The 111,975-nt window shown below is 70.4% G+C and carries 114 protein-coding genes (2 of these 114 running past the window's edge); 51 read left to right on the top strand and 63 right to left on the bottom strand.

Features of this window, described 5'->3' with window-relative positions; translation table 11 throughout:
- The 3 genes from AB0J91_RS07685 to AB0J91_RS07675 form a co-directional block, all read left to right on the top strand.
- Window positions 1-59 carry the final stretch of an aromatic-ring-hydroxylating dioxygenase subunit beta gene (locus AB0J91_RS07685; RefSeq protein ID WP_363865177.1) on the top strand. It extends 451 nt beyond the left edge of the window, so 59 of the gene's 510 nt are visible here — the last part of the coding sequence; its start codon lies beyond the left edge, outside the window; the stop codon is at window positions 57-59.
- On the top strand, window positions 56-790 hold the full coding sequence (locus AB0J91_RS07680) for an SDR family oxidoreductase (RefSeq protein WP_363865176.1): 735 nt from the start codon (window positions 56-58) through the stop codon (window positions 788-790). The genes AB0J91_RS07685 and AB0J91_RS07680 overlap by 4 nt, the downstream gene beginning before the upstream one ends.
- Before the next feature lie 96 nt (window positions 791-886).
- On the top strand, window positions 887-1,351 hold the full coding sequence (locus AB0J91_RS07675) for an SRPBCC family protein (RefSeq protein WP_363865175.1): 465 nt from the start codon (window positions 887-889) through the stop codon (window positions 1,349-1,351).
- 198 nt (window positions 1,352-1,549) lie between these two features.
- On the opposite strand, the gene AB0J91_RS07670 is transcribed toward AB0J91_RS07675, so the two are convergent.
- A complete protein-coding gene (locus tag AB0J91_RS07670; RefSeq protein ID WP_363865174.1) occupies window positions 1,550-2,254 on the bottom strand; it encodes a spermidine synthase in 705 nt (234 codons plus the stop codon).
- A 302-nt stretch (window positions 2,255-2,556) separates the two neighbouring features.
- Here AB0J91_RS07670 and AB0J91_RS07665 point away from each other — a divergent pair, with 302 nt between their 5' ends.
- The 3 genes from AB0J91_RS07665 (at window position 2,557) to AB0J91_RS07655 (ending at window position 5,179) form a co-directional block, all read left to right on the top strand.
- Window positions 2,557-3,927 carry an amino acid permease gene (locus AB0J91_RS07665; RefSeq protein ID WP_363865274.1) on the top strand — a complete coding sequence of 457 codons (1,371 nt, stop codon included), beginning with the start codon at window positions 2,557-2,559 and terminating at the stop codon, window positions 3,925-3,927.
- Window positions 3,927-4,727 (top strand): carbon-nitrogen hydrolase family protein, encoded by an 801-nt coding sequence (locus AB0J91_RS07660; protein ID WP_363865173.1) that lies wholly within the window; start codon window positions 3,927-3,929, stop codon window positions 4,725-4,727. The genes AB0J91_RS07665 and AB0J91_RS07660 overlap by 1 nt, the downstream gene beginning before the upstream one ends.
- A gap of 122 nt (window positions 4,728-4,849) precedes the next feature.
- Complete coding sequence (locus AB0J91_RS07655) at window positions 4,850-5,179, top strand: hypothetical protein (RefSeq protein ID WP_363786971.1); 330 nt, start codon at window positions 4,850-4,852, stop codon at window positions 5,177-5,179.
- A gap of 37 nt (window positions 5,180-5,216) precedes the next feature.
- Here AB0J91_RS07655 and AB0J91_RS07650 read toward each other — a convergent pair whose 3' ends face one another.
- Window positions 5,217-5,570, bottom strand: coding sequence for a hypothetical protein (locus AB0J91_RS07650; RefSeq protein WP_363865172.1), 354 nt, complete (start codon window positions 5,568-5,570; stop codon window positions 5,217-5,219).
- 73 nt (window positions 5,571-5,643) lie between these two features.
- Between AB0J91_RS07650 and AB0J91_RS07645 the strand changes: the two genes are divergently transcribed.
- The 5 genes from AB0J91_RS07645 to AB0J91_RS07625 all read left to right on the top strand — a co-directional run bounded on the left by AB0J91_RS07645 (window position 5,644) and on the right by AB0J91_RS07625 (window position 11,432).
- Entirely contained in the window at window positions 5,644-6,570 is a 927-nt protein-coding gene (locus AB0J91_RS07645; protein WP_363865171.1) for a LysR family transcriptional regulator, read from the top strand.
- Between the two features lie 28 nt (window positions 6,571-6,598).
- On the top strand, window positions 6,599-7,675 hold the full coding sequence (locus AB0J91_RS07640) for a DUF4185 domain-containing protein (protein WP_363865170.1): 1,077 nt from the start codon (window positions 6,599-6,601) through the stop codon (window positions 7,673-7,675).
- Between the two features lie 58 nt (window positions 7,676-7,733).
- Complete coding sequence (locus AB0J91_RS07635; protein WP_363865169.1) at window positions 7,734-8,210, top strand: hotdog fold domain-containing protein; 477 nt, start codon at window positions 7,734-7,736, stop codon at window positions 8,208-8,210.
- Window positions 8,211-8,316: 106 nt separating this feature from the next.
- Complete coding sequence (locus AB0J91_RS07630; protein WP_363865168.1) at window positions 8,317-8,676, top strand: hypothetical protein; 360 nt, start codon at window positions 8,317-8,319, stop codon at window positions 8,674-8,676.
- Window positions 8,673-11,432 (top strand): hypothetical protein, encoded by a 2,760-nt coding sequence (locus tag AB0J91_RS07625; RefSeq protein ID WP_363865167.1) that lies wholly within the window; start codon window positions 8,673-8,675, stop codon window positions 11,430-11,432. Before AB0J91_RS07630 ends, AB0J91_RS07625 begins: the two co-directional genes overlap by 4 nt.
- A 34-nt stretch (window positions 11,433-11,466) precedes the next feature.
- Here the strand turns inward: AB0J91_RS07625 and katG are convergent, their stop codons facing one another.
- Window positions 11,467-13,677, bottom strand: coding sequence for a catalase/peroxidase HPI (katG, locus tag AB0J91_RS07620; protein WP_363865166.1), 2,211 nt, complete (start codon window positions 13,675-13,677; stop codon window positions 11,467-11,469).
- Between the two features lie 17 nt (window positions 13,678-13,694).
- Window positions 13,695-14,135, bottom strand: a complete 441-nt coding sequence (locus AB0J91_RS07615) for a Fur family transcriptional regulator (protein ID WP_363786954.1) — start codon at window positions 14,133-14,135, stop codon at window positions 13,695-13,697.
- Between the two features lie 145 nt (window positions 14,136-14,280).
- Here AB0J91_RS07615 and AB0J91_RS07610 point away from each other — a divergent pair, with 145 nt between their 5' ends.
- A complete protein-coding gene (locus AB0J91_RS07610) occupies window positions 14,281-14,922 on the top strand; it encodes a DUF6461 domain-containing protein (RefSeq protein ID WP_363865165.1) in 642 nt (213 codons plus the stop codon).
- A 144-nt stretch (window positions 14,923-15,066) separates the two neighbouring features.
- Here AB0J91_RS07610 and AB0J91_RS07605 read toward each other — a convergent pair whose 3' ends face one another.
- The 18 genes from AB0J91_RS07605 to AB0J91_RS07520 all read right to left on the bottom strand — a co-directional run bounded on the left by AB0J91_RS07605 (window position 15,067) and on the right by AB0J91_RS07520 (window position 35,222).
- Window positions 15,067-15,267, bottom strand: coding sequence for a hypothetical protein (locus tag AB0J91_RS07605; protein ID WP_363865164.1), 201 nt, complete (start codon window positions 15,265-15,267; stop codon window positions 15,067-15,069).
- Between the two features lie 113 nt (window positions 15,268-15,380).
- Window positions 15,381-16,832, bottom strand: a complete 1,452-nt coding sequence (locus tag AB0J91_RS07600; protein ID WP_363865163.1) for a cytochrome P450 — start codon at window positions 16,830-16,832, stop codon at window positions 15,381-15,383.
- 297 nt (window positions 16,833-17,129) lie between these two features.
- The gene (locus AB0J91_RS07595; protein WP_363865162.1) at window positions 17,130-17,660 is read right to left on the bottom strand and encodes a hypothetical protein; all 531 of its coding nucleotides are present in this window, start codon (window positions 17,658-17,660) and stop codon (window positions 17,130-17,132) included.
- Window positions 17,657-18,157: a hypothetical protein gene (locus AB0J91_RS07590; protein WP_363865160.1), complete on the bottom strand. Its 501-nt coding sequence runs from the start codon at window positions 18,155-18,157 to the stop codon at window positions 17,657-17,659. The genes AB0J91_RS07595 and AB0J91_RS07590 overlap by 4 nt, the downstream gene beginning before the upstream one ends.
- Entirely contained in the window at window positions 18,133-19,428 is a 1,296-nt protein-coding gene (locus AB0J91_RS07585; protein ID WP_363865158.1) for an MlaD family protein, read from the bottom strand. Before AB0J91_RS07585 ends, AB0J91_RS07590 begins: the two co-directional genes overlap by 25 nt.
- Window positions 19,428-20,585 (bottom strand): MCE family protein, encoded by a 1,158-nt coding sequence (locus tag AB0J91_RS07580; protein ID WP_363865156.1) that lies wholly within the window; start codon window positions 20,583-20,585, stop codon window positions 19,428-19,430. The genes AB0J91_RS07585 and AB0J91_RS07580 overlap by 1 nt, the downstream gene beginning before the upstream one ends.
- A complete protein-coding gene (locus AB0J91_RS07575) occupies window positions 20,585-21,700 on the bottom strand; it encodes an MCE family protein (protein ID WP_363865154.1) in 1,116 nt (371 codons plus the stop codon). The genes AB0J91_RS07580 and AB0J91_RS07575 overlap by 1 nt, the downstream gene beginning before the upstream one ends.
- Window positions 21,697-22,677, bottom strand: a complete 981-nt coding sequence (locus AB0J91_RS07570; RefSeq protein WP_363865152.1) for an MCE family protein — start codon at window positions 22,675-22,677, stop codon at window positions 21,697-21,699. Before AB0J91_RS07570 ends, AB0J91_RS07575 begins: the two co-directional genes overlap by 4 nt.
- 1 nt (window position 22,678) lies before the next feature.
- Window positions 22,679-23,701, bottom strand: a complete 1,023-nt coding sequence (locus AB0J91_RS07565; RefSeq protein WP_363865150.1) for an MCE family protein — start codon at window positions 23,699-23,701, stop codon at window positions 22,679-22,681.
- The gene (locus AB0J91_RS07560; protein WP_363865148.1) at window positions 23,698-24,873 is read right to left on the bottom strand and encodes an MCE family protein; all 1,176 of its coding nucleotides are present in this window, start codon (window positions 24,871-24,873) and stop codon (window positions 23,698-23,700) included. Before AB0J91_RS07560 ends, AB0J91_RS07565 begins: the two co-directional genes overlap by 4 nt.
- Window positions 24,874-24,878: 5 nt before the next feature.
- On the bottom strand, window positions 24,879-25,718 hold the full coding sequence (locus AB0J91_RS07555) for an ABC transporter permease (RefSeq protein ID WP_363865146.1): 840 nt from the start codon (window positions 25,716-25,718) through the stop codon (window positions 24,879-24,881).
- A 2-nt stretch (window positions 25,719-25,720) separates the two neighbouring features.
- Entirely contained in the window at window positions 25,721-26,485 is a 765-nt protein-coding gene (locus AB0J91_RS07550; protein ID WP_363865144.1) for an ABC transporter permease, read from the bottom strand.
- 240 nt (window positions 26,486-26,725) lie between these two features.
- Entirely contained in the window at window positions 26,726-29,380 is a 2,655-nt protein-coding gene (locus tag AB0J91_RS07545; protein ID WP_363865142.1) for a LuxR C-terminal-related transcriptional regulator, read from the bottom strand.
- A gap of 188 nt (window positions 29,381-29,568) precedes the next feature.
- Complete coding sequence (locus AB0J91_RS07540; RefSeq protein ID WP_363786917.1) at window positions 29,569-29,904, bottom strand: plasmid stabilization protein; 336 nt, start codon at window positions 29,902-29,904, stop codon at window positions 29,569-29,571.
- Window positions 29,905-30,196: 292 nt separating this feature from the next.
- Window positions 30,197-30,427 (bottom strand): formate dehydrogenase subunit delta, encoded by a 231-nt coding sequence (locus AB0J91_RS07535; RefSeq protein ID WP_363865140.1) that lies wholly within the window; start codon window positions 30,425-30,427, stop codon window positions 30,197-30,199.
- On the bottom strand, window positions 30,424-33,234 hold the full coding sequence (gene fdhF, locus AB0J91_RS07530) for a formate dehydrogenase subunit alpha (RefSeq protein WP_363865138.1): 2,811 nt from the start codon (window positions 33,232-33,234) through the stop codon (window positions 30,424-30,426). Before fdhF ends, AB0J91_RS07535 begins: the two co-directional genes overlap by 4 nt.
- A 3-nt stretch (window positions 33,235-33,237) precedes the next feature.
- On the bottom strand, window positions 33,238-34,767 hold the full coding sequence (locus AB0J91_RS07525; protein WP_363865136.1) for an NADH-ubiquinone oxidoreductase-F iron-sulfur binding region domain-containing protein: 1,530 nt from the start codon (window positions 34,765-34,767) through the stop codon (window positions 33,238-33,240).
- Window positions 34,764-35,222 (bottom strand): NAD(P)H-dependent oxidoreductase subunit E, encoded by a 459-nt coding sequence (locus tag AB0J91_RS07520; protein WP_363786909.1) that lies wholly within the window; start codon window positions 35,220-35,222, stop codon window positions 34,764-34,766. The genes AB0J91_RS07525 and AB0J91_RS07520 overlap by 4 nt, the downstream gene beginning before the upstream one ends.
- Window positions 35,223-35,910: 688 nt before the next feature.
- On the opposite strand from AB0J91_RS07520, the gene AB0J91_RS07515 reads away from it, so the two are divergent.
- Window positions 35,911-36,243, top strand: coding sequence for a bifunctional 3-phenylpropionate/cinnamic acid dioxygenase ferredoxin subunit (locus tag AB0J91_RS07515; protein WP_363865134.1), 333 nt, complete (start codon window positions 35,911-35,913; stop codon window positions 36,241-36,243).
- A gap of 76 nt (window positions 36,244-36,319) precedes the next feature.
- Here AB0J91_RS07515 and AB0J91_RS07510 read toward each other — a convergent pair whose 3' ends face one another.
- The 7 genes from AB0J91_RS07510 to AB0J91_RS07480 form a co-directional block, all read right to left on the bottom strand.
- On the bottom strand, window positions 36,320-37,411 hold the full coding sequence (locus AB0J91_RS07510) for an S-(hydroxymethyl)mycothiol dehydrogenase (protein WP_363865133.1): 1,092 nt from the start codon (window positions 37,409-37,411) through the stop codon (window positions 36,320-36,322).
- 203 nt (window positions 37,412-37,614) lie between these two features.
- The gene (pqqE, locus tag AB0J91_RS07505) at window positions 37,615-38,709 is read right to left on the bottom strand and encodes a pyrroloquinoline quinone biosynthesis protein PqqE (RefSeq protein WP_363865131.1); all 1,095 of its coding nucleotides are present in this window, start codon (window positions 38,707-38,709) and stop codon (window positions 37,615-37,617) included.
- Window positions 38,706-38,972 (bottom strand): pyrroloquinoline quinone biosynthesis peptide chaperone PqqD, encoded by a 267-nt coding sequence (gene pqqD, locus AB0J91_RS07500; protein ID WP_363786901.1) that lies wholly within the window; start codon window positions 38,970-38,972, stop codon window positions 38,706-38,708. The genes pqqE and pqqD overlap by 4 nt, the downstream gene beginning before the upstream one ends.
- Window positions 38,972-39,664, bottom strand: coding sequence for a pyrroloquinoline-quinone synthase PqqC (gene pqqC, locus AB0J91_RS07495; RefSeq protein WP_363865129.1), 693 nt, complete (start codon window positions 39,662-39,664; stop codon window positions 38,972-38,974). The genes pqqD and pqqC overlap by 1 nt, the downstream gene beginning before the upstream one ends.
- On the bottom strand, window positions 39,661-40,554 hold the full coding sequence (pqqB, locus tag AB0J91_RS07490; RefSeq protein WP_363865127.1) for a pyrroloquinoline quinone biosynthesis protein PqqB: 894 nt from the start codon (window positions 40,552-40,554) through the stop codon (window positions 39,661-39,663). The genes pqqC and pqqB overlap by 4 nt, the downstream gene beginning before the upstream one ends.
- A gap of 5 nt (window positions 40,555-40,559) precedes the next feature.
- Window positions 40,560-40,634 carry a pyrroloquinoline quinone precursor peptide PqqA gene (pqqA, locus tag AB0J91_RS07485; RefSeq protein WP_132679065.1) on the bottom strand — a complete coding sequence of 25 codons (75 nt, stop codon included), beginning with the start codon at window positions 40,632-40,634 and terminating at the stop codon, window positions 40,560-40,562.
- Between the two features lie 177 nt (window positions 40,635-40,811).
- Complete coding sequence (locus AB0J91_RS07480) at window positions 40,812-42,233, bottom strand: LytTR family transcriptional regulator DNA-binding domain-containing protein (RefSeq protein ID WP_363865126.1); 1,422 nt, start codon at window positions 42,231-42,233, stop codon at window positions 40,812-40,814.
- Between the two features lie 373 nt (window positions 42,234-42,606).
- On the opposite strand from AB0J91_RS07480, the gene AB0J91_RS07475 reads away from it, so the two are divergent.
- From AB0J91_RS07475 to AB0J91_RS07460, 4 genes are all read left to right on the top strand, one after another.
- Window positions 42,607-43,551 carry a phosphoribulokinase gene (locus tag AB0J91_RS07475; RefSeq protein WP_363865124.1) on the top strand — a complete coding sequence of 315 codons (945 nt, stop codon included), beginning with the start codon at window positions 42,607-42,609 and terminating at the stop codon, window positions 43,549-43,551.
- Between the two features lie 76 nt (window positions 43,552-43,627).
- Complete coding sequence (locus AB0J91_RS07470; RefSeq protein WP_363865122.1) at window positions 43,628-44,539, top strand: LysR family transcriptional regulator; 912 nt, start codon at window positions 43,628-43,630, stop codon at window positions 44,537-44,539.
- 51 nt (window positions 44,540-44,590) lie between these two features.
- Complete coding sequence (locus AB0J91_RS07465) at window positions 44,591-45,256, top strand: response regulator transcription factor (RefSeq protein ID WP_363865120.1); 666 nt, start codon at window positions 44,591-44,593, stop codon at window positions 45,254-45,256.
- Window positions 45,253-46,449: a GAF domain-containing sensor histidine kinase gene (locus tag AB0J91_RS07460; protein WP_363865118.1), complete on the top strand. Its 1,197-nt coding sequence runs from the start codon at window positions 45,253-45,255 to the stop codon at window positions 46,447-46,449. The genes AB0J91_RS07465 and AB0J91_RS07460 overlap by 4 nt, the downstream gene beginning before the upstream one ends.
- Window positions 46,450-46,557: 108 nt before the next feature.
- Here the strand turns inward: AB0J91_RS07460 and AB0J91_RS07455 are convergent, their stop codons facing one another.
- Genes AB0J91_RS07455 through AB0J91_RS07445 form a run of 3 tightly spaced genes read right to left on the bottom strand, consistent with a single transcriptional unit; the run spans window position 46,558 to window position 49,354 of the window.
- Window positions 46,558-47,484, bottom strand: coding sequence for an AAA family ATPase (locus AB0J91_RS07455; RefSeq protein WP_363865116.1), 927 nt, complete (start codon window positions 47,482-47,484; stop codon window positions 46,558-46,560).
- The gene (locus tag AB0J91_RS07450; protein ID WP_363865114.1) at window positions 47,481-47,903 is read right to left on the bottom strand and encodes a ribulose bisphosphate carboxylase small subunit; all 423 of its coding nucleotides are present in this window, start codon (window positions 47,901-47,903) and stop codon (window positions 47,481-47,483) included. The genes AB0J91_RS07455 and AB0J91_RS07450 overlap by 4 nt, the downstream gene beginning before the upstream one ends.
- Window positions 47,904-47,914: 11 nt before the next feature.
- A complete protein-coding gene (locus AB0J91_RS07445; protein WP_363865112.1) occupies window positions 47,915-49,354 on the bottom strand; it encodes a form I ribulose bisphosphate carboxylase large subunit in 1,440 nt (479 codons plus the stop codon).
- A 98-nt stretch (window positions 49,355-49,452) separates the two neighbouring features.
- Here AB0J91_RS07445 and AB0J91_RS07440 point away from each other — a divergent pair, with 98 nt between their 5' ends.
- On the top strand, window positions 49,453-50,331 hold the full coding sequence (locus AB0J91_RS07440; RefSeq protein ID WP_363865110.1) for a LysR family transcriptional regulator: 879 nt from the start codon (window positions 49,453-49,455) through the stop codon (window positions 50,329-50,331).
- Window positions 50,332-50,354: 23 nt separating this feature from the next.
- Here the strand turns inward: AB0J91_RS07440 and AB0J91_RS07435 are convergent, their stop codons facing one another.
- A complete protein-coding gene (locus AB0J91_RS07435; RefSeq protein ID WP_363865108.1) occupies window positions 50,355-51,371 on the bottom strand; it encodes an L-idonate 5-dehydrogenase in 1,017 nt (338 codons plus the stop codon).
- Entirely contained in the window at window positions 51,368-52,699 is a 1,332-nt protein-coding gene (locus AB0J91_RS07430) for an MFS transporter (RefSeq protein WP_363865106.1), read from the bottom strand. Before AB0J91_RS07430 ends, AB0J91_RS07435 begins: the two co-directional genes overlap by 4 nt.
- A 97-nt stretch (window positions 52,700-52,796) precedes the next feature.
- Here AB0J91_RS07430 and AB0J91_RS07425 point away from each other — a divergent pair, with 97 nt between their 5' ends.
- Window positions 52,797-53,504, top strand: a complete 708-nt coding sequence (locus AB0J91_RS07425; RefSeq protein WP_363865104.1) for a GntR family transcriptional regulator — start codon at window positions 52,797-52,799, stop codon at window positions 53,502-53,504.
- A 6-nt stretch (window positions 53,505-53,510) separates the two neighbouring features.
- On the opposite strand, the gene AB0J91_RS07420 is transcribed toward AB0J91_RS07425, so the two are convergent.
- Together AB0J91_RS07420 and AB0J91_RS07415 are read right to left on the bottom strand one after the other, a co-directional pair.
- Window positions 53,511-54,308, bottom strand: coding sequence for a PmoA family protein (locus AB0J91_RS07420; protein ID WP_363865102.1), 798 nt, complete (start codon window positions 54,306-54,308; stop codon window positions 53,511-53,513).
- Window positions 54,296-55,387: a Gfo/Idh/MocA family oxidoreductase gene (locus AB0J91_RS07415; protein ID WP_363865100.1), complete on the bottom strand. Its 1,092-nt coding sequence runs from the start codon at window positions 55,385-55,387 to the stop codon at window positions 54,296-54,298. The genes AB0J91_RS07420 and AB0J91_RS07415 overlap by 13 nt, the downstream gene beginning before the upstream one ends.
- A 164-nt stretch (window positions 55,388-55,551) precedes the next feature.
- Between AB0J91_RS07415 and AB0J91_RS07410 the strand changes: the two genes are divergently transcribed.
- The 10 genes from AB0J91_RS07410 to AB0J91_RS07365 all read left to right on the top strand — a co-directional run bounded on the left by AB0J91_RS07410 (window position 55,552) and on the right by AB0J91_RS07365 (window position 66,326).
- Window positions 55,552-56,919: an MFS transporter gene (locus AB0J91_RS07410; RefSeq protein ID WP_363865098.1), complete on the top strand. Its 1,368-nt coding sequence runs from the start codon at window positions 55,552-55,554 to the stop codon at window positions 56,917-56,919.
- Between the two features lie 52 nt (window positions 56,920-56,971).
- Window positions 56,972-57,979, top strand: coding sequence for a LacI family DNA-binding transcriptional regulator (locus AB0J91_RS07405; protein WP_363865096.1), 1,008 nt, complete (start codon window positions 56,972-56,974; stop codon window positions 57,977-57,979).
- Window positions 57,980-58,051: 72 nt separating this feature from the next.
- A complete protein-coding gene (locus AB0J91_RS07400) occupies window positions 58,052-59,200 on the top strand; it encodes a Gfo/Idh/MocA family oxidoreductase (protein ID WP_363865094.1) in 1,149 nt (382 codons plus the stop codon).
- The gene (locus AB0J91_RS07395) at window positions 59,197-60,351 is read left to right on the top strand and encodes a dihydrodipicolinate synthase family protein (protein ID WP_363865092.1); all 1,155 of its coding nucleotides are present in this window, start codon (window positions 59,197-59,199) and stop codon (window positions 60,349-60,351) included. The genes AB0J91_RS07400 and AB0J91_RS07395 overlap by 4 nt, the downstream gene beginning before the upstream one ends.
- A gap of 5 nt (window positions 60,352-60,356) precedes the next feature.
- Window positions 60,357-61,190, top strand: a complete 834-nt coding sequence (locus AB0J91_RS07390; protein WP_363865272.1) for a sugar phosphate isomerase/epimerase family protein — start codon at window positions 60,357-60,359, stop codon at window positions 61,188-61,190.
- A 205-nt stretch (window positions 61,191-61,395) separates the two neighbouring features.
- Window positions 61,396-62,379 (top strand): Gfo/Idh/MocA family oxidoreductase, encoded by a 984-nt coding sequence (locus AB0J91_RS07385; protein ID WP_363865090.1) that lies wholly within the window; start codon window positions 61,396-61,398, stop codon window positions 62,377-62,379.
- Window positions 62,376-63,254 carry a TIM barrel protein gene (locus tag AB0J91_RS07380; RefSeq protein ID WP_363865088.1) on the top strand — a complete coding sequence of 293 codons (879 nt, stop codon included), beginning with the start codon at window positions 62,376-62,378 and terminating at the stop codon, window positions 63,252-63,254. Before AB0J91_RS07385 ends, AB0J91_RS07380 begins: the two co-directional genes overlap by 4 nt.
- Window positions 63,255-63,308: 54 nt before the next feature.
- Window positions 63,309-63,479, top strand: coding sequence for a hypothetical protein (locus tag AB0J91_RS07375; protein WP_363865086.1), 171 nt, complete (start codon window positions 63,309-63,311; stop codon window positions 63,477-63,479).
- Between the two features lie 386 nt (window positions 63,480-63,865).
- The gene (locus tag AB0J91_RS07370) at window positions 63,866-64,663 is read left to right on the top strand and encodes an SDR family oxidoreductase (RefSeq protein ID WP_363865084.1); all 798 of its coding nucleotides are present in this window, start codon (window positions 63,866-63,868) and stop codon (window positions 64,661-64,663) included.
- Between the two features lie 172 nt (window positions 64,664-64,835).
- The gene (locus tag AB0J91_RS07365; protein WP_363865082.1) at window positions 64,836-66,326 is read left to right on the top strand and encodes an NAD(P)/FAD-dependent oxidoreductase; all 1,491 of its coding nucleotides are present in this window, start codon (window positions 64,836-64,838) and stop codon (window positions 66,324-66,326) included.
- Here the strand turns inward: AB0J91_RS07365 and AB0J91_RS07360 are convergent.
- Window positions 66,278-67,210, bottom strand: coding sequence for an excalibur calcium-binding domain-containing protein (locus AB0J91_RS07360; RefSeq protein ID WP_363865080.1), 933 nt, complete (start codon window positions 67,208-67,210; stop codon window positions 66,278-66,280). The two genes, AB0J91_RS07365 and AB0J91_RS07360, sit on opposite strands and share 49 nt — an antisense overlap.
- 283 nt (window positions 67,211-67,493) lie before the next feature.
- On the opposite strand from AB0J91_RS07360, the gene AB0J91_RS07355 reads away from it, so the two are divergent.
- Window positions 67,494-68,486 (top strand): LacI family DNA-binding transcriptional regulator, encoded by a 993-nt coding sequence (locus AB0J91_RS07355; RefSeq protein ID WP_363865078.1) that lies wholly within the window; start codon window positions 67,494-67,496, stop codon window positions 68,484-68,486.
- A gap of 3 nt (window positions 68,487-68,489) precedes the next feature.
- Here the strand turns inward: AB0J91_RS07355 and AB0J91_RS07350 are convergent, their stop codons facing one another.
- Genes AB0J91_RS07350 through AB0J91_RS07335 form a run of 4 tightly spaced genes read right to left on the bottom strand, consistent with a single transcriptional unit; the run spans window position 68,490 to window position 71,768 of the window.
- The gene (locus AB0J91_RS07350; RefSeq protein WP_363865076.1) at window positions 68,490-69,215 is read right to left on the bottom strand and encodes an aldolase/citrate lyase family protein; all 726 of its coding nucleotides are present in this window, start codon (window positions 69,213-69,215) and stop codon (window positions 68,490-68,492) included.
- Entirely contained in the window at window positions 69,212-69,970 is a 759-nt protein-coding gene (locus tag AB0J91_RS07345) for an SDR family oxidoreductase (protein ID WP_363865074.1), read from the bottom strand. Before AB0J91_RS07345 ends, AB0J91_RS07350 begins: the two co-directional genes overlap by 4 nt.
- A complete protein-coding gene (locus AB0J91_RS07340; protein WP_363865072.1) occupies window positions 69,967-70,635 on the bottom strand; it encodes an alpha/beta hydrolase in 669 nt (222 codons plus the stop codon). Before AB0J91_RS07340 ends, AB0J91_RS07345 begins: the two co-directional genes overlap by 4 nt.
- The gene (locus AB0J91_RS07335) at window positions 70,632-71,768 is read right to left on the bottom strand and encodes a cupin domain-containing protein (protein WP_363865070.1); all 1,137 of its coding nucleotides are present in this window, start codon (window positions 71,766-71,768) and stop codon (window positions 70,632-70,634) included. The genes AB0J91_RS07340 and AB0J91_RS07335 overlap by 4 nt, the downstream gene beginning before the upstream one ends.
- A gap of 101 nt (window positions 71,769-71,869) precedes the next feature.
- Here AB0J91_RS07335 and AB0J91_RS07330 point away from each other — a divergent pair, with 101 nt between their 5' ends.
- On the top strand, window positions 71,870-72,784 hold the full coding sequence (locus tag AB0J91_RS07330; protein ID WP_363786838.1) for a LysR family transcriptional regulator: 915 nt from the start codon (window positions 71,870-71,872) through the stop codon (window positions 72,782-72,784).
- A 211-nt stretch (window positions 72,785-72,995) separates the two neighbouring features.
- Here AB0J91_RS07330 and AB0J91_RS07325 read toward each other — a convergent pair whose 3' ends face one another.
- Window positions 72,996-74,273, bottom strand: coding sequence for an MFS transporter (locus tag AB0J91_RS07325; protein ID WP_363865065.1), 1,278 nt, complete (start codon window positions 74,271-74,273; stop codon window positions 72,996-72,998).
- 324 nt (window positions 74,274-74,597) lie between these two features.
- On the opposite strand from AB0J91_RS07325, the gene hisD reads away from it, so the two are divergent.
- The 5 genes from hisD to AB0J91_RS07300 all read left to right on the top strand — a co-directional run bounded on the left by hisD (window position 74,598) and on the right by AB0J91_RS07300 (window position 79,757).
- Complete coding sequence (gene hisD / locus AB0J91_RS07320; RefSeq protein WP_363865063.1) at window positions 74,598-75,929, top strand: histidinol dehydrogenase; 1,332 nt, start codon at window positions 74,598-74,600, stop codon at window positions 75,927-75,929.
- Window positions 75,926-77,086: an ester cyclase gene (locus AB0J91_RS07315; protein WP_363865061.1), complete on the top strand. Its 1,161-nt coding sequence runs from the start codon at window positions 75,926-75,928 to the stop codon at window positions 77,084-77,086. Before hisD ends, AB0J91_RS07315 begins: the two co-directional genes overlap by 4 nt.
- 163 nt (window positions 77,087-77,249) lie before the next feature.
- Window positions 77,250-77,648, top strand: coding sequence for a hypothetical protein (locus AB0J91_RS07310; protein WP_363865059.1), 399 nt, complete (start codon window positions 77,250-77,252; stop codon window positions 77,646-77,648).
- A gap of 51 nt (window positions 77,649-77,699) precedes the next feature.
- On the top strand, window positions 77,700-79,085 hold the full coding sequence (locus AB0J91_RS07305) for a glutamate decarboxylase (RefSeq protein WP_363865057.1): 1,386 nt from the start codon (window positions 77,700-77,702) through the stop codon (window positions 79,083-79,085).
- Between the two features lie 120 nt (window positions 79,086-79,205).
- Complete coding sequence (locus AB0J91_RS07300; protein ID WP_363865055.1) at window positions 79,206-79,757, top strand: sigma-70 family RNA polymerase sigma factor; 552 nt, start codon at window positions 79,206-79,208, stop codon at window positions 79,755-79,757.
- A gap of 5 nt (window positions 79,758-79,762) precedes the next feature.
- Here AB0J91_RS07300 and AB0J91_RS07295 read toward each other — a convergent pair whose 3' ends face one another.
- Window positions 79,763-80,008: a hypothetical protein gene (locus AB0J91_RS07295; protein ID WP_363865053.1), complete on the bottom strand. Its 246-nt coding sequence runs from the start codon at window positions 80,006-80,008 to the stop codon at window positions 79,763-79,765.
- Window positions 80,009-80,011: 3 nt separating this feature from the next.
- On the bottom strand, window positions 80,012-80,239 hold the full coding sequence (locus AB0J91_RS07290) for a hypothetical protein (RefSeq protein ID WP_363786822.1): 228 nt from the start codon (window positions 80,237-80,239) through the stop codon (window positions 80,012-80,014).
- 132 nt (window positions 80,240-80,371) lie between these two features.
- On the opposite strand from AB0J91_RS07290, the gene AB0J91_RS07285 reads away from it, so the two are divergent.
- Window positions 80,372-81,115: a GntR family transcriptional regulator gene (locus AB0J91_RS07285; RefSeq protein ID WP_363865051.1), complete on the top strand. Its 744-nt coding sequence runs from the start codon at window positions 80,372-80,374 to the stop codon at window positions 81,113-81,115.
- Window positions 81,116-81,240: 125 nt separating this feature from the next.
- The gene (locus tag AB0J91_RS07280) at window positions 81,241-81,927 is read left to right on the top strand and encodes a zf-HC2 domain-containing protein (protein ID WP_363865049.1); all 687 of its coding nucleotides are present in this window, start codon (window positions 81,241-81,243) and stop codon (window positions 81,925-81,927) included.
- A gap of 109 nt (window positions 81,928-82,036) precedes the next feature.
- On the opposite strand, the gene AB0J91_RS07275 is transcribed toward AB0J91_RS07280, so the two are convergent.
- The 3 genes from AB0J91_RS07275 to AB0J91_RS07265 are packed head-to-tail and all read right to left on the bottom strand — an operon-like array spanning window position 82,037 to window position 84,093.
- Window positions 82,037-82,879 carry an SAM-dependent methyltransferase gene (locus AB0J91_RS07275; protein WP_363865047.1) on the bottom strand — a complete coding sequence of 281 codons (843 nt, stop codon included), beginning with the start codon at window positions 82,877-82,879 and terminating at the stop codon, window positions 82,037-82,039.
- Window positions 82,880-82,893: 14 nt separating this feature from the next.
- Window positions 82,894-83,787 (bottom strand): helix-turn-helix transcriptional regulator, encoded by an 894-nt coding sequence (locus AB0J91_RS07270; protein ID WP_363865045.1) that lies wholly within the window; start codon window positions 83,785-83,787, stop codon window positions 82,894-82,896.
- A 54-nt stretch (window positions 83,788-83,841) separates the two neighbouring features.
- Window positions 83,842-84,093: a DUF397 domain-containing protein gene (locus tag AB0J91_RS07265; RefSeq protein ID WP_363786813.1), complete on the bottom strand. Its 252-nt coding sequence runs from the start codon at window positions 84,091-84,093 to the stop codon at window positions 83,842-83,844.
- A gap of 261 nt (window positions 84,094-84,354) precedes the next feature.
- On the opposite strand from AB0J91_RS07265, the gene AB0J91_RS07260 reads away from it, so the two are divergent.
- The gene (locus AB0J91_RS07260) at window positions 84,355-85,038 is read left to right on the top strand and encodes a GGDEF domain-containing protein (RefSeq protein ID WP_363865043.1); all 684 of its coding nucleotides are present in this window, start codon (window positions 84,355-84,357) and stop codon (window positions 85,036-85,038) included.
- Between the two features lie 66 nt (window positions 85,039-85,104).
- Here the strand turns inward: AB0J91_RS07260 and AB0J91_RS07255 are convergent, their stop codons facing one another.
- Window positions 85,105-85,326 carry a zinc finger protein gene (locus tag AB0J91_RS07255; RefSeq protein ID WP_363865041.1) on the bottom strand — a complete coding sequence of 74 codons (222 nt, stop codon included), beginning with the start codon at window positions 85,324-85,326 and terminating at the stop codon, window positions 85,105-85,107.
- Window positions 85,327-85,517: 191 nt separating this feature from the next.
- On the opposite strand from AB0J91_RS07255, the gene AB0J91_RS07250 reads away from it, so the two are divergent.
- On the top strand, window positions 85,518-86,012 hold the full coding sequence (locus AB0J91_RS07250) for a DUF397 domain-containing protein (RefSeq protein ID WP_363865039.1): 495 nt from the start codon (window positions 85,518-85,520) through the stop codon (window positions 86,010-86,012).
- Window positions 86,013-86,179: 167 nt separating this feature from the next.
- Entirely contained in the window at window positions 86,180-87,040 is an 861-nt protein-coding gene (locus AB0J91_RS07245; RefSeq protein WP_363865037.1) for a helix-turn-helix transcriptional regulator, read from the top strand.
- 57 nt (window positions 87,041-87,097) lie between these two features.
- Here the strand turns inward: AB0J91_RS07245 and AB0J91_RS07240 are convergent, their stop codons facing one another.
- From AB0J91_RS07240 to cysD, 3 genes are all read right to left on the bottom strand, one after another.
- A complete protein-coding gene (locus tag AB0J91_RS07240) occupies window positions 87,098-87,943 on the bottom strand; it encodes a formate/nitrite transporter family protein (protein WP_363865035.1) in 846 nt (281 codons plus the stop codon).
- A 150-nt stretch (window positions 87,944-88,093) separates the two neighbouring features.
- Window positions 88,094-89,905, bottom strand: coding sequence for an adenylyl-sulfate kinase (gene cysC, locus AB0J91_RS07235; RefSeq protein ID WP_363865033.1), 1,812 nt, complete (start codon window positions 89,903-89,905; stop codon window positions 88,094-88,096).
- Between the two features lie 227 nt (window positions 89,906-90,132).
- Entirely contained in the window at window positions 90,133-91,038 is a 906-nt protein-coding gene (gene cysD / locus AB0J91_RS07230; RefSeq protein WP_363865031.1) for a sulfate adenylyltransferase subunit CysD, read from the bottom strand.
- A 141-nt stretch (window positions 91,039-91,179) separates the two neighbouring features.
- Between cysD and AB0J91_RS07225 the strand changes: the two genes are divergently transcribed.
- The 6 genes from AB0J91_RS07225 (at window position 91,180) to AB0J91_RS07200 (ending at window position 97,051) form a co-directional block, all read left to right on the top strand.
- A complete protein-coding gene (locus AB0J91_RS07225) occupies window positions 91,180-91,647 on the top strand; it encodes a nuclear transport factor 2 family protein (protein ID WP_363786799.1) in 468 nt (155 codons plus the stop codon).
- A 77-nt stretch (window positions 91,648-91,724) separates the two neighbouring features.
- Window positions 91,725-92,888 (top strand): hypothetical protein, encoded by a 1,164-nt coding sequence (locus AB0J91_RS07220; protein WP_363865029.1) that lies wholly within the window; start codon window positions 91,725-91,727, stop codon window positions 92,886-92,888.
- 8 nt (window positions 92,889-92,896) lie between these two features.
- Entirely contained in the window at window positions 92,897-93,679 is a 783-nt protein-coding gene (locus tag AB0J91_RS07215; protein WP_363865270.1) for an SDR family oxidoreductase, read from the top strand.
- Window positions 93,680-93,690: 11 nt separating this feature from the next.
- Window positions 93,691-94,845 carry a sulfotransferase gene (locus AB0J91_RS07210; RefSeq protein ID WP_363865027.1) on the top strand — a complete coding sequence of 385 codons (1,155 nt, stop codon included), beginning with the start codon at window positions 93,691-93,693 and terminating at the stop codon, window positions 94,843-94,845.
- 35 nt (window positions 94,846-94,880) lie between these two features.
- Complete coding sequence (locus tag AB0J91_RS07205) at window positions 94,881-96,041, top strand: lactate 2-monooxygenase (RefSeq protein WP_363865025.1); 1,161 nt, start codon at window positions 94,881-94,883, stop codon at window positions 96,039-96,041.
- Window positions 96,042-96,208: 167 nt separating this feature from the next.
- The gene (locus AB0J91_RS07200) at window positions 96,209-97,051 is read left to right on the top strand and encodes an SAM-dependent methyltransferase (protein ID WP_363865023.1); all 843 of its coding nucleotides are present in this window, start codon (window positions 96,209-96,211) and stop codon (window positions 97,049-97,051) included.
- Here AB0J91_RS07200 and AB0J91_RS07195 read toward each other — a convergent pair whose 3' ends face one another.
- Window positions 97,052-97,411: a BlaI/MecI/CopY family transcriptional regulator gene (locus AB0J91_RS07195; protein ID WP_363865021.1), complete on the bottom strand. Its 360-nt coding sequence runs from the start codon at window positions 97,409-97,411 to the stop codon at window positions 97,052-97,054.
- Window positions 97,412-98,108: 697 nt separating this feature from the next.
- On the opposite strand from AB0J91_RS07195, the gene AB0J91_RS07190 reads away from it, so the two are divergent.
- From AB0J91_RS07190 to AB0J91_RS07180, 3 genes are all read left to right on the top strand, one after another.
- Window positions 98,109-98,465, top strand: coding sequence for a hypothetical protein (locus AB0J91_RS07190; RefSeq protein WP_363865019.1), 357 nt, complete (start codon window positions 98,109-98,111; stop codon window positions 98,463-98,465).
- A gap of 69 nt (window positions 98,466-98,534) precedes the next feature.
- Complete coding sequence (locus AB0J91_RS07185) at window positions 98,535-99,263, top strand: class I SAM-dependent methyltransferase (RefSeq protein WP_363865268.1); 729 nt, start codon at window positions 98,535-98,537, stop codon at window positions 99,261-99,263.
- Window positions 99,264-99,347: 84 nt separating this feature from the next.
- Complete coding sequence (locus AB0J91_RS07180) at window positions 99,348-99,944, top strand: hypothetical protein (RefSeq protein WP_363865017.1); 597 nt, start codon at window positions 99,348-99,350, stop codon at window positions 99,942-99,944.
- On the opposite strand, the gene AB0J91_RS07175 is transcribed toward AB0J91_RS07180, so the two are convergent.
- Window positions 99,937-100,290, bottom strand: coding sequence for a metalloregulator ArsR/SmtB family transcription factor (locus AB0J91_RS07175; RefSeq protein WP_363786783.1), 354 nt, complete (start codon window positions 100,288-100,290; stop codon window positions 99,937-99,939). The two genes, AB0J91_RS07180 and AB0J91_RS07175, sit on opposite strands and share 8 nt — an antisense overlap.
- Before the next feature lie 159 nt (window positions 100,291-100,449).
- Between AB0J91_RS07175 and AB0J91_RS07170 the strand changes: the two genes are divergently transcribed.
- Window positions 100,450-102,267 carry a heavy metal translocating P-type ATPase gene (locus AB0J91_RS07170; RefSeq protein ID WP_363865266.1) on the top strand — a complete coding sequence of 606 codons (1,818 nt, stop codon included), beginning with the start codon at window positions 100,450-100,452 and terminating at the stop codon, window positions 102,265-102,267.
- 123 nt (window positions 102,268-102,390) lie between these two features.
- Here AB0J91_RS07170 and AB0J91_RS07165 read toward each other — a convergent pair whose 3' ends face one another.
- The 10 genes from AB0J91_RS07165 to AB0J91_RS07120 all read right to left on the bottom strand — a co-directional run.
- Complete coding sequence (locus AB0J91_RS07165; RefSeq protein ID WP_363865015.1) at window positions 102,391-103,290, bottom strand: 2Fe-2S iron-sulfur cluster-binding protein; 900 nt, start codon at window positions 103,288-103,290, stop codon at window positions 102,391-102,393.
- A complete protein-coding gene (locus AB0J91_RS07160) occupies window positions 103,275-104,228 on the bottom strand; it encodes a DUF3445 domain-containing protein (RefSeq protein ID WP_363865013.1) in 954 nt (317 codons plus the stop codon). The genes AB0J91_RS07165 and AB0J91_RS07160 overlap by 16 nt, the downstream gene beginning before the upstream one ends.
- Window positions 104,225-104,743, bottom strand: a complete 519-nt coding sequence (locus tag AB0J91_RS07155) for a dimethylamine monooxygenase subunit DmmA family protein (RefSeq protein WP_363865011.1) — start codon at window positions 104,741-104,743, stop codon at window positions 104,225-104,227. The genes AB0J91_RS07160 and AB0J91_RS07155 overlap by 4 nt, the downstream gene beginning before the upstream one ends.
- A 71-nt stretch (window positions 104,744-104,814) precedes the next feature.
- A complete protein-coding gene (locus tag AB0J91_RS07150; protein WP_363865009.1) occupies window positions 104,815-106,842 on the bottom strand; it encodes a hypothetical protein in 2,028 nt (675 codons plus the stop codon).
- Window positions 106,843-107,035: 193 nt separating this feature from the next.
- Window positions 107,036-107,710, bottom strand: coding sequence for a mycofactocin biosynthesis peptidyl-dipeptidase MftE (gene mftE, locus AB0J91_RS07145; RefSeq protein ID WP_363865007.1), 675 nt, complete (start codon window positions 107,708-107,710; stop codon window positions 107,036-107,038).
- On the bottom strand, window positions 107,707-109,050 hold the full coding sequence (gene mftF, locus AB0J91_RS07140) for a mycofactocin biosynthesis glycosyltransferase MftF (protein ID WP_363865005.1): 1,344 nt from the start codon (window positions 109,048-109,050) through the stop codon (window positions 107,707-107,709). The genes mftE and mftF overlap by 4 nt, the downstream gene beginning before the upstream one ends.
- A complete protein-coding gene (locus tag AB0J91_RS07135) occupies window positions 109,047-109,829 on the bottom strand; it encodes a mycofactocin-coupled SDR family oxidoreductase (protein WP_363786769.1) in 783 nt (260 codons plus the stop codon). The genes mftF and AB0J91_RS07135 overlap by 4 nt, the downstream gene beginning before the upstream one ends.
- Entirely contained in the window at window positions 109,826-110,662 is an 837-nt protein-coding gene (locus tag AB0J91_RS07130) for a mycofactocin-associated electron transfer flavoprotein beta subunit (RefSeq protein ID WP_363865003.1), read from the bottom strand. Before AB0J91_RS07130 ends, AB0J91_RS07135 begins: the two co-directional genes overlap by 4 nt.
- 4 nt (window positions 110,663-110,666) lie before the next feature.
- The gene (locus tag AB0J91_RS07125; RefSeq protein ID WP_363865001.1) at window positions 110,667-110,954 is read right to left on the bottom strand and encodes a 4Fe-4S dicluster domain-containing protein; all 288 of its coding nucleotides are present in this window, start codon (window positions 110,952-110,954) and stop codon (window positions 110,667-110,669) included.
- A gap of 12 nt (window positions 110,955-110,966) precedes the next feature.
- A protein-coding gene (locus AB0J91_RS07120; RefSeq protein ID WP_363864999.1) for an FAD-dependent oxidoreductase crosses the window boundary here: on the bottom strand, window positions 110,967-111,975 show its 3' portion. 278 nt of this gene lie beyond the right edge of the window; only the last 1,009 of its 1,287 coding nucleotides appear in the window; its start codon lies off the right edge, out of view; its stop codon occupies window positions 110,967-110,969.

The following is a 111,975-nucleotide window of genomic DNA, read 5'->3' as shown; positions in this document are numbered from 1 at the left end:
AGGTGGTCCGGCTGGTCAACAGCGAGGACGCGGTGCCGGCGGCGGGGTTCCTGCTGTGACCGCCGTGGTCACCGGAGGCGCCAACGGGCTGGGCCAGGCCATCGCCCGACGCCTGCACGCGGAGGGTCAGCCGGTGGCGGTCGCCGACGTCGACGGCACCGGGGCGGTGGAGCTGGCCACCGCGCTGGATCCCAGCGGTGAGACCGCGCGCGGGTACTCCGCCGACGTGGCCGACCGGGCCGCGCTCACCGGCCTCCTGGACTCGGTGCTCGCGGACTTCGGGCCGGTGCGGGTGCTGGTGAACAACGCGGCCCGCACCCGGGCCACGCCGCTGTTCGAGATCACCCCGGAGGAGCTGGAGGCGGTGATGGCCGTCAACTTCACCGGAACCTTCAACGCCTGCCAGATCTTCGGCGCGCACATGGCCGAGCAGGGCTACGGCCGGATCGTGAACATGGCCTCGCTGGCCGGGCAGAACGGCGGCACCGCCACGGGCGGCCACTACGCCTCGTCGAAGGGCGCGGTCATGTCGGCCACGAAGGTCTTCGCCCGCGAGCTCGCCGCCCGGGGCGTGACGGTCAACGCCGTCTCCCCCGGCCCCCAGGACTCCCCGATGGTCCGCGACATCGTCGGCGAGCAGAACCTGGAGGCGTTCCAGCGCAACATCCCGGTGGGCCGGCTCGGCGACCCGGCGTTCGTCGCCGACGTGGTGGCCCTGCTCGCCTCACCGGGTGCGCACTCGGTCACCGGCGCGTGCTGGGACGTCAACGGAGGCCTGTTCATGCGGTGAACCGGACGGACTTCCGCGTGATCGGTGGCCCCTTGTCCCCGCGCCCGGCGTCGCTTAGCGTTCCACCGGCCGAACCGGGCGCGAGAGAGGAGCGACGTGGGTGCAGCGGATCGGGACATGCGGGCGGAAGTGCTCATCGACGCCCGCCCGGAGCACGTCTGGCAGCTGCTGACGCGGACCAGGACCCACGCGGACGCCAGTCCGGAGCTCGTGGCGATGCTGCCGCTCAAGCCCGGTGGATTCCGCCGCGGGCAGTGGTTCCTCGGCGTGAACCGGCGCAAGGCGGCGGTGTGGCCGACCCGCAACGTCGTGACGGTCTTCGAGCCGCAGCGGCGGCTGGCGTGGGACACCACGACCAGCGGTGCCCGCTGGATCTTCAAGCTGGAACCCACCGACTCCGGAACCCGGCTGGTCCAGCACCGGGTCCTCACCCGAGCACTGCCGAAGATCAGCACCGCGTTCGCCACCATCGCGCTCGGCGGCGAATCCGAGCAGGCCGACGAGCTCGAAGCCGGAATGCTGGAAACACTGCACCACATCAAGGCAGCGGCCGAGTCATAAAGGGCTGCTCATGAGTGCGGCGATGTTTCAAGTGTGGGACTCAGCCCGCACCGCCGCGGGTTCTGAGCGGCTTCGTGGCGAGTACGCCGGGACGCCGATGTCCACCCCCTGGGCAAGCGGGAATGCATCAGGAGTGGCGCACGGAGTCCACGGAACCGCTCAGGTTCTGCCACCCGCACCGCCAAGCAAAGCGATCTCTCAACAGGTCCCGACGTAGACGGTGTTGGCTGATGTGCCGCCGGTGTAGTGGTTGTCGAAGCGGACGACGTGGGCGGTGACGTCGTCGAAGACCTCGGCGAGGTCGCGGGTGAAGCCGTCCTCGGGCGGATCGTCGGACCACAGCGCGAAGACGCCGCCCGGACGCAGGTGCGCGGCCATCTTCCGCAGACCGTCGGGGGCGTAGAAACCGGCGTGCCCGCTGTCGAGCACGTTCTGCGGGGAGTGGTCGATGTCGAGCAGGATCGCGTCGAACCGCCGACCGTCGTCGAAGCCCTCGGGTGATGCGGCGAGCGCGAAGAAGTCCCCGTGCACGAACCGGTTTCGCGGATCTCCGGTCAGCTCGGGCGCGAGCGGGAGCAGTCCGCGCTGGTGCCACTCGATGACCTCGCCGAGCCCTTCCACGACCAGCAGCGACCGCACGCGCCGGTCCTCCAGCGCGGCCCGCGCGGTGTAGCCCAGTCCGAGGCCGCCGACCACGACGTCGAGGTCCGACCCGGACGACTTCGCCAGGCCCAGCCGCGCGAGTTCGACTTCGGCGACGGTGAACAGGCTCGACATGAGGTACTCGTCGTCGAGCTTGACCTCGAAGACGTCCACGTCGAGCACCGGGTCCCGGCGTCTCCGCAGGCTGATCGCACCGATCGGCGTCTCCTGCCAATCGAGCTCCTCGAACCGCACACCCACAGCGCCACCTCTCCCGAAAACGTCGACCCTACCCGCCACCTGGCTCGACACCCCACAACCGGTCCCATCGGGACCGGGATGGCGTTTTCAACGGATGCCGCAACGTTCGAACGTCGGGCGGCTTCCTCCGCAACGAATGCGGCTTCTCTGTACACGGTTGCCTCGCTAACGTTGCCCGCCGAGCGCGGTGTGACAGCTCACGTCGAACCGGGCGCATCGTGGCGTCCACAGTGGAGGAATTCGTGGTGGAGGACGCTCTCGCGCGGTCGCGCGGACCGAGGAACGGCGTGGGGGCGCAGCTCATGCGGCGCAAACCCATCGAGGACCTCGTCGCCGACAGCGGGCAGGGTCAGGGCGGGTCGTTGCGGCGTTCGCTGGGGCTGTGGCAGCTGACCATGCTCAGCGTCGGTGCCACGCTGGGCACCGGGATCTTCGTGGTGCTGGGCGAGGCCGTGCCGCTGGCCGGACCGGGCGTGGCGCTGGCGTTCGCCATCGCCGGTGCCACCGCGCTGCTCTCGGCGCTGTCCTACGCCGAGCTCGCGGGCATGATCCCGGTCGCCGGATCGTCCTACTCCTACGCCTACGCGACGATGGGCGAGCTGGCCGCCTGGGTGTGCGGCTGGTGCCTGATGCTGGAGTACGGAGTCTCGGTGGCGGCTGTCGCCGTCGGCTGGGGGCAGTACGTCAACGAGCTCCTGCAACTGGTGGCGGGCGTGTCGCTGCCCGAATCGCTGAGCTCACCACCGGGCGACGGCGGAATCCTCAACGTGCCCGCCGCGGTCGTGGTGGTCCTGGCGATGGTGGCGCTGCTGGGCGGCGCGCGGGAGAGCGCGCGGATCAACACCGCGATGGTGCTGATCAAGACGGCGACGCTGGTGCTGTTCTGCGCGCTGGCGTTCACCGCCGTGCAGGACGGCAACTTCTCGCCGCTGCTGCCGCTGGGCATGGGTGGGGTGAGCGCGGCGGCCGGGAAGCTGTTCTTCTCCTACATCGGCTTCGACGCCGCCTCCACCGCCGGTTCGGAGGCCCGCGACCCGCAGCGCGACCTGCCGCGCGCGATCATGCTGTCGCTGGTGCTGGTCACGGTGCTGTACTGCCTGGTCGCGCTGGCCGCTGTCGGCGCGATGCACTGGACGCTGTTCGAGGGGACCGAGGCGGCGCTGAGCAAGGTGCTCGGCGGCACGACGGGGTCGATCCTGCTGTCGGCGGGTGCGATCGTGGCGGTGGCCAGCGTGGTCCTCACGGTCCTGTACGGGCAGACCCGGATCCTGTTCTCGATGTCGCGGGACGGGCTGGTCCCTCCCCTGTTCTCCCGGGTCGACGAGCGGACCGGCGTCCCGCGGGCGAACACCGTGCTGGTGTCGTGCTTCATCGCGGTGCTCTCCGCGGTGGTTCCGCTGGGTGAGCTCGCCGACGCCACCAGCATCGGGACCCTGTTCGCGTTCGCGCTGGTCAACCTGGCGGTCGTGGTCCTGCGACGGCGCAACCCGGAGCTGCCGCGCTCGTTCCGGGCGCCGCTCGTCCCGCTGGTCCCGCTGCTGGGCGTGCTGTCCTGCTGCTACCTGATGCTGAGCCTGGGCGCGGCGACCTGGGTGGCCTTCGGCATCTGGATGCTGGCCGGACTGGCGGTCTACTTCGCTTACGGGCGGCGGCGCTCTAGTCTGTCGGATTGATGCTCACCGTCGCACTGGACCAGGGTCCGATCGAACGCCACGCTCCGCAGGCGGCGCTGTCGCGCCTCGACGAGGTCGCGCGCCGCGCCGCAGCCGGAGGCGCCCGGCTGCTGGTGTGCCCGGAGATGTCGGTGACCGGCTACAACATCGGCGCCGACATCGAGCGGCTCGCCGAGCCCGCCGACGGACCGGTCGGCCTGCGCGTCCGCCGCATCGCCGCCGAGCACGGGATCGGGATCGTCTACGGCAACCCCGAACGCGACGGCGACGCCGTTCACAACACGTCGTTCCTCGTCTCGGCGACCGGCGAGCTGCTCGCCGCCTACCGCAAGACCCACCTCTGGGGTCCGATGGAGCAGGAGCACTTCCGGCCCGGTGACGCACCGGTCGTGCAGGCCGACTTCGACGGCATCCGCATCGGCCTGCTGATCTGCTACGACATCGAGTTCCCCGAACCCGCGCGCGCCCACGCGCTGGCGGGCACGGAGTTCCTGGTGGTGCCGACGGCGCTGCTGCCGCCGGAGGACGTCGTGGCCGAAACCCTGGTCCCGGCACGGGCTTACGAGAACCAGATGCACGTCGCCTACGTCGACCGCTGCGGGAGCGAGGACGAGCTCAGCTACCTCGGCAAGACGTGCCTGATCGCCCCGGACGGCACCGAACTCGCCCGCGCGGGCAGCGGCGAGGAACTGCTCTTCGCCCGCGTCGACCCGGCGGCCACCACCGCCGCCAGGCGGGTCAACACCCAGCTCGCCGAACGCCGTCCCGACCTCTACGCGAGTCTGACCGAAGCGCCCTGACGGGTTCGGCTCGGGGTGATCGTCAGGGAGATGCCCGATGTTCGCCGCTGGCGCGCGGTCCAGTGTTGATCGCGTGGACCGCGTCGCGGTCCGCGGAACCAGTTGGCACCGGAGGAGAATCCTTGACCGAAACACCGGAGAGCAACGTCGCTCCGCCGCGCGGAGCGCGTGCCGTCGTCCAGGTGACGCCGAATCCCGTGACCGAGCCGAACCAGGAGGTGACCATCACCGGCGACTGCGGCGGCGGAACCGGACTGCGGAACGTTCACGCGGGTCTCACCGAGAACCCGGTGCTCGTGGACGTCACGATCGTCGACGCCGGACCCGACCGCTTCGAGGCGAAAGCCCGGTTGCGCGACGGGATCGGCCACGGCGCCGGCCCGGTCGTGGTCGACTGCGGTGGCGAGCTCGGAAGCACCATCCTCGTCACCCGGGTCAAGCGCGACGGCTGACCGACGGGTGGGGCCGACCGGCCCCACCCCCTCCGCCTCATCGCGACCGGGCCATGCCCGCGATCGCGATGTGGGCGTTGTCCGCGGCGTCGCGAGCCTCGGCGAGGTGGGCTCGGGCGCGGTCCAGCCACTGGTTCGCGGTGAGGGCGGATTCGACGGGGTCACCGGTGAAGGGGCCTTCGACGTTGGTGAGCTCACCCGCGCACGCGCGATCCACGAGCCCGTCACCGAAGCTGCCGAGCGCGGCGTCGAGCGAGGTCAGGAGCTGGCGCAGGGCGCCGAGCGTCCAGTAGACGTCCTCGCCCAGGGCGTTCGCGCCCGTCTGCCGCGCCGCGATGAGCAGGGTGTCCCGAGCCGCGCGGTACGCCTGGTCGGGCTGTTGTGGCTTCACGAGGACCCAGTGTTCACCGGATTCGACATCAGCGAAAGTTACTTGTTCTGGAGCACTGCGTTAGCCTGGCTGAATGCCCTTGGACCCGCGCCGCCTCCTGCTCCTGCGCACCGTTCGCCGGACCGGGAGCGTGCTGGCCGCCGCCCGGCTGCTGCACCTGACCCCCTCCGGGGTGTCGCAGCACCTCACCAAGCTGGAGACCGAGCTGGGCATCGACCTGGTGGACCGCGAGCAGCGCGGCGGTGGCAGGACCATCCGGTTCACCCCGGCGGGCAACGCGCTCGCCGATCACGCCGGCCGGGTCGCCGAGGCGCTGTCCGAGGCGGAGCGGGACATGGAGCAGTTCCGCGAGGGGCCTGCGGGCCCGCTGCGGATCGGGGGTTTCTCGGTGGCGATCAGCGAACTGGGAGCGCCGGTGGCCATGCGGATGGCGGCGGCGAACCCCGCGCTGGACCCGCACGTCTACGAGATCTCCGAGTCCGAGCGGCTGCACGCGCTCGCCACCGGTGAACTGGACCTGATCCTCAGCGAACGCCCCGGCGCCGACGGACCGGAGCGGCCTCCCGGCGTCGTCGAGGTGGACCTGATGCGGGATCCGTTCCGCGTCGTCGTGCCCGCCACGTGGCCGTCGGACGCCGAGCCGGCGACGCTGCTCGCGCGGCGGTGGATCACCACGTCCTTCGGCCCCGCGACCCGCCGCCACCTGGAACGGATGTGCCGCGAGCACGGGCTCGAACTGGACTCCTACGACATCGGCACCGGCACGGCGCCGACGCTGCTCGGGCTGGTGGCGCACGGGCTGGGCGCGACGATCATCCCGTCGCTGACGCTGCGCCAGAACCCCTCGCCGAAGGTGCGGCTCAGCAACGCCATCGCCGATCCCGGGTCCCGCGTGCTCACCTGCCTGCACCGGGAGAACGCACCGGCGATCGTGCACCACGTGATCAACGAGCTCCGCCGCTACGCGGCCACCGAGTTGCAGCACGTACCGTCGGGGTGAAGGACGAAAGCGGACGAAGGGCAACGGCTTGCGCAAGGTCAAGGACCTCACCGGACCGGGAATCACCGACCACCTGGGCATCGGCGGCACCGATCTGGGGGTCACCGCGGTCGCACCCGACGGCCGGCTGGTGGCGGTCTTCGGCGACACCTTCGACCGCGCCGGGGTCGGCGGACCGGGCTGGCGCTCGCCGGTCGTGGTCTTCGGCGACGCCGCCAGCGCGCTGTCCGGCATCCGGTGGACGGGCTCGTACGGACCGCGCAGCGACTACGCCGACCAGGCCCTGCCCTACGACCACGACTCGGTCATCCACGGGCGCCAGGTCAGCACCGTGCTGCCCACCGACCTCATCACCATCGGCGGCGAGATGTTCCTGCACGTGATGGTGTGCCAGGGGCTCGGCAACGTGCACTGGACGGAGATCCACCGCTCGACCGACAACGGCGAGACCTGGGAGCACACCGGGGCCACCTGGCCCGGCGACGCGCACGGCGGCCTGTTCCAGATGCTGACCTGGGAGCTCGGCGACGACGGGTTCGTCTACGCCTTCTCCACCGGTTTCCAGCGCGACAAGGGCCTGATCCTGCAGCGCGTGCCCGCCGGGAGGATCACCGATCCCGGTGCGTGGCAGGGCTGGGGCTTCCGGGACGGCCAGTGGGCGTGGCACAACCCGCCGACGGTGGCGCTCACCGGTTCCTACGGCGAGCTGTGCCTGCGGAAGGTCGAGAACCGCTGGCTCCTGGCGCTTTTCAACGCGGGCGACTACCGGGTGGACGTCCTCAACATCGACGAGCCGACGGCGAACCTCTACGAGGCGATCCGCGGCACGGTCCTGCACGGCTGCGCGTGGGGCTGCGAGGACCACGGCGCCGGTCACGTCGCCCAGCTCTACGGCGGCTACATCGTCCCCGGATCCACCCTCGACGACCTGCACCTGGTCGTCAGCCAGTGGAACACCGAGCGCAACTGGCCGTACCGGGCGATGCAGTTCGCCGGGACCGCACCGCGTCCCGGCGACCGGCCGCTGCCGCCTCCCCCGCCGCCGGGCGAGTCCGGGGGCGTGCTGCGCGGTGCGGCGAAGCTGGCGCGGAGGTTCCTGAGCTGAGTGAGTTGGCACACCGGACCCGCAGAGGTTACTGGCGGGTAATATACGCTCTCGGGTCATGAGCTCCCAGACTCCGACCTACGCGCTCTGGAACAAGGCCTCCCGGGTCTTCGGCGGCCGCGGACTGTTCTCGCTGAGCGTGGCCCTCAAGGCGCCCTACTTCCGGACGATCCTGCCGATGATCCAGGAGATGAAGCCCGGTCGCTGCGTGGTCACCTCGCCGAAGTGGTGGGGCGTGCACAACCACATCGGCACCTACCACGCCATCGCCGCCTGCAACCTCGCCGAGGTCGCGATGGGCATGGTCGCCGAAGCCACCGTGCCCACCTCGCACCGCTGGCTGCCGAAGAAGATGAACGTCGAGTACCTCGCCAAGGCCGAGACGAGCCTGCGCGCGGTCGCGGAGCTCGACGGCATCCCGGAGTTCGGCGACGAGGGCCAGGAGATCGACGTCCCGGTCAACGTCTACGACAAGAAGGACCAGGTCGTCGTCCGCGCCACCATCACCATCTGGGTCACCCGCAAGAAGAAGTGAGACGTGGCCGTGATCGGGGCATCTCGCAGGCGATGTCCCGCTTTCGGCCCGGCGCCGGTCCGCCTCGGAGTACCGTTCGTCGAGATGTTTCGGCGGGGAGGCGGCCTTGGCAGATCGCGGTAGGAGGCGGTGGCCGTGGGCAGCGGCCGCCGCGGTGTCGGTGCTGGTCCTGGTCTTCGGCGGGTGGTGGCTGACCGGCCAGGTGAGCGCCTTCAGCCGCAGGCCGCTGTCCGATCAGGACAGTCTCGCCAGCGTGACGAGCATGGTCATCGGTGCGGCGGCGCTGCTGGTGGCGTTGGCATCGCTGGTCGTGGCGGTGCTGCAGCTGCGGCGGGACCGGCAGTCGGCGGAGTCCGGCGGGTCGCTCCAGATCGGGACGGCGAAGGACGGCGGGCGGCTGTTCATGGTCGCCGACGGCGACGTGCACGTCCACGAAGCCGACGAGCACCGGCAGGATCCGGCGTGACCGGCGAGAAACCGGCTGTGCACCAGGAAGTCCGCGTCGAGGGCGGGTTCGGTTACGGCGTGATCGGTGCGGACCTGCACGTGTTCGCCGACCGCGGGCCGGTCTACGTGCTGGAGGAGTTCCGGCCACCGGCCGAAGCCGACGCCGCGTGGCTGGTGGAGATGCCCAGCCGGATGCTCAACGCACGTCACGAGGTCGTCGAGTTCACCGGTCGCCAGGACGAGCTGGACCGGTTGCGCCAGTGGCGCGACGCGGGACCCCGGCTGGCCGCTCGCTGGCTGCACGCACCGGGCGGGCAGGGCAAGACCAGGCTGGCCGCCCGCTTCGCGGCCGACTCGATCGCCGCCGGCTGGAAGGTCGTCACCGCCACGCACGGGCCGGGCACCGTGCTGCCACCACCCGGCAGCCAAGACCTGCGAACCGACGGGCGTGCCGGGCTGCTGCTCATCGTCGACTACGCCGACCGCTGGCCGCTGACCCACCTGACCTGGTTGCTCAGCAACGCCGTCCTGCACCAGAGCGCCGTTCCCGCGAGGGTTCTGCTGCTGGCCCGCAGCGGGGACGGCTGGCCGGCGGTGCGGGCCGCGCTGGCCAACCACCAAGCCGGTACGTCCGCGCAGCGCCTGCCGGAACTGCCCGATGACACCGGTCAGCGAGCGGACATGTTCCACGCGGCGCGCGACGGTTTCGCCCGGCGCTACGGCATCGACGACGCGGTGGGCATCCAGCCACCAGGACCGCTGGACGATCCCGACTTCGGGCTGACGCTGGCCGTGCACGTGGCGGCGCTGGTCGCGGTCGACGCGCACGTGGCGGGCCGCAGGCCACCCGCCGACATGGCGAGCCTGACCACCTACCTGCTGGACCGCGAGCACCTGCACTGGGCGAACCTCTTCGAAGGACGGGGTTCTCGCACTCCACCGGCGGTGATGAACCGGACCGTGTTCACCGCCGCGCTCACCGGTCCGAGCCCGCGATCACCGGCGAGAGCGGTGCTGGAGTCGCTGGACGTCGGGCTGCCCGCCGAGCAGGTCCTCGACGACCACTCGCTGTGCTATCCACCTGCCGGGCCCGCGGCCTCGGTGCTGGAACCGCTCTACCCCGACCGGCTCGCCGAGGACTTCCTGGCCCTGACCTTGCCCGGTCACGCCGCGGACTACCCGTCGCAGCACTGGGCGGGGCCCACCACCGCCACCCTGCTCGCCGACACCGAGGCCGAACGGCTCGCGCGCGGCATGACCTTCCTCGCCGCCGCCGCGCAGCGCTGGCCGCACGTCGGCCCGGACCACCTGTACCCGCTGCTGCGGAAGGCGCCCCGCTCGGCGGTCGAGGCCGGTGGCGCGGTGCTGAGCGCGCTGGCGGACCTCGACGACATCGCGCCGGAACTGCTCGAAGCGATCGCGGCGCACTTCCCGGACGGGAGGCGGGCCGATCTCGACGTGGGCACGGCGGCGATCACCGTTCGGCTCGCGCCGCACCGGCTGCTGCGCGCCAGCGGGCCGGTCGAGGAGTTCGACGTGCACACCGAGGTCGGTAGGCAGCTCGCCAACGCCGGTCGCCACCAGCAGGAACTCGGAGCTCGGGAGCAGGCGGTCGCGGCGGCGCGGCGCGTGGCCGACGGCGCCGCAGGTCCGCGACAGCGTCTCGTCGCCGATCGGGCGCTGGCGAAGTCGCTGCGGGAGCTGAGCCGCTGCCTGCACCCCCTGCAGCGCGACGGCGAAGCGCTCGACGCGGGTGCGGAAGCCGTCGCCGCCGCCCGCCGGGTCGCCGCTGTGGCGCCCGGCTCGTACGACGCCGAGCTGGGCCACTCCGTCTACGTCCACGCCAAGGCGCTGTCGAACCTGGGACGGCGCCGCGAAGCGCTGGACGCGCTGCGGGAGGCCGTGGAGATCTTCCGGCGGCTGGCGCGGCGGGATCGCCGCTACGAGAAGGACTTCGCGGTCCACCTGACCGCGCTCGGGGCGAGCCTGACCGATGCCGCGCGGCTTCCGGAAGCCGTCGAGGTCAGCGTGGAGGCGGTCGACATCATGCGGCGCCTGGTCGGCGAGGACCCCGCCGCGCACGAGATCGACTTCGCGGAACTCCTCCTGCACTGCGGGAACCGGCTGAGCCAAGCGGGACGCGGCGATGAAGCGGTGGGGGTCGCGGGCGAGTCGGTGGAGATCTACCGCAGGCTGGCGCGGCTGAACCCCGCGGCCTACGAACCGCTGCTCGCCAGGGCGCTGCAATCGCAGGGCCCCTGCCTGGCCAAGGCGGGCCGCTCGCCCGAAGCGCTCGCCGCGCTGGAGGAGTCGGTCGCGGTGCTGATGCGGCTCGCGCGCACCGCGCCCGCCTCCTACGAGCCGCGACTGATCGAATCCTCGCTCGTGCTGGCCGGTTTCCTGCACTTCGACGGTCAGCACGAGCGGGCGCTGGCCATGCAGCACGAGCAGCTGTCGGCCTACCGGCGGCTCGTGCGGGGTGATCCCGACGTGCACGAGCACAAGTTCATGGTGCTGCTGCTGAGCTTCGCGACGCAGAGCGCCGAACTTCCCGGTGGAACCGACCGGGCGCTGGAGGCCGTCGAGGAGGCGATCGAGCTCTACCGGCGCAGACCGGCCGAGGTGCCGGTCCTCTTCCACGGCATGTTCCGGGAGGCCTCGCGCACCGTCGCCGAACACCTCGACCGGCGAGGCCGGGGATCGGAAGCGTCCGAAGTCCGCGCGAAGATCGCAGTTCTGCCGGGCCTTTCAGACACGACGAGACCCCGCCCTTGAGGGACGGGGTCTCGTCGGTGCTACCGGGTCGGACTCAGACCAGGTCGTAGCGGTCGAGGTTCATGACCTTGACCCAGGCCTTGACGAAGTCCTCGACGAACTTCTCCTTGCCGTCGGCCGAGGCGTAGACCTCGGCCAGCACGCGCAGCTCGGAGTTCGAACCGAAGACCAGGTCGGCGCGAGTACCGGTCCAGACGACCGCACCGGAGGCGTCGACGGCCTCGTAGGTGGACTTGTCGTCCGAGGTGGACCGCCACGTGTAGGCCATGTCGAGCAGGTTCACGAAGAAGTCGTTGCTCAGCACGCCCGGCTTGTCGGTGAACACGCCGTGGTTCGAACCGTCGTAGTTCGCACCCAGCACGCGCAGACCACCGATGAGAACCGTCAGCTCCGGGGCGCTCAGGGTGAGCAGGTTGGCCCGGTCGATGAGGCTGTACTCGGCGGGAAGCTCCGCGGCCTTGCTGGAGTAGTTGCGGAAACCGTCGGCGATGGGCTCCAGCGCGTCGAAGGAGTCCGCGTCGGTGTGCTGCTCACCGGCGTCGACACGGCCCTGGGTGAAGGGCACCTCGATGCTGGAACCGGCGTCGGCGGCGGCCTTCTCGATGGCGGCGGAACCGCCGAGCACGATCAGGTCGGCCAGCGAGACCTTCTTGCCGAAGGACTGCTGCACGCCTTCCAGGGCCGAGAGCACGGTGGCAAGCTGGTCCGGGTTGTTGACCTCCCAGTTCCGCTGCGGCTCCAGGCGGATGCGAGCACCGTTGGCGCCGCCCCGCTTGTCGCTGCCGCGGAAGGTCGAAGCCGAGGCCCACGCGGTGGACACCAGCTGCGACACGGACAGGCCGGTCTCCAGGATCTTGGCCTTGAGCGACTTGACGTCCTCATCGGACAGGGTGTCGTTGTCGTTGGCCGGCAACGGGTCCTGCCAGATCAGGTCCTCGTCCGGGACCTCCGGGCCGAGGTACAGCGACTTCGGGCCCATGTCGCGGTGGGTCAGCTTGAACCAGGCGCGGGCGAAGGCGTCCGCGAACTGGTCCGGGTTCTCCATGAAGCGACGAGCGATGGGCTCGTAGACCGGGTCGTAGCGCAGCGACAGGTCCGTGGTCAGCATGTTCGGAGCGATCCGCTTGGACGAGTCGTGGGCGTCGGGCACCGTGCCCTCACCCGCGCCGCCCTTCGGACGCCACTGCCAGGCACCGCCCGGACCCTGGAAGACCTCCCACTCGAAGCTGAAGAGGTTCCACAGGAAGTTGGTGCTCCACTGGGTGGGCGTGGAGGTCCAGGTGACCTCCAGACCGCTGGTGATGGTGTCGGCGCCCTTGCCGGTGCCGTAGTTGTTCTTCCAGCCCAGGCCCTGCAGCTCCAGGTCGGCGCCCTCCGGCTCGACCTCCAGGTTGGAGTCGGGGGCGGCACCGTGGGTCTTGCCGAAGGTGTGACCACCGGCGATGAGCGCGACGGTCTCCTCGTCGTTCATCGCCATCCGGCCGAAGGTCTCGCGGATGTCGCGCGCGGCGGCCACCGGGTCGGGTTGACCCTCCGGGCCCTCCGGGTTGACGTAGATCAGACCCATGTGGGTGGCGCCCAGCGGACGCTCCAGCTCGCGCTCGCCCGTCTCGGTCGAGATGCGCTTGTCGCTGCCCAGCCAAGTGGTCTCGGCACCCCAGTAGACGTCGTCCTCGGGCTCCCAGTCGTCGACGCGGCCGCCGCCGAACCCGAAGGTCTTGAAGCCCATCGACTCCAGCGCGACGTTGCCGGTGAGGACCATCAGGTCCGCCCAGGACAGCTTGCGGCCGTACTTCTGCTTGACGGGCCACAGCAGGCGGCGAGCCTTGTCCAGGCTCACGTTGTCCGGCCAGGAGTTCAGCGGGGCGAACCGCTGCTGACCGCCGCCGGCGCCACCGCGGCCGTCGCTGATGCGGTAGGTGCCCGCCGAGTGCCAGGCCATGCGGATCATCAGCGGGCCGTAGTTGCCGAAGTCCGCCGGCCACCAGTCCTTGGAGTCCGTCAGGACGTCCTGGATGTCCTTCTTGACCGCGGCCAGGTCCAGCGTCTTGAACTCGGCGGCGTAGTCGAAGTCCTCGCCCAGCGGGTTCTTGTTCGGGTGCTGCTTGGCGAGGATCTTCAGGTTGAGCCGGTTCGGCCACCAGTCGCGGTTGGCGTCACCCTGGGTGGGGTGAGTCAGGCCCCCGTGCGCGACCGGGCAACCACCGGTTTGGTTCGTCTCTTGGGTGTCAGGGCTGTCAGACACGGGAATCCTTCCGAATTTCAGTGCAGTTCTTCAGCGGATTCGGGGGCGCAGGCTGCGCAGAGCCCCCAGTAGATGACCTCTGCCTCGTCTATGACGAAGCCGTGGGACTCCGACGCCTCCAAGCAAGGCGCGGCGCCCACGGAGCAGTCGACGTCGTGTATTTCGCCGCACGACCGGCACACGACGTGGTGGTGGTTGTCGCCAACCCGCGCCTCGTAGCGGGCCACGGAACCCATCGGCTGGATCCGGCGCACCAGGCCCGCGACGGTGAGCGCGCGCAGGACGTCGTAGACGGCCTGGTGGGACACCTTCGGCAGGTCGTGGCGAACCTGACCGATGATCGAATCGGTGTCGGCGTGCGCGTTTTCGTGCACTGCGGACAGCACTGCCAGGCGAGGTCGCGTCACACGCAGCGCAGCCTCGCGCAACATGCGCTCGTAGTCCGCAGTCGTCGTCACGCCCCGCAGCCTGCCGCATTTTCTTGAACTAATCAAGTCAAAGCGACCCTTCGTCACCATCCCGAGTGATCCGGATCCGCTTCGCCGCACGTGTGATGGGTGCGGAACTCCCCGCGCACGACCATCGACCGGAAGCGAGACATCCGTGCCCGTACCAGGTTTTCCACCGAACGCACTGGACGACGACGGCGATCCGAAGTGGATCACGGAACTGGCCTGCGCGGATCCGAACCACGTCCTGCACGTCGTTCGCGGCCTCGACCCCGAGGCCGCGCTGGAGGCCGTCGGCGCCAAGCCGCACCTCGTCCAGCCCTGCGAGCTGCCCGCCTCCAAGCCCGACGGCTGGACCTCGCTGCCGGGCGCGGCCCTGGGCGTCGAGCCCGGCACCGCTTCCGCGCTGCTGGCCGGGCAGGTCGGTGACTGGACGTTCGTCTACGACGACGCCGGGCACACCTTCGACGAAGCGACCGCAGCGCTGTCGGCGTCCGGGCGCACCGCCGCGACCAGCGTCTTCACCATCAACGCCGACGCGAGCATGACGTACTTCGTCGACGGGGAGGAGCTCGCCTGGATCAACGTCGACGACCTGGTCGAGGAGGACTTGGCGGGGTTCCCCGAGGAGCTGCGGGCCGCGTTCGAGGCGGCGGGGGTCGTCGAGGACGAGGACCTGAAGGCGGGTGAGTTCGACTACGCGGTGACCATGCGCGCGACCTGCGCCCTCGCCGGCCTGACCTTCACCGTCGAGGAACTCCGCGCCCTCCCCCTCATCGGAGCGTCGTTCGGGTGACCCCCGGGCGGTTCTGGTCCGAACCGGCCGGGCAAGACGGATCTCGATCATGGACGGTTCGGACCACGACCGCCCACTGCCCTCGAACGCGATCGCCGGCCCACGGGCCCCGAGCCACCTCACCGGGGGTCACTTCGCTGGGGGTCACTTCGCTGCGGCGGCTTCCAGGGACGGGCGGAACTGGTCGAGGGCGTACGACGGGGAGAGCGGCGACGGGGTGTTGAGGCCCGCGATCGTCGAGTAGGCCGCCGGGGAACGCGGTCGATCGTGGGGGCGGTGCCCGACGGTGACCGGAGCGGCCGTCGCCTCCTCAGCGCCGGCGGCATCCCGCTGGCCGGCGCGCACGCCGCCACGCCCGCCAGGACCAGCACCACCGCGACGAGCACCCCAACCCGATCTCTCACGAGGAGCGAGGCCAGCCCCGCGGAGATCGGGCCGGGAACTCGACGAAGCGAACGTCACCTCCGCCGCAGCCGCACCGGCAGCCCGTCGACCGGAACCGGCAGCGACACGTAGTCCCACTTGACCTCGTAGTCGTCCGGGACGCTCCAGGTGTAGGCGCGCAGCATCTCGTGCAGCAGCAGCTTCACCTCCAGCGTCCCGAAGTGCAGGCCGATGCACTTGTGCGCCCCGCCGCCGAAGGGCATCCAGGCGAAGCGGTGCGACTTGTCCTCCCGGCGGTGCTCGGCGAAGCGCTCCGGGTCGAAGTCGAACGGGTTCGTCCAGTGGTCCGGCGAGAAGTGGTTGACCAGCGGCGAGACGCCGACCATCGTGCCCGCGGGCACGTGGTGGCCCAGCACCTCGGTGTCGCGGACGGTCTCGCGCACCATCGACGGCACCGGGGCCACCAGCCGCAGCGCCTCCTTGATCACCAGGTCCAGCGTTTCGAGCTTCTCCAGGGCCTCGATGTCGGGGATCTCCTCCCCCATCGCCAGCGACTCGGCGCGGGCCCGCTCCTGCCAGTCGGGGTGCTTGGCCAGGTAGTAGGCCACGGCGGAGCTGGTGATGGTGGAGGTGTCGTGGGCGGCCATCATCAGGAAGATCATGTGGTTGATGACGTCGTCGTCGCCGAACCGCTCGCCGTCCTCGCTGCGCGCGTGGCACAGCGCGGAGAACAGGTCGTCGCCCTCGACCGCGCGGGCGGTCCCGATGTTGTCGGCGAAGTAGCGCTCCAGCAGCTTGCGCCCGGCCAGACCGGCCGCCCAGCGCCCGCCCGGGACGGGGTAGCGCACCACGGCGGTGGCCGCGCGCACCGAGTCGACGAAGGCGCGGTTGACGCGGTCGGCTTCCTGACCGCTGCGCCGGTCCATGAACACCCGGGTCGCCACGTCGAGCGTCAGCTGCTTGAGCAGCCAGTACAGCCGGGTCTTGTCCTGCCCGCCCCAGGCGGATACACCTTCGCGCAGCGTCGGGCCCATCTGGTCGACGTAGCCGGTGAGGCGCTGACGGGTGAACGCCTGCTGCATGATGCGCCGGTGCCCGAGGTGCTCCTCGAAGTCCAGCAGCATCAGGCCGCGGTGGAAGAACCTGTCGATGAGCTTGCGCCAACCGCCTTGGGAGAACGCCTTGTCCTTGTTGACCAAGGCGGCGGAGGTGGCTTCCGGACCGCCGAGGGTGACCATGTTCTGGCCGAGCGAGTAGGCCCAGGAGACCGGACCGTAGAGCTCGAACCGGCGCAGCGCGAACGCGGGGCCGTAGCGCATGAAGTCCAGCGAGTGGCCGATCAGCGGTGCTCCGGCGTCGCCGAGCACCGGCTTGAGGCCGCTGCCGGGCGGTGGTGGCGCGAGTTCGGTGACGGGCCACTGCTTTTCGAAGATGCGCTGGTCCACCGAGCGCGGCAGCGGCATCGAGGTGAGCGGCGGTACCCGCCGGCGTATCGCTTCGTTGACCTTCTCCAGCTGGAAAACCATTGCTGCTCCTCCCCCTTTGGAAGAACGGCGTGGTCCTGCCGAGTTTGCGGCCGACCGTCGAGCGACCACCTCCGCCCTGACGGTCTGAGCGGGGAACGACCTCGGTGAACGACAAGAGGGGGATCAGCTCGTGAACTCAGCGGAACGGGCTCTGACACGGCTCGTGGTGGAAACGTCGTCCGATCGATACTCGCACCGCGTAACCTCGGGGTCAACATCACAGCAGCACTGATACATGATCGGGGTCTCATCCCCGCTGTCACGGAGTCGGCGGATTTCGATCGGTGAACACACAGCTCACACGGTGTCCAGAGTGGACACCAGCCAGTCGTCACCCACCTTCTCCAGGGTCACCCGGACCCGGGCTCCCTCGATCAGCGGAGCCGGTCGGCGGCTGCTTGTGGTGAGCTGGTTGATGAACGCCAGCAGCACCACCTGCCGGTCGGTGGCGGTGACGACCCCCAGCGCCGACAGCGTGGTGCGCGTGCTGATCCGGTCCCGGACGGCGGCGGGACGGATCATGCTGCGCTGGAGTTCGAGGTAGTCGCGGGCGAAACCGCCGGTGACCGCGCCCTCGGCGGCGGCCAGGTCGCGGTCGAGCGTTTCGTGGCTGTAGCTGAGCACTTCGGGGATGCGCCGGGCCGCCACCTCGGTGGCCGCCGTGCGGGCCGCTGCGACCCGCGCGGCGGCGTCCTTCCGCTGGTGAAGGACCACGACGGCGGCGGTGGCCGCCAGCAGCACCGCCACCACGAGCGCGGTGGCGATCCGGCGACGTCCCGGGTTCTCGGCGACTTCCTGCTCTTCGACGGCGTCTGCGGTGGTGGTCATGGCACGAACTCCAGGTTGGCGACGAGCCAGGTCTCGCCGGTCTTCTCCAAGGTGATCCGCAGCCGGTACTGGCGCTGCTGGCCCTCCGGTGACGCCGCGTTGCCGACCGTGGCCCGCACCGCGGCCAGCGCGACCGCCGTCGTGCCGTCGGAATTCGACAGCGCCGCCTCGACCACCTCGCCCCGGGAGGTCACCTTCGAGCCGGTGACGATGTCGCGGAACGCCGTGCTCTGCTGGGCGAACTGCTCCCTGAAGGCGCCGGTCGCCAGCGCGGTCAAGCGTTGGGAGTCCTGCTCGACGGTCTGCGCGCTGATGTTGGTCAGCCCGAGCGCGGCCTGCCGCGCGACGGTGACCGCCTGCCGGTCGGATTCGTCCCGCTCCGCGGCGGCTTCGGCCGCGTTGTGGAAGTGGGTGCCCAGCGCGGCGAGCCCGATCAGCAGCAGCGCCGCCGCCACCAGGCCTCCGGTGCGCCTCACTTCAGCAGCAGATCGTGCCATGTCGCCGGCTCTCCTCCCCGTTGTTCGCCCACGTCACCGAGCACCAGCAGATGACCGTCGGGCAGCATCGCGTTGCCGGTGCTCGGGTCGTACTCGGCCACGACCTCCTCCGGCCGCGCCCCGCACGCGGCCGCGGTCGGTCCGCGACGGCCGGGATCGTTGGCGCAGGGGTAGTTCCGCGTTCCGCGGATCGACCGGGGGTCGTCGGGCGCGACCTTGCAGTACTGGTCCGGTGGTGTCCGCGCGGGCGACTCGTCGTCGAAGGAGCGCTGCTGCGACATCGGCGTGTAGCCCGCGTAGCAGGGCGGTGTGCTGTTGACCGAGAACCGGATGCCGAGGTGGGCGCTGCCCGGCGCGGCTCCGGGCTGCTGGACGACGCGTTGCAGCGCCGCGGTCATCGCCGGGTAGAGCACCAGGGTCTGGGAGACCCCGGGCAGCTGGGTCCGGATCACCTGCCCGGTGGCGTCCAGGTCGGCGAGCAGGTGCGGCAGCGCCGGGATCAACCGGTCCTGCAGGCCGATCAGCTCCTCGGCTGCGGGCGGGGTGCGGGCCAGGACCCCGCGCAGGTCGCCGTCGCTGCGCCGCAGCTGCTCGGTGAACGAGGCGAGATCCCGCAGCGTGGAGCGGGTTTCGGGTGCGATGTCGCGCTGGGTGCGCAGGAACGGCCCGAGCTCGGTGATCAGCCCGACGGTGGGTTCCAGGTCGAGCCCGGCTTGGTGCAGCACCGTCCGCGTGTTCTCCAGGAGGGTCGTGACCTGGGGTTCCTGGCCTCGCAGTCCGGTGGTGAGCTCGTCGAGGACGACGTTGAGCTGGTCCTGCGGGATCGAGGCGGCGAGGTCGTCGAGGCTGGTGATGAGCTCGTCGGTGCGCGGCAGCGTCGTCGTGTCGGTGATGCGGTCGCCCGGTTCCAGCCAGGGCGGTCCGTCGCCGGCCGGGGTGAGGTTCACCGACTGCTCCCCGATCGCGGACTTGCTGCGGATCGCGGCGCTCACCCGCGCGGGGACGCGGACGTCGTCGTCGATGCCGAGCGTGGCCACCGCGGTGCCGTCGCCGAGGTCGATCGAACGCACCTTGCCGATCTCGACGTCCCGGTAGCCGACCATCGCGCCCGGGTGCAGACCGGTGGCGTCGGTGAACACGGCGGTGACCTCGTACTGCCCGAACCCGAGGAGCTGGCGCAGGTCGAGGTAGTTGACCAGCACCGTGCTCACGCCGAACACGGTGAGCACGGCGAAGGCCGCGAGCTGGAGCCGGACTCGCCTGGTCAGCATCAGCCGCCTCCCAGCAGGTCGCCGAGCAGCGGCAGGGCCGGGTCCGGCGGCGGGTTCGCGGGTGGCGGCGACGGAGGTGGTTCCTCGACGGGCGATCCGATGCCCAGCGGGCCGCGGATCGGATCGGTGGCTTGCAGGGCGGTGCGGGCGGCGTCGAAGACGGTCTCGACGGGAGTTCCGGCCAGCAGCCCGGATTCCAGGCTCGGGACCGAGAGGTCCAGGGTCACCGCCAGGTTCAGGAAGTCACCGCGCACGATCTTCTCGTAGGTGCTCAGCGGGAACAGCAGGGTTCCCAGCGTGTCGAGGGATTTCGGGACGCTGTCGCCCGCGGCGACGAGCTGGTGCAGCGTCGGCCGCAGGTCGTGCACGGTCGCCAGCAGGTCGTCGCGGGAGCGGTCGAGCACGTCGGTTCCCACCGCGCCGAGCCTGCTGGAGGCGTCCAGGGCCGAGCGCAAGGCGTCCCGCTGCTCGTTGAGGACCCGGATTCCCGGTCCCAGCTCGTCGAAGGCCCGGCCGAGCCGTTCGGAGTTCGCGCGCAGCCGGGCGGCGAGCCCGTCGACCGCTTCGATGGAGCGGATGATCTGCGCCTTCTGCTCGTCGGCGGAGCGGGCGAGGACGTCGAGCTGGTGGATGAGGTCCGCGGCCTGCTGCTCGTTCCCGTTCAGCGCCCGGTTGAGCTCGTCGGTGATCACCCGGACCTGGCGCAGTCCCCCGCCGTTGAGCCACAACGACAGGGCGGCCAGCAGTTCCTCCGTGCCCGGGTAGCGGTTGGTGCGCTCGGCGGAGATGAGGTCGCCGTCGCGGAGGCGTCCCACCGGGTCGGGCGGGGCGGCCAGCTCGACGTACTGGGCGCCGAGCAGGCTCTTCTGCCCGATGTTGGCCACGGCGTTGGCGGGCAGCACCACGCCCGCGTCCAGACCGAGCTCCACCTGCGCCTGCCAGCCGTGCAGACCGATGCTGCGGACCGTGCCGACGGTGACGTCGTCGACCTTGACCTCCGAGCGCGGCACCAGGTTGGCGACGTCGGTGAAGCGCACCACCACGCGTCGCGCGTCGGTGCCGCTGCCCGGTCCGCCCGGCAGCGGCACCATCTGGGCGCTGTCCACCGCGCACCCCGCCAGCAGGCCGGTGATCAGCAGGAGGGCGAGCAGGCGCATCACGGCCCTCCTGGCGGCGGTTGCTGGTGCGGGTTGCCGGGGCGGTGCAGCGGGTCCAGGCCGAGCGGCAGGTGCGGCACGTCCAGGGGCCGCAGCAGCGGGTCCAGCGCGGCGCGGCAGTCCTCGATGGTGCCGCCGACGGAGAACACCATCTGGCAGCTGAAGCTGGAAAGGCTTGCGGTGTAGGGGATCTGCACCCGCGTGCTGGCGGATCCGGTGACGGGTTCGTAGACGTTGTAGAGGTTGGCCAGCGACTGCGGCGCGATGTGCAGGACCTCGGCGAGGTCGGAGCGGCTCGCGGCCAGCGTGGCGGTGACGTCGCGCAGCTCGCCCACGGTGTCGCCGAGCTGCTGCTGGTGAGTGCGGGTGAAGTCGGTGATCGTGCCCAGCGCCCGGTCGGACGAGGCCAGCGCCCGGCCCAGGCTCGCGCGGTTGTTCTCGGCGAGGGCGCTGATCGAGGCGAGCTGGGTGGAGAAGGCCCGCAGCCGCTCCTGGCTCGCGTTGAGGTTCGAGGTGAACTCGTCGAGATCGCGCAGGCTGCCGAACAGGTCCTCGCTGCCCGCTGCGACCGTGGTGGAGGTTCCGGCGAGCGCATCGAGCGTGCGGCGGAACTCGGCCCCGTTGCCGCCGAGGTTGGCGGCTGCGGCCTCGATCGCGCGGGACACGGCGCCGTCGCGGTTCGCGCCGCTGGGGCCGAGCGCCTCGGCCAGTTCGGTGAGTTCGGCGTTGGTCTGGTCCCACTCGGCGGGCACCAGCGTGCGGGATCGCGGGATCTCGGCGTCGTCGGCGAGCACCGGCCCGCCCCGGTGCACCGGCGCGAGTTGCAGGTACCGGCCGCTGACCAGGCTCGGCGCGACCAGGGCGACGGAGGTGTCGGCGGGGACCGCGCGATCGGCGTCGTAGCCGAAGCGGACCCGCACGCCCGTGCCCTCGGGCACGATCTCCTCGACCTCCCCGACCCGCACGCCCAGCACCCGCACCTCGTCGTCGACGTGGATGCCGCTCGCGCTCGCGAAGTGGGCGGTGGCGTGCTTCTGCCGATCGGTGAACAGCAGGTGGGCCGCGGCGGCCGCGAACAGCACCGCGCACAGGATCGCCAGCGCTCGGCGGTTCATCGGATCCCCCTCCCGAGCAGTTGTTGCAGACCGGGCACGGCGTTGGTCGGCGGGATGTTGGCGAAGTAGGCGTCCAGCGCGGGCATCGTGGAGACCACCTCGCCGAGCGTGCGCAGCATCGGGACGGCCTCGTGGACCGCGGCGGTGATGTTGTCGCGGTTCTCCCGCAGGATCGCCAGCACCGAGTGCAGCTCGGTCAGCGCAGGCCCCAGCTGCGCGTCGTTCTCCCGCGCGAGCGCGTCGAGCTGGTCGGCGGTGGTGGTCAGGTCGGCGAGCAGCCGTTCGATGGCGGCCTGGCGCTCGTTGAGCGCCGCCAGCAGCACCGTTCCCTCCTCGAAGATCGCGCGCAGGTCCGAATCGTGTTGCGCCAGAACCTGCGTCGTGGCCCGCGAGTGCTGGAGCAGGGACCGCAGCTCGGTGTCGCGGGCGTTGACGCTCTCGGCCAGCCGCCGGAGCCCGGTCAGCGCTCCGGGGACGCTGCGCGCGGTTCCTTCGAGCGTTCCGGCGACGGTGTCGATGGCCGCGGTGAGCCGCTCGGTGTCCAGCCGCGAGGTCTGATCGGTCAGGCCCTGCAGCGCTTGGGTGACGTCGAACGGCGCGATGGTGCGCGACAGCGGGATCTGCGCGTCGTCGGGGAGCTCGCCGGGCCCGGCCGGGGCGAGGCTCAGGGCCTTCTCGCCGAGCGCGCTCTGGGCCTTGATCGCGGCGGTGCTGGCCTCGCCCACCCGCAGGTCGGGCTCGTCGACGGTGAAGGAGATGAGCACGTCGGTGTCGCGCAGTTCGACGCCCTCGACGCGGCCGACGGTCATGCCCGACACGACGACGGGGTCGCCTTCGACCAGTCCCCCGGCCTCGGCGAACACCGCGTGCAGGCCACGTCCGGCCAGCAGCGGCGAGATCGCGTCACCGCTGAGGGAGAACAGCACGGCGATCGCGATCAGCACCGAGCCGATCACGCCGAGCCGCGAATCGGTCATGTCAGTTCCCCGCTTCCTCGGCGCAGCGCCGCACGTCGCTGTCGATCCACGGCGTGTAGATGTATCCGCCGGTCGGGGCGCTGGTCCGGACTCGCACGCTGCACAGGTAGGCGTTGAAGAAGTTGCCGTTCACGCCGATGCGGCCGATCCGGCGGTAGGCCTCGGGCAGTTCGCTGAGTGCGGTGCGCAGCTGCTCGTCGTGGGCGTTGAGCGTGCCGGAGAGGGCTCGCAGATCACCGATCTCGGCGGTGAGGTCGGGACGCAGCCGCGGCAGCAGGTCGGCGGTGGCCGCGGTCAGCCCGTGGAGGTGGTCGACGGCGCCGGTGACCGACCGCCGGTCGGCGCTCAGCCCGCCGACCAGTTGCCGGGTCTGCGCGATGACGTCGGAGACCTGCCGGTCGTGCTCGTCGAAGGTGGCGAGCGCGGCGTTGAGGTTGCCGATCACGTCGCCGATGAGCCGGTCGCGGTCGGCGAGTGTGTTGGTGACCGAGGCGAGTGAGGTCAGGAAGGAGTTCAGCGCTCCGGCTTCGCCCTGCAGGGTCTGGATGAGCGAACCGGACAGCTGGTTGACCTGCTCCGGCGACATCGCCTGGAACAGCGGCTGGAAGCCGCCGACCAGCACGTCGAGGTCCAGCGCGGGCCGGGTGCGTTCCAGCGGGATGACGTCGTCGGCCAGCGGTGGCCCTCCCCCTCCTTCGGCCAGTTCGAGGTAGCGGTTGCCGACCAGGTCGCGGTACTTGACCGCCGCGAGGGTTCCGCCGGTCAGCGGCGGTGCACCGGAGACCGACATCGTCACCAGCACCGTCGCGTCCGGCCGCATCCGCAGCTCGTCGACCTGACCGACCCGCACTCCGGCGACGCGCACGGGGTCACCGGGTTCCAGGTACGACACGTCGGCGAACACCGCGCGCACCTGCGTTTCCGCTCCGGCACTTCGGGTTTCGGCCAGCAGAACGCCGATGTATCCCGCGGCGAAGGCGGCGATCGCGAAGAACGCCGCCAGCTTGATGACCTCGCCCCTCACCGGCCGCCTCCGATCGGTGAGAGCGGGCCGAACAGGTGGACGGCGAGCATCTCCGGGTTGACCGCGACGGTCTCGTCGTGACCTGGGTACGGGTTGGCTCCGGTGTCGTAGTTGACGTACGGCGGGATTCCCCGCACCTCGGGAAGTCCGTGGCACTGCGGGCCGGTGTCGACGCCGGTCTTGGGCAGGTTCTGCGGGTACCGGTAGGCGGGAGCACCGGGCAGCAGGCTGACGGTCACGTGCGCGTTGGGGTGGGTGCCGCCGAACTCCGGGCCTCCGGTGACCGCGCGGATGAGCTCGCCGTTGCGCACCACACCGCCGAAGAAGCACGGCACCACCGGCGAGTAGCGGCGCAGCAGCTCGGTGCTGGGCGCGAGGGTGTCGAGCGTGGTCACCAGCTGGTCGCCGTGGCGTTCCAGGTGTCCGCCGGTGGTGTTGCCGAGTTCGGTCATCGACAGCAGGAACGCCGCGAACGCCCGGTGCTGCTCGGCCAGGGTGGTGCTGGTTCCGCCGAGGTTGGCGGCGGTGGTGGTGAGGTCGTCGGCGACGGCCCTGTAGTCCTCGGCGACCGCGGCGATCTCGGGCAGGCGCGCTTCGAGCTCCGGCAGGTGCGGGTTGAACGCGCGCAGGTAGTCGTCGGTACCGGTGATCAGCTCGCCGATGCGCTCACCGTTGCCCCGCAACGCCCCCGAGACCGAGGTCAGGGCCGCGTTGAGCTTGCTCGGCGGCACGCGCTGCAGCGTGCGCACGACGTTGTCGAAGGTGTGGTCCAGCTCGACGTTCACCCGCGCCCGGCCGATGACGGCACCGGCGGCGATGTGCTCGCCGGATTCCCGGCCGGCGCGCAGCTCGACGTACTTGGCGCCGAACACCGTCGTCGGCACGAGGTTCGCCGACACCTCCGCCGGTATCCGCTCGGCGTGGTCGGGGTCGAGTTCGAGGCTGACCTTCGCGCCGGTCCCGTCGGTGGTGACCTCGCTGACCGAGCCGACCTCGACGCCGCGCAGCTTGACCGGTGAGCCCGGTTCCATGAGCAGACCGGAGCGGTCGGCCAGGACGGTGATCGGCACGACGCGGTCGAAGACCCGGTGGTACTGGGCGATCGAGAGCACCGACAGCAGCACCAGCAGCGCCGTGAACCCGGCGCCCGCCAGCACGTGCCTCCAGTTCACCGCCATCACCCCGAGATGTGGACCGAGGAGTCGGAACCGTAGATCGCCAGGTCCAGCAGCAGGTCGACCAGCATCACGCCGATCAGCGAGCCGCGCACCGCCTTCCCCACCGCCTGGCCCACGCCCGCCGGGCCGCCGGTGGCCGCGAACCCGTGGTAGCAGTGCACCGACATCACCACGACCGACATGGCCAGCGCCTTGACGAACGACCACAGCAGGTCCGACGGCACCAGGAACGCGCTGAAGTAGTGGTCGTAGGTGCCCCCGGACTGCCCGTACGCGACGGTCACGACCAGCCTCGTCGCGGCGAACGAGCCCAGCACCGCCAGCGAGTACAGGGGGACGATCGCGACGAACCCGGCGATGATCCGGGTGGTCACCAGGTACGGGACCGACCGGATCGCCATCACTTCCAGGGCGTCGATCTCCTCGCTGATCCGCATCGCCCCGAGCTGCGCGGTGAAGCCCGCGCCGACCGTCGCCGTCAGCGCCACCCCGGCGATGACCGGCGCAGCCTCCCGGGTGTTGGCGTAGGAGGAGACGAACCCGGCGAGCGCCTCGACCCCGACGTTGGCCAGCGAGGAGTAGCCCTGCAGACCGACCTCGACGCCGATGGCGGCGGTCATGAACACCACGATCACGACCGTCCCGCCGATGACCGCGAGGCCACCGGTGCCGAGGCTGACCTCGGCGATCAGCCGCAGCACCTCGCGCTTGTAGCGCGCCAGCGCGGTGGGAACCGAGGCGTAGACCCGGCCGTGGAAGACGACCTGGCGACCGGTGTCCTCCAGCTTGCGCAGCGGTACCCGGATCACCTTGGCCCGCTTGGGTTCGCCGATCGCCACGGCTAGCTCCCCACCTGCAGGAACACGGCCGTGATCAGCGAGTTCGCGGCGAACAGCAAGATGAAGCTGAACACGACGGTCTGGTTCACCGCATCGCCCACGCCTTTCGGCCCGCCCTTGGCGTTGAGTCCGAGGTGGCAGGCGACGAGTCCGGAGAGCAATCCGAAGACCGCCGCTTTCAACTCGCTCACCAGAAGGTCATCGATTCCGGTCAGCAGCGTCAGATTCGCGAGGAAAAGACCCGCGCTCGCGTTCTGCACGAGCACCGAGAAGAGGAAGCTGCCCGCCAATCCGACGAAGGTGACCAGCCCGTTGAGCGAGAGGGCCACGACCGTGGAAGCGAGAACCCGGGGAACCACGAGGCGCTGCACCGGGTTCAAGCCCATCACGCTCATCGCCGCGATCTCGTCGCGGATCTTCCGCGCACCGAGATCAGCGCAGATCGCCGTCGCACCCGCTCCGGCGACGACCAGGACGCTGACCATCGGCCCGATCTCCCGCACCACCGCCAGACCCGCGCCGGCCCCGGCCAGGTCGGCGGCACCCAGCTCGGTCAGCAGCTGGTTGAGCTGGAAGACGACGATGACGCAGAACGGGATGGCGACCAGCAGCGTCGGCACCACCGACACGCTCACGATCATCCACGACTGCTGCAGGAACTCCCGGAGCTGGAAGGGCCGCCGGAATCCGTGGCGGAACACCTCGACCGACATCCGGTAGAACGACCCGATAGGAGCGCTGATCCTGGCCGGTCCGGGAACAGCCATCGACCGACCTCCCCTCGGGCAAGCGGAAATCTACGGCGACGAGGAATCGCTCCTGCGGCGAATGACGGGAGAACGACGCCCGGAAAGGCACGTGCACGAGCGGAAATCGGCTTCGGCTGGCTTCGTGGTGCGGACGATAGTCGCATCGCACAACCCCACCGTCAACAACCCGGAAGCGAAACACCGCCCAGCAGAGGGAAAACCGAACCCACCCACTGCTCCGACAAGGTGAAATTCCGATCAGCGCTGCTCGTCGGACCGGACCGGTGCGAAGCCCCGCACTGGTGTCGGGATCTGGCCGTCGGTGTCGTCGTGGAGGCGGGAGAGCTCTGCTGGGAGTTCTGTGCGCTTGCGGACGTTGAGCTTGCGGTAGACGCGGGTGAGGTGCTGTTCGACGGTGCTGACGGTGATGTAGAGGCGGCGGCCGATCTCGCGGTTGGTCTGGCCTCGGGCGGCGAGTTCGGCGACCTTGCGCTCCGCCTCGCTGAGCAGCGGGGTTCCCGCCGGGGTGGGTGCGGGTTCGGGGCGGGCCGCGTCGAGGGCGTCGCGGAGCCGGTGGGACAGGACGTCGGCCTGGCACGCCTTGGCCATCTGGTCGGCCTTGCGCAGCACCAGGCGGGCGTTGCGGAGCTGTCCGAGCTCGCTGTGGGCCTGGCTGAGGTCGGCCAGCGCGCGGGCGAGTTCCAGCCGGTCCCCGCAGCGCTCCAGCAGCTGGATGGCTTCGCGCAGGGCCGCGACGCGCTGCCGGGGTTCGCTGCAGGAGGCCAGGACGCGCAGCGTGATCGCGCGGATGCGCACGCCGCCGGAGGAGCCGGCGAGCTGCTCCGCGACGAGTTCGCGGGCTTCGCGTCTCCTGCCCAGCAGCAGGTAGGTCTGGGCGAGGTCGCCGCGCCACGGGATCGTCGTGGGGATCGCCGGGTCACCGCTTCGCATCCGGGCGGCGATCCGTTCGAAGGCGTCCAGCGCCGCGAGGGTGCGTCCGCTGGTCAGGTGGTGCCTGCCGGTGGCGTGCAGGTGGCGGATGCCGAAGGTGGTCGCCGCCATCTCGTCCGGGACCGGGCGGGTGAGCAGTTCGGCCGCGGTGTCGTGCCTGCCCAGCGCCGAGTTGACCAGGATCAGCGTGGCCAGCGGCAGGCCCACCAGCACTCCCCACGTCTGCGGGTGCAGCAGTCGCAGCGCCTCCCGCGCGTGCGCCTCGGCGGCGATGAGGTCTCCGCGGCGCCACGACATGTCGGCGCGGACCGCGCCGATCAGCGCCCGCGCGGTGGTGGCTCCCTGCCTGCGGGCCTGGGCGGTGAGCGCGTCGCACCAGTGCCGGGACCGTTCGACGTGGCCCGCGTGGTCCAGGGCCAGCACCGCAGCCGAGGCCGCTTCGGGCAGCACCTCCCCCGCGCAGCTCTGCAGGACGTGCTCGGCGGCGCGCAGCACCTCCCCCGGCGATTCCCGGGTCCACGACCGGACGAGACCGGCAGTGGTCTGCCACGAGGCATCTCCGCTGGTCAGCGGTTCGACGTCTAGGGAGCGGCCGTGAATCCACTCGGCGGCGATGCGCAGTTCGGCGGCCGCGCGGGGATGAGGTTCACCGTCGTGCGCGCGCGTGCCGCGCAGGAGCTCTCCCGCCGCGCCCGGATCGCCCTGCCAGAGCCGCAGGCGGGCCACCGGGACGGCATCCCGCCAGCACAGGTCCCTCCGGTCGGCGAGCGAGCCGAGGTGGCGGGCGGCGATTGCGGGGTTGATGCGCCAGGCCGCGCGGACCAGGGCGGCGCGCAGCTCGACGCGCTCGCCGTCGTCCTCGGACGCGTTCAGGGCGAGTTCCAGGCAGCCGACCGCGAGTTCGGGATCGTCCACGAGGGACTGCTCGGCCGCGAAGCGCAAGGGGCGCATCGCCCAGCTTCCCGGTACGGCACCGGCCGCGGTGAGGTGGCGGGCGATCTCCACGGCCGGGGCGCCGCGCCGGTGCAGCAGTTCGGCGGCTCGGGCGTGCAACCTGGCAGCGTCGGCCGGGGCGAGGCTTTCCAGCAGGACGTCGGGATGGCGCAGGCGGTGGTCGCGGAGCAGCCCGGCGGCGTTGAGCGCGTCGAGCACGGGACGGACCGAGCGCGCGGTCATCGCCAACAGCTCGCCGACCAGGGCCGGTGACGCCGAATCGCCCAGCACCGCAACACCTTCGGCCACGGCGAAGAAGTCCGCGTCCCGGCGGGTCAGGCAGTCCAGCACGGCCCGGCGGAAGTGCGGGCCCACCACGCGCCCGTCCTCCAGAAGTGCCTTGATCAGGAACGGGTTTCCGCCGCTGATATCGAAGGCGGTTGTGGCGCAGACATCTTCGACGCCGAGCATCTCCGCGACACCGGCGGCTGTCAGCGGTCCGAGGTCGATCCGGTGATCGGGCTGGCGGGCCAGCTCCGCGTGCGAGGATTCGCGCGCCAGGTTCGGGCGTTCCCACTCGGTCAGCACCAGCAGCACGCGCGCGGAGGCGATCCTCCTGCGCAGGTAGAGCAGCGCCTGCTGCGACTCCGGGTCGGCGAAGTGCACGTCGTCGACGGCCAGCACCACCGGGCGCTCACCGCCCGATTCCAGCAGCAGCGCGCCGACTTCCTCCAGCGAGCGGGGGTCCAGCGGCGATTCGGCGAGACGGGCCACCCGGTCGCGCACGACGGGTTCCGCTCCGACGAGCAGCTGGGCCACCACGCCCAGCCGCAGCTCGCGCTCAGCGCGCGAACCCACCGCGCGCAGCAGCGTCGCCCGCTCTCCGACGAGGTCACCGAGCGCGTCCAGCAGTGCCGTCTTGCCCGTGGCCAGCGCGCCGCCGATGAGCACGACCCGGCCCCTGCCCCGCTCGCAGTCGGCCAGGGATTCGGATAATCGGGCTAACTCGCTGGTTCGTTCGGTCAACATCGGTGACTCCGCAGTTCCCACTCGCGCAACGGTTCTCGACTCGTGACCGATCCCGTCGCGCTCAGCCGCCGCCTACACCGCTCCGACGTCGCCGGCGCCGGGGCGGTTCCGCGACGACCGCGAAGTCCCGATTTGCTTCCCGAACGAAAATCATCTGGACGTGACCGCAAGCCACGCCCGAACTCACCTCACCTCCGCGAGAGGGCCTTCTGCAGCTCCTCCTTGGTCATCTTGGAACGGCCTTCGATCTTCTCCCTCTTGGCGTCCTCGTAGAGCTGCTGCTTCGTGCGGCCGCCGGGTCCTTGCCGTTTCCCCGAGCGCTTGCCGCCGCGCCGCTGCGGAGGGATGTCCTCGGTGGAGACCTTGCTGCGCTGCTTGGCCGTTCCCTTCTGCGCGCGCTCCTTGTTCACCGTCCGGGCGGCGATCTCCTCCGCTCGGCCCTCGCTGGAACCGCGCTTCTTGGTGCCCTGCTTGATGTGCTCGTACTGCCGCTCCTCCTTGGAGTTCCACGCGCTCTGGGGCATAGCTTCCCTCCCGTCACGGGCGTCTGGTGACCAAGACCTACCCGCACACCCGAACGGGCAAACTCACCTCGCCACCCTCCCGAATTCCGCCCCGACACCCATCCCGAGCCGAGATCCCGGGCGACCACGCTCCAGGCCTGGGTGACCCGAATACCCCGGTGAGCCGGGTACGGCCGTGGTCGGGGCACACCCCGATCACCCTGGTAATCGGGTACCTGATTACCAGGGTGATCGGGGTGTGGCGTGGTGGGAGGCGGTGGCGTGCGGGCGGGGGCGGGTTCGTCGGGAGGGGCTAGGGGGCGGCGTCCGCGTTGCGGAGGAGGCGGGCCGCTTCGAGGGCCAGCGGGTCCATGCCCAGGGGCGGGGAGTCGGCGAGGCGGTCGAGCTCGGCCCTCATCCTCGGGTCCCAGAACATCTTGATGTGGTGGGCCACCTCCCGCGCCGCCTGGCGGGACGGGAGGTGCGCGAACTGGATGGCGATGTCGTTGGCCATCCGCACCTGCGGCGAGACGTCGGCGCTCATGACTCGCTCAACACCGCCTCCCGCTGCTCGGCGTCGGCCTTCTCCCCGCTGGTCTCCCTGGCGACCTGCACGGCGGTGACCTTGTACTCCGGGCAGTTGGTGGCCCAGTCGGAGTTCTCGGTTGTCACCACGTTCGCGCCGGTCACCGGGTGGTGGAACGTCGTGTACACCACGCCCACCGGCATCCGGTCGGAGATCTTCGCGCGCAGCGACGTCGTGCCGACCCGGCTGGACAGGTTCACCACGTCGCCTGAGGAGATGCCCCGGTCCTCGGCGTCGTGCGGGTGGATCTCCAGCACGTCCTCCGGGTGCCAGGCGACGTTGGCGGTGCGGCGGGTCTGCGCGCCGACGTTGTACTGCGACAGGATGCGCCCGGTGGTGAGCACCAGCGGGAACCTGCGGGTGCTGCGCTCGCGGGTCGCCACGAACGGGGTGAGCACGAACTTGCCCTTGCCGCGCACGAACTCCTCGGCGTGCATGATCGGCGTGCCCTCGGGCGCCTTGTCGTTGCACGGCCACTGCACGCTGCCCAGCTCGTCCAGCTTGTCGAACGAGACGCCCGCGAAAGTCGGTGTCACCGAGGCGATCTCGTCCATGATCTCGCGCGGGTGGTCGTAGTGCATGTCGTATCCCATCGCCTGGGCGATCTCGCAGGCCACCTGCCACTCGTCCTTGCCGCTCTTGGGAACCATCACCGGGCGGACCCGGTTGATCCGCCGCTCGGCGTTGGTGAACGTGCCGTCCTTCTCCAGGAACGAGGTGCCCGGCAGGAACACGTGCGCGAACTTGCTGGTCTCGTTGAGGAACAGGTCCTGCACCACGACGAGTTCCAGCGCCGACAGGGCCGCCGCGACGTGCTGGGTGTTGGGGTCGGACTGGGCGATGTCCTCGCCCTGCACGAACAGACCCCGGAAGCTGCCGTCGACGGCGGCGTCGAACATGTTCGGGATCCGCAGCCCCGGTTCGGGCAGGATCGGGCGCTCCCAGAGCTTCTCGAACACCTCGCGGACCGCGTCGTCGGCGACGTGCCGGTAGCCGGACAGCTCGTGCGGGAACGAACCCATGTCGCAGGAGCCCTGCACGTTGTTCTGCCCGCGCAGCGGGTTGACGCCCACGCCCTCGCGGCCGATGTTGCCGGTGACCATGGCGAGGTTGGCCATGCCCATCACCATCGTGGAGCCCTGGCTGTGCTCGGTGACGCCCAGCCCGTAGTAGATCGCGCCGTTGCCGCCGGTGGCGTAGAGCCGCGCCGCCTCGCGGACCTGCTCGGCGGGAACACCGGTGATCGACTCGACGGCTTCGGGGCTGTTCTCGTCGCGGGCGATGAACTCCGCCCACTCGTCGAAGCCCTCGCAGCGCGAGGCCACGAACGACTCGTCGGTCAGCCCTTCGGTGACCACCACGTGCGACAGCGCGTTGACCAGCGCGACGTTGGTGCCCGGCGCGAGCTGCAGGTGGTGGGAGGCCTCCACGTGCGGGCTGCGCACCAGGTCGATCCGCCGCGGATCGATGACGATCAGCTTCGCGCCCTCCCGCAGCCTGCGCTTCATCCGAGAGGCGAACACCGGGTGCCCGTCGGTCGGGTTGGCGCCGATCACCACGATCACGTCGGACTCCGCCACGGACCGGAAGTCCTGCGTGCCCGCCGAGGTCCCGAAGGTCTGCTTGAGGCCGTAGCCGGTCGGCGAGTGGCAGACGCGGGCGCAGGTGTCGACGTTGTTGTTGCCGAACGCCGCGCGCACCATCTTCTGCACCACGTAGACCTCCTCGTTGGTGCAGCGCGAGGAGGTGATGCCGCCGATGGTGTTGGCGCCGTGCCGGGCCTGGATGTCGCGGAACTTCTCGGCGACGTAGGAGATCGCCGTCTCCCAATCGGTTTCGCGCCACTCGTCGGTGGTGCGCTCCCGGATCATCGGGTTGAGCTGCCGGTCCGGGTGGGTGGCGTAGCCGAAGGCGAAGCGGCCCTTGACGCAGGAGTGGCCCTCGTTGGCTCCGCCGTCCTTGTACGGCACCATCCGCACCAGCTCGTCGCCGCGCAGCTCGGCCTTGAACGAGCAGCCCACACCGCAGTAGGCGCAGGTGGTCAGCACCGAGCGGGTCGGCATGCCCAGGTCGACCACCGACTTCTCCTGCAGCGTGGCCGTCGGGCAGGCCTGCACGCACGCGCCGCAGGACACGCAGTCGGACTCCAGGAACGGGTCACCGGCACCTGCCGCGACCTTGGAGTCGAAGCCGCGCCCCTCGATGGTCAGCGCGAAGGTGCCCTGCACCTCGTCGCAGGCCCGCACGCAGCGGGAGCACACGATGCACTTCGAGGCGTCGAAGTCGAAGTAGGGGTTGCTGCTGTCGGTGGGCGCGTCGAGGTGGTTGGCGCCCTCGTAGCCGTAGCGGACCTGGCGCAGGCCGACCACGCCGGACATGTCCTGCAGCTCGCAGTCGCCGTTGGCCGAGCAGGTCAGGCAGTCCAGCGGGTGGTCGGAGATGTAGAGCTCCATGACGCCCTGGCGCAGCTTCTCCAGCCTCGGCGTCTGGGTGCTGACCTTCATGCCCTCGGCGACCGGTGTGGTGCACGAGGCCGGGGTGCCCTTGCGGCCGTCGATCTCCACCAGGCACAGCCGGCACGAGCCGAACGCCTCCAGGCTGTCGGTGGCGCACAGCTTCGGGATGTCGGTGCCGGACTCGGCCGCGGCGCGCATCACCGAGGTGCCCTCGGGCACGGTGATCGGCACGCCGTCGATCTCGACGGTGACGGTGGCCTCCCCCGCTCTGGCCGGGGTGCCGTAGTCGGGTTCCTTCAGCAGACCCATCGCCTACTTCGCCTCCTTCAGGAAGTCCTCGGGGAAGTGCGTCAGCGCGCTGCGCACCGGGTTCGGGGTCAGCCCACCCATCGCGCACAGCGATCCGTCGGTCATCAGCTCGCACAGGTCGCCCAGCACGGCCAGGTTCCCGTCGCGGTCCTGACCACCGACGATGCGGTCGACGACCTCGACGCCGCGCACCGCGCCGACCCGGCACGGGGTGCACTTGCCGCAGGACTCCTCGGCGCAGAACTCGAACGCGAAGCGCGCCATGGCCGCCATGTCCACGGTGTCGTCGAAGACGGTGATGCCGCCGTGGCCGAGCATCGCCTGCGCCTCGGCCAGCGCCTCGTAGTCCATCGGCAGGTCGAACCGCTCGGGCGGCACGTAGGAGCCCAGCGGGCCGCCGATCTGCACCGCGCGCACCGGCCGCCCGGATCGGGTGCCGCCGCCGTAGCCGTTGACCAGCTCGTCGATGGTGATGCCGAAGGCGGACTCGAAGACGCCGCCGCGCGCGATGTTGCCCGCCAGCTGGAAGACCTGCGTGCCGCGCGAGCGCTCCACGCCGAGCTCGGCGTAGGGCCGGCCGCCGTCGGCGAGGATCGCCGGGACGCTGGCCAGGGTGAGCACGTTGTTGACCACCGTGGGCTTGCCGAACAGGCCGGTGATCGCCGGGATCGGCGGTTTGGAGCGCACCATGCCGCGCCTGCCCTCCAGGCTCTCCAGCATGGAGGTCTCCTCGCCGCAGATGTAGGCACCCGCACCGACGCGCACGAACAGGTCGAACGTCAGCTCCGAGCCGAGCACTCCCTCACCGAGCCAGCCGACCGCGTAGGCGGCGTCGATCGCCCGGCGCAGGGCGCGCACGGCGTCGGGGTACTCGGAGCGGACGTAGATGTAGCCCTCGGTGGCGCCGACCGCGTGGGCGGCGATGGTCATGCCCTCGATGAGGCAGAACGGGTCGCCCTCCATGAGCATCCGGTCGGCGAAGGTCCCGGAGTCGCCTTCGTCGGCGTTGCAGCAGATGAACTTCGCGGGCCCGTCGGCCTTGAGGACGGTGTTCCACTTGATGCCCGCCGGGAATCCGGCGCCGCCGCGGCCGCGCAGACCGGAGGTGGTGACCTCTTCGACGACCTCGGCGGGTGCGGCGGCCAGCGCCGCGCGCAGTCCGCGCAGGCCGCCGTGCGCCTCGTAGTCCGATGTGGACAGCGGGTCGGTGACGCCGACGCGGGCGAAGCACAGCCGCTGCTGGTCGCGCATCCACGGCAGGTCCTCGACCACGCCCTGGCACAGCTCGTGATCGGCTCCGCGCAGCATGCCGGCGGCCAGCAGTTCCGGCACCCTGCCCGGGGTGACGGGGCCGTAGCCGACGCGACCGCGCTCGGTCTCGACCTCGACGAGCGGTTCGAGCCAGAGCATGCCGCGAGACCCGTTGCGCACCAACCTGATCGGTTCGTCGGCCGCCTGCTGGATGGCCGCGGCCACGTCGTTCGCGCCGACCGAGACCGACGCGGAGTCCTGGGGTACGTAGACGGTGATCACGCGTTGCCCTCCGCGAGGATCTCGACGAGCCGGCTGCGGTCCACCCGGCCGTGCAGCTTTCCGTTGATCTGCGCGGAGGGGCCGAGCGCGCAGTTGCCCAGGCAGAACACCTGATCGAGGGTGACCGAGCGGTCGGGGGTCGTCTGGCCGACCTTGACGCCGAAGACCTGCTCGGCGTCGGCCACGAGCCGCTCGGCGCCGACCGACTGGCACGCCTCGGCGCGGCAGATCTTGACCGTGGTGGTCCCCGCGGGTTCGGAGCGGAAGTCGGTGTAGAAGGAGATGACTCCGTGAACGTCGGCCCGCGAGAGGTTGAGCTCTTCGGCCAGGACCGGAACCACCTGCGGATCGATCCAGCCGAACTCCTGCTGGAGGTGGTGCAGGATGGGAAGCAGGGCTCCGCGTTCGCCCCGGTGCGCTTCGACAACGCCGCGCACGCGTTCCGCTATCGTCATCTGCGGCTCCACTCCGTTGTAGATTGGGTCTACCGTGGCGCCGCGTCGCCCAGAGTTCAACGCACACGTTTTTATGCATCGATAAGCGCCACGGATCGATGTGCACTCCGCGTCACCGAAATTCCGGCATCTTCGCTGGACAGGGCCTTTTTGCGGACTATTTTCGCGCCTTTTCCGGCCTTTTCGCGCACGCTGCGACACTGCCGCTACCAGCGTTTTCACCCATACGCGTCAGCTCAAGATCGTCTTTTCCGGCGCCGCAGGCAGCGCCGCTGGTCTTCGCTCCTCTACCGCTCGTGCGAGCTCGTCGCGCACTCGTCCCGCCCGGCTTGCCCAGGTGTCACGAGTGCGCCTAACTTGAAATTCCAGCGCGGAATTCGGGAATTGTCGCCCGACCCTCCCGGCTCCCGCTGCGGCCGGAAACCGCAACCGGCCGAGACGAACGTGAGGAGAATGCGATGACGTGGGAAACCCCTGAATACACCGTGATCGACGTCTGCGCCGAGGTCACCGGATACCTGCACCGCGCCGACGAGGACTGATCCTCCGCTCCCACCACGCGGCTCGAACAGCAGCGAGTGCCGCAAGGGCCTCACCGCATCCCGGTCGAGGGCCTTGCGGCACCGTCGTCAGCGGGGCCGGTGCGAGCGCCGGCGCCACCGGAGCTCCGGCGGAAGGAGTGGCGTCGATGCCCCCGGCCACGCATCGAGTCCGAGTGTGCCGACTGCGCGAGTTCCCGCCCGGAACCGTGCGACGGCTCAACACGCTCCCGCCGGTCGTGGTGTTCAACGTCGCCGGGCGGCTCTACGCGATCGACGACGTGTGCTCGCACGCCTGGGCGGTCCTCAGCGAGGGGCACTTCGACGGCACGTCGCTGGAGTGCCCGGTGCACCTGTCCCGCTTCGACGTCCGCAGCGGAGAGCCGCTCTGCCCTCCGGCCACCGAACCCCTGCGCACCCACCAGGTCGAGATCTCGGGGGACGAGGTGGTGGTCCACGTCGACATAGGCCGCCCGCTGTGACGCCTCGGAAACCGTTCCTGAACTCGTCTTGCATGGCGGTGCGGCTACGCGCTTGCACGCGGTTCGAGAGCCCGTCTCAGAAAACCACCACGGAGCGCAGGACTTCCCCTCGTTCCATCTTGGCGAATGCGTCCTCGACCTCGTCGAGGGTGATCTCCTCGGTGACGAACTTGTCGAGTGGCAGGCGGCCCTGCTGGTGGAGGTTGGTGAGCATCGGGAAGTCGCGGCTGGGCAGGCAGTCGCCGTACCAGGAGGACTTCACCGCGCCTCCTCGCCCGAAGACGTCCAGCAGCGGGAGCTTGATCTCCACCTCCGGGGTCGGCACGCCCACCAGCACCGCCGTGCCCGCCAGATCGCGGGCGTAGAACGCCTGCTCGAAGGTCTCCGCCCGGCCGACGGCGTCGATGACGACGTCCGCACCGTTGCCGCCGGTGAGCGACCGGATGGCGGCCACCGCATCTGTCTCGGCGGCGTTGACGGTGTAGGTGGCTCCGAACTCCTCGGCCCAGGCGAGCTTCTTCGGGTCCCGGTCCACGGCGATGATCTTCTCCGCGCCGGCCAGCGCCGCTCCGGCGATCGAGCCGTCCCCGACCCCGCCGCAGCCGATCACGGCCACCGAGTCGCCGCGCGTCACGCCTCCCGTGTTGATCGACGCGCCGATGCCGGCCATGACACCGCACCCGAGCAGCGAGACCACGACCGGCCGCGCGGCCGGGTCGACGCGCGTGCACTGCCCGGCGTGGACGAGCGTGCGCTCGCTGAACGCCCCGATCCCCAGCGCCGGGGACAGCTCGGTGCCGTCCTCCAGCCGCATCGGCTGCTCGGCGTTGTTGGTGTCGAAGCAGTACCAGGGCTTCCCGCGCGAGCAGGCGCGGCACTGGCCGCACACCGCGCGCCAGTTCAGCACCACGAAGTCGTTCTCGGACACGTCCGACACACCGGGGCCCACCGCTTCGACGACACCGGCGGCCTCGTGGCCGAGCAGGAACGGGAAGTCGTCGTTGATGCCGCCTTCCCGGTAGTGCAGGTCGGTGTGGCAGACACCGCAGGCCTGCACCCGCACCAGCACCTCGCCGGGTCCGGGTTCGGGCAGGTCGATCCGCACCACCTCGACCGGTTCGCCCTTCCCCCGTGCGATCACCGCGCGCGACTTGATCATCTGCTGCATCCTCTCGGCGAGAAGGTCGCCGGTGGCGGCGAAAGCGGTCGGGGACGCCTCGCGCCGCCACCGGCGTGGCCCGACCCGGCACGCCGAGTCGGGACCGGTCCGTTCCGACCACCCTCGCGCGCCGGTTCCGGAGTGGACAACGAATCCGGTACCGGCGGTGGGTGATCAGGCACGAACGGCGGGATTCCGGTGACGAAACGCGGTCACTCCGCGGCCGCGCGCGGGCGGCGGTAGACCGGTTCGGGCGCCGCGGCGGGCGTCTCGTTGGCGCGGTCCACCGCGTCCTGCACGAGGTGGTGGTCCGGCGAGTACGTGCACACCGGGTCGGTGCGCGAGGCGTCACCGGTCAGCGCGAACGCCTGGCACCGGCAGCCGCCGAAGTCGATCTCCTTGCGGGAGCAGCTGCGGCACGGCTCCGGCATCCAGTCGGTTCCCCGAAATGCCTGGAACGCGGGCGATTTCGCCCAGATCCAGTCGAGCGGGTGCGCCAGCACCGACGGGAAGTCGAGGGTGTCGATGTCAGCGGCGACCGGGCACGGGTACACCGACCCGTCCGGCGCCACGGTCAGCGCGGTGCGCGCCCAGCCGCCCATGCACGGCTTCGGGTAGAGCTCGTAGTAGTCCGGCAGGATCCACAGCAGTTCCATCCGGCCGGCGAGCTCGGCCTTGCGCCGCTGGTAGACCTTCTCCGCCGCGGCGAGCTGTTCGCGGCTGGGCAGCAGCAGGTCCCGGTTGCGCAGCCCCCAGCCGTAGTACTGGGTGTTGGCCAGTTCGAGCCGTTCGGCTCCCCACGACTCGCATACGTCGATGATGGCGTCGAGCCGGTCGAGGTTGAGCCGGTGCAGCACGACGTTCATGTTCAGCGGCAGCCCGGAGTCGACGATGATCCTCGCGGCCTCGCGCTTCTTGTCGAAGCGCTTGGTGGCGGCCACGAGTTCGCTCGCCTCGGCGGTGTCGCCCTGGATGCTCAGCTGCACGCTGTTGAGCCCGGCCGCGACCAGCGACTTCGCCCGTTCCTCGGTGAAGCCGAGACCGCTGGTGATCAGGTTGGTGTAGAGCTCGCAGCCGCGCGCCTCGGCGATCAGCTCGGCGAGGTCACCGCGCACCAGCGGTTCACCGCCGGAGAAGTGCACCTGCACCACCCCGAGGTCGGCGGCCTCGCGGATCACCCGGAGCCAGTCCTCGGTGCCGATCTCCTCGTCGCGCTGGCGCAGTTCCAGCGGGTTGGAGCAGTACAGGCAGTGCAGCGGGCACTGGTGGGTCACCTCGGCCAGCAGCCCGTAGGGCGCGGGGGTCATCCGGACACCACCCAACCTTGGTCGCGCGCGTCGTTGAGGAAAGTCAGCACGTCGTCGATGAGCCCGGTGGCGCCGAACTCCTCCTCCAGCCGGTCGACGAGCTCCCGCACGGTCCGGGTCCCGTCGCACAACCGCAGGATCGCCGCGCCCGAGGTGTTGAGCCGCACCACGCGCTCCGGCAGCAGCAGCAGGTCGGCGTCGCGGACCTTGTCGCGCTTGAGCATCGCCTTGGGCACCAGGCGCGGTGTGCTCCCGGCGTCCATCACTCGACCTTGCCGTGGGCGAGCTGCACCGCGTCGAGCAAGGTCCACAGCACGTCGCACTTGAACTCCAGGGCGCGTACGCACGCCTCCTGCTGCTCCCGGGTCCGGGCGTTGTCGAGCACCAGCCCGAGCAGGTGCGCGATGTCGGCGGGCTGCTGGGTCAGCCGGGTCCGGAAGTACTCCAGGCCGCGCTCGTCCAGCCACGGGTAGTGCTTCTGCACGTCGACGATGCGGCGGCTGAGCAGGTCGGGCGCGAACAGCTCGGTCATCGCCGAGGCCACCGCCTCCAGCCACGGCTTGTGCCTGCAGAAGTCGACGTAGGCGTCCACGGCGAAGCGCACGCCGGGCAGCACGGTGCGCGTGTCGTAGAGCTCGTCGCGGGTCAGGCCGACGGCTTCGCCGAGCCGAACCCAGCGCTCGATGCCGCCTTCGACCTCGGGGGTGCCGTCGTGGTCGGTGATGCGCTTGATCCACTTCCGGCGTTCGGCGCCGGGCAGCTTGGTGAGGATGAAGGCGTCCTTCACCGGCAGGTTGATCTGGTAGTAGAAGCGGTTTCGCACCCAGCCGCGGAACTCCTCCTCGGTCAGGTCACCGGCGTGCATCCGCTCGTTGAACGGGTGCAGGTGGTGGTAGCGCGCCTCGCCGACCGCGCGCAGCTCGGCCTCGAACTCCTCCGACGACCAGGGCCTCATAGTTCGACCTCCAGACCCGCACGTCCCACCTCGATGCCCAGCGCCGCGAGTTCTGCTCGCTCGGCTGATCCCTCGTCGAGGATGGGATTGGTGTTGTTGACGTGGACGTAGATCTTGCGGCGGGCGGGCAGCGCGGCCAGGTGCCGAGCCGAACCGTCCGCACCGCTGACGGGCATGTGCCCCATGGACCTGCCGGGCCGATCACCGGTTCCTCGGCGGGACATCTCGTCGTCGGTCCAGAACGTGCCGTCGACGAACACGCAGTCGGCGTCGGCGACCTGCTCGGCGAAGTGCTCGTCCCAGCTTGGCACGGTCGGGGCGTAGACGGCGGTTCCACCGCTCACCTGGTCGTGCAGCACGTAGCCGGTCTCCCAGTCGCCGGGCCCGGCGTGGTGCCCGACGTAGCGCGGCGGTTTGCTCCCGGTGGCGAACGCTGTCACCTGGAGCCGTTCGTCGAGATACATCGGCTTGCCGATGTGCACGGTCCGCCACCGCACGTCGGCGTAGTCGGAGACCAGGTCTCGCACCGGGAAGTGATCGGTGAGCGCGGCCAGCACGGGTGTCGTGCCGAAGACCTCCAGCGACGAGCCCTCCCGGAGCACCAGGAGCCCGATCGTGTGATCGAACTCGGCGTCGGTGAGCAGCACTCCCGCCACCGGCGTCTCCCGCGTCCCGGGGCCGGGGTGCAGGCTGGGGTCGGCGTTGATCTGGTGGTGAACGTCGGGTGTCGCGTTGAGCAGGAACCAGCGGTCACCGGTGCCGGAGACCGCGAGGCCCGCGTGCGCCGAAGCGCGCTCCGGCGCGGTGCGGACCTCGCGGCATCCGGGGCACGCGCAGTTCCACTGCGGGTACCCGCCACCTGCCGCGACTCCCAGGCAGTGGACGAGCACGGCCGTCAGCGCTGGTGGTGGTAGCCGGTGACTTCGGCGCAGACGTCGATCACCGTGTACTCAGGGGTCTCCCAGGTCATGATTTCCTCCTCGGTTCCGCGTTCCAGCAGTTCACAGCCTCAGCGATCAGTCGCTGCGGTGACAACCGATCGCCGACCGGCGGCGCGGAACTCCCAACGAACGGCATTGCCGCGACGACGAGCGGTGCACCTCGAGCTTGCGCCCGATCCCGTCGTCCGGCAGCGCGGTTGCGCCGGTCAGACGCCCAGCAGGCGGCGGATCTCCGGGGCGTGGCGCCGGGAGACCGGAACGATCTCGGGCACGCGGGGGTCGGTGACGAGGAACAGCTCGCCCTTGGTGCCGCGTTCGACCTCGGCGACCCGGCGGAGGTTGACCAGGAAGCGGCGGTGCACCCGGCGGAAGCCGTGGCGGCTCAACGCCTGGTCTACGTGGTCCAGACCCCTGGTGGCGGCCAGGATCCGGCCGCGGTCGGTGCTGAGCCAGACGGTGTTGCGGTCCGCTTCGGCGTAGCGGACCTCCGAGGGTGCGAGCAGCACCAGGCGGTCGTTGCGGACGCCGATGACCCGGGGCGGCATGGGCACGGCCGCGCCCTCGCCGGCGCGGCCGTAGGGCTCGCCTTCCTGCAGCCCGAACGCGCAGAGCATCCCGACCACGCGGTCGGCCTCCGTGATCGGCCGCAGCGTCGCGGGAACGGCGCCGTCACCGGCCACCCCCAGCTGGGCGTATCCGCTCCACTGTGGATTCTGCGCTGCTCGTCCCGCCGCCCAGCGCACCACATCGGACAGTTCGGCGATGTCCGGTCTGGACCGCTCGGCGGGTTCGACCGCGCCGCGCGAGGCCGGTGCGTCGGCGGGAAGGCGGAGCATGGACAGGGCGGCGTCGTTGGCCGCGACGACCTGACCGCCCCGGTCGAGGGCGACCAGCGGGCCGCTGTGGTCGGTGCGCTCCTGCTTGAAGGCCGCGCACACCCGCTTGGCCTCGCCGACGGCCCTGCGGTGGATCTCCTGCTCGATGCAGGACGCGGCCTTCTGCAGCCACCCCGGCACCTCCGGGGAAAGCGTCGCGCCCCAGCGGGAGATGTTGATCGAGGCGATGGCCGAGCCGGTCACCACGTCGCGGATGGCGATGCCCGCGCACGCCCACTGGTGGAAGCCCTCGCACCAGTGCTCGGCGCCGGTGACCGTGACCGGGCCGGCGACCTCGAAGGACGTGCCCATCCCGTTGGTGCCGGTGCACTGCTCGGACCAGGACGACCAGGGAGCCATGTTGGACATCTCCGCGCGGCGGCGGGCCGACGGGTCGCCCCAGGTGCCGAGGATGCGCCCGGAGCCGTCGGTGACCGCGACGACCCCGCCGTCGAGTTCGACGTCCCGCCCGGCCAGGGCGCCGAGCCCGCCGAGCTGGGTGAAGATGACGTCGTTGTCCGGCCCTTGGTCGTGGTAGCCGGGCGCCGGCGGAGCGGCGTCGAGCGCGGGGTCCACTTCGTACTGATCGCGGCAGCGGTACCAGGAGGCGAGGATGTCGGGCCGCACGTCGGAGGTGATGTCCTCCCCGGTCGCGAACGCCTCCCACGCCCTGGTGACCTTCGACGCAGTGGTCAGCGAATCTCCGCCAGGTGCACTCGACGCGATTCCCAACGGCGGGACCAAGCCGGCCATCACGACCTCCTCGTCGCACGACGCATCCGTCATCGACCCTGCGGATCGTGACCCCGATCACGCTAATGGGCGTTAACGTTCGGAGGCAAGGACGGCCATCCACTTGCAGCAGTCACCGCGAGTGCGGTTGATCTAGTCAACCCGCGGAGGAGAACCCACCGATCGGGCGTTCCTCGAACGCCGAATCCTCCCGCCGGACATCAACTTTCACGATTCCGAGCTTCCCGGCCGCGCATCCCCCGCCGGGGGGAGGACGGGAACCGGCGCGCTCCGTAACGTCGAGGACTCGCCGCCGAGCAGCGGACAGCTTGCCGAGGGCAGGCCGCTCGAACCCCAGCGCGCCGGAGGACAGCGCCGACGGAGGGAGATCTTCGTGCCCGACAAGCAACTGCGCATCCACCGCGCCCGAGCCGAGCGACCGAACCCCCGCCCCACGATGCTGGGCATCGCGGGCGACAGCGCCGCGGGCAAGACCACCCTTACCCGCGGTCTCGTCGAGGCTCTCGGGACCCAGCGCAGCACCTCGATGTGCGTCGACGACTACCACCGCTACGACCGCCGGGAGCGCAGGGAACTGCCCTTCACACCGCTGCACCCGGACTGCAACTACGTGGAGATCATGGAGCAGCACCTGCGGCTGCTGGCCACCGGCAGCCCCATCCTCAAGCCCGTCTACGACCACTCCGCCGGTGAGCTGACCCGGCCGGTGCTGGTCGAACCGCACGAGTTCATGCTGGTGGAAGGCCTGCTCCCGCTGCACACGAAGCTGACCCGCGCGTGCTTCGACGTCACCGTCTACCTCGGCCCGCCCGAGAACGTGCGGGCCGCGTGGAAGATCCAGCGCGACACCGCCAAGCGCGGTTACCGGGCCGAGCAGGTCAAGGCCGAGCTGGGCCGCCGCGAACCCGAGTCCGCGCGATACATCCGGCCGCAGCGGGACCTGGCCGACATCGTCGTCTCGTTCGCCCCGATCGAGGGACGTGACGACCCGCCCGGCACCCCGCTGTCGGCGACGATCCTGATGCGCCCGACGATCCGGCACCCCAACTTCACCGAGATCCTGGCCAAGGCCCCCACCAAGGCCGTGCACCTGGCCCTCAAGCGCGACACCGACGGACGACCTGTCGACGCCCTGCACATCCACGGCCACGCCCCGCCCGAGGAGAGCACGATGGTCGCCAAGGCGATCTGGGAAGGCCTCGACGTGCCCGACCCGCTGCCGGACTGCCTCGGCAGGCTCGACGACGGCAGGCGCAACGAACCGCTGCGGCTCGCCCAGCTGATCCTGCTGCACCACCTCATCCGAGACGGCGCCTGAGAATCCGTCCCCGGACTCCGCGCGCCACTCCTCGTGCGTGCCCGGTTGCCGTGGCCGGACGATTAGCATCGCGCGCATGCTCCTGCGGCAACTGGAATACCTGACGACCCTGGCGCGCGAGAAGCACTTCGCCCGCGCCGCAGAGGCGTGCTACATCTCGCAACCGGCCATGTCCGCAGCGATCCGCAAGCTCGAAGCCGAGCTGCACGTCCAGATCATCCAGCGGGGGAACCGGTTCATCGGCTTCACCCCGGAGGGCGAGCGGATCCTGAAGTGGGCCTACCGCATCCTCGCCGAGCGGGACGCGCTGGTCGAGGACGTCGGGGCGATGCGGGAAGGGCTCAGCGGGCGGCTGCGGATCGGGTGCATCCCGACGGCGCTGTGCGTGGTGCCGATCCTGACCTCGCTGCTGTGCCAGGACCAGCCCCGGGTGCGGGTGCAGGTGAGCTCGATGACCTCGATCGAGATCCAGCGGGGTCTCTCGCAGTACGGGCTCGACGTCGGCGTGACCTACATCGACAACGAGCCGCTGACCGGCGTCCGCACCGTTCCGCTCTACAGCGAGCGCTACCTTCTCCTGGCGGCCGAGGAGGACCTCGACGACGGGGAATCGGCGACCTGGGCGGAAGCCGCCGACCACCCGCTGTGCCTGCTGTCGGAGGACATGCAGAACCGCCGCATCCTCAACTCGGTGTTCGAACAGGCCCAGGCGAAGCCGCAACCGGCGGTGGAGACGAACTCCATCAGCGCGCTCTACGCGCACGTGCGCGAGGGACCGTGGGCCACCGTGCTCCCCCACTCGTGGCTGCTGCGCTTCGGGGTTCCGGAAGGCATGCGCGCGGTCCCGTTGACGGAGCCGCAGATCAACAAGACGATCGGGCTGGTCCTGCACGACCGCGACCCCGAACCCATCCTCGCCAGGGCGTTCGTCGACACCGCCCGGAGGGTGGACCTCGACGAACTCCTCGACGCCACCACCCCGGCCTGAGCAGGACCTCGTCACCTACCGGAGATGCCGTTGCCTGCGTACTCTTCTCCGATGGGCCAGGTCGAGGAGCCGTTGCGGCTGGTGGTCGTCGACGACCACCAGATGGTGCTCGACGGCCTCAAGGCGATGCTGGAACCGCACTCCGAACGGGTCCGGATCGTCGGCGAGGCGGGCACTCCGGCGCAGGCCGTCACCGAAATCGTGCGGCACGAACCGGATGCCGTGCTGCTCGACATCCGGTTGCGCGGATCCAGCGGTCTGGACCTGTGCGGGGAGATCCTGGGGCACCGACCGGGCTGCAAGGTGGTGTTCCTGACCGTCTACGACGACGAGCAGTACCTCTACCAGGCGTTGCAGCTGGGCGCGTCGGGCTTCCTGCTCAAGAGGGTGCGCGGTTCGGAACTCGTGGAGTACCTGACGCGCATCCACGAGGGCGAGGTGCTCATCGACCCGGCGCTGGCCAGCAGGGTGGCGAAGTCGGCGGCGCGGATCCGCAACGGCGAGTTCTGGCCCGGCGCGCACCTGGGCATCACCCAGCGCGAGAGCGACGTGCTGTCGCTGCTGGTGGCGGGCATGTCGAACCGGGCGATCGCGACGAAGCTGTTCATCACCGAGGAGACCGTCAAGACCCACCTGCGAGGGCTGTACCGCAAGCTGGAGGTCGGCGACCGGGCCGGTGCCATCGCGGTCGCGCTGCGCGAAGGGGTGTACCGGTGAAGCGCAGCTCGCTGGGCATGGCCGACGCCGAGCAGGAGGCCCACCTGCTCCTGCGCATCGTCGAGACCATCTCCTCGCGGCTGGACCTGGACGAGATCGTGCAGAACGTCGCGGCGATCATCACCGAGATGACCGCGACCGACGTGTGCTTCGTGCACCTGCTCGACGACGACCGGCAGCGGCTGCGGCTCTGCGGCGCGACCCCGCCGTTCGACCGGCTCGCCGGACGGGTGGAGCTGGCGGTCGGCGAGGGCATGGCCGGCTGGGTCGCCGAGCACGGCGAGCCCGCGGTGATCGTGGAGGACAAGCGGGCCGACCCGCGCTACAAGTACATCCCGGAGCTGCACGGCGAGGAGTTCACCTCGATGGTGTCGGTGCCGATCCTGACGCGGCTGGGCCACCTGGTGGGCGTGCTCAACCTGCACAGCAAGCGGCGCCGCGAGTTCGGCGACGACGTCGAGCTGCTGCGCTCCCTGGCCGGCCTGGTCGCCGGCGCCATCGAGAACGCGCGCCTCTACCGGCGGCTGGCCGACCGCGAGGAGGCGCTGGAGCGCTTCACCGAGCGGATGGTGCAGCTGCAGGAGTCGGAGAGCCGGCGGCTCGCGGGCGAGATCCACGACGGCATCAGCCAGCGCATCGTGAGCATGTTCTTCCACCTCTCGGCGGCCCGCGACCTGGTCGGCAACGACGCCGCGCGGGCCGAGCAGCAGATCGCCACCGCGCAGGACCTGGCCGGGGCGGCGCTGGACGAGACCCGCTACGCGATCGCGGGCCTGCGCCCGCCGGTGCTCGACGACCTCGGGTTGACGGCGAGCCTGCAGAGCCTCGCGCGCGGGATCGCCGACCTGCACGTCCACGTCGACGCCGGGGTCTGCGACGTCCCGGAGTTCCTGGAGAGCGCCCTCTACCGCAGCGCCCAGGAGGCGTTGCAGAACGTCCAGAAGCACGCGCAGGCCGGTACCGCGGTGATCCGGCTGAGCACGACGCCCGCCGGGGTGGTGCTGCAGGTCAGCGACGACGGCGTGGGGTTCGACCCGGCGACGCTGCGCGCGACCTCCGGCCCGACCGGCCACGGCCTGCCCGGCCTCCGCGAACGCGCGCGCCTGCTCGGCGGCACGCTCGACGTGCGCAGCACCCCGGGTTCCGGCACGACCCTCACGCTGACCGTCCCACCCCACCAGGATTCGGCCTAGGGCTTGTTGGGTAGGAATTGCGTTGCGTGGCGGTGCCAGTAGCAGAACCTGAGGGTGCAGGCTGAGTCCCACACCTGAAACAGCAGCTCCGCCGCGTTCTCAAAGCCCCTAGGGCTTGAAGTCCACCGGTTCGAGGCGGACTAGGTCGTCCAGGCCGCAGTCGTCGCGGGTGTCCACGATGCGGCTCGCGTGCCGCAACCTGGCTCGTTCCAACATGTTCCGTACCGTCCTGGCGTTGGCGAAGCGGGGCTGGGCGCGCTGCTCGTCGAGCATTTCGCGCAGGACCTCGACCGCTTCGCCGCCCAGCCGGTAACCGTCCTGTTCGGACATCAGCTCGGCGATGGATCTCAGCTCGTCGAGGTCGTAGTCGCCGAACTCGACGTGGTGGGCCACGCGCGAGCTCATGCCCGGGTTCGAGCGGAAGAACTCAGCCATCCGGTCGCCGTAGCCCGCCAGGATCACCACGACGTCCTCGCGCTGGTTCTCCATGACCTGCAGCAGGATCTCGATGGACTCCTGGCCGTAGTCGCGTTCGTTCTCGGCGCGGTAGAGGTAGTAGGCCTCGTCGATGAACAGCACTCCGCCCATCGCCCGCTTGAGCACCTCCTTGGTCTTCGGCGCGGTGTGGCCCACGTACTGGCCGACGAGGTCGTCGCGGGTGACGGCGACCAGGTGTCCGCGTTCGAGGTAGCCGATGCGGTGCAGCAGACCGGCCATCCGCATCGCCACGGTCGTCTTGCCGGTGCCGGGGTTGCCGGTGAAGCACATGTGCAGGTTCGGGCGCGTCGAGCTCACCCCGAACCACTGCCGCACGCGATCCACCAGCAGCAGCGACGCCACCTCGCGGATGCGGGTCTTGACCTCGTGCAGGCCGACCAGCTCCGCGTCCAGCGAGGCCATCAGCTCGTCGATGCCCGCCGCGTCCCGCTCCGCCGCGAGATCCACGCGTTCGGTTCGCGCGAGGGCGGTTTCCCCTGCCTCCGTATCGGTTTCGCCGGGCCGCATGCCGAAACCCGGCCTCGTCGCGGTGCTCACGACGAGTACCGCTCGCCCTTCGGGCGGTCCAGCGCGTAGGCGTGGGTGCTGTAGCGCAGCCGCCGGTCCGCCGCCTCCTGCCGGTCGAGCCGGAATCCCGGCTCCTCGGAGGGGCGGTTGACCAGGAACGTCAGCGCCGTGGTCTGCCTGCCCAGCGAGGCGTCGTAGGCGTTGACCCGGACGTAGTGCTGCGGGTACGCCCGGCGGCACTCGTTGACCTCGTAGAGCACGCCGGCCGCGTCGACCAGGTCGAACATCGGCAGACCCCACATGTCCCAGTAGTTGTTGCGGGGGTGCGGGTCGTCGGTGAACTCCACCGACAGCGGCCATCCGTTGTCCAGCGCGTACTGCGCCTGCGCCCGGATCTCGTCGTCGGTCAGCTCCGGGAGGTAGGAGAAGGTTCCCTGGGTGATGCGCATGTCCGGTCTCCTCACACCAGCGTCGGGGTGTCGATGACGTCCGGGGTGTCGGTGGAGTCGTAGTCGAAGCTCACATCACCCCACAGGGCCAGCGCGGTGTCGAGCTCGCGGCTGTGCCGCGCCGCCTTGCGCAGGATGTCGGGTCCCTCGGCGAGGAAGTCCCGGCCCTCGTTGCGCGCCTTGATCATCGCCTCCAGCGCGACCCGGTTGGCGGTGGCGCCAGCGGCGATGCCCATCGGGTGCCCGATCGTGCCGCCGCCGAACTGCAGCACCACGTCCTCGCCCAGGTGATCCAGCAGCTGGTGCATCTGGCCAGCGTGGATGCCACCGGAGGCGACGGGCATGACGCCCGGCATCGACGCCCAGTCCTGCTCGAAGTACAGGCCCTTGGGCGGATCCGGTTCGGCCTTGTTAACCCGCAGCACGTCGTAGAACCCGGCGACCGAGTTCGGGTCTCCTTCGAGCTTGCCGACCACCGTTCCGGCGTGGATGTGGTCGACCCCGGCCAGCCGCATCCACTTGGCGATGACCCGGAAGCTCACGCCGTGGTTCTTCTGCCGCGTGTAGGTGGAGTGCCCGGCGCGGTGCAGGTGCAGCAGGACGCCGTTGGCACGCGCCCACTTGGCCATCGACTGGATCGCGGTGTAGCCGACCGTCAGGTCGATCATCACCACGACGCTGCCGAGCTCCTTGGCGAACTCCGCCCGCTCGTACATGTCCTCCATCGTCGCGGCGGTGACGTTGAGGTAGTGGCCTTTGATCTCGCCGGTTTCGGCCTGGGCGCGGTGGACGCCCTCCATGCAGAACAGGAACCGGTCCCGCCAGCGCATGAACGGCTGGGAGTTGATGTTCTCGTCGTCCTTGGTGAAGTCGAGACCACCCCGCAACGCCTCGAACACCACCCGCCCGTAGTTGCGCGCGGACAACCCCAGCTTGGGCTTCACGGTCGCGCCCAGCAGCGGGCGCCCGTACTTGTTCAGGTACTCCCGCTCCATCACGATGCCGTGCGCGGGTCCCTGGAAGGTCTTGGCGTAGTGCGGCGGGATCCGCATGTCCTCCAGCCGCAGCGCTTTGAGCGCCTTGAACCCGAAGACGTTGCCGATGATCGACGACGTGAGGTTCGCGATCGAGCCCTCCTCGAACAGGTCGAGGTCGTAGGCGATGTAGGCGATGTGCTGTCCGGGCTGCCCGGGAACCGGATCGACCCGGTAGCACTTGCCCTGGTAGTGCTCGTAGGTCGTGAGCCGGTCGGTCCACACCACGGTCCAGGTCGCCGTCGACGACTCCCCCGCCACCGCAGCACCGGCCTCCTCCGGCGGCACCCCGTCCTGCGGGGTCACCCGGAACGCGGCGAGCACGTCACTGGGTTTGGGCTCGTAGTCGGGCTGCCAGTACCCCATCTCGGCGTAGGGGATGACCCCTGCGCCCCAACGCTCGTTCTCGGCTGCCATGCGTCCTCCCCGGATGAGTGGATGCGTTTGACGATGGCGGCAGATTGAGCAACTGTCTATCAAGAATCCCGCCGCGATTCTCAAGTGAATGGTTGATGATGACGCTCACGCAGCTGCGCACGTTCCTGGCCGTCGCCGACACCGGCTCGGTGCACGCCGCCGCTCGCCAGATGTTCGTGACCCAGTCGGCGGTGTCGGCCGCGCTGAACGCGCTGCAGAAGTCCCTCGGCCTGCAGCTGCTGGAACGCGACGGGCGGGGCCTGCGGCTGACCCGCGCGGGCGAGGTCTACGCCGACCACGCCCGCACCGCCCTGGGGCTCCTCGACCAGGCCCGCTCCGCCGCCGCCGCGGAAACGGACCCGGAACGCGGCGAACTCCGCATCGCCGCCCTGACCACCGCCGGGGAGCAGATCCTGCCCGGTGTGCTGGCCAGCTTCCGCGAGCAGCACCCGCACGTGGGCGTCCGCCTGGAGGTCGGCAACCGGGAGCACGTCCGCCGGCTGCTGGAGCGGCACGAGGTCGATCTGGTCCTCGGCGGACGACCCGAGCCCGGCCGCGAGGTCGAGGTCCTCGCCACCCGCCCGCACGAACTCATCGTCGTCGCCAGCACACCCGGCCGGGGGACCCCCGCCTGGCTGTCGGCTCAGACGTGGCTGCTGCGCGAACCCGGTTCCGGCACGAGGGCGATCACGGAATCCTTCCTCGCCCAGCTGGAACTGGACCCGCCGCCCCGGACCCTCACCCTCGGCTCCAACACGGCCGTCATCGAATCAGCCGTCTCCGGCCTGGGCACCACCCTCGTCTCCAAGGACGCGGTGATCCGCCACCTCGCCGAAGGACACCTCACCGAGATCCCCACCGAAGCCACACCCCTGCTGCGGGACTGGCACCTCACCACCAACCCGGGCCCCCAACCCCCCACGACAACCCTCTTCACGAACCACCTGACAACAACAGCCCACTTCCGAACGCCCTGACGGTGAGTCGGAGCGGCCGGGGGTTACTCGCTCAGGCGCAGCAGGACCTTGCTGCTGCCCGTGGTTCGGTCGGCGGCGACCGCGAGGGCTTCTGCCGCTCGGGTCAGGGGGTAGGTGTGGGTGATGAGCGGGGTGATGTCGAGACCTCCGGCCAGGGCGGTGAGGGCGTCGGTGATCTCGTCCGCGAAGCGGTAGGAGCCGATCCAGGTGATCTCGCGGGTCACCAGGTCGCCGAGCGCCGCCGGAGCGGGCTCGCCGGGGAGGTTGCCGACCTGGACCACGGTTCCGCCGCGTGCGGTCGCGCGCAGCACAGGGCCGATGGCGGCCGGCGCGCCGGAGGCTTCGAAGGCGATGTCGACGTCCTCCGGCAGCGATTGCGTTGACAGATCGCGGGTTTCGTCCGCCCCCATGCGCTTGGCGATCTCCAGCGAGGAGGCGGCGAGGTCCGCGGCGACCACGGCGGACGCGCCCCGGTGCTTCGCGGCGGCGACGACGAGCGCGCCGATCGGCCCGGCACCGTTGACCAGAACCGTTCTGCCGCGCAGGGATCCGGCTCGGTTCACCGCGTGCAGAGCGACGCCGAGCGGCTCGGCGAGCGCGCCCTGCTGCGTGGACACCCCGTCCGGCAACGGGCGCAGCTGCCCCACCGGGACCGTCCGGTACTCGCTGAACCCGCCGTCGGTGTGCGGGTCGAATGCCGCCGAACCGAAGTAGCGGACGTGCGGGTGCAGGTTGCTGCGCCCCTCCGGGTACGCGTGCTCGCCGACCAGCTCGGCCGGGTGCGCGGTCGCCGCCTGGCCGAGCTCCACGCCGGAAACCCCGGGCCCGAGAGCCGCCACCCGTCCGGCGACCTCGTGGCCGAGGATCATCGGGTGGCGCAGGACAGCCGTGCCGGTGCCGCCGTGGCGCCAGTAGGAGATGTCGGATCCGCAGATCCCGCCCCACTCCAGCGCCAGCAGCACCTCGCCCTCACCGGGAACCGGGTCCGGGACCTCGTCGACGCGGACGTCGCGGCTTCCGTGAACGACAACGGCTTTCACAGGGCGTCCTCCAGTCGGACGAGGTCGCGGCCACGCGTCTCGGGTGACACCCAGGCGGAGACCAGCGTGATCAGCGAGTAGACGATGAGCATCGCGGCGATGGGCCACCAGTGCTGCGTCCACGCGGTCAGGCTCGCCGCCATGACCGGCCCGATCGCGGTGGCCAGCGTGCCGCCGATCTCCTTGGCCACGGCCAGCTGGGTGAACCGGGTGCGCGAACCGAACAGCTCGGCCATCGTGACGCTCTCCACCGCGAACAGGCCGAGCACGCCGATGTTGAGGCCGAGGACCATCGCGATGGTCAGCATCACCGTGCTCCCGCTGGCGATGGTGGCCATCATCGGCACCGCGATGATCGCGGTCAGCAGGCTCAGCGCGAGGTAGACGGGGCGCCGGCCGAAGCGGTCGCCGAGCAGTCCCACCAGCGGGATCGTGGCGAACCCCAGCAGCGAACCGTAGACGATGGCGTTGGTCGGCACCGATCGGCTCACCGCCAGCGAGGAGGCTATGTAGCCGACGAGGAAGGTCTGCACGAGACCGGAGTTGCCCGCCTGGCCGAAGCGCAGCCCGAGCGAGAGCAGGAACGCCCTGCCCTTGCGCTGCTTGAGCCCGGACTCGATGGCGCCCTCGGCCTTCGGCTCGACCTCGTCGCGCTCCTCGAAGACCGGGCTCTCCTTGAGGTTCGACCGCATCCACACGCCGAACAGCAGCAGCACGAAGCTCAGCAGGAACGGGATCCGCCAGCCCCAGGCGATGACCTGCTCCTCCGAGAGCACCAGCAGCAGCAACGCCCACAGTCCGGAGGCCGCCAGCGTGCCCGAGTTGGTTCCCAGCGACACCAGCGAGGAGATCAGGCCGCGGCGCTTGACCGGCGCGTACTCGACGAGCATCACCGTCGCCCCGGCGATCTCGGCGCCCGCGCCGAAGCCCTGGACCAGCCGCAACGCCACCAGCAGGATCGGCGCCGCGATGCCGATCGTCTGGTACGGCGGCAGGACGCCGATGAGCGTGGTGGACGCGCCCATGATCGTGATGGTCAGGAACAGGACCTTCTTGCGACCGATCCGGTCGCCCATCCGCCCGAAGTAGAAGGCTCCGACGAGCCGCGCGACGTAGCCGACGCCGTAGGTGGCCATCGCCGCGATCAGCCCGATCGCTGGGCTGACGTCGGGGAAGAAGATCTTGTTGAACACGATGGCCGCCGCCAGCGAGTACAGCTGGAAGTCCATGAACTCCATCGCGGTACCCAGCCAACCCGACACGGCGGCCTTGCTCAGCTCGCGAGTAGAACGTCTCACGCCACCCGCCGTCTGGGTGCTGTCCGTCATCGTGCGCTCCTTTGCTCCACGCCGCCTACTGATGTGGCAGTGCTGGTATACAAGCACTGACCGATCAGCCGGGTCAAGCCTCGTCTAGTCTGACCCCGTGCCCGAATCCAGGAAGCGCTCCAACCGCCGAGTCATCTACGAGACGCTGCGGCGCAAGGTGCTGACCCTGGAGCTCAAGCCCGGCGAGGCGCTGTCGGAGAAAGACCTGGCCGCGGACCTGGGCGTGAGCCGCACACCGGTGCGCGAGGGGCTGATCCTGCTCGCCGAAGAGGGCCTGGTGCAGGTCTTCCCGCAGATCGGCTCGTTCGTCTCCCGCGTCGATCCGCAGCGGGTCGCCGACGCCCAGTTCCTGCGCGAAGCCGTCGAGCTCACGGCCCTGGAGGACATGCCGGCCGACCTCGACGCCGAGCTGCTTGCCGAGCTGGACGACAACCTCGCCCGCCAGCGCTCACCCGAGATCGACGTCGAGGAGTTCTTCGCCCTCGACGAGGAGTTCCACCGCGGACTGCTGCGCCTGTCCGGCCACGACCGCGCCTGGCCCACGGTCGTCTCGGCCAAGGGCCACCTCGACCGCGCCCGACGCCTCGGCCTCGAGTCGAGCCCGCCGCAGGTCTACGCCGACCAGCACGTCGACATCCTCGACGCCATCCGAGCCCACGACCTGGACCGCGCCCGCGCCACCATGCGCGCCCACCTCCGCGCGGTCTTCGCCGACATCGAGCACCTCCGCAACCGCAAACCCGACCTCTTCGCCTCAGAAGACGACGCCACCCCGGTCCGCAAGAGCGTCATCGTCTGGCAGTGACCGGCGTCAGGACTTCGCCCAGGCTCCGGCTTCTGACGGGCTGAGCACTCCGTCGGTGATGAGGACTCGCAGGTTTCGGGTCAGTGATTCGCCGGGGGCGAGCCGGACCGGGTCGGCCCCGGCGAGCTGGAGGCCGACTCCGGGGTAGTCGTCGACGCGCACGAACCACGGGTCGTCGTCGCCTGCGAACACGAGGGTGAAGTCCCGGTCCGTCCAGGCCAGCCACGGTGCCGTCGATCCGTGCGTTGTCTGCTCGCCCTCCCCCTGCGCGGTGAACACCCGGGGCGCGACCGCGGGAGGCAGGCGCCAGAACAGGCCGCCGTAGCCGGCTCCGGGGCGGCCGTGGGTCGCCGGGCTGCCCAGCGCCGCGGGACGGGTGGTGGCGTTGGTCAGGGTCGTGGTCACGTCGAGCCGCCAACCGCGGACCGCCGGATCGGCGCGTACCCGGCGGGATTCCCGGAGCAGAGTCTCGGCAGGCGTGCACCAGCTCAACGACTCGTCGAAACCAGCTTCCGACCAGGTCAGCGCAGTGCTCTCGATGCGTCCTCGGTCGTCGAGGTCCACGTAGCCCGCGTCGCGGACGTAGGTGGGACCGCCCCAGAAGTTCCAGCCGTCCACGTCCTGCAGCGCCACCGAGAACCCGAGGTGCCACGGGTGGTCCTCCGGGCACGTGTCGGTGACGACCCGCCCGGCGAGGGTGCGGATCGGGTGCAGGTGCGGACGCGGCCCCAGCCGAGCGGGCAGCTCCGCACCGGAGCGGCGCTCTGCGACGACGACATCGCCGATCCGGATCACTTCAGCCACGGAACATCCATTTCGGACAACAACGTCAACGAATCAGCCGACCGCACAACGGCTTCCGACACGCCCGGGATCACCCGCAGGCCGCGGGAGGAGTCGTAGGAGCAGGGGACCTCGCGCGGATCGGGCGCCAGCCGCACCGCTTCGAGGATCCGCATGAACGGTCGGGCCGCCTCGGGAGGGACCAGCAGCGGTTCGCCGCGGCGGGTGTGGGCGACGAGGTTCGCAAGCAGGTCGGTCGTCGCGTGCTCGGTGATCTCCACCCGGTCCGGCGTTTCCAGCCGGACCCGGTTCTCCCTGTACTCCAGCACGATCCGGCCCTTCGAGCCGTGGATCACCAGGTACGGCTCAACTTCCCGATCCGCGCACAGCGTCACGGCCACCGTGATCGGCGTGCCGCGCGCGGTCACCAGCCGGAGGCACGAGGTGTCGTCGGCCTCGATCGGGTTCGCCCGGCACAGCTCCACCGACAGCTCGCGCGGCACCTCGTCCGCCGAAACCCCGTCGATGGCCAGGGCGTTGGCGATCGCGTGCGCGAAGGGGTTGGTCAGCGCGCCGTCGACCACCGGCACGCCGTCCAGCGTGCGGCGCCCGGCCCAGCGGGCACGACCGTAGTAGCCGGCGTCGCGCTGCCAAGCGCCCGCCGCGCCGATCCCGCGCAGCTCCCCGATCGCCCCATCGGCCAGCAACGCCCGCGCGCGGGACAGCGCGTGCGAACCGAGGCTCTGGAACCCGATCTGGCACGCGCGATCCGTGGTCGCCAGCGAGGCCACGAGCTCGTCGAACTCCGCGAGCGTCGGCGTCGGCGGTTTCTCCAGCAGAACGTGCGAACCCGCCCTCGCCGCGGTCAGCGCCAACGCGGAATGGGTGTGGATCGGGGTGCACACGATCGTCACGCCCGGGCGGGTCTTCTCCAGCAGCGCGGGCAGTTCCGGCTCGACCGGCACACCGAGGTCGATCTCCGGAGGGCGGGAATCGCAGATGCCGACCAACTCGACGTCGGGCATCCTCTCGACGTTGCGCAGGTGCCATTGCCCGTGCCCGTGCACCCCGGCCAGCACGACGGTCGTCGCAGCGCTCATCTTTCCTCGCAAGTCCTCGGCTCCAGCGCATGGTAACCATGCGGAAAGCGCCTTCCAACAGGCCGCCGAGTGGTTGACACCGCCCGGCGAGCGCTGTTCGATGGAAAGCGCTTACCGGCTGATCGGGACAACGGAGTACCGAGGGAGCACAAGTGGCAACACGCATGAGCGGAAAGCAAGCGAGCGACTCCCGGAGCAGATCGCGCCGGGCCGCTGCCAGCGGATGGATCGGCAGCGCGCTCGAGTACTACGACTGGTTCGTCTACGCCCAAGCCGCCGCGCTGATCTTCCCGAGCATCTTCTTCCCCGGCGGAAACCCCACCGTGGCACTGGTTTCCTCGCTGGGGACCTACGCGGTCGGCTACGTCGCGCGCCCCATCGGCGCGATCCTGTTCGGGCACTACGGCGACCGGCACGGGCGGAAGAACGTGCTGGTCCTGGCGATGCTGCTGATGGGCTTGTCGACCTTCGCCGTCGCCCTGCTCCCGACCTACCACCAGGTGGGCCTGTGGGCTCCGGTCCTGCTGGTCCTGCTGCGGTTCGTGCAGGGCTTCGCCGTCGCCGGCGAGCTCAGCGGCGCGAGCGCGATGATCGCCGAGCACGCGCCGTTCGGGAGGCGCGGCTACTACACCAGCTTCAGCCTGCACGGAACGCAGGCGGGGCAGATCATCGCCGCGGCCGTGTTCCTCCCGCTGTCGGCGGTGCTGTCGGACCAGGCGTTCGACTCCTGGGGCTGGCGAATCCCGTTCCTGCTCAGCGCGGTGGTGGTCTTCGCGGGTTACGTGATCCGCCGCCGGGTCGAGGAGACCGAGGTCTTCACCAAGGCCGAGAACGCGCCCGTGCGGGCACCGTTCGTGCAGGTCATGCGTGAGAGCGGCACCGACGTGCTGCGAGCGATCTGCATGACGCTGGTCAACGTGATCGGCGTGGTGGTGTCGGTGTTCGGCGCGGCCTACGCGACGCAGTCCGGCTACGGCATCGAGATGAGCAAATCCGTCTACCTGTGGATCCCGGTGGTGGCGAACCTGGTCGCGCTGCCGTTCATCCCGTGGTTCGCGAGCCTGTCGGACCGCTTCGGCCGCCGGCCGCTGATGATCGTCGGTGCGCTCGGTTCGGGTGTGCTGTCCTTCGCCTACCTGTGGTCGGTCAGCCGCGGTGACGTGGTGCTGACCATCGTGCTGGCGATCCTGACCTGGGGGATCTTCTACCAGATCTGCAACGCCACCTTCGCCGCCTACTACCAGGAGCTGTTCCCGGCGCGGACCCGCGTCACCGGGTTCGCCATCGCGCAGAACGTCGGCCTGACCATCACCGCGTTCCTGCCCAGCATCTTCACCCTCGCCGCTCCCCCGGGGTCGGCGAACGTCCCGCTGGTGGTCGGCGGGCTGTGCCTGGGCATCAACGTCATCGCCGCGTTCGCCGCGTGGTCGGCGCGGGAGACCCACCGGGTACCGCTGGAGATGTTGGGCGAGAAGGACGCGGTGCCGGTGCCGCGCGAGGAGTTCGACCGGCTGCGCTCCGAGGCCCGCTGATGGCCGAACGGTATCCTGGGGAAACGCATTCCCCCCAGGAACAAGGAGCGTCGTGGCGGCACGAGCAGCGACCCTCACCGACGTCGCCAAGGAGGCGGGCGTCTCCCTCGCGACGGCCTCGCGCGCTCTCAACGGCAGCGACCGGGTGGTCCGAGCCGAGCTGCACGACCGCGTGCTGCGGGCCGCCACCCGGCTCGGCTACTCGCCGAACGCCCAGGCGCAGTCCATGGCGCGGGGTTCCACCGACCTGCTCGGGCTGCTGGTCAACGACATCTCCGACCCCTACTTCTCGACCATCGCCGCTGGTCTGGCCGGCGCGGCCGAGGAGCAGGGCCTGCTGGTGATGCTGTGCAGCACGGCCGGCAGGCCCGAGCGGGAGCTCGAACTGCTCGGGGCGCTGCGGCGGCAGCGCGGGCGCGCGATCGTGCTGGCCGGAAGCCGCACCAACGACCGCTCCCACCTGCGGGAACTGGCCTCCCAGCTCGATCCGTTCGTGGCATCGGGCGGTCGCGTGGTGGCCATCAGCGAACCGAAGCTGCAGGTCGACACCGTGGTGGTGGAGAACCGCCGCGGCGCGCAGGACCTGGCGGCCGAGATCGCCGCGCTCGGCTACCGCAGGCCGGCGATCCTGACCGGCCCGGACCACCTGCTGGTCTCCCGCGATCGGCGGGACGGGTTCACCGCGGGCTGGCCCTCGGGCGAGCCGGTCGTGGTGGCCGACGAGTTCAGCCGCGACGGTGGTTTCCGCGCGATGCACCGGCTGCTGGACTCCGGCGGCGAGGTCGACTGCGTCTTCGCGATCAACGACCTGATGGCGATGGGCGCGATGGCAGCCTGCCGCGAGCGCGGCGTGGACGTGCCGCGGGACCTGGCGGTGGCCGGGTTCGACGACATCTCGACCCTGCGGGACGTCACCCCGGCGCTGACCACGGTCCGCCTGCCGCTGACCGACATGGGGCGCGAGGCGCTGGACCTCGTGCTCGCCTCCCCCACCGCGAAACCGCGTCGCCGCAAGGTCCGCGGCGAGGTCATCGTCCGCGAGAGCACTCCGCGGCGCTGACACCCTCTTGCGTCCTGCTGCTGCTTCCGCCTACGGTTTTGGTAAGCGCTTTCCAAATAGAGGGGGTTCGGCATGGCCGAGCGACGGTTGGGCGTCATCATGAACGGCGTCACCGGGCGGATGGGATACCGGCAGCACCTGGTCCGGTCGGTTCTGGCGATCCGGGAGCAGGGCGGGGTCGAGCTCTCCGACGGCACCCGGGTGGTGCCGGACCCGATCCTCGTGGGTCGCAACGAGGAGAAGCTCCAGGAGATCGCCAAGAACCACGACATCGACCGCTGGAGCACCGATCTCGATTCCGCGCTGGCCGGACCGGACGAGCTGTACTTCGACGCCCAGCTGACCTCGGTCCGCGAGCCCGCCATCACCCGCGCGCTGGAGGCCGGGAAGCACGTCTACACCGAGAAGCCGGTCGCCGACGACGTCGAGGGCGCGCTGCGGCTGGCCCGCCTGGCACGGGAAGCAGGAGTGAAAACCGGTGTCGTGCACGACAAGCTGTACCTCCCGGGGCTGCTCAAGCTGCGCCGGCTGGTCGAATCCGGTTTCTTCGGCCGGGTCCTGTCGGTGCGCGGCGAGTTCGGCTACTGGGTGTTCGAGGGCGACGTCCAGGCCGCGCAGCGGCCGAGCTGGAACTACCGCGCCGAAGAGGGCGGCGGCATCGCCACCGACATGTTCCCGCACTGGAACTACGTGCTGGAGAACCTCTTCGGCCGGGTCGAAGCGGTGACGGCGAAGGTCGTCACGCACATCCCCCAGCGCTGGGACGAGCGCGGCGAGCCCTACGCGGCGACCGCCGACGACGCCGCGTACGGGATCTTCGAGCTCGCGGGCGGGGTGATCGCGCAGATCAACTCGTCGTGGACCACGCGGGTGCACCGCGACGAGCTGGTGGAGTTCCACGTCGACGGCACGCACGGCAGCGCTGTCGCGGGACTGCACCGGTGCGTGGCGCAGCACCGGGCGCACACGCCCAAACCGGTGTGGAACCCGGACCTGGTGGAGGCCACGCCGTTCCGGCAGCAGTGGTCGCCGGTGCCCGACAACCAGGAGTTCGACAACGGCTTCAAGGCCCAGTGGGAGCAGTTCCTGCGGCACCTGTGCGACGACGGCGACCACCCCTACGACTTCCTCGCGGGCGCGCGCGGGGTGCGGTTGGCCGAGGCCGGGCTGACGTCCTCCCGCGAGGGCCGTCGCGTCGAGCTGGGCGAGGTGGCACCGTGAGCCTGCTGCTCCCCCGCTCCGACGGCCGGATGGTCGCGCACACCACGGGCGCGCCGCGCGAGTGGCCGAAGCCCGAGGGCCCGCTGCGGTCACGGGCGGCGTTCGCGGCGGCGCACGTGGTTCCGCGAGTCCTCGGCGAGAACGTGCCGGGCGCGCCCGCCGACATCGACTGGGACGCGACGCTGTCCTACCGGCACCGGATCTGGTCCTACGGGCTCGGTGTCGCCGAGGCGATGGACACCGCGCAGCGCGGCATGGGGGTCGGCTGGCGGGAAGCCGCCGAGCTGGTGCGCCGTTCGGCGGCCGAGGCCCGTTCGGTAGGCGGGATGATCGCGGCGGGCGCGGGCACCGACCACCTCAGCGGAACCCCGACGCTGCCGGAGGTGCTCGCCGCCTACCGGGAGCAGGCGGAGGTCGTGGCGGGTGCGGGCGCGCGGGTGATCCTGATGGCCTCGCGCGCGCTGGCGGCGGTGGCCCGCTCCACCGAGGACTACGCGTGGGTCTACGGGTCGCTGCTGGACGAGGTAGACGATCCGGTGATCCTGCACTGGCTGGGGCCGATGTTCGACCCGGCGCTGCGCGGCTACTGGGGCGCCGACGACGTGCCGGCGGCGACGAAGGCGTTCCTGGAGATCATCCGCGCCCGGCCGGAGAAGGTCGACGGGGTGAAGGTCTCGCTGCTGGACGCCGATCACGAGATCGCGCTGCGGCGGGAGCTGCCCGAGGGCGTGCGGCTCTACACCGGGGACGACTTCAACTACCCGGATCTCATCGTCGGTTCGCGCGGGGAGTTCTCCGACGCGCTGCTGGGGATCTTCGCCGCCATCCACCCGGCCGCCTCCGCGGCGATCCAGGCGCTGGACCGCGATGATCCGGCGACCGCGCAGTCCATCTTGGACAGCACGAAGGATTTGGGCCGGCACGTCTTCGAGGCGCCGACCTTCCACTACAAGACCGGTATCGCGTTCCTGTCGTGGCTCAACGGCCACCAGCCCGGGTTCACGATGGCGGGCGGGTTGCACGCGAGCCGATCGGTGCCGCACCTGGCCGAGGTGTTCCGGCTCGCCGACCGGGCGGGGCTGCTGGTCGATCCGCAGGCAGCCGAAGAGCGGATGCGCGGGTTCCTCGTGGTGAGCGGAGTGCAGCGGTGAACGATCTGACCAGGTTGTCGTTGAACATCGCGACGACGAAGCGGTGGACGCTGCGGGAGGCGGTCGACGGTGCCGTGCGCGCGGGCATCCCGTCGGTGGGCCTGTGGCGCGACCGGGTCGCCGAGGAGGGTCTGACCGAGTCGGCCAGGCTCGTGCGCGATGCGGGGCTGCGGGTGTCGAGCCTGTGCCGGGGAGGTTTCCTCACCGCCGCCGACGAGGACGGCGCGCGAGCGGCCCTGGCCGACAACCGGGCGGCGATCGTGGAGGCCGCCGCGCTCGGCACGGACGCGTTGATCCTGGTCGTGGGCGGCCTTCCGGAGGGCGACCGGGATCTGGCGGGCGCCCGCGCGCGGGTGGCCGAGCGGATCGCGGACCTGGTCCCGTTCGCCCGCGAGCACGGCGTCCGGCTGGTCCTGGAGCCGCTGCACCCGATGTACTGCGCCGACCGCGCGGTCATCTCCACCCTGGCCCAGGCCCTGGATCTCGCCGCACCGCACCCGGCGGAGCAGGTGGCGGTCGTCGTCGACACCTTCCACGTCCACTGGGACCCGGCGCTGGCCGAGGGCATCGCCCGCGCCGGTCGCGAGAACCGCATCGCCTCCTACCAGGTCTGCGACTTCAACCTCCCGATCGCCCGGGACGCCCTGCTGTCCCGGGGCATGATGGGCGACGGAGTCGTCGACTTCGCCTCGATCACCAGGATGATCAGCGCCGCCGGGTACACCGGTGATGTCGAGGTGGAGATCTTCAACGCCGAGGTCTGGGACTCGCCCGGTGACCAGGTCCTCTCCACCATGATCACCCGCTACGGCGACCTCGTCCTCCCGCATCTGACCTGATGTCCACTGAATCAGATCACCCCACGTCACGCTTTTGTTCTGACATTAGCACCTGTCAGCCCAGGCCATCGGTCATCTTTCGTCCATAGTGGACGCACGTCGCGGAACCGGTTCGCGCGAACGGCCCTTGACATCGTTGTGAGGCAGCGCACAGCATTGGTCCGCACCAGCGCTCCCCTCTAGACGAATCGAGGCCCTCGCCGAGATGAAGATCGGAGTAGCCGGGGTCGGTCGAATCGGCTCCATGCACGCCACGAATCTCGCCGCGCTCGACGAAATCGACCAACTGCTGCTCTTCGACCCGGCACCGGGCAGGGCCGAGGCCGCCGCCACCGACCTCGGCCCGCCCGCCGCTGCGGTGACCACTGTGGACGAACTCCTCTCAGCCGATGGGGTGCTGATCGCCACCCCGACCGGCACGCACCCCGACCTGGTGCGCGCGGCGCTCACCGCCGGAACACCCGTCCTGTGCGAAAAACCGCTGGCATCAGACCTTTCCACGATGTCGGCGCTGGTCGACGAGATCGAGGGCTCCGGCGTGCCGGTGCTGGTCGGGTTCCAGCGCCGCTTCGACCCCGACACCGCCGAGGTGCACCGGCGGCTGCGCGACGGATCGGCCGGGTCGGTGTACCTGGTGCGCGCGGTCTGCAACGATCACCTGCCGCCGCCGAGGGAGTTCGTCGCCACCTCGGGCGGGTTGTTCCGGGACTGCCTGATCCACGATCTCGACGCGGTTCCGTGGTTGCTCGGCGAACCGGTCACCGAGGTCTACGCCTCCGGATCGGTGCTGGTCGACGAGGCGTTCCGGGAGGTGGGCGACGTGGACAACGCGGTGGTGTCGCTGCGCTTCGCCGGTGGCGCGCACGCGCTGCTCTCGGCAGCCCGGCACGACCCGGTGGGCTACGACTGCCGCCTGGAGGTCTTCGCCTCGCGCGACACGCTCAGCGTCGGACTCGACGAGCGCACCCCGCTCAACACCGTCTCGGGCGCCGGTCCGCAGCGGCCGTGGACGTCCTTCACCGAGCGCTACCACGACGCCTACCTGCGGGAGACCCGCGTGTTCCTCGACGTCATCACCGGTCGGGCCGAGAACCCGTCGCCCCCGAGGGAGGCGCTGGTCAGCCTGCGCCTGGCGGAGGCGTGCGAGGAGTCGCTGCGCGTCGGCAAGCCGGTGGAGGTGGGCGCATGACGTTCAAGGTCGCAGCCGCGCCGATCTCCTGGGGCGTGAGCGAAGTCCCCGGCTGGGGCCGGATTCTCGAACCCGAGCGGGTCCTCTCCGAGATGGCCGGGCTGGGCGTGCACGCCACCGAGCTCGGACCACCCGGATACCTGCCGGATCCGCCGACCATCATCGGCAGGAACGGGCTGGAGCTGGTCGGCGGCTTCCTCGCCGTCCCGCTGCACGACGCGTCCGCGGCCGAGGGCAGCGTCGCCGAAGCGTGCGCGACGGCGAAGAAGATCGCCGCCGGTGGCGGCGAGATCGTGGTGCTCGCCGCGGCCACCGGGTTCGACGGTTACGACGAACGACCGCCGCTCGACGACGCGCGGTGGGCGACGCTCATCGACACCTGCCGCCGCATCACCGAGGTCGTCACCGCCGAGGGACTGCGGGTCGCGATGCACCCGCACGTCGGCACGCACGTGGAGACCGAAGCCGAGGTCGAACGCTTCCTCGCCGACTCCCCGATGCCGCTGTGCCTGGACACCGGGCACCTGCTGGTCGGCGGGACGGATCCGGTCGCGCTGGCCGAGCGGCATCCCGCGCGCATCGGGCACATCCACCTCAAGGACGTCCGAGCCGATCTGGCCGCCGAGGTCCGCGCCGGGCGCGTGGGTTTCGCCGATGCCGTCGCGCGCGGCCTGTTCGTGCCGCTCGGGGACGGTGACGTGGACACCGAGGCGATGGTCCGCTCGGTGCACGCGGCCGGCTACCACGGCTGGTACGTGCTGGAGCAGGACACCGCGCTGGGGCCGGATTCCGACGACTGCGGCCCCCGGCGCGACACCGCGCGCAGCCTGGTCCACCTGGACGAGGTGTTCTCCCGGATCCGGGCAGGCCGATGAACCCGCACCGCAGATGCTGCCAGTGCTCCTGATCGGAGCGCTGGCGCTGGCCGGGTGCACCGGCCCCAAGGCGTCCGGCCCGCTGCCGGGCAGCGGTTCTCGCAGGCGGGCAAGCACGAGCTCCTGTGCGTGATCCACCAGGCCGGGGTCGAGACGCTCGCCCAGCGCTGCGACAGCGCGCGCACGTCGCCCGAGCCCGCGACCTGGGATCGGGCGACGTGCTGATCACCCACCCCCACCACGCCTACCCGCTCGGCGACCGCGTCCTGCTGCTCACGCGAGGACGGAGCCTCGGCAGCCACGAGGAGCAGGACGTCACCCTCGACCACCTCACCCACCAGATGGCCGGCGGCGCGGAGCTCGAAACCCTCACCCGCGAACTCGAATCCGACCGACCCTGGCCAACCCCACCCCAACCCGATACCCTACCAAGCACTTGCTTGTCCCCGATTTCCACTGAAGCCAGACGTCGGACTTCCACTGAAACCAGGTACCCGGTTTCCACTGAAATCCGGTACCTGATTCCCACTGAAGTCGGGTGTCGGGTTCCACTGAAATCGGGTGTCGGGTTTCCACTGAAATCCGGGGGTGGTCGAGGTGAGGAGGCGAAGTTGGCGACGTTGCCGCTGTTCCGGCTCGATGGCCGGGTCGCGTTGGTGTCCGGGGCCGGGCGCGGGATCGGGGCCGCCACGGCGTTGGCGCTGGCCGAGGCCGGCGCGGACGTGGCGGTCCTGTCGCGCACGCCCGACCAGATCGAGGCGGTGGCCCAGCAGATCCGCGAGCTGGGGCGACGCGCGGTGGCGATCCCCACCGACGCCGGGGACGCCGACGCCGTGGCGGGTGCGGTGGCCCGGGTAGCCGAGGAGCTGAGCCGCATCGACGTCGTGGTGAGCGTGACCGGCGGGTCGATGCCCCGGCCGTTCGCCAACACCCACGACGAGGCGCTGCGGAAGTCCTTCGAGAACAACGTCGTGCACGGAGTTCGCCTGGTGCGCGAGGCCGTTCCGCACCTGGTCAAGTCGGACGCGGCGACCGTGGTGATGGTCTCCAGCAGCACCGGGCACCTCGTCGGGCGCGGCTACCTCGCCTACGGCGCGGCCAAGGCGTCGCTCGATCACGCGGTGCGGATGATGGCCGCGGACCTCAACCCGCGCATCCGCGTCAACGCCGTCGCCCCCGGCGCGATCCTCACCGAGGCGCTGGAGGTCGTGGCCGCCGACCCGGAGATGAAGGCGACGCTGGAGAGCCACACCCCGCTGCGCCGGATCGGCGCTCCGGAGGACATCGCCGCAGCGATCCTCTACCTCTCCTCCCCCGCCTCCTCCTACGTCACCGGCCAGGTCCTGGCGGTGGACGGCGGGCTGGTCGCGCCGAACATGCCGCTGCCGATCCCGGACGTCGAGGCCTGAGGCGGTTTAGGTCCGAGTCTGGACCAGAACCGCCCCCTGCCGCGCGCCGCGAACGCCACCCGGCATGCGGTATCCGGGGTGAGCACCCGGCGGTAATTTCGAGGTGGGTGCAGGGACGGGGGCCGCGGTGTTCGCACGCGGTCCTCGCGCCGCCGCTGCGGGAGGAGCCGCCGTGCGTGATGACCTGGACGTGCTGATCGTGGGAGCCGGGCTGGCCGGGATCGGGGCCGCGCACCAGCTCCAGTCCGCCTTCCCCGACCTGGACTACGCGATCCTCGAATCCCGCGACGCGCTCGGCGGAACCTGGGACCTGTTCCGCTACCCCGGCGTCCGCTCCGACTCGGACATGTTCACCATGGCCTACCGGTTCCGGCCGTGGCCCGGCGCGCAGTCCTTCGCGGACGGACCGGCGATCCGCGACTACGTCCGCGCGACCGCCGAGGACGCCGGCATCGACCGGCGGATCCGCTACCGGCACCGGGTGCTCAGCGCCTCCTGGTCCAGCGACGAGGCGCGCTGGACGGTGCTGGCCGAGCACGACGGCGAGCAGGTGCGACTGACCGCGAAGTTCCTCCACCTCTGCGCCGGTTACTACCACTACGAGCAGCCGCACTCGCCCGAGTTCCCGGGCGCCGAGCGCTTCACCGGAACCGTGGTGCATCCGCAGCACTGGCCGGAGGACCTCGACCACGCGGGCAAGCAGGTCGTGGTGATCGGCAGCGGTGCCACCGCGATCACCCTGGTCCCGGCGATGGCCGAGGACGCCGCGCACGTGACGATGCTGCAGCGCTCACCCAGCTACGTGGTGTCGGTGCCCGGCCGGGACCCGCTGCTGCCCCACCTGCGCGGCAGGCTCGGCGAACGCGCGACCTACGCGCTCGTGCGCTGGAAGAACATCCTCTACGGCACGGGCTCGTACCGGTTCAGCAGGGCGTTCCCGAAGTGGATGAGCAAGGCGATCCGCAAGGCCGCCGCCAAGCGGCTCCCGGCGGGTTACGACGTCGACACGCACTTCAACCCCAGCTACGACCCGTGGGACCAGCGGATGTGCCTCGCCCCCGACGGTGACCTCTTCGAAACGCTGAGCAGCGGGAGGGCCTCGGTGGTGACCGACCACGTCGAGGAGTTCACCCTGACCGGGATCCGCCTGCGGTCCGGCGCCGAGCTCGACGCGGACATCGTCATCACGGCCACCGGGCTGCGGCTGCGCCCGTTCGGCGGCGTCACCTTCACCGTCGACGGCCGCGAGGTCGCCCCGAGCGAGACGACCGTCTACAAGGGAGCGATGCTGTCCGGGGTTCCCAACCTGGCCTTCACCTTCGGCTACACCAACCACAGCTGGACGCTCAAGGCCGATCTGGTGGCCGAGTTCGTCGTCCGGCTGCTGCGCCAGATGCGCCGCAACGGCCACGACCGGTGCGTTCCGGTGAAGGCGAGCCGGGGCGCGGAGCCGATGATCGAGAACTTCACCTCCAACTACGTCCAGCGCGGCATCGACGCCTTCCCCCGCTCGGACGTCAAGGCGCCGTGGCGGGTCAAGATGGACTACTTCCACGACCTGCTGGTGCTGCGGCACCTGCCGGTCAGCGATCGCGACCTCCGGTTCGGCCGGAGTCAGTCGCACGCCAAGCCGTCACCGTCGCTGTCCAACGCGGACGAGTAGCCGGTGTCGCCGCGCCGCAGCGGTGCCGCTCCGGCGGCCCTGGCCTGCTCGCAGGTGGCGTAGTAGGCGGGCAGGGCCTCCTCGGCCTGCGGTGGCGCGGGCGCGGCTCGATCGGTGCTGCACTCCTGACCCCACAGGCCGCGGCCCGCGGTCCTGGCCGTGGCCTCGGCCTGGGTGAGCTCCGAGGTGAGGCCCTCGGCCAGGAACGCCTGCGGGTCGAGCCGGGCCGCACCCTGCTGCAGGGCCAGCGACGAGTACTCGGCGCCATCGGGGAGGGTCAGCGAGACCTCGGGTTCGGGACTGCGACCGCTGCTCCAGCCGACGCCGAAGGTGACCTGCACCGTCGCGTCGCGCAGCGCGCCCTCGGCGAACGCGCGCGCCTCGGAGCTCCAGCACTCCCCCGCCGCCGGGGCCCGCGCTCCCGCGATGCGCACCACCTGCGGCTCCCGGCCCGGCACCTGGATCAGCACCCGGTCGTCGTCGAGGATCTCGCGCACCTGCGCCCGGTCCTGCTGCGGCGGTGGCGCGAGGACGGGCTCGGGCGTGATCACCGACGGCGGCGGCGAGCTCGGTTCCCGCAGCACCTGCGGCCCCGCGGGCTGGGCCCGTTGCTCCGGCCCGGACAGCCCGCCGACCACCAGCAGCGTGATCACCGCGCCGAGCGCGCACGCTCCGGCGATCAGCGGGGCCTTCGCCGACTCGCCCTTCCGGTGCCAGTAGGCCGCGACCGCGGGCCAGAGCGTCACCGGCCAGAGCACGCCCGCGATCAGCCCGGCCATCAGCCACGGCCACGCGCGCCCCTGCCTGGCCCGCTGCCGCCAGAGCAGCGCGCTCATGACCACCGTCGCCACCATGCCGACCAGGTGGACGATCCCGAAGAACATCGGACCCCTCACTGCGCTCGCGTTCGCAACGATGATCCCTCACCCGATCAGGTGGTCGCGGCCAGATCCCCCGGAACTCCACCCCACAGGAGCAACCGTTCACAGCTTTCACGGCTGCGGCGCGTCTCGTAGGAGCGCGATGCGATCCGACCGGAAGCGGACGAAAGGACTCCGGTCCGCTATACGTATTCAGCTCACGTTCGGCGCTCTCCGGCGGCTGAACGGGGTGCGCATCGCGCAGGAGTAGTATTCGTATGCAGCTACTCCGAGGGGAGCCAAGTCCTTGATCACCAGCCGCGATGTGGCCCGTCTGGCGGGTGTTTCGCAGCCGACGGTGTCCCGGGCCCTTCGCGGCGATCAGCGCGTCTCGGAGGCTACCCGGGAACGCGTCCAGCGCGCGGCCGATGCGCTCAACTACGTGCCGAGCGAGACCGGCCGCAGCCTGTCGACGCGGGTGACCAAGCGCATCGGCGTCGTGGTCACCGACCTCACCAACCCGTTCTACCCCCACCTGATCGGCCCGCTGCACGACGAGCTGGAGCAGCACGGCTACCGGATGATGCTGTTCACCGAGCGGTCCGAGACCGCCGTGGCCAGCCAGCGCCTGCTGGACCGCTCCATCGACGGCGTCGTCCTCGCGACCGCGACCATCGGATCCCGGCTGCCCGACGACCTGCAACGGCGCGAGCTCCCGTTCGTCTTCCTCAACCGCGAAGCCGGAGGCCGCCCGGCCGACGCGGCGGTGGTGGACAACGAACTCGGCGGCCGGCTGGTCGCCCGCGAGCTCGCCGAGCTCGGCCACCGCGACATCGCCCACATCGGCGGCCCGGCGGAGACCACCACCGGCCGCGAACGCGAGATGGGTTTCCGCCTGGGACTTTCCGAGTCGGGCATCGGCCTGCCCGAGGACTCCGTGCGGCGCGGCCCCTTCGACTTCGACACGGGATACCGGGGACTGACCGAGATCCTGGACGGCCCGACCCGTCCCACCGCCGTGTTCTGCGGCAACGACGTGATCGCGATCGGCGCGTTCAACGCCGCCCGCGCCCGCGGCGTGCGCATCCCCGAGGACCTCACGCTCATCGGCTTCGACGACATCCCGATGGCGGCGTGGGAGGCGTTCGGACTCAGCACCGTGCACTACGACCTGGCAGAACTCGCCCAGGAAGCCGCCCGCCTGCTGGTCCGGCGCATCGAAGCCGACGACGACCCCGAGCCCCGGCGCACGCTGTTCACCCCGGAGCTCGTCCTGCGCGCCACCCACGCCTCCCGCTGATCCTCAGCCCTTCAGGCTCCGCAGCAGTTGCATGAGGATGTGGGTGAGGTTGTGGAGCACCATCCCCGGCGGTGCCTGGGCACCCTGCTCGGTGGAACCGACGATGGTCATCAGCGGCTCGCCACCCGCGGCCTCGACGACCTGGGCGAGTCGAGCGGCCACGTCCGGATCCGACGGCCCGCTGCGGCCCATCGCCACCGAGAGGTCCGCAGGCCCCACCAGGACCGTGTCGACACCTTCTACGGCGAGGATCTCGCGCGCGTTGTCGCACGCCTGCGGCGTTTCCAGCATCGGGACGACCATCGTGCTGCGCTCGGCCTGCGCGAGGTGCTCGCCGATGCTGCTGGTGCCGAAGCGACCGGCGCGGCTGTAGGTGGCGAAGCCGCGCTCGCCCAGCGGCGGGTAGTGCGCCGCTGCCACCACCTCCCTCGCCTGCTCGGGGGTGTCGACGTGCGGCACGATCACCCCCTGCGCGCCGAGGTCGAGCACGCGCAGCACCAGCGCCGGTTCGTGCTCCCCCACCCTGACCAGTACCGGGAGCCCGTGGGCGTCGGCGATCTGCAGGTGCTGCTGCAGGCTCAGCAGATCGGCGGGACCGTGCTCGCAGTCGATGACCGCGTAGTCGAGCCCGGCCACCGCGGCCATCTCCAGCAGGTTCTCCGAGGGCAGCCGGAGCAGACCGCCGTGCAGCCTCTCGCCCGCCCGCACTCGCTGCTTCAGGGTCGTCATCGCGCCACCATCCCCGCCGACAGGTCGATGTCGGCTCCGCACATCCCGCGCATCTGCAGCATCGCCACCAGCGCCTGGCCCACTTCCTCCTCGGTCACCATGCGCCGCAGCAGCGCGCGGGACACGAACTCCTGCTCGGCGGCGGTCTCGGTGATCCCGCTGCGTTCGGCTTCGAGCCGGAAGTTGCGGGTCATGCGCGGCCCTTCGACCGGCCCCGGCGACAGCGAGTTCACCGTCACCCCGCGCGGCCCCACCTCTCCCGCCAGGGTCGTGGTCAGCCCGATCACGGCGGTCTTCGAGGCGCAGTACGGGGTTCGGCGCAGCAGCGGCCGCTTTCCGGACACCGAGGCGACGTTGACGACGTCACCGCTGCCCCGGTCCACCATCTGCGGCAGGAACGCGCGGCACATCAGGTAGACGCCCCGCACGTTGATGTCGAAGACCTCGTCCCACTCGGCGGGCTCGATCTCCAGCAGCGGTTTGACGGGTCCGGCGATCCCGGCGTTGTTGACCAGGATCGAGATCTCCTCCCCCGCCAGTTCCCCGGCGAGCGCCGCCACCGAGTCGGGGTCGGAGACGTCGCAGGTCGCGGCACGCCCGTCAAGACCGTCGAGGGCCTCCTCCAGGGTGTCGCGCTTGCGGCCCACGGCGACGACCCGGGCTCCGGCGGCCGACAGCGCCCGGGACATCGCACGCCCCAGCCCGTTGCCGCCGCCGGTGACCAGGGCCGTTCGCCCGGTGAGCGGTGTGGTCATCGTTCTCCTCGTTCCAGTAGTTTCCGGATCAGCGCGCCCACCACAGCGGGTCGCTCCATCGGGAGCAGGTGCCCGGCTCCGGAGAGCACGTGCAGCCTTCCGCGCTGCGCGTGCTTGACGATCTCCTCGTGGAACCCGGTCGGGCACAGGGCGTCCCGGTCGCCGCACAGCACCCGCACCGGTCCGCCGTAACCGGCGATGGCGTCGAACGCCTCGGTGCGGGTGGCCTGGGCGGCGAGCTGGGCGTGGAAGGTCCCGGGCCCGACCCGCCCGGCCATGCCCAGGAACCGCTCCCGCAGGGGGCTCCGGGGTTCGGCGAACATCGCGGGCAGGATCTCCTCGACGACCTCCTCGAAGTCGGCCGCGGCCTGCCGCTCCCACGCCCGGCGCTGCTCCGGCCGGGGTGCTCCGGCGTTGGTCGACAGGGCGCCGAACGCGCTCACCCGCTCCGGCGCCCGGCGCAGCGCCTCGAACCCGACGATCGCGCCGAGGCTGAGCCCCACCAACGTGAACTCACCGTCCACTGCGGACAGCACCTGCTCGGCCATGCCGCCGATGGTCGGTTCGGTGATCTCCACGTGCACCACCTCGCCCGGCAGCTCCGGCAGCTCCGACCACAGGTCGGCGTCGCAGAGCATGCCGGGCACCAGGACGATCGGGCTCACTTGCCCACCGGTCGCGGGATGAGGTGGAACGGGGCAAGGTAGCCGTTGTGGTCGACGCCGACACCGGCGTCCGCGGCGGCCTTGACCACCTCGTCGTCCCACTCCAGCCGGACCCGGCCGTCACCGCTGTTGATGACCAGCATGCTGGCCGTCGAATCCGAGACGTTGCGGACCCTGCGCCACGCACCGGCGGGAACCGAGAGCATGTCCCACGGACCGAGCCGCACCGAGACCTCCTCCTCGCGGTTGAGGGTCACCTCCCACTCGCCGTCCTTGACCATCAGGACCTGCGTGCCCGCGTGCCGGTGGGTGAGCATGCCCTCGCCGGGGGCCGCGCGCAGCCAGGAGATGTTGTGGCCGTGCGGGTTGTAGATGCGCGGCTCCTGCAGCCGGTCCTCGGTCATGCCGAAGCCGATGACCTGCGCCAGCTCGCCCGCCCCGCCCGGCAGCGCCGAACCGAGCAGCGCCCGGGCCGACCACTCCAGGTCGTCGGCGGTGGCGACGCGCTTGCGCATCTTCTCCACCGGGAAGGAGCTCAGGCCGGCGATGTCCTCCGGGCTCATCGGCCGCTTGAGCTCGACGTCCTCGGGCTTCTCATCACCGGCGACGGTGTCGACGAGCCGGTTGTCCTCGGTCAGGAACAGGCCGTGCCCCTCGGCCTCGCGCAGCACGTTCGGGCCCCAGATGATGCCGCCGGTGTCGTCGTGACCGAGGGCGGTGAACAGCCAGCCGTCGTCGGGCCCGATGTTGGTGAAGCCCCGGAAGATCCAGGTGGGGATGGAGGCGATGTCGCCCTCCCGCAGCACCAGCTCGCCCTCCTGCCCGTCGGCACCCCAGCGCAGCAGGAACTCGCCCCGGAAGCAGATGAACACCTCGGCGGTGAAGTGCAGGTGCAGGTTGTTGACGACGCCGTGGGGCATCGCGGCCGCGCCGATGTTGTAGCCGTGCGCCTCGCGCAGGTTGACCACCTGGTTCGGGCTCTGGGTCACCCCGGGCCCGATCATCGAGTAGTTCTCCTTGCGGTCGGAGCCCGGTGTGCGGCAGTCGATGAACGCCTGGTTGCACGAGACGAAGTCCGATCGCCGGATCGTCCGCCGCTCCAGTTCCTGCCGGGTCACCTCGACCTGAGACATCAGCACCTCCGTGTGAATACGTATGTATGGATAAAAACCGTTGTGAAGAGCCATGTCAATAGGACTCGGGAAACCGTCTACCCGTGCCGTAGGGTTCGGCCGTGACCCTCAACCAGCTGCGCGCGTTCCTGCTGGCCCACCGACTCGGCACGTTCACGGCGGTGGCGGACGAGCTCGACATGGCCCAGCCGTCGGTGTCCGAACTCGTCCGGAGGCTCGAAGAGGAGCTGGGGACCGCGCTGTTCGTCCGCGGCAGCCGCAAGCTGACGCTCTCGGAAGCGGGCCGCGAGCTGCTGCCCCACGCCGAGCAGGCCCTGGCGGCGGTGGACCACGGCGGCGCGGCCGTGCGCGCGCTGAACACACTCAGCGGCGGCACGGCCACGTTCGGGCTGCTGCGCAACGCCGACTACTACCTGCTGTCGGACCTGGTCCGGCAGTTCCTCGACCGCTACCCCGACGTCAAGGTCCGCCTGGTGGGGCAGAACTCGGCCGAGACCGCGGCGGCGGTCCGCGACGGCGACCTGGAAGCGGGCCTGGTCGTGCTGCCCATCGACGACGAGGCCCTGTCGGTCACCCCGCTGGCGCGCGATGAGGTCCTCTACGTCAGCCCCGACCCCGAGCGCACACGGCGGCCGGTCGCGGTGGAGGACCTCACGACCGCACCGCTGATCCTCTACGACGCCCGCTACGGCTGGGCCGATCCGACCCGCCGCCAGCTGGCCGAACGCGCCCAGCTGGCCGGGGTGGCGCTGGACGCCGGGATCGAGGTCGAGCACGTGGAGTCCGCGTTGCGGCTGGCCGCCCAGGGCATCGGCGACACGATCGCCTCCCGCGCGGTGGTCAACAGCCGCCGCTTCCCGGCCGAGCTGCACACCGCCCCGTTCGCCGAACCGCTCTACGACACCATCGCGCTCATCCACCGCCGCAACCGCACGCTCTCCCCGGCCACCGGCGAGCTCGCCCGCCTCGCCCAGGAAACCCTCCTCGAAGGAGGCACCTCCTGGGCAGGCGCGTGATTCTCGTTTGACAACCTGCGCGCAAGTGGCGAAGCCACGAGCGACAACAACCACCTGAGCAACCCGCACCGCCGCGGGTTCTCAGACGTCGCCTGGGGAGGACGCCGCGACGCCGTGCATTGGCATACATCAGGAGTGGCGCCCGGACCCAGGCGGCGTCTGAGGTTCCGCTACCCGCACCGCCATGCAGGCCGCCTTCAGACGAAAAGACCTACTCCATCGGTTTCCCGGTGGTCAGGTCGAGGCGGTAGCTCTCCTCCATCCACTTGATGACGACCACCAGAGAGATCACCGCGGCGACCGCGAGGTAGCCCCAGACGGCGTAGATCGTGCCGAAGGTGCTCACCAGCAGTGCCGAGACGAACGGCGTGATGCCGGAGAACAGGGCGAACGAGCAGTTGTACGCGACGCCTCCGGCGCTGAACCGGGTCTTGGTCGCGAACAGCTCGGCCACGCAGACCGTCACGATGCCGGTCAGGAAAAACTCCGGGATCACGTAGATCAGCTGCGCGATCACCGCGGCGGTGAACGTGCCCATCTGCGCGACCGCGAAGGCCACCGGGATCAGCACGAGCGCCGAGAGGTACCCGATGATGAGCATGGGGCGCCGACCGATCCGGTCCGAGAGCGCACCCGCCAGCGGCAGCAGCGGGATGATCGCCGCGACCGAGATGGCGTTGGAGCCCAGCGCCTCCGCCCGCGACAGGCCGACGTTGGACGACAGGAACTCCGGCAGGTACGTGACCCAGGTGTAGGACACGATCGCCAGGGTGATCGACGAGCCGCAGAACACCAGCATCTCGCGCCACTGCGACTTGAACGCCTCGGTGAGCGGCGCCTTGACGACCTCCGCGCCGTCGGCCGTGGCCTTGACGAACTCCGGCGTCTCGCCGACGCGCTTGCGCACCCAGAGCCCGACGAGGCTCAGCGGCAGCGCGAGCAGGAACGGGATGCGCCAGCCGTAGCTCTGCAGCGCGGCCTCGTCGAAGAGGGTGGCGGTGAGGGCGGAAACGCCTGCGCCGCCGAGGATTCCGACGAATACGCTGATCGAGACGAACGAGGTGTAGTAGGCGCGTCGTTTCGGTTCGGCCCATTCCACGACGAACGCGATGGCGCCCACGTACTCGCCGCCGGAGATCAGCGCCTGCACCATCCTCATCGCCAGCAGCAGCAGCGGTGCGAGCATGCCGACCTGCGCGTAGCTGGGCAGCACACCGATCAGCGCGGTGCACAGACCCATCAACGCGATCGTCCACAGCAGAACGCTCCGGCGACCGAAGCGGTCACCCCAGCGCCCGAGGATCATGCCGCCGAGGGGGCGGATGATCGTGCCGATGGCCAGGATCGCGTAGGTGCTCAGCACACCGACGACGGGATCCTGTGAGGGGAAGAACACCGGCGCCATGACCGGTGCGAGATAGCCGTAGATGCCGAAATCGAACTGCTCGACGAAGTTGCCGATCACGCCGGCCGTGACGGCTCTGCGCATCGGTTCTTTGGACTGTGCCTGCTTTTCGGGCACGGGAGTTGAAGTCGACAAACGTAGCTCCGAGATCCGGGGCGGGCATCTTGGCCCGCGCATGCCTGTTGCTCGATCGGACGAGTCGGCGGATTCGCAAGAGAGTCGCAGTGCCCGAATCGTGTGTCAAGCCCCACATGCATACGGATGAATTCATGACGCGGGTGGATCAGGCCAGCTCAACACCGCCTGTGCATACGGATTAGCAGATCGTGATCGCATAGGGTTGTCCTATGCCTCTTACAAGAAACTCCACTCTTGTCCTGTGGTCCGGCCCCGCTTAGCGTTCGCCCCATGCGATTCAGCTCACGGCTGCTCGGCGACCTGGCCGGGCGGTTCGAACACCTCAAAGCGCCCGCTTCGGACGCACCCGCGGCCCAGCAGGATCCCCTTGTGGCGCAACGCGTCTCGGAGATGCTCGGCGAGATCGAACGGGACGGCTTCGACGCGGTGCTGCGCTACGCGCGCGACCTGGACGGCTGGGACCAGCCGGACGTCGAGCTCAGCCGGGAGGCCATCAGGGCTTCCGGTGACGCGCTCACGCCCGAGCACCGCGCGGCGCTGGAGCTCGGCGCCGAGCGCACCCGGCGCTTCGCCGACCTGCAACGCGCGGGCCTGTCCGACGCCGAGGTCGAGCTCGCGCCCGGCCTGACCACCGGATACCGCTACGTGCCGGTGCAGAGCGTCGGCGCCTACCTGCCCGCGGGCCGGTTCCCGCTGACCGCGGGCGCGTTCATGACCGTCGGCGTCGCCAAGGCCGCCGGGGTGCCGACCGTGGTGGCGTGCCTGCCGCCCGGCAAGAACGGCCAGGCGGACCCGGCGGTGGTGTACTCCGCGCACCTGTCGGGCGTGGACCGGGTGTTCGTGCTGGGCGGCGTGCAGGCGCTCGCGGCGATGTCGTTCGGGCTGCTCGGCGAGGCGCCGGTGGACATGATCGTCGGCGCGGGCAACGCCTTCGTCGCCGAGGCCAAGCGGCAGCTGTTCGGCCGCGTGGCCATCGACCTGCTGGCCGGACCGTCGGAGGTCGCGGTGATCGCCGACGAGACCGCCGATCCGGAACTGGTCGCCGCCGACCTGCTCGGCCAGGCCGAGCACGGCGTCAACTCCCCCGCCGCGCTGGTGACCACCTCGCGCGAGCTGGGCGAAGCGGTCGTCGAGGAGGCCGACAAGCAGCTCTCCTCGCTGGCCACCGAGGAGATCGCCGGCCCGGCGTGGCGCGACTTCGGCTCGGTGACCTGGGCGCGGGACCGCGAGACCGCCGTGGCGCTGATGGACGACCTGGCTCCCGAGCACCTGGAGATCCAGACCGCCGACGACGACTTCTACCACGACTCGCTGCGCAACTACGGTTCGGTCTTCCTGGGCACGTGGAGCACGGTCGCCTACTCCGACAAGGGCATGGCGGGCACCAACCACGTGCTCCCCACCGCGGGCGGCGCCCGGCACAGCGCGGGCCTGTCGGTGTCGAGGTTCCTGAAACCGCTGACCTACCAGCGAGTTTCACGCGAGGCGACGCCGCTGCTGGCCGAGGCCGTGGAGACCATTTCCGACTACGAGGGCATGGCGGCGCACCAGGCCACCGCGACGCTGCGGCTGGAGCGCCTCAGGAAGGACGAGGACCGATGACCGAGGTTTCCGAGCAGATCGCAGGCTCCCCCGGCGGCACCATGGAGCCCGGCAAGCGCACCATGCCGGGCGATTTCAGCATCGCCGTGCGCCCGGGCTCCGGCGCGACGCTGGGTGGCGTGAACTACGGCGGCGAGCGCCGCCAGTCGATGGAGGGGTTCGAGGACACCTACACCGACATCGTCGACTACATCGTCCGGATCACCCACCGCATCTGGGAGGACCAGGACGTCGGGTACATCTACGACACCTACAGCCCCGGCTGCCGGCTCTACGACGACAGCGGCTTCCGCTACGGCGTGGAGAGCCTGGTCAACGGCACGATGCAGAGCATCAACGCCTTCCCGGACTGCCGTCACTACGCCGACGACGTGATCTGGGCGGGCAGCGACACCGAAGGTTTCGTGACCTCGCACCGGGCCATCAACATCGGCCACCACACCGGGCCGTGGCGGTGGGGACCGCCGACCGGCCGCAGGCTGGAGACCTGGGTGATGGCCAACTGCGTGGTGTGGCAGAACGAGATCTTCGAGGAGTGGGTCCTCTACAACACCGCCGCCAAGCTGCAGAAGCTCGGCATCCCGGTGGTCGAGGCGGCCCGCACCTACGCCCGCGAGGGCGGCGTGACCCCGCTGACCGAGCGGCAGTTCTCCGAGGCGCACCGCCTCGACGGCGGCCGCAAGCCGATGCCGATCCCGGAACCGGACAACCGCGCGGGTTTCGACGTCGAGGGCACGGTCCGGGCGCTGTTCCACAACACCTACAACCGGCGCGACCTGAGCACGATCGACCGGGTCTACGCCGACAACGTCCGCTGGCACGGCACCACCAACCGCGCCGGCTACGGACGTTCGGACGTGCGCGCGATGGCCCGCGGCCTGCTCGCGACGTTCCCCGACCTGGGCGTGCAGGTCGACGAGGTCTACTGGATGGGCAACGACACCGACGGCTACAGCATCTCGGCGCGCTGGTCGGGCATCGGCACTCACCGGGGCTTCGGCCTCTACGGCAAGCCCACCGGCAAGCGAGCTCACCTCTGGGGCATCTCGCAGCTCTACGTGATGAACGGCCGCATCGTCGAGGAGTGGTCGCTGTTCAACGAGTTCGACGTCATCGCTCAGCTCGTCAGCGAGGACGGCGGACCGGAACTCCTCTGATCCCCGCCCCACCCGGGTGACCACTTTTCGTGGCCACCCGGGTGGGTGAACGGGACCCACGTTCCCGTGAAACCCTCCGGTGGCAGGCTCGAGGCGCTGGACATTACCAACAGGTAATGACACATTCGACGTTTGCACGCACGGCCGCGAGGAGGCAGTGGACGTGAGCGGTTCCGAAGTCGACGCCCTGCTCGACGAGCTCCGGCAGCAAGGCTGGGAGTCCTACGTGTTCGGGTCGCGCGACGACCCGAACGCGGTCGGCATGGCCTACCGCTGGGAGACCTGCGCCGACGTCCTGGTGCTGCACGCCGAGGACGAGGCCACCGCCTACCGGATGCCGCTGTGCCCGAACGCTGATCTCTTCGCACCCGAGATCGTGTCCTGGCACTACCACGCGCCTGCCGAGTGGACGATCCGAGCCTTGCTCTCGCTCCCCCGCCCCGGCGCCCCGGACGCGCCGCTGGCGATGCTGAACCCGCCGCCCGACTGCGGGGTTCCGGCGCACCTCCGCCGCAGGATGACCATCCGGCCCAATCCACGCCGCGCCCACGCCGCCACCTGATCGGATTAATCCGGCGCTGCTGCGGCCCATCCCGGCGGGCAACCTGAGCTGGTGCCGCTGACGCATCCGGACAACACGCCTCGCCCGCACCGCAGCGAACTCGCGGTGAACCCGATCTTCGCGCGCGAACCCGTGCACGTGCCGACCTACGACCTCCCCGCCCGGGGGACCGATCCCGAGGTCGCTTACCAGATCGTGCACGACGAGCTGATGCTCGACGGCAACGCGCGGCTGAACCTGGCGACCTTCGTGTCCACCTGGATGGAACCGCAGGCCACCCGGCTGATGTCGGAGTGCTTCGACAAGAACATGATCGACAAGGACGAGTACCCGCGCACCGCGGCGCTGGAGGACCGGTGCGTGCGGATGCTCGCCGGGCTGTGGCACGCCCCCGACCCGCACCACGTCGTCGGCTGCTCCACCACCGGATCGTCCGAGGCGTGCATGCTCGCCGGCCTCGCGCTCAAGCGCCGCCGGCGGGGAACCGGCACGCCGAACATCGTGCTCGGCGCCGACGTGCAGATCTGCTGGGAGAAGTTCGCCAACTTCTTCGAGGTCGAACCGCGGTACGTGCCGATGGAGGGCGACCGCTTCACGCTCTCCGCCGAGGAGGCGCTGCGGCGGGTCGACGAGAACACCATCGGCGTCGTGACCATCATGGGCTCGACCTTCGACGGCTCCTACGAACCGGTCGCCGAGGTCTGCCACGCGCTCGACGACCTGGCCGCGCGCGGCGGACCGGACGTGCCGGTGCACGTCGACGGCGCTTCCGGGGCGATGATCGCGCCGTTCCTGGATCCGGACCTGGTGTGGGACTTCCGGCTGCCGCGGGTGGCCTCGATCAACACCTCCGGGCACAAGTACGGGCTGGTCTACCCGGGTCTCGGCTGGGTCGTGTGGCGCACGCCCGAGGCGTTGCCCGACGAGCTGGTGTTCCGGGTGAACTACCTCGGCGGCGAGATGCCGACCTTCGCGCTGAACTTCTCCCGGCCGGGCGCGCAGGTGGCCGCGCAGTACTTCAACTTCCTGCGGCTGGGATTCGACGGATTCCGGCGGGTGCAGCAGGAGTGCCGCGACGTGGCGATGCGGCTGGCCCGCGAGATCGCCGCGCTCGGGCCGTTCGAGCTGCTCACCGACGGCGGCCACATCCCGGCCTTCGCGTTCACGCTGCGCGACGACGTCCGGAATTATTCCGTTTTCGACGTTTCCGCTGCTCTTCGCGCCAGCGGTTGGCTCGTTCCGGCCTACGCGTTCCCGGAGAACCGGACCGACCTGGCGGTGCTGCGGATCGTGGTGCGCAACGGGTTCAGCCACGACCTCGCCGACCTGCTGCTGGACGACCTGCGCCGCGCTCTGCCGAGGCTGGAGGCGCAGACCACCCCCGCCCGGGGCCACGACTCCGCCGGGTTCGCGCACGGAGCCCGTTCCCACGACTGAGCGGCGAACGGCGAAAACTTCCCGGACACCGGGAAATCCCAGCCCGGAGCCGGTGGGGACGATCACGCTCAGTCGATCAGCTGATCGCAAGCCGTTCGAAGCCGACTAGCCTGCCCGGTTATGAGTCGTTCCGAGGACGCGAACGCGCGGCTGACCGAGCTCGCGCTGCACGCGCGTCGCGGTGACCCGCACGCCATGGAGTCCTTCATCCGGGAGAGCCAGCACGACGTCTGGCGCTTCGTCGCGCACCTGGCCGGGCCGCACCTCGCCGACGACCTCACGCAGGAGACGTTCCTGCGCGCGTTCCGAAGCGTCCGCCGGTTCAACGCCCGCTCCTCGGCACGCACGTGGTTGCTCACGATCGCCCGCCGCGTGGTCGTCGACCAGATCCGCTACGAGCGCTCCCGCCCGCGCACCACCCACGCCACCCCGGCCACCGAACCGACCTCGCCGGACACGGGTTTCGAGAACATCGTCGAGCTCAACCTGCTGCTGAGCGACCTCGACCCGGAACGCCGCGAAGCCCTGGTCCTCACCCAGGTCCTGGGCCTCCCCTACGCCGAAGCCGCCCACGTCACCGGCTGCCCGATCGGCACCATCCGCTCCCGAGTGGCCAGAGCCCGCGACCAACTCCTGGCCACCCGAACCCACCAGGACGAAGAAACCGGCTGATCTGGTCAAACGAGCGCGGTTTTCGCCGCGCGAGCACGTTGCGCCGCAGTAGCGCGCAACCAGGCGCGAGCCCGCTTGTCCAGATCCCGGACGTCGGCCCAGCTGCGCTCGACCGGGATGGACGCGATTCGCTGATCGTCCTCGTGAACCGGGCCGGTATCACCGCGCAGGACGTCGATCGCGGCGTCACCACGGCCCCATCGGAAGGTGAATCCACCGAGGTAGAGCCATTGGCACGGAATCTGGGCCATGTGTCATCCCTCCACCAGGTAAGCGAAGTGCACGTGCTGGACGTGCCAGGTCATGCAGTCCAAGCCCATGGGGCCGAAGTCCACGAGGACTCGGCCGCAGCGTGATCCCCCGACGGGGCAGCAGAACCAGTCCCGCCCGTCGACCACGGTCACGTCGAGTTCCAGCTCCCATCGGCCGACCCTGATCACACCGCCGACACGCGCTGGCTTCGCGGGCTTGGTCGCTGACATCGCATCGCCTTGTTGTCTCAGTCGTCACAGTCGTCTCATACAACTAGGCGGAAGGTAGCGCTGCCGCTTCCTGTGAGGCAAGGTGAGACACTCGTTTGGGAGGACTGAGTCGTCTAGTGCGAGGTGTTTCCGATGTCCGCCGCAGCGAAGTACCAGGAGATCGCCGCGACGCTGCGAGGTCAGATCGACAGCGGTTCGTTGGCGATCGGCGACAAGCTGCCGACCGAGCAAGTGCTGCAAGAGCAGTTCGGGGCTTCGCGCACGACCGTTCGTCAAGCGCTGAAGGAACTCCGCGACGCCGGTCTGGTGCAGATGCGCCACGGCGTCGGCGTGTTCGTCGCACCGCCGAACGTGGTTCGACGGCTGGATTCTCGCGAGCGGCTGTCGAAGGCGCGTCGCGATCGGAACGAGTCCGCCTTCCTCGCCGAAGCCAAGAAGCAGGACTTCGCTCCCTCGTCCTCGGTCCGGGTGTGGTTCGAACCCGCGCAGGACTTCGCGGAACTCCTCGACGTCGCGGAGGATGCCGAGCTCTGCGTGCGCGACCGGGTCATGCGCGCCGATGACCAACCCGTGATGCTCGCGGTTTCCCGCCTGCCGCGTGAGATCACGCGAGGAACGGCGCTGGAAGACGTCGAGACCGGTCCCGGTGGCGCGTTCGCCCGCCTGGAAGACCTGGGCTTCGCGATCTCGTGGCACGAAGAGGTCGTGGGCGCGCGGATGCCGGACGCCAACGAGCGCCAGCTGCTCGGCCTGGGCAGCGGTCCGGTCCTCACGGTCCGCCGCCGCACATGGAGCGGCGACCGCGTTGTCGAGGTCAACGACATGGTGATGGCAGGCGAGAGCTACGAACTCCGCTACACCTGGGACGCCATCTGACCGAGCCCGGCGCAGAGCCCTGAGGTCCCTCACCTGGAGCGGGGTGGGGACCTCCCGCTCCCGACGTCTCGGACTCCGGGTGACCCGGTGGGAACTTCGGGGACGCGGGGCGCGACAGTAGTGGTGTGGACTGTTGCGTGTGCCGGGAGGCGCTGTCGGCGCGGTTGGACGGCGAGGAGCCTCCGGCGGCCTGGGCCGAGGTGGAGCGGCATCTCGCCGAGTGCGGTGAGTGCCGGGACTGGGAATCCCGCGCCGTCGCGTTGAGCAGGGAGTTGCGGGTGCGGGTGGTGCCGAGCACCCCCGACCTGACCGCGTCGGTGATGCGGGCGCTCCCGGCTCCCGCTGTCCGGCGCTGGCCCCGGGTGCTGCTCGGTGTCGTCGCCGTCGTGCAGATCGCGTTGGGCGTCGCGCAGCTGCTGGGCGCCGGCGGGCACGAGGCGATGGCCGGGCACGTGTTCCACGAGAGCACCGCGTGGAACCTCGCGCTCGGAACCGGGTTCGGCTGGGCCGCCTGGCGGGTCCGCGCGGGTGCCGGGATGGTGCCGGTGCTCGGCGCGTTCCTCGCCGTGCTCACCTTCATCAGCGTCCAGGACCTGGTGGCCGGAGTCGTCACCGCCGGTCGCCTCGCCTCGCACCTGCCGCTGGTGGTGGCGCTGGTGCTGCTGCTGGTCATCCGCCACGACCACCGGGACGGCGAAACCGGTCCGGGCCACGGCGTCCGCCCCGGCGAGAGCGCGGTCACGACGGACGATCCCGACGAACCGGCACCCCCGCGCGAGCTCGGCCCGACCGCCCACCGCCGGGCCGGTTAGGTGCTGTTGAAGAACGCGGCGGAGCCGCTGTGCCAGGTGAGGGACTCAGCTCGCACCGCCGCAGGTGCTGCCACCGGCACCGCCGAGCAACGCACTCCCCGAACAGCCCCTAGCGCTTGCGAGCCATCGCGGCCCAGTAATAAGCGCTGCGCGGGTCGACCTCGCGCTCGGGGTGGAGCTTGGTGATCCCGGCCGGCTCCGGGTCGGGCCGCCACGCCAGCACCGGCGCCACTCCGGGCTCGACCAGGTCCATGCCCTCGAAGAGCGCGGCGACCTCGTCCTGATCGCGGGGCTGGAACGGGATCCCGGACTGCTCGGCGGCAGCCACCACGCCTGCCATCGCTTCCGGGTCGAAGTCGGCGGTGGGGTGGGTGATCGTCAGGTAGCTGCCCGAGGGGACCGCGTCCATCAGCTTGCCGAGCGCCTGCTCGACCTCCGAGTTCTCCCGGAAGTACATCAGCACCGCCACCAGCATCACCGCGGTCGGCTGCGTCAGGTCGAGCGTTTCGGTCAGCGCGCGGTCGGACAGGATCGAGTCCGGGTCGTGCAGGTCGGCGAAGATGAATTGGGTCGCGCCCTCGTCGGTGCTGGTCATCAGCGCGCGGGCGTGGGCGAGGACGATCGGGTCGTTGTCGACGTAGACCACGCGGCTGCTCGGTTCGGCGCTCTGCGCGACCTCGTGCACGTTACCGCTGGTGGGGATTCCGGTGCCGATGTCGAGGAACTGCCGGATGCCGCACTCCTGCACCAGGTATCGCACCGCGCGCCCGACGAACGCCCGGTTCGCACGCGCCATGGTCTTGATGGTGGGGATGTGCTCGGCGATCGCGTCACCCAGCGCGCGGTCGGCCGCGAAGTTGTCCTTGCCGCCCAGCCAGTAGTCGTAGACCCGCGCCTCGTGCGCGACGGTGGTGTCGATCTCGACCGGCAGCCGGCCGCCCTGCTCGCTCATCGCCATCCTTCGGATCAGTGCTCGTCCATTAACTCGCGCAGCAGCTGCGTGGTGTCCTGTGGTGTCGCCGCCTGCACGCTGAGCAGGTTCATCACCGCCTGGTACTGGTCCAGGTCGTTGCGCTTGTCCAGGTACAGCGCGCTGGTCAGCTGTTCCAGGTAGACGACGTCGGGCAGGTCCGTTTCGGGGAACCGCACGATGGTGAACGGACCGCCCGCCGCGGCGTGCCCGCCGACGCTGTAGGGCAGCAGCTGCACCGTCACGTTGGGAAGTTCGGAGATGCGGATCAGGTGCTCGATCTGCCCGCGCATGATCCGCTCACCCCCGATCGGGCGGCGCAGCGCGGCCTCGTCGATGACCGCCCACAACGTCGGCGGTTCCGGCCGCGTGAGGATGTCCTGGCGACGCATCCGCAGCGCGACCCGGCGGTCGACCTCGGCCTCCGGTTCCTGCCCGTGGCCGAGCAGGATGACCGCGCGCGCGTAGTCGGGGGTCTGCAGCAGGCCCGGCACGAACTGCGCCTCGTAGGTGCGGATGATCTCAGCGGCCTGCTCCAGGCCGAGGTAGGTCTCGAACCACGACGGCAGCAGGTCGCCGTACTGGTGCCACCAGCCGGGTTCGTTGGCCTGCCGGGCCAACGACATGAACGCCGCCCGCTCGCCGGAGTCCCGCACGCCGTAGAGGGTCAGCAGGTCGTTGAGATCGCGCTCCCGGAAGCTGACGCGTCCCAGTTCGAGCCGGCTGATCTTCGCGTGCGACCCGCGGATGGCATCACCGGCGGCCTCGCGGCTGATCCCGCGCTGCTCGCGCAGGCGTCGAAGCTGTCCGCCCAGCGCGATGCGCAGCACGGTGGGCCCAGCGGTGGACCCGCCCTGCTGCTTGCCCTGTCTCTCCGGCTCGATGCTCATCGTGTCGATACCCCCATCGGGAGCAATGCGGCGTCCGATCGCCGCCAAAGCCAGTCAGCAGATTAGATCATCGAAGTCGCCTTCTTTAACCCCTTCGAGAAAAGCGGCGATTTCTTCTCGCGTGTAGACCAGCACTGGCCCCTCCGCGAAGCGGGAGTTGCGCACGGCCACCCGGCCGCGCTCCAACTCGGCCACCTCGACGCAGTTCCCACTCGGGTTGCTGTGCGCGCTCTTGCGCCAGCGCAGGTCAGACCGCCAGCTCAGGTCTGCCCACCGCGGAGCCTCCGGCACTGCGGACTCCGGCATGGATGCCTCCAACATTCGGGCGAAATCACGTCCGTGCTTGCAGGTGTTCTTGCAAACGTTCTTGCATCTGCAAGGTCAGTCCGGGACAGTAGCAGCAGCAGATCGATCGTCGATCTTGATCCGTCAGCGGGAATCCGGTGCCCGGCAAATGGCCCCGGCGCGCGCGGGAGGGGGCCGAGGGATGATCCGGTTATCGCGGCGAGGGACGGTTCGCCGCGTACATCAGATTTGCCCGGCTTCGACCCAGGATCGGGCGACGCGATGAGCGTGCTCGTCGCGGTCTGCGCGTTAGCCCTCTGCGCGATCCTCTCGGCGGCGCTGCTCGACTCCCGCCGCAAACGTCGCGAGCTCGAAAAGCGGCTCGCGGTGGCCGATCGCGCCGCGCACACCGATCCGCTCACCGGCTTGGCCAACCGCGCAGGGCTCCAGCGCGCGCTGGACCACCAGCGGGCCAGCACTCGCCCGAGCGATCACCTCGCCATGATCCTGCTGGACCTGGACGGGCTGAAGGAGACCAACGACCTCTACGGCCACGACTTCGGCGACAGCGTTCTGGTCGCGGTGGCCCACCGGATCCACGAAAAAGCCGGGCACGCGGCGTGCGCGGCCCGGCTCGGTGGGGACGAGTTCGTGGTGCTGCTCAGCGGTGAGGAACCGCAGGACGCGGATGCGCTGGCCGCCGAGCTCTGCGCTGACATCGCCTCGGCGGAGGTCATGTCGGAGATGCCGATCCGCTGCACGGCCAGCGCGGGGGTCGCGGTGCTGCCGGCGCACCGGATGCACCAGCTCGTCACCGCCGCGGACCAGGCCATGTACCGGGCCAAGTCCACTCGCGCGGGAACTTCCAGGTATCAGCCGCTCACCGATGTCTCCGACCGGATCCCGCGAAACCGGACGGCACTGGTGGCCCTGGAAGGTGGCGCCTCGAAAGAGGCCCAGGGCTGATCCTCTCCAGGACTGCTCCGGGTGCGGGACTCGGCTCGCACCGCGCAGCCCGTTCCTCGAAGACCTCTAGACCGCCGCTGCCTGCCGGACTCCGCCGACCATGCGGTGCGCTTCGGCGTTGCACGCAGGGCAGGTGTTCCACAGCCACGCCATCTCCCCCACCTCGGCACGCATCTCGCGGTCGCAGAGCGTCGTGATGGCGCTTCCCGCCGGGTATCCCCCTGACGGCCGGGGGTCGGTGCTCGCGTGACGCTCCCCGAGGGCCGGAACCCAATGGAACGGATGCATCCGCACACTCTCCTTCGCTGCCGTGTCCCACCGCGTGGTGGCGTCTTGCCGATCGCGAACCGGGTGGCCGGTCGACCACGATCCGGATAATCAGCTGTTCAGATGGATTCCAGACCGACGATGCCTGCGGTCGCCGCCAAGCATCGGCCACACGGTAGGACCCCACCCGAAGGAATATTCCCGATTGTGTCATGACCCAGGGGGAGTCCGCACGTCGCACGCGCGACACCGGCCTGCCAATCCCGCCGCGAAATCGCGTGAGCCTGCCGAACTGTCACACGTGCGGCGGTATGCAGGACCCAGAAGCACTCCGCTCCGGACTGCTCTACCCGCGCCCCCCGGGTGCTCCCGGTCAAGTTGAGTGGCATGATCCCTCCCCGGATCGTCTACGATTAATCGTAAGCACATCCGCGCCACGGAGTCGAGAGATTCGGAAGGGATGCACCGCGATGCTTCACCCGAAACCGACCGCGACGAGTCCCGCCTTCAGCGCCACGGGCTGGGCTTCTGCGTCCGCCTGCGGGCCGAACGGGGGAAACTGCGTCGAGGTGAACTTGACAGCCCCCGGGCGTGTCGGGGTCCGCGACAGCAAACGCCTCACCGGCGACGTCCTGCTCAACTTCGACACGAGCAGCTGGAGCCGGTTTCTGACCGACATGAGAGCCGGAACCTTCGACATCGACTAGATCTTCGCAGCTCACAGCCGCTTACTGATTAATCACCGTCGGCGCGGATCACCGGCGGTGACCCGTTCGCCGGGCATCCACGTCCGAGTGCATTACAGTGTTGTTCTTGACAGAAGCGTTTGCGCTTGTCAGACGTGGTGACGGCAGAGCATACGAGCGGAGATCTGGTGCCGAGCACGGTAACTTCGCGACGCAGGCAGCTCGGAAACGAGATTCGCCGCGCGCGGCAGACCGCGGGCATGACCCAGCAGGACGTCGCCGAGCTGCTCGGATGCAGCCAAGGCAAGATCAACAAGATCGAGTCGGGCACGGTCGCGGTCAAGAAGGCCGAGCTGCAGAAGATGCTGGAGTCGTTCAACTCCGGCAAGGCCGAAGCCGATCTGATGCTGGACCTCGCGCAGTCCAGCTCCGGGCAGCGCGGCCAGTGGGCCGGCTACCGCTCGGCGGTGCCGCAGTGGTTCCGCACCTTCACCGACCTCGAACCGGCCGCCACGGAGATCCTCAGCTGGCACGGCGAGCGCATCCCGGGCCCGCTGCAGTCCGAGCACTACATGCTCACCCAGTTCTCCGAGGACCGCGCCACCGACGTCACCGCGCTGGTGCGGAACCGGCTGGACCGCAGGCGGGTCTTCGACCTGCCGCGCCCGCCCTACTACCGCTTCGTGCTCAGCGAAGCCGCGTTCCACCGGATGCCGGGCGGGCCGAACCCGTCGGTCGCGCTGGACCAGGTCGAGCACCTGCTGGACCTGCAGACGCGGTACCCGAAGGCGTACGTGCACATCCTGCCGTTCGACGTGCGGCTGCCGTACGTGCCCAACGACTTCACGATCATGCGGTTCGCCGACGGCACCAAGGACTTCGTCTTCGTCGAGCACGTCGCAGGCGGGCTCTACCTGGACGACGAGGACGACTTCAACCTGTTCAACGACGCCTGGGACCGGCTGCGCGGAGCCGCGCTGGAGCGCCACGACACCGTGGCCCGCCTGCAGGAGCTGGCGAAGGGGTACCGGAACCAGATCGAGTTCTGATTAATCGCGACGAGGCCCCCTCCGCGCCGGAGGGGGCCTCGTCGCGCGCTCAGGAGGTCAGCCGACGGGGGCCGGGGTTTCGGCCGGGGCCTGCTGGATCTTGCGGGGAGCCTTGGTGCGGCCGTGGGTGGCGTAGAGGGCCAGACCGACGAAGACGACACCACCGACGAGATTTCCGACCACCGTGGGAATCTCGTTCCAGATGAGGTAGTCGGCGATGGAGAAGTCGCCGCCGAGCATCAGACCGCTCGGGAACAGGTACATGTTGACGACCGAGTGCTCGAACCCCATGTAGAAGAACACCAGGATCGGCATCCACATGCCGATCACCTTGCCGGACACCGACCTCGACATCATCGCCGCCACGACCCCGGTGGAGACCATCCAGTTGCACAGCACGCCGCGCACGAACAGCGTCAGCATGCCTGCGGCGCCGTGCTCGGCGTAGCCGACGGTCCGGCTCTCCCCGATCGAACCGAGCTTCTGCCCGATGGCGTTCGGATCGACGGTGAACGCGTAGGTGACGATGATCGACATCAGCACCGCCACGGTCAGCGCACCGGCGAAGTTGCCGAGGAACACCAGGCACCAGTTGCGCAGGACACCGCTGATCTTCACCCCGGGCCGCTTGTCCAGCCACGCCAGCGGGGCGAGCGTGAAAACGCCGGTGAGCAGGTCGAACCCCAGCAGGTAGAGCAGGCAGAAGCCGACCGGGAACAGCAGCGCTCCGATCAGCGGGACACCGGTCTCGACGGTGACGCTCACCGCGAAAGCGGCGGCCAGCGCCAGGATCGCACCGGCCATGTACGCGCGGATCACGGTGTCCCGGGTCGACATGAAGATCTTGGACTCGCCCGCGTCGATCATCTTGGTGACGAACTCGGGCGGACTCACGTAGGACAAGGGAACTCCTCGAAGCCGGAAGGGGAACCAGGTACCGTGGGGAGGTCTGTTCCCGGTCTGGCTGGCAGTTTCCGCATCCGTGATTTCCGCGTTGTAACGCGCCGGCGAGATCGGCGTCAAAAGGACCTCACGGCTTCGAGGGCTTCGTCGTCAGTCCAGCAGGTTCACGATCATCGAGGCCATCACACCGGGATCGCCCATTTCCGGCCGCAGCACCAGGTCGGGGTTCTGCGGGGACTCGTAGACGTCGTCGACGCCGGTGAAACCGGTGATCTCCCCCGCCCGCGCCCGCGCGTAGAGGCCCTTGGGGTCGCGCGCCTCGCACATCTCGATCGGGGTGTCGACGAAGACCTCCACGAAGGTCAGCTCCGCGTCCTGGTGCACCTGCCGCGCCCGGTCGCGGTCGGCGCGGTAGGGACTGATCAGCGACACGATCGACACCACGCCGGAGTCGGCGAACAGCCGCGCCACCTCGCCGACGCGGCGCACGTTCTCAGCCCGGTCCTCGGCGCTGAAGCCCAGGTCGGCGTTGAGGCCGTGGCGCAGGTTGTCGCCGTCGAGCAGGTAGGCCGGCCTTCCCGCCGCGACCAGCCGACGTTCCAGTTCGACGGCCACGCTGGACTTTCCGGATCCCGACAGCCCGGTGAGCCACACCGTCGCTCCTCGGGTCCGGCGCTGTTCCCTGCGCACGGCCGTGGAGACCCAGCTGACGTTGGACTCGGCGATGTCCGGGCCGGTGATCATGCCTGCGGCGACGGTGTTGTTGGTGGCCTCGTCGACGAGGATGAAGCTGCCGGTCGTGCGGTTGCGGCGGTAGGCGTCGAACAGCAGCGGCTGCTGCGCGCGCAAGCGGATCCGACCGATCTCGTTGAGCGACAAGGACGTCGCGCTCGTGTCGCGGTGCAGGGTGTTGATGTCGAGCCGGTAGTCCAGCTGCCGCACCTGGGCGCGCGTGCCGCGCGTGGTGTGCTGGAGGGCGTAGCGGCCGCCGGGTTCCAGCGCGGTCTGCTCGGTGAGCCAGCAGACCAGGGCGTCGACGTCCTGGCTCGCGTGCGGCCGGTTCTGCGGACGGCAGATCATGTCGCCGCGCGAGACGTCGAGGTCGTCGGTGAGCCGCACGGTGACGGCCTGCGGCGTGAACGCCTCCTCGACGACTTCCCCGCCCGGCCCCCAGATCTCCTCGATGCCGCTGGTGAAGCCCGAGGGCAGCACGACGACGTCGTCACCGGGTTTGAGCACACCGCCCGCGACGGTTCCCGCATATCCCCGGAAGTCGCCGTCGCGGATGACGTACTGCACCGGCAGCCGCGCGTCGATGAGGTTGCGGTCGGAGGCGACGTGGACCTCTTCGAGGTGGTGCAGCAGCGAAGTACCCTCGTACCAGGGCATGTTCTCGCTGCGGTGCACGATGTTGTCGCCGCGCAGCGCCGAGACCGGGATGAACGTCAGGTCCGGGGCGTCGAGCTTCATTGCGAAGGAGGCGAACTCGGCGCGGATCTCCTCGAACCGCTGCTGCGAGTGGCCCACGAGGTCCATCTTGTTCACGCACACCACCAGGTGCGGGATCCCGAGCAGGCTGGCCAGGAACGCGTGCCTGCGGGACTGCTCGAGCACGCCCTTGCGCGCGTCGACGAGCACCAGCGCGAGGTCTGCGGTGGAGGCGCCGGTGACCATGTTGCGCGTGTACTGGATGTGCCCGGGGGTGTCGGCGATGATGAACTTGCGCCGGGGCGTGGCGAAGTAGCGGTGCGCGACATCGATGGTGATGCCCTGCTCGCGCTCGGCCCGCAAACCGTCGGTGAGCAGCGCGAGGTCGGGACCGTCGGTCCCGTGACTGGCGCGCTCCACGGCCTCCAGCTGGTCGCTGAGGATCGTCTTGGAGTCGTACAGCAAGCGCCCGATCAGCGTGGATTTGCCGTCATCAACGCTTCCAGCGGTGGCCAACCGAAGCAGCTGCGTCATCGAAGCTCCTCGTGCGGTCGTGCTTCCGCTACTTGCTTTGCAACGGCGAAGCCGTTTCTCCTCGCCCCACCCGAGCAACCGGCACCGCCGCGGGTTCTCAGACGTCTTCTGGGGAGGACAGCCGAAGCGCCGTGCATCGGCATGCACGAGTCTCGGATCCCGGAGCCAGACGGCGTCTGAGGTTCCGCCACCCGCACCGCTGAGCAACCCAGCCACCGAACACCCATTCAGAAGTAGCCCTCTCGTTTTCGGTCTTCCATTCCTGCTTCTGAGATGCGGTCGTCGGCGCGCGTGGCTCCGCGTTCGGTGAGGCGGGCAGCGGCGACCTCGGCGACGACCTCGCTCACGGTGCTCGCCGTGGAGGGCACGCAGCCGGTGCAGGTCGTGTCGCCCACGGTGCGGAAGCGGACGGTGGCCTCGTAGGGCTGCTCGTCCTCGGCCGGCGTCAGGTGCGGGTTGGTGGCCAGCAGCATGCCGTCGCGCTCGAAGACGGTGCGCCGGTGGGCGTAGTAGATCGACGGGAGTTCGACGCCCTCGTCGAGGACGTACTGCCAGATGTCGAGCTCGGTCCAGTCCGACAGCGGGAAGACGCGGATGTGCTCGCCCTTGCGGTGCCTGCCGTTGTAGAGGTGCCACAGCTCGGGGCGCTGGTTGCGCGGATCCCACTGGCCGAACTCGTCGCGGAAGCTGAACACGCGCTCCTTGGCCCGGGCCTTCTCCTCGTCGCGGCGCGCGCCGCCGAAGACGGCGTCGAATCGGTGCTCGCCGATGCTGCGCAGCAGGGTCTGGGTCTGCAGCCGGTTGCGGCCGGCTCCGGGCTGCTCGACGGAGCGGCCGGCGTCGATGTCGTCCTGCACGCTGCCGACCAGCAGGCGCAGGCCGAGCCGCCGCACGGTGCGGTCGCGGAAGTCGATGACCTCGTCGAAGTTGTGGCCGGTGTCGATGTGCAGAACCGGGAACGGCAACGGTGCGGGCCAGAACGCCTTGGTGGCGATGTGCAGCATCACCGCGGAGTCCTTGCCGCCGGAGAACAGCAGCGCGGGCCTCTCGAAGGATGCGGCGACCTCGCGGAACACGTGCACCGTCTCGGCTTCCAGGCCGCGCAGGTGGGTCAGCTCGTAGGTCGTGGTCACCCGGGACCCGCCCTTTCCATCGGCACCGAACCTAGAACAAGTTTCACAGAAAAGTAGAACAAGTTCTTGCGCTCGGTCAAGCTGCGCGGAAAGCTGGGTCCACCCCTCGAAGCCAACCCTCGCAAGACACAAGGAGGCGTCATGGACCTCGTCGCGCTGGAGGAGATCAAACGACTGAAGTACCGCTACCTGCGCGCGGTCGACCTCAAGCTCTGGCACGTGCTCGCCGAGGCGCTCACAGAGGACGCCGTGGCCGAGTACGGCACCGAGGCCACGGGCTCCAAGCTCGAACTCACCAGCCGGGAGGAGATCCTGAAGTTCATGCGGGAGAATCTCGGCCCGAGCATCATCACCACGCACTCCGCCGGTCAGCCCGAGATCGACATCGACGGCGACACCGCGACCGGGATCTGGGGCTTCGAGGACACGGTCATCGCCACCGAGTTCAAGACCTTCATCAAGGGCGCGGCCTTCTACGAGGACACCTACCGCCGCGAGTCCGACGGCCAGTGGCGCATCAGCAAGACCGGCTACACCCGCACCTACGAGCTGATGCACACCTTCGACGACCTCCCGAACTTCAAGCTCACCGCGAACCGCTGGAGCTGAGGAGCACGGGGGCTTCAGCCGAACCTCGACAGCCAAGACGACCGCAGTGCACTAGAACGAGTTCTCAAGAGGAGCTTATGCTCACTCAGCCCTTCGCCGATGCCGTCTCCGAAGCCGAGGAGGTCATCCGGCACGCCAAGCACATCCGCGACGAGCAGGACCTCATCGAGGGTTACGACTACCTCGCGGGAAGCATCCAGGCCTCCCTCATGCTGGCTTGGGCCTACGAGCGGGACTTCCCGTACTTCGTCCAGTCCACCGGCCCCCACACCAAGATGGGCCTGGACAACCCGGACGCGCTGTACTTCCACTCCTACATCCGCGACGACGCCGAGTACGTGGTGACCGGAAAGCGCGGCAGCACCGCGGATCTGAGCTTCCAGGTGCTCAACGGCGACTACTCGCCGGTGGACGTGCCCGACAGCCTCGCCGCCTTCGACGACCGGCGGATCGACATCGACGACAACGGCGACTTCGAGGTGCGCTTCGGCCCCGGCCCCGCCGGTCCGAACTACTTCACGCTCGCACCGGGTTCGGCGATGCTGGTGGTGCGCGAGGTCTACAGCGACTGGGATGCGGAGCGACGCGGCCTGATCCGGATCCGCCGCGAGGACACCTCGGGAACCGCTCCCCCGCCGCGCACGATGGACCTGCTGACCAAGCGCTACGGCGTCGCGGGCAAGATCCTGCTGAGCCGGTTGCGGACTTTCCTGGCGTTCCCCGAGTGGTTCTACCTGAACCAGCCGGTGAACACGATGAACGATCCGCGCTCCACGCCGGGCGGTCTGGCCACCCAGTTCTCCTCGGCCGGTCACTTCGAGCTGTCCGAGGACCAGGCGATGATCGTCACCGTTCCCCAGTCCGAGGCCCCCTACCAGGGTTTTCAGCTCGGCAGCCCCTGGTACGTCTCCACCGACTACATCAACCACCAGACGAGCCTCACCGCGGAGCAGGCGCGCACCGACCCCGACGGCAAGATTCGGTTCGTCATCACCGAGCGCGATCCGGGCCTGGCCAACTGGATCGAGCTGACCGGGCATCAGCGCGGCTACATGCAGATCCGCTGGCAGCGACTCTCCCGGGACCTGGGACCCGACGACGGACCGGAGGTGGAGATCGTCGGGTTCGACGAACTGCCGCAACGACTTCCGCATCACGAGCGCTCCCGCGTGACACCGCAGGAGTGGCGGGAGCGAATCGCCGCGCGGCAAGCAGCCGTGCACTACCGGATGCTGGGGTGAGGCCGATGCTGGACGGACTGCTGCGCGACAAGGTCGTCGTCGTCTCGGGAATCGGCCCCGGTTTGGGCCGGTCGCTGGCCCTGCGCAGCGCGCAGGCCGGAGCCGACGTGGTGCTGGCCTCGCGCACCGAGAAGCGGCTCGAGGAAGTCGCCGAGGAGGTCACCGCACTGGGCCGCCGCGCCCTGGTGGTGCCCACCGACATCACCGACGCCGACGACTGCGCCGCACTGGCGAACCGCTCGGTGGAGCACTTCGGCCGGGTGGACGCGCTGATCAACAACGCCTTCGCGATCCCGCCGCTGGCCGACCTCGCCGACACCGACCTGGAAGCGATCCGGCAGGGCTTCGAGACCACCTCGATCGCCGCGCTCCGGCTGACCCGGCTGTTCACCCCGGCGCTGGCCGAGGCCCGGGGCGCGGTGCTGATGGTGAACTCGGCGGTGCTGCGGCACTCCCGCCGCAACTACGGCGCCTACAAGATGGCCAAGTCCAGCCTGCTGTCGCTGGCGCAGAGCCTGGCCACCGAACTCGGACCGAAAGGCGTGCGGGTCAACTCGATCGCGCCCGGCTACATCTGGGCGGACTCGCTGAAGTGGTACCTCGGCCACCTCGCCGAGCAGCGCGGCATCACCCGCGACGAGGTCTACGAAGAGACCGCCGCCACCACCGACCTGCGGAAACTCCCGGAACCGGACGAAATCGCCGACGCCGGCCTGTTCCTGATCTCCGATCTGGCCCGGATCGTCACCGGTCAGTGCCTCGACGTCAACGCCGGCGAATTCCACCACTGAGGAGCCGTTTGATGAGCATCGGACGCGAGAACGTCGGCACCGTCGAAGACCTGCACGCCTCGGCCAGCCGTCTCGTCGGGCTGGACGACTTCGGAACCGACGACTACACCGACGGTCTCGGCGTGCTGTTGGAGTCGTACGAGCGGGATGCGGGCCTGACGCCGTTGGGGAACAAGGTCAAGCGGGCCTTCCTGCGCGGTGCGTTGACCGCGCGGCTGTTCAGCGAAGCGGCGTGGAAGCAGCACCCGAAGCACGCCGAGGCGGCCGTCGAACGACCCATCTTCGTCACCGGGCTGCCGCGCACCGGCACCACGGCGCTGCACCGGCTGCTGACCGCCGACACGGGCAACCAGGGGCTGGAGCTGTGGCTGACCGAGGTGCCGCAACCGCGGCCACCGCGCTCGACCTGGGAGGACGACCCCGTCTTCCGGGGAATCCAGCAGGGCTACACCCAGCACCACGTGGAGCACCCGGAATTCATGGGCGTGCACTACATGTCCGCCGAGCAGGTCGAGGAGTGCTGGCAGCTGCTGCGGCAGTCGATGCGCTCGATCTCCTACGAGTGCCTGGCGCACCTGCCGACCTATTCGCGCTGGCTGGAAGGCCAGGACTGGACGTCGGCCTACGCCCGGCACAAGCGCAACCTGCAGCTGATCGGGTTGCCCGAGAACAACCGGCGCTGGGTGCTGAAGAACCCGAGCCACCTGTTCGCGCTGGACGCCCTGTTCGAGACCTACCCGGACGCGCTGGTGATCCAGACCCACCGGGAACCGCGCACCGCGATCGCCTCGGTGTGCAGCCTGGCCGCGCACGCCACCCACGAGTGGTCGGAGACCTTCCACGGCGACACGATCGGCCGCGACCAGCTCGACCTGTGGTCGCGCGGGCTGGCGGAGTTCAACGCCGCGCGAGCCCGGCACGACCCGGACCGGTTCTTCGACGTGCGCTACGAGGACTTCATCGCCGACCCGATCGGCGTGGTGGAGCGGATCTACGGGCATTTCGGACTACCGCTGAGCGAGAACGCGGCAACAGCGATGCGGAACCTGCACTCCGAGAGCACCGCAGGTCACGCCAAGCCCGCGCACCGGTATTCGCTGGCCGACTTCGGATTGCGGCCCGAAGAGGTCGACGAGCGCTTCGCCGGGTGGGCTCCCGTCGGTTAGATTCCGGATCGGATTCGACGACCGGAGGGGCGGGCATGGCGTACGGCGACTACCAGCTGGAGATCTACCTCAACGGGTTGAGCGGGGTGCTGCCCGATCTCCCCATGGAGTTCGAGGAGCTGGAGGAACGCGCGCGAGCGGCCATGTCGCCGACGGTCTGGTCCTACGTCCACGGCGGCGCCGGTTCGGAGCGCACGCAGCGCGCGAACGTCACCGCATTCGAGCGCTGGGGGCTCGTCCCGCGCATGTTCGTCGGAGCCACCGAGCGCGGCCTCGAAGTGGACCTGTTCGGCCTGAAGCTGCCGTCACCGGTGTTCATGGCGCCGATCGGCGTGCTCGGGATCTGCGCGCAGGACGGGCACGGCGACCTGGCCACTGCCCGCGCGGCGGCGCAGAGCGGTGTGCCGATGGTGGCCTCCACTCTGTCGTCGGACCCGATGGAGGACGTGGCGGGGGAATTCGGTGGCACACCGGGCTTCTTCCAGCTCTACACGCCGAAGGACCGGGATCTGGCGGAAAGCCTGGTGCGCCGGGCCGAGAACGCGGGCTACAAGGGCATCGTCGTCACCCTGGACACCTGGATCCCCGGGTGGCGGCCGCGCGACCTGGCCACCTCGAACTTCCCGCAACTGCGCGGGCACTGCCTGAGCAACTACTACAGCGATCCGGTCTTCCGCGCGGGACTGGACAAGACGCCGGAAGAGGATCCGGGTGCCGCGGTGATGCGCTGGGTCTCCACCTTCGGAAATCCGCTGACCTGGAACGATCTGCCGTGGTTGCGGTCGCTGACCGACCTGCCGCTGATCGTCAAGGGCATCTGCCACCCCGACGACGTCCGCCGCGCCAAGGACGGCGGCGTGGACGGCATCTACTGCTCCACCCACGGCGGCCGGCAGGCCGACGGTGGCCTTCCGGCCCTGGAGGTGCTGCCCGAGGTCGTCGACGCGGCCGCCGGCATGCCGGTGCTGTTCGACTCCGGTGTCCGCAGCGGCGCCGACATCGTCAAGGCCCTGTCCCTGGGCGCCACGGCCGTGGGAATCGGCCGCCCCTACGCCTACGGACTCGCGCTCGGCGGTACCCCGGGCGTCGTCCACGTGCTCCGGAGCCTCCTCGCCGAAGCGGACCTCATCATGGCCGTGGACGGCTACCCCTCGATCGCCGACCTGACCCGGGAAGCGCTCCGTCGGCTGTCCTGATTCGCGTCGAGTTCCGTTGCCGGACAAACGGTTTCGTCCACACCGGAATCGGGAGCGGAGAGCACCGCGCGGGATGTCCGGACAGAATCGGCCGCCGGGTCCCGCGCGGTGGCGAACGCCGCTACACTCCGGCGAAACGTGATCGAGTCCACTGGAGTTCGGGGCCGATGGGAATCGAAGGCGAGGCCGCCGGCGTCGGGACGGCGGCCGGCATTGACACCAGCAAGGCGAGCATCGCGCGCGTCTACGACATGTTCCTGGGCGGCAAGGACAACTTCGCGGCCGACCGGGAGGTCTACGAGACGATCCAGGCGGTCGCGCCGCAGGGCGACGAGGTGGCCAAGTCGATCCGCCGCTGGCTGATCCGCGTGGTGCGGCACCTGGCGGGGTTCGAGGTCGGCATCGACCAGTTCCTCGACATCGGTTCCGGCCTGCCGACCGTGGAGAACACCCACGAGGTCGCCCAGCGCAACAACGCCGACGCCACGGTGGTCTACGTCGACAACGACGCGACCGTGGCCGCCTACGGGCGGGCGCTGATGGAGGAGAACGACCACACCCACTTCGCCACCTCGGACCTGCGCGACCCGGCGGCCCTGCTGGCGGCGCCGCAGGTCGCCAAGCTGGACTTCGCCCGGCCGATCGTGCTGATCCAGTGCGCGACGCTGCACCACATCGACGACGAGGCGGATCCGGCCGCGTTCATGAAGCACTACGTCGACGCGCTCCCGTCGGGCTCCTACCTGGCGATCTCGCACTGGTGGGACCCGGGCGACGAACTGCCCGAAGGACACCGGATGGCCCGGGAGCTGGAGCAGCGCTGGCGCGAGTCGTCGATGGGCACCGGCCGCTACCGCACGCGCGCGGAGATCGCCGAGCTCTTCGCGGGGCTGGAGCTCGTCGAACCAGGACTCGTCGAGCTCAACGACTGGTGGCCGGACGGCCCCCGCTTGCGCGAGCCCTCGCTGGTCGAGCGCCTGATCCTCGGCGGCCTCGCCTACAAGCCCTGATCAGCCCCGTTCGCGCTCGCGCAGCGCCGCGCGCAGCGTTTCCGCCTGCTCATCGCTGACCGAGGCGACGAAGTGCGCCAGGACGACGTCCGGGTCGCCCGAGGCGACGAGCACCTGGTGCAACGACCGGGCCGCGGCTTCCTCGCGGGTGCGCGTCGGCCGGTACAGGTAGGCCCGGCCGTCCAGGTCCCGCTGCACCCAGCCCTTCCGATGCAGGTTGTCGAGCACCGTCAGCACGGTCGTGTAAGCCAGCGACCGGCCGGTGTCGAGCCGCGACAGCACCTCGCGCACCTTGATCGGCTCCACCGAGTCCCACAGCACCCGCATCACCGCGGATTCGAGCTCTCCCAGACAACGCATCGGCCTTCCTCCCCGGGCACATCGTACGTCTGGACGCGCACGTCGCGCGCGCTATGTGAATGGGGTTCGGATTTATTGGCGATATACGATCCATTTTGGACCGGAGGCGGTCCGCAAGGCCGTTGACCCGCAATAGGATTCACATCTACTATGATCGTTAGTAGCGGTGCAGCCCCCAAGTCCCCGACGCCGCTACCTCGCGAGGAAACCGGTAATTCCCCCTCACCGGTCCTCGCCGAATGCTGGGCGGGTCCCAATCCCCCCTGGGATCCCGCCCAGCCCCGCGATGAAACCACATCAAGCGGAATTCGCTCATCCGATTGAGCCGATCCGGGCATGTCGCAGAAGTTCAGCCATGCCTGCTCACCTGGCGTTTCGCAACCGGAATCCGGACGACACCTTTTCAGAAAACGGGGGTGAGGCGCGGTCAGATCAATGAGCGGCAACACCTGCGTTCCACTCGCACAACTCTCCTTTGCAGAACCGCACAAGGTTGCCGCGGCGTGATTCGCGCGTTTCCGGATCGTTTTCTCCGATGTGAATTCCCTCCTATTCCGCGAAGACGCGCTCTGCGATGCTTGCCCGCCGTCCCGGACGACGGCCGATCCAGGGCACCGCAGAGAAATTCGGATGACTTCATGACACCCACCACACAGCACTCCAGCCCCACCGACGCCGCGCACCCGCGGGACCCGCGATGACCGCGCAGGAGAACCCCGGCGGCGAGGTGGAGCAACTGCTGCTCACCTTCGAGGCGGCCCTGGCCGAGACCGACCTGCTCGGCAGGCACGCCGACCCCGACGAAGAACCTCCGCAGCTGCGCGAGCTGCGCCACCAGGTGGTGCGGCAGGTCCAGAACGTGCCGGCCAGCGAGCTGCCGCGCGAGCGGTGCCAGAACTGCGACGGCGAGCGCGAGGTCTCGGCGGTGCACGTGCGGCGCAGCGAGGAGACCGCCCCACCCGAGGTCGTCACCGCGCAGCGGCTGTGCCCCAACTGCTGGGGCACCGGGCTCTCGCTCCGGCACACCGACCAGCCGCCGCAGCTGCACGAGTAACTCGGGTGCTGACCGCCGAAAAATCGGTGGCGGCCGCGCGGACTCCGGTGTCATGGTTCTCGCGTGGTTGTGGACCATTTCGGCGAGAGAGTCGCGGCGGAGTACGACTCCGACGAGACGGGCATGTTCTCCCCCGCGGTACTCGGGCCCGCGGTGGAGTTCCTCGCCGAGCTCGCCGGTGCCGATGCCGCGCTGGAGCTCGGCATCGGCACCGGACGGGTGGCCCTGCCGCTGAGCGCGCGCGGCGTACCGGTGCACGGCATCGACCTGTCCGAGGCGATGCTGGCGCGGCTGCGCGCGAAGCCGGGCAGCGAGCGGATCGGGGTCACGACAGGTGATTTCGCGCGCACCAGGGTTCCCGGCGAGTTCGGCCTGGTGTTCCTGGTGTTCAACACGATCAACAACCTCACCACGCAGGACGAGCAGGTCGACTGCTTCCGCAACGCCGCGCGGCACCTGCCACCGGGCGGGCGCTTCGTGATCGAGGTCGGCGTGCCGGACCTGCAGAAGCTGCCGTTCGGCGAGACCCACGTGCCCTTCGAGTTCGGCGCCGACCACGTCGGCATCGACGAGTACGACGTGGTGAACCAAGGCCTGATCTCGCACCACTTCTGGATGCGCGACGGCCGGTGGGACCTCGATTCGATGCCGTTCCGCTACGTCTGGCCCGCCGAGCTCGACCTGATGGCCCGGCTGGCGGGAATGCGCCTGGTGGAGCGCTGGGCGGACTGGGACCGCAGCCCGTTCACCAGCACCAGCGGCAAGCACGTCTCGATGTGGCGCAAGGAGTCGGCGTGAGAATGATTGGGAATGCCGCGATCGGCTAATAATAGTCTACAGTGGATGATCGACGGACCACTGCGGCTCTGGTAGGAAGCGCGCATGCGCTTCTACGCCGAACGCCCGATCCGCTTGGCAGGACAGGTGTTGTGCGACGTCCTCGCGATCGCGTGGGTCGCCGGCTTCTGCTGGCTCGCCGGTCTGGCGAAGTCCGCGGTCCTGGAGCTGCAGGCACCTGGGCATCGCATGATCGAGGCGGGCGGCGAGCTCCGGAGCACCTTCGCCGACGCGGCGGGCACGGCCTCGGAAGTCCCCTTCGTCGGCGACGACCTCGCCGGCGCGCTGGGGCGGGGCGGCTCGGCCGGGGACGTCCTCATCGACGCGGGGGTGCGACTGCTGGAGGCGATCGGGCTTGCTGCCACCGGTGTCGCGGTCGTGATCGTGGCGTTCTCGCTGATCCCGGTGCTGGCGGTGTGGTTGCCGCGCCGGATCCGCTACGCCCGCGCGGCCGGGCAGGCCGTGGCGATGCGGGCCCAGGGCCCCGACCTGCTGGCGCTGCGCGCGCTGACCGAACTGCCGCACCGCCGGCTCAAGCGGGTCGGCACCGAACCCGCGGCGGCGTGGCGCGCGGGTGACGCCGAGGTCATCGCGGAGCTGGCCGGGATGCGGCTGGCCTCGCTGGGGTTGCGCGTCAGCTGACCGCACCGGAGCGGTCGGGGAGACCGAGCCGCAGGTGTTCGCTGTGGTAGACGGCCTCGTCGAGCAGCTGGGCGACGTGGTTGTCGTAGAGGCTGTAGACGATGCTGCGCCCGGAACGGGCTCCGACGACCAGGCCGAGGTTGCGCAGCAGCCGCAGCTGGTGGGACACCGCGGACTGCTCCATGCCGACCGCTTCGGCGAGCTCGGTGACCGGGCGCGGCCCCTGCCGCAGTTCGGTGAGGATCAGCAGTCGGCTCGGCGTGGCCAGCGCCTGCAGCGTGTTCGCCACGTGCGCGGCCGACTCCGCGTCGAGTCTGGTCGCCTCCCGATCCACTCCGTGTCCCATGCGCAGCAGTCTAGACCCGCATTTGCATGAACGCATGTTCATGTGTTCTGCTGTGCGGGTCTAGCTCAGCTCTGCGGAGGTTCCACCGTGGCCACGTCCACCACTGCTCCCCCACGCCTCGCGCCACCGGCGCGGACGCGTCTGTTCGCGCTGCCCGAGATGCGCTGGGCAGCCGCCGCGCTCGGCCTGTTCCTGGCCGGACTCGGCCTGCAGCTGGCGGGCGCTCCGGCGTGGTCCTGGTGGGCGCTGTACCTGGCCTGCTACGTCACCGGCGGGTGGGAACCCGGGCTGGCCGGGCTGCAGGCGCTGCGGGAGAAGACCCTCGACGTCGACCTGCTGATGGTGCTGGCCGCGATCGGCGCGGCCTCCATCGGCGAGATCACCGACGGCGCGCTGCTCATCGTCATCTTCGCCACCTCGGGAGCGCTGGAGGCGCTGGCCACCGCGCGCACCGAGGACTCCGTGCGCGGGCTGCTGAACCTCGCCCCCGACACCGCCACGGTCGTCACCTCCGGCGGGGTCGAGCAGGTGCGCCCGGCCGCCGAGCTGGAAGTCGGCGACGAGGTGCTCATCCGGCCAGGCGAGCGCGTTCCCGCCGACGGCACGGTGCTGTCCGGGGCCAGCGACGTCGACCAGGCGACCATCACCGGGGAGCCGCTGCCGGTGGACGTCTCGGCCGGGTCCGAGGTGTTCGCGGGCACCCTCAACGGCACCGGCTCGCTGCGCGTGTGGGTGAGCCGCCGCGCGGAGGACTCGGTGGTCGCGCGCATCGCGGCGCTGGTCGAGGAGGCCGGGCGGACGAAGGCACGCACCCAGCTGTTCATCGAGAAGGTCGAGCAGCGGTACTCGATCGGCATGGTCGCCGCGACCGTGGCGCTGTTCGCGATCCCGCTGCTGTTCGGCTCCGACCTGCGGGAATCACTGCTGCGAGCGATGACGTTCATGATCGTCGCCTCGCCGTGCGCGGTGGTGCTGGCGACGATGCCGCCGCTGCTCGCCGCGATCGCCAACGCCGGCCGCCACGGCGTGCTGGTCAAGTCCGCGGTGGTGATGGAGCGGCTGGGCACGACCACGAAGGTCGCCTTCGACAAGACCGGCACGCTCACCCGGGGAACTCCGGAGGTCGCCGAGGTCCGGGTGCTCGACGCCGCGTGGAGCCGCGACGAGCTGCTGCGCGTGGCCGCCGCGGCCGAACGCCCCAGCGAGCACCCGCTGGCAACCGCAGTGGTGCGCGCCGCCGAACGGGAGGAGCTGGCTCTGCCTCCGGCCGACGACTTCGCCGCGCTGCCCGGTCGCGGAGTCACCGCCCGGGTCGAGGGGCACCACGTCGAGATCGGTGCCGCCCCTGCGGAGTTCGAGGCCCAGCCGGGGCACACGCCGGTGCTCGTGCGGCGCGACGGTGAACCGATCGGGCTGCTGGCGATCACCGACCAGCCGCGTCCGGAAGCCCCCGAAGCCGTGGCGGCCACCCGCCGCCTGACCAGCGACCCGGTTCTGCTCACCGGCGACACGGCGGACGGGGCGGGTCGGCTCGCCGCGCACGTCGGCATCACCGATGTGCGGGCCGGGCTGCTCCCGGAGCAGAAGCTCGACGAGGTCGACGAGATGCAGTCGGCAGGGCACCGCGTGACGTTCGTCGGCGACGGCATCAACGACGCCCCGGCCATGGCCACCGCCCACGCAGGAGTCGCCATGGGCGGCGCGGCCTCCGACCTCACCTTGCAGACCGCCGACACGATCATCGTCCGCGACGACCTCAACGCGATCCCGGCGGTCATCGACCTCTCCCGGCGAGCCCGTCGCGTCGTCACGGCCAACCTGGTCATCGCGGGCACGTTCATCGCGGTCCTCGCCACCTGGGACCTCGTCGGCCACCTCCCGCTCCCCCTCGGCGTGGCCGGTCACGAAGGCTCCACGATCCTCGTCGCCCTCAACGGCCTGCGCCTCCTCCGCCGAAGCGCCTGGAAAACCCCCTGACCCACCCCCATTCCGATCCCTTCTCCGCCCCAGTGGGTGACCGGATTTCAATGGAAATCGGGGATCTGATTTCCATTGAAATCGGACCGACCACCTGGGCGGGTGACGGACGAGGTGGGTGGCTCAGAGGTCGAGTTCGAGGGTGCCGCGTGCCCGGGAGACGCACGGGGTGATGCAGGTGGTGCGCTGGTCCTCGGAGAGGTAGAGGTCGTGGTGGAGCGGATCGCCCGCGGTGATGGCGGTGACGCACTCGCCGCAGACTCCCTTGCGGCAGCGGCTGCGGACGTCGACGCCGGCTGATTCGAGGGCGTCCAGGAGCGTCCGGTTCTCCGGGACGCGGAGGGTCGTGCCCGTTCGGCGCAGGTGCGCGGTGAACGGGACGCCGGTGGCCGGTTCCGCGCCGAAGTGCTCGGCGTGGATCCGGGTTCGCGGCCAACCGGCTTCGCGCGCCCGGGTGGTGACCTCGTCCATGAACGGTTTCGGGCCGCAGACGTAGAGGTGCGCGCCCAGGGGCTGGTCGGTGAGGTCGAGGGCGCGCCAGAACTCGGTGCGGGAGCCGGTGATGTGCGCACCGGGGAGGTCGGCGGCGTGGGCGGCGTCGCGGGAGATGTAGTGCACCTCGGCGGAGCGCTGCCAGGTCTCGGCGGCTCGGAAGTGCGAGAGGATCGGTGTGATGCCGATTCCGGCGGCGACGAGCAGGTGGTGGCGGGCGGTCTGCACCGGTGCGAAACCGCTTCGAGGGTTTCCGGTTTCGACGACGTCACCCGGTCGCAGCCGGTGCATCCAGCGCGATCCGCCGGAGCCGAGGCGCACCGAGATCGCGTAGTGCTCGGGCCGGAACCCGTCGCCGGTGAGCGAGTAGGAGTTCCAGCGCGGCCGTCCCCGCTCGTCGGTGCCGCACAGCACGTCGATGTGGCTGCCGGGCGTGTACGAGCGCAGCTCGCCGACCAGCCGGATCCCCCGCACGCCGTCGGCGAGGATCCGGGTGTCGGCGACGGTGAGCCGGTTCATCGGCGCAGCCATGCGAGCAGCTCGGGCCGGATCTCGCCGTAGCCCTTGTAGTCGGCCATCTCGTCGGGCAGTTCGGCGATGACGGCCGCGAACTGCTCCCGCCAGGCCGGGACCAGCACCAGTTCCCGCATCGGCAGCAGGTGGGTGCGGATCAGGAACATGATCGAACCCGACATCGGCAGCCTGATCAGGTGCTGGGCCTCCACGCGGAGGTGCAGGTCGTCGCCGATGTCCGACAGTCGGCCGCGCTCGGCGCCCCACTCGTCGTAGGTCTCCAGCGAGGCGTCCAGCCGGTGGCCGACGGTCGAGCTCCAGTTCAGCCGCCGGTAGCAGTCGCCGGCTTGCATGCCGAGCAGGAACCGCTCGGCGCGCGGGATCGCGCCGTCGGCGAAGTCGCGCGGGACGGGGCCGTGCAGCTCGGTGAACGACATCCCGAGCACGAACCGGATCGACCAGTTCGACGCGAAGGTCACCACCCCGGCATCGGCGAACAGCCGTCCCTCGCGTTCGTCGAGCAGCACGATGTCGTCGGGCACCTGCGAGGCCGCGAACCGCAGCGGCGGCTCGCCCAGCGAGTCGTCGTCGCCGAAGCGGAAGCGGCGCGCAACACCGAGTCTCGCGTTCTCCCAGTGGAATTCGCGGTCGCCGCACGGTGTCAGGGTCATCGCCGGGTCGGTGGCGGCGGCTTCGGTGAGCAGGTGCAGCAGCGCGTCCCAGGACGCCGCTCGCATGTGCTCGAGCTCCACGTGCCGACCCCGGTCGCGGCCGAGGATCGCCGCGCGCTCGGCGAGTTCGGTCTCGTAGGCCTCGTTGAAGTCCAGGACCGCGCCGCCCCACTCGCCCGCCGCCGTCCGGTGGACGCGCGGTGCGGGCTCGACGTTGACGCTGTAGCGGTAGCGGTCGCCCTCCAGCGGCCACGGGAACCGCCGCACTCGCGCTGGCAGGATCACCTGAACGCCTCCACGTCGGCGCAAAAACCCAGGTAGGCACCCCGGAATCGGGACACGTGGGAGTAGATGTGCAGCAGCCGGCCGCACCCGCCGCAGGCCGTGCGCTCCCCCGCCGACGCCTTCACCTCGGTGTCGGCGGCGCAGTGCGCGCAGTGCACCACGACCCGTTCCCGGGTGGTGATCCGGCACCGGATCTCCTCGTCCACGGCACCGGCCGAGAGCGCCTGCGAGCGCAGGGCCAGCACGTCGGCTTCGGGTCCGGCCAGCATCAAACGCCACCCGACCCGCGCCTCCCGCAGCTGCGCGGCCAGGGAGTCGGCTGCGGTCGCGACGTCGCCGGCCTGGAACGTCCACACAGGACGGTCGATCGAGCGGGCCCAGCCGCGGGTGATCTCCAGCGCCTCGTCGCCGATTCCGAGGATCGCGAACCACCGGCCCGACGGATCGGCCTCGACCCGCTCCGGCCACGCGGGCAGGCTGGTGCGCGCACCGGCCGCCATCCGCTCGTCGGTCATCGCATCCCCCCGCCCCCGAGTACACAAAGGCCGGGCGCGGGTGTCAACCGCGCCCGGCCCAGGTCACGGTGTCACTGGACCGCCCAGTACCCGAACGCCTTGTAGTCCGGGGACGGGCCGAACGAGGTCAGCCCGGCCAGGCGGACGGTCAGCTCGCTGCTGGTCACCAGGTGCGCCGGGATCGTGATGACGGTTTCCGACCAGCCCTTCGCCTCCGGCTTGAGCCAGTGCTTGCCGAGGTCGGTGCCGTCGACGAACACCCGCACGTCCCGCGCTCCCGTGTACAGCCCGGGCTTGGGGCCGGTGGAGTCGTGCCGGGCGATGAGCCGGACCTCCTCCCCGGGAACCAGGTTGCGCAGCGTGAACTCCTCCTCGCCGACGATGTGCCTGGCGCTGTCGACGACCTCGTGCCCACCGGTTTCGAGCGTGCGTGCCTCGGTGAGCGGCTGGAAGCCCGCTCGCGAGGTGTGCACCTCGTGTTCGTGGTCGGACTCCGAGGTCATCGACCCGACGTTGACGTGGTCGCGGATGGTGCCGCGGAACGGCCGCATCGGCACGTCACCGGTGTCGATCAGGCTCCAGTCGGCCTTGTACACCGTCATCACCGGCAGCGAGAGCACCGGCGCCCCCAGGACGCCCGCGTCGGCGAGGTGCTCCAGCTGCACACCGTTGGGCATGCGGTCGTAGATGGCGATGTAGTCGGGGCGGTCGTCGGGCGACATCGCGCGCAGTTCCTCGTAGAGGGCGCCCATGCCGTGCAGCGCGGGCTTGGCGAGGCCGTTGGTCGTCAGTCCCACGAGGTCCACCGTCGGGTGCCCGCCCAGGTAGGCGGCGGCGCCGACGTCGTGCACGCCCAACCGCGCGCCTTCCGGCAGGTTGCCCTTGGTCCACGCGGCCAGGGCGACGACGCGCTCCCGGATGCCGCCGGAGTCCTGCACCGCGTTGTGCACCCAGGTCGGCACCGACAGGGCCGTGAACAGCCCGGCCACCGCCAGCAGCGCCACCGGGGCCTTGTCGCCCAGCCGCAGCCGCTTGCCGACCTCGACCAGACCGATGACGGCGGCGAGCACGAACAGCGGCAGGAACGGCTGCAGGTAGCGGACCTGCTGCCACAGCGCGGTTCCCATCGTGGAGATCGCGCCGAGCGCCAGCAGCGTTCCGATGCCGATCGTCCAGCCGACCCACCGCCGCGTCCCGCCGTCGCGGACCAGCACGGCCACGCCGAGCGCGGCCAGCAGCAGCGCGCCGGGGAAGGCGAAGTCCTGCCGGTTGAGCCCGGCGAGGATCTCCATGAACGCCGAGAAGTTGTCCGCGGTCTTGCCCGCGAGTTCGCCGAGGCTCAGGTTCGGCATGCTCAGGTGCGACTTGGCCTGCGAGCCGTTCGGCGAGGAGTGCCCGGTGGTGACCAGGTAGAACAGCAGCTGCGCGGCGATCACGGCGAACGGCAGAGCGCACCAGGCGACCGAGGCGATCCGGGCGGCGAGGCTCCGCCCGCGACGCGCGCTGAGGGCCATCATCAGCGGCGGCACCAGCAGCAGGAACACCAGGGCTTCCAGCCGGCACAGGGCGGCCAGCGACACCAGGACCGGGGTGAACCTGAAGGCTCCGCTCGGCGCCTCGCGCACCAGCATCAGCAGCGTCGCGACCAGCAGCAACGAGGTGATCGAGACCTCCATGCCGCTGGAGGCGCCCCACAGCAGCGGTCCGCTGAGCGCGACGAGCACGCCCGCCCACACCCCCGTGACCGGGCCGGCGACGCGGCGGCCCAGCAGCACCACGCCACCGGCGGTGAGCGCGTGGCAGACCACGCCGAACAGGACGGCGGCGGGCATCAGCAGACCGCCGTGCATCCCGAGGAAGTGCAGCGCACCCAGCACCAGCACGTAGAGCAGGCTGCTGGCGCCGGTGCTGATCGGGTCGCCGTCGTTGTACCGCAGGAACTCGCCCTGCCCGATCTGCATGCCGTACTGGAGGTGGATGTAGGTGTCGTCCAGCGGCGGGATGTAGTGGCCGCCGTTGTAGTGGACGTTCACCAGCACGAAGCCCAGTCCGGCCACGGCCGCCAGCAGCGGCACCGCCCACAGGGCGATCCGGTCCACTCGCCACCGGGGCGCGGGGATGTTCCCTCGTCGTGTCGGCTCCGATAACTCAGGTTCGACGAGGTCGTTCATCACGCTCAACCCAACGGGTCCTTCCAGAAAGGTGTTCCGCGCCCTGCTCACTGGCGGGCGGGCCGCGTGATCGACTATAGATGGGCGTTTTCGCCCTTTTCGCCGGGCCATCGGCTCCGGGTCAGCGCTCGGTGGTCGACGCCCAGGTGTCGACGGCGTCGACGAGGCTTTCCGTCCAGGCGCGAAGGATTCGGCGGCCTTCGGATCCGCTGGCGCCGCGCGGGTCACCGAGGACGCCGTTGTCGCTGACCGCGGCGGTGCCGCCGTCGCGGAGCCGGTCGATCAGCTCCGGCAGCGGTGCGGTGTTGCCGGGTTCGGCCCGTTCCAGGTGCACGGTGTGCGGCCGGAGGGCGAGCATCACCGAGGTCTCGGTGAGCCCGGCGTGGCTGTCGTCGGCCGGCCCGGTCGGCGACCAGGCCAGCGCCCGGCGGCCTTCGGAGCGCAGCGTGCGCACCGCGTTGCGCACGGGTGCGGCGTTGCCGCCGTGGCAGGACACGAGCACCACGCCCGCGAAGGCGTCGGCCGAGCGGCCGAGCTCGGTGAGCAGCAGTTCGGTGGCGGTCTGCCCGATGGACAGGGTTCCGGGGAACGCGGCGTGCTCTCCGCTGGAGCCGTAGGCCACGGCGGGGGCGATGACGACGGGCCGCTGTTCGGCGAGGCGCTCGCACAGCGCGCCGGCGATGTCGGTGTCCACGGTGCACGGCAGGTGCGGGCCGTGCTGCTCGGTGGCGCCGACGGGGACGGCGAGCAGCCGGGGTTCGCGCAGCTCGGGCCAGGTGGTGTCGCCGAGGTTCACGCCGGGTCCCCGTTGACGGGCACGCTGCTGCGCCCACCTCGGTCGGTGAGCACCGGTCGCAGCGCGATCGTGCTGCGTTCGCGCAGGGCCCCGCGCAGCACGCCGCAGCCGTAGGCGGCGTCGTCGGCGACGCGGGCGAGGGCGTGCCGGACCGGGTCGAGCTCGCCCTTCTCGGCGAGGTTGCGGGCGGCGACGAGGGCGAGCACGACGCGTCCGCGCTTGGTCAGCAGCAGCGGCGGGATCGCCAGCGGCGCCCAGGAGCGTCCGATGGCATCACCGAGGAGCCTTGCCGCACCGAGGTTCCCGCGCCCGGCGAGCTTGATCGACTCGGTCGCCGGGATGCCGAGGGCGCCGAGCTTGCGGCTGAGCATGACGGCCGCCGCGCCGGTGACGGCCAGGGCGGCCCCGGGTCGGCCCAGTGCGATCAGCAGCCAGGTCAGCACGCTCCACAGCGAGATCCGCACGGGTGCGACGTGTTCGCCGTGGCGGCGCCCGAGCGGCCCGGCCGAGCAGCCGTAGCCGTAGCGCTGCCGCAGCAGCGCGGGCCAGCTGGGGCGCGGGGCGTGCTCGACGATCGCGGCGGGTTCGTAGCGGGCCTGGTGGCTGGCGGTGAGCCGCCACACGAGGTCTACGTCCTCGCCGAAGCGCATGGTCTCGTCGAAACCCCCGAGTTCGTCGAGGGTTTCGGTGCGGATCAGCAGCGCGGCGGTGGGCACGTAGCTGATGCGGCTGCCGGGCAGCACGGGTCCGGGTTGGGGGCCGAGGTCCAGCGGTGAGCGGGTCCGCTCGTAGCGCTCCAGCGCCGAACCACCGGGTGTGCTGCGCACTCTCGGCGCCACCGCGGCGACGTCGGGTGCTTCGAAGTGGCGCAGCAGCGGGTCCAGCCAGCCGGGCTGCGGGAGGGTGTCGGCGTCGAGGAAGGCCACCAGCGGAGTCGTGACCAGGCGTCGTCCGGCGTTGCGCGCGGCGGCCGGACCGCGTGCGGTGTCATGGCGGACGGCGGCACCGGGGATCGGTGCCGGGGAGCCGTCGTCGACGACGATGACGCGCAGGCCCTCCAGGGCCGCGAGCAGCGCGGTGGGGTTCTCGCCGCGGACGGGGATGACGACGGTGACGTCATCGGGTCCCAGGTTCGCCGTGTCGTGCTCGGGGTGCACCAGACCGGTGCGCACGAGCCGCTGCGCCAGCGACCTCCCGCTGGTCACGGGTTTTCCGGCGAGCCAGTCGTCGAGGAGTTCGCCGCCGCGCGCGGTCAGCCGCATGATGCGGTACGGGGATCCGCCGGCGACGGTCCGCCCGTCGTCCCAGCGCTGCAGGCTCGGATCGGCCACCAGTCTCACGCCGTGAAGCCTCCGTCCGCGTGGACGACGGTGCCGGTGATCGCCGAGGCGCGTTCGTCGCAGAGCCAGCACACGGCGGCGGCGACCTCCTCGGGTTCCAGCAGTCGTTCGACGACCTGGTGCCCGGCGAACTCCTCCACGTCGTCGAGGTCGTAGTAGGCGGCGGTGGCGGTGAGCATGTCGGTGCGGGTCGAGCCGGGCGACACCGCGGTGGCGTTGATGCCGGTTCCGCGCAGGTCGGTGGCCAGTCCGCGGATCAGCCCGACCACCGCGTGCTTGGCCGCGTTGTAGCCGGCCAGGTGGTGCAGGCCCCGGTGCGCGGCGGCCGAGGCGAGCGCGACGAACCGCCCGGCGCGGGGTTCGGGCCGGCGCAGCATCGCCGGGACCGCGGCGCGGGCCAGGTTGGACACGCCCCGGACGTCGATGTCGAAGAGCAGGTCCAGCTCGGTGTCGGTGGTCTCCCACAGCGGCGACCCACCGGCCATCACGGCCGCCGCGGCGACGGCGGCGTCGAGCCCGCCGAACTCGGCCTCGGCCACCTGGACGGCTTCGGCCAGTGCGGCGGCGTCGCGGACGTCGGCGACGACCTCGCGCACCGACTCCGGGTGCTCGTCGGCGAGTCGGCGCAGTTCATCGCGGGTGCCGAGCGGGTAGGCCACGCCGGGCAGGTCGGCGCACACGTCGAGCGCGACGACCCGCCAGCCCTCGCCGACGAGTTGCCGCACGACCGCGGCCCCCACTCCCCTGGCGGCTCCGGTGACGATCGCGACCCGGTTCACGGCCGCGCCCCGTATCCGTGGCGTCGCAGGTAGGCCAGCAGTTCGTCGGCGGCCTCGGCCGCGCTCAGCGGGCCGATGACGGTCGGCGGGGTGCGCTCGACCAGCGCGCCGGTCAGCTCCAGCACCCGGTGGTGGGCGCTGTCCCCGCTGGGCGCGAGGTGTTCGCGGGCTCGCGGGCGCCGGGGCCGAGTGCTGACGACGTCGGCGCAGGTGGGAGCCGGGGTCCACGGCAGGATTTCGATCTCGGCGTCCTGCGCCGCCAGCACGGCGGGCAGCGCGGCGCGTCGAAGCCGCAGCCCGCCTTCGACGGAGACCACGGCGGGGCCGGGCAGGCGCAGGACCTCGCGGGCGCCTCGGTCCAGCCGGCGGTGGACCAGCAGCCGGTCGCCGTCGAGTTCGAGGTGGACCGCGCCGAGCGCCTGGGCGGCACCCAGGTGCGCGGCGAGGAACGCCGGGGTCGCGCCGGTTCCGCCGTCGGAGGACCGGTCGCCGCAGAGCACCAGGTCCGGCACCTCCGGCAAGGCGGCGGCCAGCGCCGCGGCGGTGGATCCGTTGTGCGCCAGCGCGTTCGGGTCCAGCGGGGTGCTGACGTCGACGCGGGTGGCGCGGTCCGCTCCGGCCGCCAGGGCTTCGCGCAGCCCCTCCTCCGCTTCCGCCGGGCCGGCGGTGATGGCGTGGACCTGGCCGCCGGTGAGCTCGGCGAGCCGCAGCGCGTGTTCCAGCGCGGCGTGTTCGGCCGCGCTCTCACCCCGGTGCCCGCCGGCCAGGGCGCCGGTGAGCGGGTCGACCTCGACCCGCTGCCAGGATCGGCTCAGTGCCACGGCGATGCGCATGTGCTCAGCTCTTCCGGAACACGACGCCGTGACCGCCGTCGGGATAGGTCCAGCTGATGGCTCCGGCGTTGTTGCAGATCTGGTAGCAGGTGCCGCACTCGAAGCACTGCTCGTAGTTGAACAGGATGCCGCCGTCGCCGGTGGGCACGAACAGCTTCGCCGGGCAGGCCGCCACGCACGCCTTGGTGGTGCAGGACCGGCAGACCTCGGTGTCGACGGTGATGTGCGCCCGCTCGCCGACGTCGAAGTCCACGGTGTCCATCCGGTCGTCGAACGAGATGTCTCGGTACATGGTCGCTTCTCCTCAGCCGAAGGTGCGCAGTCCGGTCCACGCGTCCGCGGCCAGCTTCCGCAGTCGGACGCCGTGACGGGCGGCGGTAGCGCGGAAGAGCTTGCCCAGACCAGGCTTCGGATCCGGGTTGCCGACGGTGAACACGCCCTGGGCGAAGTCGCACAGCAGTTTCGGGTACTGCTGCTGCACCCGGTCCGACAGCACCAGGCCGGGCGCGCGTTGCAGCCGCTTGTGGTCGGCGAGCACGAAGTTGCCCTCCAACCGTTCGCGGTAGCCGTCGAGCCCGCCGCCGTTCTCGATGGACTCGGCGGCGGTGCGCCCGGCGGCGAGACCGGATCCGATGGCGAAGTTGACCCCCTCCAGCCAGATCCCGGCCGCCAGGCACATCGCGGCGGCGTCACCGGTGACGAGCATCCCCGGCGTGGACAGCGGCGGCATGCTGCGGTACCCGCCTTCCGGGATGAGATGCGCGGAGTACTCCTTGAGCTCCGCGCCGCGCAGGTAGGGGGCGATCGCCGGGTGCGCCTTGAGGTCGGCGAGCACCTCCTCCGGGCGCCTGCCCGAGGCGGCGAGCCCGGTGAGCGAGAGGACGACGCCGACGCTGACGGTGTCGCGGTTGGTGTAGAGGAAACCGCCGCCGGGGATGTTCCCGGTGCAGCCGAGGATCTCGAAGTCCGCGCCGTGGTCGCCGGTGACCGCGAAGCGCTCCTCGATGGCTTTCCGCGGCAGCGCCAGGGTTTCCTTGACGCCGAGCGTCTGGTGCTCGGGGTCGGTCGCGGGCAGCAGTCCGGCCCGCTTGGCGAGGAACGAGTTGACGCCGTCGGCCGCGATGACCACGCGCGCCCGGATGTCGCCGTCGGGGCGGTCGGTGCGCACGCCGACGATCCGGCCGTCCTCGCGGATCACGTCGGTGGCCACCGTGGAGGTGACCAGCCGCGCTCCGGCGTCGACGGCCTTGCCCGCCAGCCACGAGTCGAAGTCGGCGCGAAAGGCCGTCATGCCGTTGTAGGGGGCGTTGCCC

This window comes from Saccharopolyspora sp. NPDC049357 (assembly GCF_040677225.1).
GTDB lineage: Bacteria > Actinomycetota > Actinomycetes > Mycobacteriales > Pseudonocardiaceae > Saccharopolyspora.
The sequence above is the reverse complement of the archived record's forward strand: the minus strand, read 5'-3'. Positions and strand labels throughout refer to the sequence as shown.

What these genes read in the sequence shown, in the direction of transcription:
- AB0J91_RS07665 (WP_363865274.1), top strand. Translation starts at nt 2,557, where the DNA reads ATGCGGCGCAAACCCATCGAGGACCTCGTCGCCGACAGCGGGCAGGGT.
- AB0J91_RS07660 (WP_363865173.1), top strand. Translation starts at nt 3,927, where the DNA reads ATGCTCACCGTCGCACTGGACCAGGGTCCGATCGAACGCCACGCTCCG.
- AB0J91_RS07645 (WP_363865171.1), top strand. Translation starts at nt 5,644, where the DNA reads ATGCCCTTGGACCCGCGCCGCCTCCTGCTCCTGCGCACCGTTCGCCGG.
- AB0J91_RS07635 (WP_363865169.1), top strand. Translation starts at nt 7,734, where the DNA reads ATGAGCTCCCAGACTCCGACCTACGCGCTCTGGAACAAGGCCTCCCGG.
- AB0J91_RS07600 (WP_363865163.1), bottom strand. Translation starts at nt 16,832, where the DNA reads ATGGTTTTCCAGCTGGAGAAGGTCAACGAAGCGATACGCCGGCGGGTA.
- AB0J91_RS07595 (WP_363865162.1), bottom strand. Translation starts at nt 17,660, where the DNA reads ATGACCACCACCGCAGACGCCGTCGAAGAGCAGGAAGTCGCCGAGAAC.
- AB0J91_RS07590 (WP_363865160.1), bottom strand. Translation starts at nt 18,157, where the DNA reads ATGGCACGATCTGCTGCTGAAGTGAGGCGCACCGGAGGCCTGGTGGCG.
- AB0J91_RS07585 (WP_363865158.1), bottom strand. Translation starts at nt 19,428, where the DNA reads ATGCTGACCAGGCGAGTCCGGCTCCAGCTCGCGGCCTTCGCCGTGCTC.
- AB0J91_RS07580 (WP_363865156.1), bottom strand. Translation starts at nt 20,585, where the DNA reads ATGCGCCTGCTCGCCCTCCTGCTGATCACCGGCCTGCTGGCGGGGTGC.
- AB0J91_RS07575 (WP_363865154.1), bottom strand. Translation starts at nt 21,700, where the DNA reads ATGAACCGCCGAGCGCTGGCGATCCTGTGCGCGGTGCTGTTCGCGGCC.
- AB0J91_RS07570 (WP_363865152.1), bottom strand. Translation starts at nt 22,677, where the DNA reads ATGACCGATTCGCGGCTCGGCGTGATCGGCTCGGTGCTGATCGCGATC.
- AB0J91_RS07550 (WP_363865144.1), bottom strand. Translation starts at nt 26,485, where the DNA reads ATGGCTGTTCCCGGACCGGCCAGGATCAGCGCTCCTATCGGGTCGTTC.
- AB0J91_RS07545 (WP_363865142.1), bottom strand. Translation starts at nt 29,380, where the DNA reads ATGTTGACCGAACGAACCAGCGAGTTAGCCCGATTATCCGAATCCCTG.
- AB0J91_RS07540 (WP_363786917.1), bottom strand. Translation starts at nt 29,904, where the DNA reads ATGCCCCAGAGCGCGTGGAACTCCAAGGAGGAGCGGCAGTACGAGCAC.
- AB0J91_RS07535 (WP_363865140.1), bottom strand. Translation starts at nt 30,427, where the DNA reads ATGAGCGCCGACGTCTCGCCGCAGGTGCGGATGGCCAACGACATCGCC.
- fdhF (WP_363865138.1), bottom strand. Translation starts at nt 33,234, where the DNA reads ATGGGTCTGCTGAAGGAACCCGACTACGGCACCCCGGCCAGAGCGGGG.
- AB0J91_RS07520 (WP_363786909.1), bottom strand. Translation starts at nt 35,222, where the DNA reads ATGACGATAGCGGAACGCGTGCGCGGCGTTGTCGAAGCGCACCGGGGC.
- AB0J91_RS07515 (WP_363865134.1), top strand. Translation starts at nt 35,911, where the DNA reads ATGCCCCCGGCCACGCATCGAGTCCGAGTGTGCCGACTGCGCGAGTTC.
- AB0J91_RS07510 (WP_363865133.1), bottom strand. Translation starts at nt 37,411, where the DNA reads ATGCAGCAGATGATCAAGTCGCGCGCGGTGATCGCACGGGGGAAGGGC.
- pqqE (WP_363865131.1), bottom strand. Translation starts at nt 38,709, where the DNA reads ATGACCCCCGCGCCCTACGGGCTGCTGGCCGAGGTGACCCACCAGTGC.
- pqqD (WP_363786901.1), bottom strand. Translation starts at nt 38,972, where the DNA reads ATGGACGCCGGGAGCACACCGCGCCTGGTGCCCAAGGCGATGCTCAAG.
- pqqC (WP_363865129.1), bottom strand. Translation starts at nt 39,664, where the DNA reads ATGAGGCCCTGGTCGTCGGAGGAGTTCGAGGCCGAGCTGCGCGCGGTC.
- AB0J91_RS07480 (WP_363865126.1), bottom strand. Translation starts at nt 42,233, where the DNA reads ATGGCCGGCTTGGTCCCGCCGTTGGGAATCGCGTCGAGTGCACCTGGC.
- AB0J91_RS07470 (WP_363865122.1), top strand. Translation starts at nt 43,628, where the DNA reads ATGCTCCTGCGGCAACTGGAATACCTGACGACCCTGGCGCGCGAGAAG.
- AB0J91_RS07465 (WP_363865120.1), top strand. Translation starts at nt 44,591, where the DNA reads ATGGGCCAGGTCGAGGAGCCGTTGCGGCTGGTGGTCGTCGACGACCAC.
- AB0J91_RS07450 (WP_363865114.1), bottom strand. Translation starts at nt 47,903, where the DNA reads ATGCGCATCACCCAGGGAACCTTCTCCTACCTCCCGGAGCTGACCGAC.
- AB0J91_RS07445 (WP_363865112.1), bottom strand. Translation starts at nt 49,354, where the DNA reads ATGGCAGCCGAGAACGAGCGTTGGGGCGCAGGGGTCATCCCCTACGCC.
- AB0J91_RS07440 (WP_363865110.1), top strand. Translation starts at nt 49,453, where the DNA reads ATGACGCTCACGCAGCTGCGCACGTTCCTGGCCGTCGCCGACACCGGC.
- AB0J91_RS07430 (WP_363865106.1), bottom strand. Translation starts at nt 52,699, where the DNA reads ATGACGGACAGCACCCAGACGGCGGGTGGCGTGAGACGTTCTACTCGC.
- AB0J91_RS07415 (WP_363865100.1), bottom strand. Translation starts at nt 55,387, where the DNA reads ATGAGCGCTGCGACGACCGTCGTGCTGGCCGGGGTGCACGGGCACGGG.
- AB0J91_RS07410 (WP_363865098.1), top strand. Translation starts at nt 55,552, where the DNA reads ATGAGCGGAAAGCAAGCGAGCGACTCCCGGAGCAGATCGCGCCGGGCC.
- AB0J91_RS07400 (WP_363865094.1), top strand. Translation starts at nt 58,052, where the DNA reads ATGGCCGAGCGACGGTTGGGCGTCATCATGAACGGCGTCACCGGGCGG.
- AB0J91_RS07385 (WP_363865090.1), top strand. Translation starts at nt 61,396, where the DNA reads ATGAAGATCGGAGTAGCCGGGGTCGGTCGAATCGGCTCCATGCACGCC.
- AB0J91_RS07380 (WP_363865088.1), top strand. Translation starts at nt 62,376, where the DNA reads ATGACGTTCAAGGTCGCAGCCGCGCCGATCTCCTGGGGCGTGAGCGAA.
- AB0J91_RS07360 (WP_363865080.1), bottom strand. Translation starts at nt 67,210, where the DNA reads ATGTTCTTCGGGATCGTCCACCTGGTCGGCATGGTGGCGACGGTGGTC.
- AB0J91_RS07350 (WP_363865076.1), bottom strand. Translation starts at nt 69,215, where the DNA reads ATGACGACCCTGAAGCAGCGAGTGCGGGCGGGCGAGAGGCTGCACGGC.
- AB0J91_RS07345 (WP_363865074.1), bottom strand. Translation starts at nt 69,970, where the DNA reads ATGACCACACCGCTCACCGGGCGAACGGCCCTGGTCACCGGCGGCGGC.
- AB0J91_RS07335 (WP_363865070.1), bottom strand. Translation starts at nt 71,768, where the DNA reads ATGTCTCAGGTCGAGGTGACCCGGCAGGAACTGGAGCGGCGGACGATC.
- AB0J91_RS07325 (WP_363865065.1), bottom strand. Translation starts at nt 74,273, where the DNA reads ATGCGCAGAGCCGTCACGGCCGGCGTGATCGGCAACTTCGTCGAGCAG.
- hisD (WP_363865063.1), top strand. Translation starts at nt 74,598, where the DNA reads ATGCGATTCAGCTCACGGCTGCTCGGCGACCTGGCCGGGCGGTTCGAA.
- AB0J91_RS07315 (WP_363865061.1), top strand. Translation starts at nt 75,926, where the DNA reads ATGACCGAGGTTTCCGAGCAGATCGCAGGCTCCCCCGGCGGCACCATG.
- AB0J91_RS07300 (WP_363865055.1), top strand. Translation starts at nt 79,206, where the DNA reads ATGAGTCGTTCCGAGGACGCGAACGCGCGGCTGACCGAGCTCGCGCTG.
- AB0J91_RS07295 (WP_363865053.1), bottom strand. Translation starts at nt 80,008, where the DNA reads ATGGCCCAGATTCCGTGCCAATGGCTCTACCTCGGTGGATTCACCTTC.
- AB0J91_RS07290 (WP_363786822.1), bottom strand. Translation starts at nt 80,239, where the DNA reads ATGTCAGCGACCAAGCCCGCGAAGCCAGCGCGTGTCGGCGGTGTGATC.
- AB0J91_RS07285 (WP_363865051.1), top strand. Translation starts at nt 80,372, where the DNA reads ATGTCCGCCGCAGCGAAGTACCAGGAGATCGCCGCGACGCTGCGAGGT.
- AB0J91_RS07275 (WP_363865047.1), bottom strand. Translation starts at nt 82,879, where the DNA reads ATGAGCGAGCAGGGCGGCCGGCTGCCGGTCGAGATCGACACCACCGTC.
- AB0J91_RS07270 (WP_363865045.1), bottom strand. Translation starts at nt 83,787, where the DNA reads ATGAGCATCGAGCCGGAGAGACAGGGCAAGCAGCAGGGCGGGTCCACC.
- AB0J91_RS07265 (WP_363786813.1), bottom strand. Translation starts at nt 84,093, where the DNA reads ATGCCGGAGTCCGCAGTGCCGGAGGCTCCGCGGTGGGCAGACCTGAGC.
- AB0J91_RS07260 (WP_363865043.1), top strand. Translation starts at nt 84,355, where the DNA reads ATGAGCGTGCTCGTCGCGGTCTGCGCGTTAGCCCTCTGCGCGATCCTC.
- AB0J91_RS07255 (WP_363865041.1), bottom strand. Translation starts at nt 85,326, where the DNA reads ATGCATCCGTTCCATTGGGTTCCGGCCCTCGGGGAGCGTCACGCGAGC.
- AB0J91_RS07250 (WP_363865039.1), top strand. Translation starts at nt 85,518, where the DNA reads ATGACCCAGGGGGAGTCCGCACGTCGCACGCGCGACACCGGCCTGCCA.
- cysC (WP_363865033.1), bottom strand. Translation starts at nt 89,905, where the DNA reads ATGACGCAGCTGCTTCGGTTGGCCACCGCTGGAAGCGTTGATGACGGC.
- AB0J91_RS07225 (WP_363786799.1), top strand. Translation starts at nt 91,180, where the DNA reads ATGGACCTCGTCGCGCTGGAGGAGATCAAACGACTGAAGTACCGCTAC.
- AB0J91_RS07220 (WP_363865029.1), top strand. Translation starts at nt 91,725, where the DNA reads ATGCTCACTCAGCCCTTCGCCGATGCCGTCTCCGAAGCCGAGGAGGTC.
- AB0J91_RS07210 (WP_363865027.1), top strand. Translation starts at nt 93,691, where the DNA reads ATGAGCATCGGACGCGAGAACGTCGGCACCGTCGAAGACCTGCACGCC.
- AB0J91_RS07205 (WP_363865025.1), top strand. Translation starts at nt 94,881, where the DNA reads ATGGCGTACGGCGACTACCAGCTGGAGATCTACCTCAACGGGTTGAGC.
- AB0J91_RS07200 (WP_363865023.1), top strand. Translation starts at nt 96,209, where the DNA reads ATGGGAATCGAAGGCGAGGCCGCCGGCGTCGGGACGGCGGCCGGCATT.
- AB0J91_RS07195 (WP_363865021.1), bottom strand. Translation starts at nt 97,411, where the DNA reads ATGCGTTGTCTGGGAGAGCTCGAATCCGCGGTGATGCGGGTGCTGTGG.
- AB0J91_RS07190 (WP_363865019.1), top strand. Translation starts at nt 98,109, where the DNA reads ATGACCGCGCAGGAGAACCCCGGCGGCGAGGTGGAGCAACTGCTGCTC.
- AB0J91_RS07180 (WP_363865017.1), top strand. Translation starts at nt 99,348, where the DNA reads ATGCGCTTCTACGCCGAACGCCCGATCCGCTTGGCAGGACAGGTGTTG.
- AB0J91_RS07175 (WP_363786783.1), bottom strand. Translation starts at nt 100,290, where the DNA reads ATGGGACACGGAGTGGATCGGGAGGCGACCAGACTCGACGCGGAGTCG.
- AB0J91_RS07170 (WP_363865266.1), top strand. Translation starts at nt 100,450, where the DNA reads ATGCGCTGGGCAGCCGCCGCGCTCGGCCTGTTCCTGGCCGGACTCGGC.
- AB0J91_RS07165 (WP_363865015.1), bottom strand. Translation starts at nt 103,290, where the DNA reads ATGGCTGCGCCGATGAACCGGCTCACCGTCGCCGACACCCGGATCCTC.
- AB0J91_RS07155 (WP_363865011.1), bottom strand. Translation starts at nt 104,743, where the DNA reads ATGACCGACGAGCGGATGGCGGCCGGTGCGCGCACCAGCCTGCCCGCG.
- AB0J91_RS07130 (WP_363865003.1), bottom strand. Translation starts at nt 110,662, where the DNA reads ATGCGCATCGCCGTGGCACTGAGCCGATCCTGGCAGCGGGTCGAGGTC.
- AB0J91_RS07125 (WP_363865001.1), bottom strand. Translation starts at nt 110,954, where the DNA reads ATGTACCGAGACATCTCGTTCGACGACCGGATGGACACCGTGGACTTC.